The sequence below is a fragment of the Tardiphaga sp. 709 genome, from assembly GCF_032401055.1.
GTDB lineage: Bacteria > Pseudomonadota > Alphaproteobacteria > Rhizobiales > Xanthobacteraceae > Tardiphaga.
This window is the reverse complement of sequence record NZ_CP135529.1, coordinates 6111144-6221742: the sequence shown is the minus strand read 5'-3', so window position 1 is coordinate 6221742 and position 110599 is coordinate 6111144. Positions and strand designations below refer to the sequence as shown.

110 protein-coding genes, 3 tRNA genes and 3 pseudogenes are annotated in these 110599 nt (G+C 62.2%); 44 read left to right on the top strand and 72 right to left on the bottom strand.

Going from position 1 to position 110599, the window contains the following annotated elements; all coding sequences use genetic code 11:
* The first annotated feature begins 422 nt into the window (after positions 1 to 422).
* Positions 423 to 716: a hypothetical protein gene (locus RSO67_RS29770; RefSeq protein WP_315841795.1), complete on the top strand. Its 294-nt coding sequence runs from the start codon at positions 423 to 425 to the stop codon at positions 714 to 716.
* On the top strand, positions 716 to 907 hold the full coding sequence (locus RSO67_RS29765; protein ID WP_315841794.1) for a hypothetical protein: 192 nt from the start codon (positions 716 to 718) through the stop codon (positions 905 to 907). The genes RSO67_RS29770 and RSO67_RS29765 overlap by 1 nt, the downstream gene beginning before the upstream one ends.
* A gap of 12 nt (positions 908 to 919) precedes the next feature.
* Here the strand turns inward: RSO67_RS29765 and RSO67_RS29760 are convergent, their stop codons facing one another.
* Positions 920 to 1192, bottom strand: a complete 273-nt coding sequence (locus RSO67_RS29760) for a septal ring lytic transglycosylase RlpA family protein (RefSeq protein WP_315841793.1) — start codon at positions 1190 to 1192, stop codon at positions 920 to 922.
* A 430-nt stretch (positions 1193 to 1622) separates the two neighbouring features.
* Between RSO67_RS29760 and RSO67_RS29755 the strand changes: the two genes are divergently transcribed.
* Together RSO67_RS29755 and RSO67_RS29750 are read left to right on the top strand one after the other, a co-directional pair.
* The gene (locus RSO67_RS29755; protein WP_315841792.1) at positions 1623 to 1787 is read left to right on the top strand and encodes a hypothetical protein; all 165 of its coding nucleotides are present in this window, start codon (positions 1623 to 1625) and stop codon (positions 1785 to 1787) included.
* A 279-nt stretch (positions 1788 to 2066) separates the two neighbouring features.
* Positions 2067 to 2615 carry a hypothetical protein gene (locus RSO67_RS29750; protein WP_315841791.1) on the top strand — a complete coding sequence of 183 codons (549 nt, stop codon included), beginning with the start codon at positions 2067 to 2069 and terminating at the stop codon, positions 2613 to 2615.
* Positions 2616 to 2668: 53 nt separating this feature from the next.
* Here the strand turns inward: RSO67_RS29750 and RSO67_RS29745 are convergent, their stop codons facing one another.
* From RSO67_RS29745 to RSO67_RS29735, 3 genes are all read right to left on the bottom strand, one after another.
* Complete coding sequence (locus tag RSO67_RS29745) at positions 2669 to 2818, bottom strand: hypothetical protein (RefSeq protein WP_315841790.1); 150 nt, start codon at positions 2816 to 2818, stop codon at positions 2669 to 2671.
* 50 nt (positions 2819 to 2868) lie between these two features.
* Entirely contained in the window at positions 2869 to 3138 is a 270-nt protein-coding gene (locus RSO67_RS29740; protein WP_315841789.1) for a hypothetical protein, read from the bottom strand.
* 76 nt (positions 3139 to 3214) lie between these two features.
* Positions 3215 to 3910, bottom strand: a complete 696-nt coding sequence (locus RSO67_RS29735) for a metallophosphoesterase (protein WP_315841788.1) — start codon at positions 3908 to 3910, stop codon at positions 3215 to 3217.
* Positions 3911 to 4290: 380 nt separating this feature from the next.
* Here RSO67_RS29735 and RSO67_RS29730 point away from each other — a divergent pair, with 380 nt between their 5' ends.
* The 3 genes from RSO67_RS29730 (at position 4291) to RSO67_RS29720 (ending at position 6716) form a co-directional block, all read left to right on the top strand.
* The gene (locus RSO67_RS29730; RefSeq protein WP_315841787.1) at positions 4291 to 4713 is read left to right on the top strand and encodes a GFA family protein; all 423 of its coding nucleotides are present in this window, start codon (positions 4291 to 4293) and stop codon (positions 4711 to 4713) included.
* Between the two features lie 19 nt (positions 4714 to 4732).
* Complete coding sequence (locus tag RSO67_RS29725) at positions 4733 to 5257, top strand: DUF3455 domain-containing protein (protein ID WP_315841786.1); 525 nt, start codon at positions 4733 to 4735, stop codon at positions 5255 to 5257.
* Between the two features lie 268 nt (positions 5258 to 5525).
* Positions 5526 to 6716 (top strand): helix-turn-helix transcriptional regulator, encoded by a 1191-nt coding sequence (locus tag RSO67_RS29720; protein WP_315841785.1) that lies wholly within the window; start codon positions 5526 to 5528, stop codon positions 6714 to 6716.
* Between the two features lie 149 nt (positions 6717 to 6865).
* On the opposite strand, the gene RSO67_RS29715 is transcribed toward RSO67_RS29720, so the two are convergent.
* Positions 6866 to 9559, bottom strand: coding sequence for an autotransporter outer membrane beta-barrel domain-containing protein (locus RSO67_RS29715; RefSeq protein WP_315841784.1), 2694 nt, complete (start codon positions 9557 to 9559; stop codon positions 6866 to 6868).
* Positions 9560 to 9945: 386 nt separating this feature from the next.
* Here RSO67_RS29715 and RSO67_RS29710 point away from each other — a divergent pair, with 386 nt between their 5' ends.
* Positions 9946 to 10086, top strand: a complete 141-nt coding sequence (locus tag RSO67_RS29710) for a hypothetical protein (protein ID WP_315841783.1) — start codon at positions 9946 to 9948, stop codon at positions 10084 to 10086.
* Between the two features lie 205 nt (positions 10087 to 10291).
* Here RSO67_RS29710 and RSO67_RS29705 read toward each other — a convergent pair whose 3' ends face one another.
* Entirely contained in the window at positions 10292 to 11215 is a 924-nt protein-coding gene (locus RSO67_RS29705; RefSeq protein ID WP_315841782.1) for a LysR substrate-binding domain-containing protein, read from the bottom strand.
* A gap of 158 nt (positions 11216 to 11373) precedes the next feature.
* Here RSO67_RS29705 and RSO67_RS29700 point away from each other — a divergent pair, with 158 nt between their 5' ends.
* The 3 genes from RSO67_RS29700 (at position 11374) to RSO67_RS29690 (ending at position 14039) form a co-directional block, all read left to right on the top strand.
* Positions 11374 to 12612 (top strand): MFS transporter, encoded by a 1239-nt coding sequence (locus RSO67_RS29700; RefSeq protein ID WP_315841781.1) that lies wholly within the window; start codon positions 11374 to 11376, stop codon positions 12610 to 12612.
* Positions 12613 to 12646: 34 nt separating this feature from the next.
* Positions 12647 to 13408 (top strand): SDR family oxidoreductase, encoded by a 762-nt coding sequence (locus RSO67_RS29695; protein WP_315841780.1) that lies wholly within the window; start codon positions 12647 to 12649, stop codon positions 13406 to 13408.
* Positions 13409 to 13730: 322 nt separating this feature from the next.
* Positions 13731 to 14039, top strand: a complete 309-nt coding sequence (locus tag RSO67_RS29690; RefSeq protein WP_315841779.1) for a hypothetical protein — start codon at positions 13731 to 13733, stop codon at positions 14037 to 14039.
* A gap of 69 nt (positions 14040 to 14108) precedes the next feature.
* Here the strand turns inward: RSO67_RS29690 and RSO67_RS29685 are convergent, their stop codons facing one another.
* The 6 genes from RSO67_RS29685 to RSO67_RS29660 all read right to left on the bottom strand — a co-directional run bounded on the left by RSO67_RS29685 (position 14109) and on the right by RSO67_RS29660 (position 18224).
* Positions 14109 to 14318 (bottom strand): hypothetical protein, encoded by a 210-nt coding sequence (locus RSO67_RS29685; protein ID WP_315841778.1) that lies wholly within the window; start codon positions 14316 to 14318, stop codon positions 14109 to 14111.
* Between the two features lie 159 nt (positions 14319 to 14477).
* Entirely contained in the window at positions 14478 to 14828 is a 351-nt protein-coding gene (locus tag RSO67_RS29680) for a hypothetical protein (RefSeq protein ID WP_315841777.1), read from the bottom strand.
* Between the two features lie 54 nt (positions 14829 to 14882).
* Positions 14883 to 15644, bottom strand: coding sequence for a S1 family peptidase (locus RSO67_RS29675; protein WP_315841776.1), 762 nt, complete (start codon positions 15642 to 15644; stop codon positions 14883 to 14885).
* Between the two features lie 43 nt (positions 15645 to 15687).
* A complete protein-coding gene (locus RSO67_RS29670) occupies positions 15688 to 16068 on the bottom strand; it encodes a hypothetical protein (RefSeq protein WP_315841775.1) in 381 nt (126 codons plus the stop codon).
* 46 nt (positions 16069 to 16114) lie between these two features.
* Complete coding sequence (locus RSO67_RS29665) at positions 16115 to 17605, bottom strand: recombinase family protein (protein ID WP_315841774.1); 1491 nt, start codon at positions 17603 to 17605, stop codon at positions 16115 to 16117.
* Between the two features lie 319 nt (positions 17606 to 17924).
* Positions 17925 to 18224: a hypothetical protein gene (locus RSO67_RS29660; protein WP_315841773.1), complete on the bottom strand. Its 300-nt coding sequence runs from the start codon at positions 18222 to 18224 to the stop codon at positions 17925 to 17927.
* Between the two features lie 128 nt (positions 18225 to 18352).
* Here RSO67_RS29660 and RSO67_RS29655 point away from each other — a divergent pair, with 128 nt between their 5' ends.
* Positions 18353 to 18595, top strand: coding sequence for a transcriptional regulator (locus RSO67_RS29655; protein WP_315841772.1), 243 nt, complete (start codon positions 18353 to 18355; stop codon positions 18593 to 18595).
* A 93-nt stretch (positions 18596 to 18688) separates the two neighbouring features.
* Here the strand turns inward: RSO67_RS29655 and RSO67_RS29650 are convergent.
* The 7 genes from RSO67_RS29650 to RSO67_RS29620 form a co-directional block, all read right to left on the bottom strand.
* Positions 18689 to 18766 (bottom strand) — tRNA-Pro (locus RSO67_RS29650).
* A gap of 80 nt (positions 18767 to 18846) precedes the next feature.
* Positions 18847 to 19659 carry a MerR family transcriptional regulator gene (locus RSO67_RS29645; RefSeq protein WP_315841771.1) on the bottom strand — a complete coding sequence of 271 codons (813 nt, stop codon included), beginning with the start codon at positions 19657 to 19659 and terminating at the stop codon, positions 18847 to 18849.
* 32 nt (positions 19660 to 19691) lie between these two features.
* Positions 19692 to 20027: an integration host factor subunit alpha gene (locus tag RSO67_RS29640; protein ID WP_120290178.1), complete on the bottom strand. Its 336-nt coding sequence runs from the start codon at positions 20025 to 20027 to the stop codon at positions 19692 to 19694.
* A 145-nt stretch (positions 20028 to 20172) separates the two neighbouring features.
* Positions 20173 to 21150 (bottom strand): beta-ketoacyl-ACP synthase III, encoded by a 978-nt coding sequence (locus tag RSO67_RS29635; protein ID WP_068730934.1) that lies wholly within the window; start codon positions 21148 to 21150, stop codon positions 20173 to 20175.
* Entirely contained in the window at positions 21147 to 22208 is a 1062-nt protein-coding gene (gene plsX, locus RSO67_RS29630) for a phosphate acyltransferase PlsX (protein WP_315841769.1), read from the bottom strand. The genes RSO67_RS29635 and plsX overlap by 4 nt, the downstream gene beginning before the upstream one ends.
* A 202-nt stretch (positions 22209 to 22410) precedes the next feature.
* Positions 22411 to 23001 carry a DUF177 domain-containing protein gene (locus tag RSO67_RS29625; RefSeq protein ID WP_315841768.1) on the bottom strand — a complete coding sequence of 197 codons (591 nt, stop codon included), beginning with the start codon at positions 22999 to 23001 and terminating at the stop codon, positions 22411 to 22413.
* The gene (locus RSO67_RS29620; protein ID WP_315841767.1) at positions 22998 to 23540 is read right to left on the bottom strand and encodes a ubiquinol-cytochrome C chaperone family protein; all 543 of its coding nucleotides are present in this window, start codon (positions 23538 to 23540) and stop codon (positions 22998 to 23000) included. The genes RSO67_RS29625 and RSO67_RS29620 overlap by 4 nt, the downstream gene beginning before the upstream one ends.
* 140 nt (positions 23541 to 23680) lie before the next feature.
* On the opposite strand from RSO67_RS29620, the gene RSO67_RS29615 reads away from it, so the two are divergent.
* A complete protein-coding gene (locus RSO67_RS29615; protein WP_374725644.1) occupies positions 23681 to 24151 on the top strand; it encodes an outer membrane protein assembly factor BamE in 471 nt (156 codons plus the stop codon).
* A 157-nt stretch (positions 24152 to 24308) separates the two neighbouring features.
* The gene (locus tag RSO67_RS29610; protein ID WP_315841766.1) at positions 24309 to 25313 is read left to right on the top strand and encodes a tripartite tricarboxylate transporter substrate binding protein; all 1005 of its coding nucleotides are present in this window, start codon (positions 24309 to 24311) and stop codon (positions 25311 to 25313) included.
* 74 nt (positions 25314 to 25387) lie between these two features.
* Here the strand turns inward: RSO67_RS29610 and RSO67_RS29605 are convergent, their stop codons facing one another.
* The 4 genes from RSO67_RS29605 to RSO67_RS29590 all read right to left on the bottom strand — a co-directional run bounded on the left by RSO67_RS29605 (position 25388) and on the right by RSO67_RS29590 (position 28711).
* A complete protein-coding gene (locus tag RSO67_RS29605; protein WP_089264607.1) occupies positions 25388 to 25630 on the bottom strand; it encodes a DUF2171 domain-containing protein in 243 nt (80 codons plus the stop codon).
* Between the two features lie 82 nt (positions 25631 to 25712).
* A complete protein-coding gene (locus tag RSO67_RS29600; RefSeq protein WP_165826963.1) occupies positions 25713 to 25868 on the bottom strand; it encodes a hypothetical protein in 156 nt (51 codons plus the stop codon).
* A gap of 88 nt (positions 25869 to 25956) precedes the next feature.
* Positions 25957 to 26787 (bottom strand): arylamine N-acetyltransferase, encoded by an 831-nt coding sequence (locus tag RSO67_RS29595; protein WP_315841765.1) that lies wholly within the window; start codon positions 26785 to 26787, stop codon positions 25957 to 25959.
* 1123 nt (positions 26788 to 27910) lie between these two features.
* Positions 27911 to 28711: a hypothetical protein gene (locus RSO67_RS29590; protein ID WP_315841764.1), complete on the bottom strand. Its 801-nt coding sequence runs from the start codon at positions 28709 to 28711 to the stop codon at positions 27911 to 27913.
* 158 nt (positions 28712 to 28869) lie between these two features.
* On the opposite strand from RSO67_RS29590, the gene RSO67_RS29585 reads away from it, so the two are divergent.
* The 3 genes from RSO67_RS29585 (at position 28870) to RSO67_RS29575 (ending at position 32315) form a co-directional block, all read left to right on the top strand.
* On the top strand, positions 28870 to 29352 hold the full coding sequence (locus RSO67_RS29585) for a YaiI/YqxD family protein (protein WP_315841763.1): 483 nt from the start codon (positions 28870 to 28872) through the stop codon (positions 29350 to 29352).
* Between the two features lie 9 nt (positions 29353 to 29361).
* Positions 29362 to 31173, top strand: a complete 1812-nt coding sequence (locus RSO67_RS29580; protein ID WP_315841762.1) for an ABC-F family ATP-binding cassette domain-containing protein — start codon at positions 29362 to 29364, stop codon at positions 31171 to 31173.
* A gap of 62 nt (positions 31174 to 31235) precedes the next feature.
* Positions 31236 to 32315, top strand: coding sequence for a D-TA family PLP-dependent enzyme (locus RSO67_RS29575; protein WP_315841761.1), 1080 nt, complete (start codon positions 31236 to 31238; stop codon positions 32313 to 32315).
* On the opposite strand, the gene RSO67_RS29570 is transcribed toward RSO67_RS29575, so the two are convergent.
* The 9 genes from RSO67_RS29570 to RSO67_RS29530 form a co-directional block, all read right to left on the bottom strand.
* Positions 32312 to 33487, bottom strand: coding sequence for a TIGR03862 family flavoprotein (locus RSO67_RS29570; RefSeq protein ID WP_315844392.1), 1176 nt, complete (start codon positions 33485 to 33487; stop codon positions 32312 to 32314). The genes RSO67_RS29575 and RSO67_RS29570 overlap by 4 nt on opposite strands.
* Before the next feature lie 84 nt (positions 33488 to 33571).
* Positions 33572 to 34489: an SDR family NAD(P)-dependent oxidoreductase gene (locus tag RSO67_RS29565; protein ID WP_315841760.1), complete on the bottom strand. Its 918-nt coding sequence runs from the start codon at positions 34487 to 34489 to the stop codon at positions 33572 to 33574.
* Positions 34490 to 34501: 12 nt separating this feature from the next.
* Complete coding sequence (locus RSO67_RS29560) at positions 34502 to 34963, bottom strand: MaoC family dehydratase (RefSeq protein ID WP_315841759.1); 462 nt, start codon at positions 34961 to 34963, stop codon at positions 34502 to 34504.
* A 105-nt stretch (positions 34964 to 35068) separates the two neighbouring features.
* The gene (locus RSO67_RS29555) at positions 35069 to 36811 is read right to left on the bottom strand and encodes an AMP-binding protein (protein ID WP_315841758.1); all 1743 of its coding nucleotides are present in this window, start codon (positions 36809 to 36811) and stop codon (positions 35069 to 35071) included.
* Between the two features lie 13 nt (positions 36812 to 36824).
* Entirely contained in the window at positions 36825 to 37712 is an 888-nt protein-coding gene (mmsB, locus tag RSO67_RS29550; RefSeq protein WP_315841757.1) for a 3-hydroxyisobutyrate dehydrogenase, read from the bottom strand.
* 82 nt (positions 37713 to 37794) lie between these two features.
* A complete protein-coding gene (locus RSO67_RS29545) occupies positions 37795 to 38865 on the bottom strand; it encodes an enoyl-CoA hydratase/isomerase family protein (protein ID WP_315841756.1) in 1071 nt (356 codons plus the stop codon).
* On the bottom strand, positions 38862 to 40007 hold the full coding sequence (locus RSO67_RS29540; RefSeq protein WP_315841755.1) for an isobutyryl-CoA dehydrogenase: 1146 nt from the start codon (positions 40005 to 40007) through the stop codon (positions 38862 to 38864). The genes RSO67_RS29545 and RSO67_RS29540 overlap by 4 nt, the downstream gene beginning before the upstream one ends.
* A gap of 88 nt (positions 40008 to 40095) precedes the next feature.
* Positions 40096 to 41592 (bottom strand): CoA-acylating methylmalonate-semialdehyde dehydrogenase, encoded by a 1497-nt coding sequence (locus tag RSO67_RS29535; RefSeq protein ID WP_315841754.1) that lies wholly within the window; start codon positions 41590 to 41592, stop codon positions 40096 to 40098.
* A gap of 162 nt (positions 41593 to 41754) precedes the next feature.
* Entirely contained in the window at positions 41755 to 42435 is a 681-nt protein-coding gene (locus RSO67_RS29530) for a TetR/AcrR family transcriptional regulator (RefSeq protein ID WP_315841753.1), read from the bottom strand.
* A 175-nt stretch (positions 42436 to 42610) separates the two neighbouring features.
* On the opposite strand from RSO67_RS29530, the gene RSO67_RS29525 reads away from it, so the two are divergent.
* From RSO67_RS29525 to fabF, 4 genes are all read left to right on the top strand, one after another.
* Positions 42611 to 43381 (top strand): enoyl-CoA hydratase, encoded by a 771-nt coding sequence (locus tag RSO67_RS29525; RefSeq protein ID WP_089267272.1) that lies wholly within the window; start codon positions 42611 to 42613, stop codon positions 43379 to 43381.
* A gap of 109 nt (positions 43382 to 43490) precedes the next feature.
* On the top strand, positions 43491 to 44687 hold the full coding sequence (locus tag RSO67_RS29520) for an acetyl-CoA C-acyltransferase (RefSeq protein WP_315841752.1): 1197 nt from the start codon (positions 43491 to 43493) through the stop codon (positions 44685 to 44687).
* A gap of 74 nt (positions 44688 to 44761) precedes the next feature.
* Complete coding sequence (locus RSO67_RS29515; protein WP_315841751.1) at positions 44762 to 46045, top strand: MFS transporter; 1284 nt, start codon at positions 44762 to 44764, stop codon at positions 46043 to 46045.
* 51 nt (positions 46046 to 46096) lie between these two features.
* Positions 46097 to 47359, top strand: a complete 1263-nt coding sequence (fabF, locus tag RSO67_RS29510) for a beta-ketoacyl-ACP synthase II (RefSeq protein ID WP_315841750.1) — start codon at positions 46097 to 46099, stop codon at positions 47357 to 47359.
* A gap of 8 nt (positions 47360 to 47367) precedes the next feature.
* Here fabF and RSO67_RS29505 read toward each other — a convergent pair whose 3' ends face one another.
* Positions 47368 to 48924: an acyl-CoA carboxylase subunit beta gene (locus RSO67_RS29505; RefSeq protein WP_315841749.1), complete on the bottom strand. Its 1557-nt coding sequence runs from the start codon at positions 48922 to 48924 to the stop codon at positions 47368 to 47370.
* Entirely contained in the window at positions 48854 to 49822 is a 969-nt protein-coding gene (locus RSO67_RS29500; protein ID WP_315841748.1) for an IclR family transcriptional regulator, read from the bottom strand. Before RSO67_RS29500 ends, RSO67_RS29505 begins: the two co-directional genes overlap by 71 nt.
* A gap of 238 nt (positions 49823 to 50060) precedes the next feature.
* Between RSO67_RS29500 and RSO67_RS29495 the strand changes: the two genes are divergently transcribed.
* The 3 genes from RSO67_RS29495 (at position 50061) to RSO67_RS29485 (ending at position 53837) form a co-directional block, all read left to right on the top strand.
* Positions 50061 to 50282 (top strand): acetyl-CoA carboxylase biotin carboxyl carrier protein subunit, encoded by a 222-nt coding sequence (locus RSO67_RS29495; protein WP_315841747.1) that lies wholly within the window; start codon positions 50061 to 50063, stop codon positions 50280 to 50282.
* Positions 50283 to 50435: 153 nt separating this feature from the next.
* Complete coding sequence (locus RSO67_RS29490; RefSeq protein WP_315841746.1) at positions 50436 to 51587, top strand: TAXI family TRAP transporter solute-binding subunit; 1152 nt, start codon at positions 50436 to 50438, stop codon at positions 51585 to 51587.
* A gap of 45 nt (positions 51588 to 51632) precedes the next feature.
* Complete coding sequence (locus tag RSO67_RS29485) at positions 51633 to 53837, top strand: TRAP transporter permease (RefSeq protein WP_315841745.1); 2205 nt, start codon at positions 51633 to 51635, stop codon at positions 53835 to 53837.
* A gap of 35 nt (positions 53838 to 53872) precedes the next feature.
* Here the strand turns inward: RSO67_RS29485 and RSO67_RS29480 are convergent, their stop codons facing one another.
* Together RSO67_RS29480 and ilvA are read right to left on the bottom strand one after the other, a co-directional pair.
* Entirely contained in the window at positions 53873 to 54325 is a 453-nt protein-coding gene (locus RSO67_RS29480; RefSeq protein ID WP_089267265.1) for a hypothetical protein, read from the bottom strand.
* Positions 54326 to 54482: 157 nt separating this feature from the next.
* Positions 54483 to 56000: a threonine ammonia-lyase, biosynthetic gene (gene ilvA, locus RSO67_RS29475; RefSeq protein ID WP_068730692.1), complete on the bottom strand. Its 1518-nt coding sequence runs from the start codon at positions 55998 to 56000 to the stop codon at positions 54483 to 54485.
* Between the two features lie 228 nt (positions 56001 to 56228).
* Between ilvA and RSO67_RS29470 the strand changes: the two genes are divergently transcribed.
* The gene (locus RSO67_RS29470) at positions 56229 to 57302 is read left to right on the top strand and encodes an acyltransferase (RefSeq protein ID WP_315841743.1); all 1074 of its coding nucleotides are present in this window, start codon (positions 56229 to 56231) and stop codon (positions 57300 to 57302) included.
* Here the strand turns inward: RSO67_RS29470 and RSO67_RS29465 are convergent.
* Complete coding sequence (locus tag RSO67_RS29465) at positions 57299 to 58729, bottom strand: O-antigen ligase family protein (protein ID WP_315841742.1); 1431 nt, start codon at positions 58727 to 58729, stop codon at positions 57299 to 57301. The genes RSO67_RS29470 and RSO67_RS29465 overlap by 4 nt on opposite strands.
* A 103-nt stretch (positions 58730 to 58832) precedes the next feature.
* Between RSO67_RS29465 and RSO67_RS29460 the strand changes: the two genes are divergently transcribed.
* A tRNA-Arg gene (locus tag RSO67_RS29460) sits at positions 58833 to 58909 on the top strand.
* A 46-nt stretch (positions 58910 to 58955) separates the two neighbouring features.
* On the opposite strand, the gene RSO67_RS29455 is transcribed toward RSO67_RS29460, so the two are convergent.
* A complete protein-coding gene (locus RSO67_RS29455; protein WP_315841741.1) occupies positions 58956 to 59639 on the bottom strand; it encodes a hypothetical protein in 684 nt (227 codons plus the stop codon).
* Between the two features lie 515 nt (positions 59640 to 60154).
* Between RSO67_RS29455 and RSO67_RS29450 the strand changes: the two genes are divergently transcribed.
* From RSO67_RS29450 to RSO67_RS29440, 3 genes are all read left to right on the top strand, one after another.
* Positions 60155 to 60466 (top strand): pilus assembly protein PilZ, encoded by a 312-nt coding sequence (locus RSO67_RS29450; RefSeq protein ID WP_089267262.1) that lies wholly within the window; start codon positions 60155 to 60157, stop codon positions 60464 to 60466.
* 203 nt (positions 60467 to 60669) lie between these two features.
* Entirely contained in the window at positions 60670 to 60840 is a 171-nt protein-coding gene (locus RSO67_RS29445) for a hypothetical protein (protein ID WP_410001792.1), read from the top strand.
* A gap of 104 nt (positions 60841 to 60944) precedes the next feature.
* Positions 60945 to 61223, top strand: a complete 279-nt coding sequence (locus RSO67_RS29440; protein WP_315841740.1) for a hypothetical protein — start codon at positions 60945 to 60947, stop codon at positions 61221 to 61223.
* Here RSO67_RS29440 and RSO67_RS29435 read toward each other — a convergent pair.
* Positions 61192 to 61431 (bottom strand): hypothetical protein, encoded by a 240-nt coding sequence (locus RSO67_RS29435; protein WP_093758827.1) that lies wholly within the window; start codon positions 61429 to 61431, stop codon positions 61192 to 61194. The two genes, RSO67_RS29440 and RSO67_RS29435, sit on opposite strands and share 32 nt — an antisense overlap.
* A 496-nt stretch (positions 61432 to 61927) precedes the next feature.
* Here RSO67_RS29435 and RSO67_RS29430 point away from each other — a divergent pair, with 496 nt between their 5' ends.
* A complete protein-coding gene (locus RSO67_RS29430) occupies positions 61928 to 63127 on the top strand; it encodes an MFS transporter (RefSeq protein WP_315841739.1) in 1200 nt (399 codons plus the stop codon).
* Between the two features lie 4 nt (positions 63128 to 63131).
* Here the strand turns inward: RSO67_RS29430 and RSO67_RS29425 are convergent, their stop codons facing one another.
* Positions 63132 to 63584 (bottom strand): hypothetical protein, encoded by a 453-nt coding sequence (locus RSO67_RS29425; RefSeq protein WP_315841738.1) that lies wholly within the window; start codon positions 63582 to 63584, stop codon positions 63132 to 63134.
* Positions 63585 to 63984: 400 nt separating this feature from the next.
* Here RSO67_RS29425 and RSO67_RS29420 point away from each other — a divergent pair, with 400 nt between their 5' ends.
* Complete coding sequence (locus RSO67_RS29420) at positions 63985 to 64344, top strand: GrlR family regulatory protein (RefSeq protein ID WP_089267259.1); 360 nt, start codon at positions 63985 to 63987, stop codon at positions 64342 to 64344.
* A 9-nt stretch (positions 64345 to 64353) separates the two neighbouring features.
* Here RSO67_RS29420 and RSO67_RS29415 read toward each other — a convergent pair whose 3' ends face one another.
* Both RSO67_RS29415 and RSO67_RS29410 read right to left on the bottom strand, forming a co-directional pair.
* Positions 64354 to 67035: a PAS domain S-box protein gene (locus tag RSO67_RS29415; protein ID WP_315841737.1), complete on the bottom strand. Its 2682-nt coding sequence runs from the start codon at positions 67033 to 67035 to the stop codon at positions 64354 to 64356.
* Between the two features lie 102 nt (positions 67036 to 67137).
* Positions 67138 to 69198, bottom strand: a complete 2061-nt coding sequence (locus tag RSO67_RS29410; protein ID WP_410001791.1) for a PQQ-dependent dehydrogenase, methanol/ethanol family — start codon at positions 69196 to 69198, stop codon at positions 67138 to 67140.
* 363 nt (positions 69199 to 69561) lie between these two features.
* Here RSO67_RS29410 and RSO67_RS29405 point away from each other — a divergent pair, with 363 nt between their 5' ends.
* Positions 69562 to 71130 carry a long-chain-fatty-acid--CoA ligase gene (locus RSO67_RS29405; RefSeq protein WP_315841736.1) on the top strand — a complete coding sequence of 523 codons (1569 nt, stop codon included), beginning with the start codon at positions 69562 to 69564 and terminating at the stop codon, positions 71128 to 71130.
* A 9-nt stretch (positions 71131 to 71139) separates the two neighbouring features.
* Here the strand turns inward: RSO67_RS29405 and RSO67_RS29400 are convergent, their stop codons facing one another.
* The 9 genes and pseudogenes from RSO67_RS29400 to RSO67_RS29360 all read right to left on the bottom strand — a co-directional run bounded on the left by RSO67_RS29400 (position 71140) and on the right by RSO67_RS29360 (position 80034).
* Positions 71140 to 71940, bottom strand: a complete 801-nt coding sequence (locus tag RSO67_RS29400) for an NUDIX hydrolase (protein ID WP_315841735.1) — start codon at positions 71938 to 71940, stop codon at positions 71140 to 71142.
* Between the two features lie 161 nt (positions 71941 to 72101).
* Positions 72102 to 73058, bottom strand: a complete 957-nt coding sequence (locus RSO67_RS29395; protein ID WP_315844390.1) for a dihydrodipicolinate synthase family protein — start codon at positions 73056 to 73058, stop codon at positions 72102 to 72104.
* A 79-nt stretch (positions 73059 to 73137) separates the two neighbouring features.
* Positions 73138 to 74016 carry an SDR family oxidoreductase gene (locus RSO67_RS29390; RefSeq protein WP_315841734.1) on the bottom strand — a complete coding sequence of 293 codons (879 nt, stop codon included), beginning with the start codon at positions 74014 to 74016 and terminating at the stop codon, positions 73138 to 73140.
* A 143-nt stretch (positions 74017 to 74159) separates the two neighbouring features.
* Entirely contained in the window at positions 74160 to 75020 is an 861-nt protein-coding gene (locus RSO67_RS29385; RefSeq protein WP_315841733.1) for a MaoC family dehydratase, read from the bottom strand.
* Positions 75021 to 75186: 166 nt separating this feature from the next.
* The gene (locus RSO67_RS29380) at positions 75187 to 75576 is read right to left on the bottom strand and encodes a Zn-ribbon domain-containing OB-fold protein (RefSeq protein WP_089267252.1); all 390 of its coding nucleotides are present in this window, start codon (positions 75574 to 75576) and stop codon (positions 75187 to 75189) included.
* Positions 75576 to 76724, bottom strand: coding sequence for a thiolase domain-containing protein (locus RSO67_RS29375; protein ID WP_068730675.1), 1149 nt, complete (start codon positions 76722 to 76724; stop codon positions 75576 to 75578). Before RSO67_RS29375 ends, RSO67_RS29380 begins: the two co-directional genes overlap by 1 nt.
* A gap of 1050 nt (positions 76725 to 77774) precedes the next feature.
* Positions 77775 to 78213, bottom strand: a pseudogene (locus tag RSO67_RS29370) (DUF1489 family protein).
* Between the two features lie 50 nt (positions 78214 to 78263).
* A complete protein-coding gene (locus RSO67_RS29365; RefSeq protein ID WP_315841732.1) occupies positions 78264 to 79217 on the bottom strand; it encodes a hypothetical protein in 954 nt (317 codons plus the stop codon).
* Between the two features lie 160 nt (positions 79218 to 79377).
* The gene (locus tag RSO67_RS29360) at positions 79378 to 80034 is read right to left on the bottom strand and encodes a glutathione S-transferase family protein (RefSeq protein WP_315841731.1); all 657 of its coding nucleotides are present in this window, start codon (positions 80032 to 80034) and stop codon (positions 79378 to 79380) included.
* 128 nt (positions 80035 to 80162) lie between these two features.
* Between RSO67_RS29360 and RSO67_RS29355 the strand changes: the two genes are divergently transcribed.
* The gene (locus RSO67_RS29355) at positions 80163 to 80879 is read left to right on the top strand and encodes a DUF599 domain-containing protein (RefSeq protein ID WP_081421764.1); all 717 of its coding nucleotides are present in this window, start codon (positions 80163 to 80165) and stop codon (positions 80877 to 80879) included.
* Here the strand turns inward: RSO67_RS29355 and RSO67_RS29350 are convergent.
* Positions 80854 to 81789, bottom strand: a complete 936-nt coding sequence (locus tag RSO67_RS29350; RefSeq protein ID WP_315841730.1) for a hypothetical protein — start codon at positions 81787 to 81789, stop codon at positions 80854 to 80856. The two genes, RSO67_RS29355 and RSO67_RS29350, sit on opposite strands and share 26 nt — an antisense overlap.
* Positions 81790 to 81905: 116 nt before the next feature.
* Here RSO67_RS29350 and RSO67_RS29345 point away from each other — a divergent pair, with 116 nt between their 5' ends.
* A complete protein-coding gene (locus RSO67_RS29345; RefSeq protein WP_315841729.1) occupies positions 81906 to 82217 on the top strand; it encodes a DUF3253 domain-containing protein in 312 nt (103 codons plus the stop codon).
* A gap of 4 nt (positions 82218 to 82221) precedes the next feature.
* On the opposite strand, the gene RSO67_RS29340 is transcribed toward RSO67_RS29345, so the two are convergent.
* The 3 genes and pseudogenes from RSO67_RS29340 to RSO67_RS29330 form a co-directional block, all read right to left on the bottom strand.
* Positions 82222 to 83025, bottom strand: coding sequence for a YdcF family protein (locus tag RSO67_RS29340; RefSeq protein ID WP_315841728.1), 804 nt, complete (start codon positions 83023 to 83025; stop codon positions 82222 to 82224).
* 86 nt (positions 83026 to 83111) lie between these two features.
* Positions 83112 to 83929, bottom strand: a pseudogene (locus tag RSO67_RS29335) (aldo/keto reductase).
* Between the two features lie 96 nt (positions 83930 to 84025).
* Positions 84026 to 84346 (bottom strand): helix-turn-helix domain-containing protein, encoded by a 321-nt coding sequence (locus RSO67_RS29330; RefSeq protein WP_315841727.1) that lies wholly within the window; start codon positions 84344 to 84346, stop codon positions 84026 to 84028.
* Between the two features lie 51 nt (positions 84347 to 84397).
* On the opposite strand from RSO67_RS29330, the gene RSO67_RS29325 reads away from it, so the two are divergent.
* Positions 84398 to 84574 (top strand): hypothetical protein, encoded by a 177-nt coding sequence (locus RSO67_RS29325; protein ID WP_315841726.1) that lies wholly within the window; start codon positions 84398 to 84400, stop codon positions 84572 to 84574.
* A 74-nt stretch (positions 84575 to 84648) separates the two neighbouring features.
* Here the strand turns inward: RSO67_RS29325 and RSO67_RS29320 are convergent, their stop codons facing one another.
* Both RSO67_RS29320 and mgtE read right to left on the bottom strand, forming a co-directional pair.
* Positions 84649 to 85113 (bottom strand): cytochrome c, encoded by a 465-nt coding sequence (locus RSO67_RS29320; protein ID WP_315841725.1) that lies wholly within the window; start codon positions 85111 to 85113, stop codon positions 84649 to 84651.
* A gap of 15 nt (positions 85114 to 85128) precedes the next feature.
* Positions 85129 to 86559, bottom strand: a complete 1431-nt coding sequence (gene mgtE, locus RSO67_RS29315) for a magnesium transporter (protein WP_315841724.1) — start codon at positions 86557 to 86559, stop codon at positions 85129 to 85131.
* A gap of 136 nt (positions 86560 to 86695) precedes the next feature.
* On the opposite strand from mgtE, the gene RSO67_RS29310 reads away from it, so the two are divergent.
* Complete coding sequence (locus tag RSO67_RS29310) at positions 86696 to 87508, top strand: polysaccharide deacetylase family protein (protein ID WP_315841723.1); 813 nt, start codon at positions 86696 to 86698, stop codon at positions 87506 to 87508.
* Positions 87509 to 87625: 117 nt separating this feature from the next.
* Entirely contained in the window at positions 87626 to 88915 is a 1290-nt protein-coding gene (locus RSO67_RS29305) for a polysaccharide deacetylase family protein (RefSeq protein WP_315841722.1), read from the top strand.
* 11 nt (positions 88916 to 88926) lie between these two features.
* On the opposite strand, the gene RSO67_RS29300 is transcribed toward RSO67_RS29305, so the two are convergent.
* Positions 88927 to 89298: a hypothetical protein gene (locus RSO67_RS29300; protein ID WP_092151266.1), complete on the bottom strand. Its 372-nt coding sequence runs from the start codon at positions 89296 to 89298 to the stop codon at positions 88927 to 88929.
* Between the two features lie 379 nt (positions 89299 to 89677).
* On the opposite strand from RSO67_RS29300, the gene RSO67_RS29295 reads away from it, so the two are divergent.
* A complete protein-coding gene (locus tag RSO67_RS29295; protein WP_315841721.1) occupies positions 89678 to 90868 on the top strand; it encodes an MFS transporter in 1191 nt (396 codons plus the stop codon).
* Positions 90869 to 90944: 76 nt separating this feature from the next.
* Here the strand turns inward: RSO67_RS29295 and RSO67_RS29290 are convergent.
* Together RSO67_RS29290 and RSO67_RS29285 are read right to left on the bottom strand one after the other, a co-directional pair.
* Positions 90945 to 91029: transfer RNA gene (locus tag RSO67_RS29290), tRNA-Leu, on the bottom strand.
* A gap of 101 nt (positions 91030 to 91130) precedes the next feature.
* Positions 91131 to 91373, bottom strand: a complete 243-nt coding sequence (locus tag RSO67_RS29285) for a FliM/FliN family flagellar motor switch protein (RefSeq protein WP_068730739.1) — start codon at positions 91371 to 91373, stop codon at positions 91131 to 91133.
* 81 nt (positions 91374 to 91454) lie between these two features.
* Here RSO67_RS29285 and lipB point away from each other — a divergent pair, with 81 nt between their 5' ends.
* Entirely contained in the window at positions 91455 to 92183 is a 729-nt protein-coding gene (gene lipB / locus RSO67_RS29280) for a lipoyl(octanoyl) transferase LipB (protein ID WP_315841720.1), read from the top strand.
* 15 nt (positions 92184 to 92198) lie between these two features.
* On the opposite strand, the gene RSO67_RS29275 is transcribed toward lipB, so the two are convergent.
* The 3 genes and pseudogenes from RSO67_RS29275 to RSO67_RS29265 form a co-directional block, all read right to left on the bottom strand.
* On the bottom strand, positions 92199 to 92498 hold the full coding sequence (locus tag RSO67_RS29275; protein WP_315841719.1) for an acylphosphatase: 300 nt from the start codon (positions 92496 to 92498) through the stop codon (positions 92199 to 92201).
* Entirely contained in the window at positions 92499 to 93305 is an 807-nt protein-coding gene (locus RSO67_RS29270; RefSeq protein ID WP_315841718.1) for an isocitrate lyase/PEP mutase family protein, read from the bottom strand.
* Positions 93306 to 93361: 56 nt separating this feature from the next.
* Positions 93362 to 95378, bottom strand: a pseudogene (locus RSO67_RS29265) (acetyl-CoA carboxylase biotin carboxylase subunit).
* Between the two features lie 156 nt (positions 95379 to 95534).
* On the opposite strand from RSO67_RS29265, the gene RSO67_RS29260 reads away from it, so the two are divergent.
* Complete coding sequence (locus tag RSO67_RS29260) at positions 95535 to 97364, top strand: alkaline phosphatase family protein (RefSeq protein WP_315841717.1); 1830 nt, start codon at positions 95535 to 95537, stop codon at positions 97362 to 97364.
* 70 nt (positions 97365 to 97434) lie between these two features.
* On the opposite strand, the gene RSO67_RS29255 is transcribed toward RSO67_RS29260, so the two are convergent.
* Both RSO67_RS29255 and RSO67_RS29250 read right to left on the bottom strand, forming a co-directional pair.
* A complete protein-coding gene (locus RSO67_RS29255; RefSeq protein WP_315841716.1) occupies positions 97435 to 98001 on the bottom strand; it encodes a hypothetical protein in 567 nt (188 codons plus the stop codon).
* Positions 98002 to 98101: 100 nt separating this feature from the next.
* Positions 98102 to 98317 carry a hypothetical protein gene (locus RSO67_RS29250; RefSeq protein ID WP_315841715.1) on the bottom strand — a complete coding sequence of 72 codons (216 nt, stop codon included), beginning with the start codon at positions 98315 to 98317 and terminating at the stop codon, positions 98102 to 98104.
* A gap of 67 nt (positions 98318 to 98384) precedes the next feature.
* Here RSO67_RS29250 and RSO67_RS29245 point away from each other — a divergent pair, with 67 nt between their 5' ends.
* From RSO67_RS29245 to RSO67_RS29235, 3 genes are all read left to right on the top strand, one after another.
* Positions 98385 to 99044 carry a peroxiredoxin gene (locus RSO67_RS29245; protein WP_089267220.1) on the top strand — a complete coding sequence of 220 codons (660 nt, stop codon included), beginning with the start codon at positions 98385 to 98387 and terminating at the stop codon, positions 99042 to 99044.
* A 341-nt stretch (positions 99045 to 99385) separates the two neighbouring features.
* The gene (locus tag RSO67_RS29240) at positions 99386 to 100882 is read left to right on the top strand and encodes a deoxyribodipyrimidine photo-lyase (protein WP_315841714.1); all 1497 of its coding nucleotides are present in this window, start codon (positions 99386 to 99388) and stop codon (positions 100880 to 100882) included.
* A gap of 74 nt (positions 100883 to 100956) precedes the next feature.
* Positions 100957 to 101319, top strand: coding sequence for a hypothetical protein (locus tag RSO67_RS29235; protein WP_315841713.1), 363 nt, complete (start codon positions 100957 to 100959; stop codon positions 101317 to 101319).
* A gap of 82 nt (positions 101320 to 101401) precedes the next feature.
* On the opposite strand, the gene RSO67_RS29230 is transcribed toward RSO67_RS29235, so the two are convergent.
* Complete coding sequence (locus RSO67_RS29230) at positions 101402 to 102289, bottom strand: DMT family transporter (protein ID WP_315841712.1); 888 nt, start codon at positions 102287 to 102289, stop codon at positions 101402 to 101404.
* Between the two features lie 101 nt (positions 102290 to 102390).
* Between RSO67_RS29230 and RSO67_RS29225 the strand changes: the two genes are divergently transcribed.
* The gene (locus RSO67_RS29225; RefSeq protein ID WP_315841711.1) at positions 102391 to 103518 is read left to right on the top strand and encodes an S-(hydroxymethyl)glutathione dehydrogenase/class III alcohol dehydrogenase; all 1128 of its coding nucleotides are present in this window, start codon (positions 102391 to 102393) and stop codon (positions 103516 to 103518) included.
* A gap of 52 nt (positions 103519 to 103570) precedes the next feature.
* Here the strand turns inward: RSO67_RS29225 and RSO67_RS29220 are convergent, their stop codons facing one another.
* The 6 genes from RSO67_RS29220 to RSO67_RS29195 form a co-directional block, all read right to left on the bottom strand.
* Positions 103571 to 103981 (bottom strand): Zn-ribbon domain-containing OB-fold protein, encoded by a 411-nt coding sequence (locus RSO67_RS29220; RefSeq protein ID WP_315841710.1) that lies wholly within the window; start codon positions 103979 to 103981, stop codon positions 103571 to 103573.
* Positions 103978 to 105114, bottom strand: a complete 1137-nt coding sequence (locus RSO67_RS29215; RefSeq protein WP_315841709.1) for a thiolase family protein — start codon at positions 105112 to 105114, stop codon at positions 103978 to 103980. The genes RSO67_RS29220 and RSO67_RS29215 overlap by 4 nt, the downstream gene beginning before the upstream one ends.
* A gap of 166 nt (positions 105115 to 105280) precedes the next feature.
* On the bottom strand, positions 105281 to 106447 hold the full coding sequence (locus RSO67_RS29210; protein WP_120291106.1) for an acyl-CoA dehydrogenase family protein: 1167 nt from the start codon (positions 106445 to 106447) through the stop codon (positions 105281 to 105283).
* Between the two features lie 3 nt (positions 106448 to 106450).
* A complete protein-coding gene (locus RSO67_RS29205; RefSeq protein WP_315841708.1) occupies positions 106451 to 107638 on the bottom strand; it encodes a CoA transferase in 1188 nt (395 codons plus the stop codon).
* Between the two features lie 180 nt (positions 107639 to 107818).
* Positions 107819 to 109372 (bottom strand): class I adenylate-forming enzyme family protein, encoded by a 1554-nt coding sequence (locus RSO67_RS29200; protein ID WP_315841707.1) that lies wholly within the window; start codon positions 109370 to 109372, stop codon positions 107819 to 107821.
* Positions 109373 to 109387: 15 nt separating this feature from the next.
* Positions 109388 to 110557: an acetyl-CoA acetyltransferase gene (locus RSO67_RS29195; protein WP_315841706.1), complete on the bottom strand. Its 1170-nt coding sequence runs from the start codon at positions 110555 to 110557 to the stop codon at positions 109388 to 109390.
* Positions 110558 to 110599 lie beyond the last annotated feature (42 nt).

The following is a 110599-nucleotide window of genomic DNA, read 5'->3' as shown; positions in this document are numbered from 1 at the left end:
ATTCCTACGAGTGCCCAAAATGCAGCTTCATCCACGCCGCTATTGAGCCAGATCCAGTCATCAAGGCCGAGGGCTGGTTGAAGGGCGAGCTGCGGCCGCCGGAGAGATAGCCGTGGTAAGGCGCCTCCTCGCGAAACCATGGGACACGGAAGACATCGCCAAGCTGAAAGAGCTCGTCGACAGCGGAGCATCTGCTCTACGTGCCGCGGCAGCGCTCGGCCGGCCCCTTACATCAGTGAAAAGGAAGGCGAATGATCTGGGTATTTCGCTGCCAAGCGTCCGCAAGGTAAGGGCGGACCTGCGAGCCAAGGGCGCTATCGAGGACCTTCGACATCGTAGGCTGCGGGAGACGCCGAGGCGCTTGACCGGAACTAATCCGTTACAGGACGTTTAAATCCGCCGTCCAGTTGCGGAGTTGCGTTGTGTCCTGGTCTGCCCGTTTCCCCGAGCCCATCGCCTTGCCCGCTGGCGGAAAGCTGACCACCCTTGAGGATGCCGGCGCTTACATCACCCGATTGCCAAAAGAGAAGCAGGCCACAAAGGAGTGGCAGAACGCCACGCATGTCCTGATCCAGGCCGCGGATCACGGCGGGCCGATCGAGTTCGCGCGGCTCGGTATGATGCAGGCACTGTGGCCCAAAGGGACGCCGGTCTATCACTCAGTCGACAAGGATCCGAAGTGGCGCAACCGCCCCAAGCTTGTGAGGGATCGGTGATGCGCGACATCGACATCATCAACAAGGCCGTGGAAGACGCTCAGTCTGTGCTGCGCGACTTTATCCGGCCTGGACCGCGCGACCCGCAGGACACTCTTGTGAGCATGCTCGAGATATTGGACCATCGAGATGTCGTCGCAGCGCAGGAGCGACTGCGCAAGGGCTACGGGCACCTTCGCCTTGTGAAATAAAAAAGGTCGCCCCTATCGAAGGACGACCTTAAAGAGAGCAACTACTGCTCGTGACAGATCGATGCAGCGCCCCTTGATAAACGGCCCGCGATCCGTGATCCGAACCTTCACCGATCGGCCGCTGCTCTTGTTCGTCACCGTGACATGGCTGCCGAAGCGCCTGGTGCGGTGCGCGGCCGTCAGGGCGTAGGTATTGAACCGTTCACCTGAAGCCGTCCTGCGGCCGTGGTAGCCAGCCCCGACGCCATACTGGCTGGCGATGCAGGTCGGTGGCGTGCTGCCCACATCAGGGTGAATCGCGAAACCACAATCGCAGTAGTGCTGAGAATAACAGTAGGATTAGACCCGCGCTCACTACTCTTCGTCTTTCGTCTACCGCCGCGATGGCCCGCAATACAATCCATGATCCCATGAGCCAACCAAACGCTTCGCGGACGCCTCGCGCTCTATCTAAAACTTTCGCCACTGCTGGTTCATCCCTGTCCACCATCGCCTCCCACGTTGTAGGAACATAGTCAGAACGAACTGTGTTCAAATTATGGGCATATCATCCTATTTGTTGATCCCAGCAGCTCAGTTGCGCCTGCACGTTGGCTAGCACCGCGGGGGCCGCCAATCTGGTGGCGAGCCACGTCGAATTTGATCTGAAACAGTGAACCCGCGGGCCGGGTGGGGTGTTATCGCCCGGTACGATGACAGGCACGGAGCTGAAGCGATGCAACACGCTCAACCACCGATTACGAAATACGAACAGTTCCTGGAGCAGGCGCAGGAACAGATGCTCGCCTTCGAGCGGCGAGAGAGAGAATTCCGCAAGCGGGAGCGTGAGGAGCGCGCGGCGCAGTTGCACCTGCCGATCTCGCGCGACGAGCTACACTGAGTCGCGGCGCCGTCCAAACTGTGGAGGTGTGAGCAGGTGAACTGTCGGTGGTCGGCAACATTAAGTCGCGCTCGGCTTGATCCAGCAGGCGCGGCGCTTCTTGTTTCACGGCGCTCACTCGAACGTCGTTCAACAGAGTAATAGAGTTTTCACACACACTTTCGCGGCTCTGGCCCCCTATTCCGTGCAGACTCGCGGCTGCGCATGCCTATCGAACCTTTGAGGCGCCGTCGCAGACCAAGGAGAAACGCCGTCCCGCCCCTTTGCCGAGCGCCCACCATGCCTGCGACCCCGCCGCTGCGCCTGCCTTACTTCCGCATGCTGGCTGTGGCCGCGCTGATCGCCGGCCTCGGCGCGACGCAGGTTACGGCCGCTACGCCGACACCGCTCGACCCGACAGGCGACTATGACATCTGCATCGGCGACACCGACGACCGCGCCATTGCCGCCTGCACCCGCGCCATCGCGCGCGATTACTTTCGCGGCGCCGAACTGGCCATGTTGTATGTCAGCCGATCGGTCGGCTATCTGCTGGCGGGCGACGCGGATGCTGCCATTGCCGATGCCGATGTCGCGCTCCAGCACGATCCCGGGGAGGCCGTCGCATTCTGGAGCCGCGGCAGCGCCTGGCAGAACAAGAATGAGCCTGCGCGCGCCATTACCGATTTCAGCGAAGCCCTTCGCCTCGATCCCGAGGATGCGTCGTCGCTGATCCAGCGCGGCATTGCCCGGGAAGCGATCGGCGACACCGCCGGCTGCGCCCGCGACATTGCCGAAGCCACCCGCATCGATCCGGTGCTGACGGCACGCAAATATGTCAGGAAGTGACGGCGCTCATGCACTCCGGCGGGGCGCCCTGCGGCGCCGCGCATCGATATCTGTCAGCGATCGCGGTGGACGTCCCAGTAATTGGTCACGCCTTCTTCGTGGTTCCTGCCGCTGGGCGGCGCGCGCGGCGTGTGCAGGAAGGCGCGATACAGAAACGCCAGGATCGCGACGATCAACAATAGCGGCAAGATCCAGTCCGGCATCGGTGAATCTCCTCAGTCTGTCGTGGCGCCGAGCATCACCGGTGTCACGCTCATGGCAATCGCTCGGTCGGCATCGCCGCCGCGCGACGCAGGCGCCAGGCGCGGCAGAGCAACAAAGCGGCAAATGCGATGACCATCGTGGCCAGCAGGCCCAACGCCAGGACGCGGTCGGCGCCGGACGACGACAGTCCCACGACGAGCGCACCGATCACAAGACAGACCAGTCCGACGGCTTCTCCGACGAGTGGCCATTTCGCGGTCGTCCAACCGGAGACGAGTTCGACAGCGATATCGATGACGAGCTCGATGATAGACGACATAACAGGAGGACCGGTTCGGTTGCGTTGCCAGTTAGGCGTCGTAGCGCGGTCTTTGGTTCAAGAGGTCGTATCCGCCTCAGGGCGTCGCGGTCCGGTCCGGCGGCGGCGCGGTGATCTCGATCAGCTCCACCGGCCCGCCCGGCAGCGCGTCATCGAACACGCCGATCACCAGCCGACCGGTTTTCCAGGCATAGGTGTCGAGATTGCTGCGGCCCTGTTTCAGCAATGGGCCATCGGCATGGCGGTCATGGCCATGCACCACATGGCGGGCCCCCTCGCCTGCGTCATGGCCGGACGCGTCATCATCCGCATAGCGCTTGGTCATCAGCAATACGGGGTCCTGCTGCACCAGCGGCAGCGCGGGATCGACGCCGGCATGGACATAAATGCGATGCGCATCCATGTGCCACAGCGGCCGGCCATCGAGCCAGTCGATGTCATGCACCGGCACATCGGCGATGTCGCCGCCATAGGAGGCGAGCGCGGTATCGCCGCCTTTCGTCATCCAGTTCGCGATCGCTACATCGCCGCGCAGCGCGGCGACCATCAGCGCATCGTGATTGCCCTTGAGCATCGCCAGCCGCAGGCCAGGTGCCACTCCTGCCCGCAGCCGCGCAATGACACGGCGGGAGTCCGGGCCCTTGTCGACATAGTCGCCGAGCACGATCAGCGTGGCGTTTTCACCACCCCGATGCGTCTCGATCTCAGCCAGCGCGCGATCAAGCAGATCGCGCCGGCCGTGCAGATCGGGGATGACGTAGGTTCGGGACATCGCGATCATCCGTCAGCGATCAAATGTTTCCTCGGGCGAGCGGTGAGCGCGGCGGGTCATTATGCCGAATTTATTGCGGCAAGGCCACATCGCGCAACTGTTCCCCTCGCAACATATGAGCCCTGTCGCGCATCAGTCTCCTGGGACGTGTAATGACGGCGTTTTGATCTCCGCGACACGATCACGCCGTGAACTCCATGACGTCAGCGACTGCGCGACCGGCTATACTGCGGTCTGGTACGCATGTTGCATCGACACATCTTGTGATGCTGCCTCATCCGATCGCATGACGCTCCGGCTTGCGCGTCCCTGCTAGCAGCATGCCCGGCGCGCCCGCTTCGCGGCGAGGAACGATGCGCAAGCAAGAGGAAACGAGAGCAATGACACATGTTGGAAAGTGCTTCTGCGGCGCAGTCGAGCTGGAAGTAGATGGTGCCCCGGAAGCGATGGGCTATTGCCACTGCAGTTCATGCCGTTCGTGGTCCGGCGGGCCGGTCAATGCCTTCAGCCTGTGGAAGCCGAGTGCCGTGCGGATCACTGCGGGCGCCGAACATATTGCGAGCTTCCAGAAGACGCCGCTCAGCCAGCGCCAGTATTGCAGCAAATGCGGCGGGCACCTGCTGACCAATCATCCGACGTTCGGCCTGGTCGATGTCTTTGCGGCGACCATCCCGACACTTCGTTTCGAACCCGGTGTCCACGTCAATTATGCCGAGACCGTAATGCCGATGAAGGACGGCCTGCCGAAGTTGAAGGACTTTCCGGCGGAGCTCGGCGGCTCCGGCGAGGCCGTCGCTGAATAGACATCACGCGCGAGGTCCCATGAACGATCATATGAATTGCAAAGTGAAGTGCAGACGGTTCGGGGCGGCGCTCATCGCCGCCCTCGCCGCGTTGACGCATCCGGTCGCGGCTCAAGTGCCGTCCGAGATTGCCGAGCCGGATGCCACCATCGTCGCGATCTATCACGCGGAGGGCGCCCAGGTGTACGAGTGCATGGCCGCCTCCGACGGCAAGCTCTCCTGGACCTTCCGCGAGCCGATCGCCACGCTGCTGTCCAATGGACTGACCGTCGGCCGCCACTATGCGGGCCCGCATTGGGAACTCACCGATGGCAGCACGCTGGGCGGCAAAGCGGTTGGCCGCGCACCAGGTAAAACCGCGAGCGACATTCCGTGGCTCAAATTGACGGTGACTGACCGGCATGGCGACGGCAAGCTCGCAATAGTCGACGTGATACAGCGCATCAACACCAAAGGCGGCGTTGCCGCCGGCCCCTGCGACGATGCCGGCCAGTTTCTCAGCGTGCCCTATTCGGCAGACTACGCATTCCTGCACAAGGATTGATAGTTCCGCATCAGCTGAATTTGGTTCAAATGACGGCGCCGCAAGCGCCGTCATTTTGCTATCAAGGACCGATCGGCGCACGTCCCCGATTTTCGATTTATTCCGCGCATCATCCGGAAAATATTTCGCACGCTGAAACACAGCTTCTGCGCGTTCAGCAACGACATCGCCGCCGGAACCACGTAGCTTTCCAATCACGCATCGTCGGTGTGCCGGCATAGGCACGCATGCAAAGGTGCTGGCTCACCCTCCCGAGAGATAGCTGCAAATGACGTCAGTGACTCCGCTCTGGCCGGTGGCCGCCCGGCTCGCATCGCCTGATCTCGCAGAAGGCGCAGAACAGCTCAGCGACCTGATCGGCTGCATCTACGACACCGTCCTCGACTCGCCGTCCTGGACGAATGCGATCGAGCGCGCGATGCAATTCGTCGGCGGCGTCGGCGCCAGCCTCTACACCAAGAACGCCGCCATGCCGTCGGGGCATATTCTCCACGTGGTCGGCATTTCCGCGGACTATCAAAGCTCCTATTTCGACAAATATGTTGCGCTCGATCCCACCACGACCGTGCAGTTCTTCGCGGAGATCGATGAGCCGATTGGTATCGAGGACATCCTGCCTTACGCGGAGTTCAGGGAAACCCGCTTCTACAAGGAATGGGTGCAACCGCAGGGACTGGCGGATTGCATCAATTCGGTGCTCGACAAGTCCATCACCAATGTTGCCATGTTCGGCGTGTTCCGGCATGAGCGTGACGGCGTCGCGGATGAGCGCGCGCGTCACCGTATGCGACTGATCGCGCCGCATATCCGCCGCGCCGTGATGATCGGACGGATGTTCGATCTGAAAGCCGCCGAGGCCGCGACGCTGGCGGATACGCTCGACGGGATGAGCGTCGGCCTGTTCCTCGTCGATTCCGCCGCGCGCATCGTTCATGCCAACTTTGCCGGCCATGCCATGCTCGATACAGCGGACGTCCTGCGCGCCTCCTCCGGCCGCCTCAGTGCTCGCGACAGCCAGGCCGATCGCACCCTGCGGGACGCCCTCGCCGTCGCCGGCGAAGGCGACAGCGCGCTCGGTACCCGCGGCATCGCCATGCCGCTCGTCGGCAGCACTGGCGAACGATACGTCGCCCATCTCCTGCCGCTGACATCGGGCGCACGGCGACAGGCCGGACTGGTCTATTCGGCCACGGCGGCTTTGTTCGTGCGCAAGGCGGATATCGACGCCACTTCGCCGCCCGAACTCATCGGCAAAACATTCCAGCTCACACCGTCAGAGCTTCGTGTCCTGCTGGCGATCGTCCAGGTCGGCGGCGTGCCGGAGGTCGCTGCAGCGCTCGGCGTCGCCGAAACGACGATCAAGACGCATCTCAGCCGCCTGTTCTACAAAACCGGAACCCGGCGGCAGGCGGATCTGGTCAAGCTGTTCGCCGGCTATGCGACGCGCGTGATCGGATGAGCGCCAGATCATTTGCCGCGAGTACGCCGTATCGGGTCGCGATACGCCGATAGCGCAAAACGGCGTAAGGCCTTGCCTGAAGGGCTGGCGACGTTGCGGCGCAGAACAAACACAAGATCCTGACTGAGTTGCGCGACCAGCGCGTTCGCTCACCAGACGATGCGGAAGCCGCCAGTGCCCTTGTAGCTGTGGTTCGCCGCCGCGTCCTCAAGGCTCGCGCTATAGGAGACCTCACCGAACACTGCGTAGCGGCCGTTGGCCCAGCTATAGGTGCCGCCGCCGCCGACGCTGCCCCACAGCCGATCTTGCGCGCTGGCGAAGCCGGTGCCGGCGACATCGACACGGGTGCCGTCGAGGAACTCGTAGCGCAGGTTGCCGATACCATAGATATCCGAGCGCACGATGCCCGCGCCGTCGTTCCAGGTCTTCTGGTGGTTGAGCGCAAGTCCGGCGCGGCCGAGCAAGCTGTCGCCGTCGCGCAGCGACACGGGTGCGCCGAAACGATCGGTGAAGCGATCGAACTCGGCCTTCGAATAGGATAGCTGCGCCTGCGGCGTCAGCGACCAACCGTTGCCGACAAAGAACCGCTTGCCGGCTTCAGCGCTGAAGGCATAGCCCACCCCTTCGTTGCCGTGGGTCATGCTGCCGGCCAGCACCGAGGACAGATCGCTGCGATAGAACATCGATTGCGCCTGGCCGTCGACATAGAAGCCGTTGTCGCCGAACCATGTCAGCGTGCCGCCGACGCCCGCTCCTTCGACGCGAATCCGGCCGTTGCCGAAGACCGATGCGATATTGGCGGTTGTCAGGCCATATTGCCCGGTGAGACCGACGATCAGCCTTCCGCGCTCGTTCTCCATCAGGAGACCGTCGAGGCCCGCCTGCACTTTCAACTGGTCGGCTTTGTAGGTGGAGCCTGTCGTGGTGGAGGGCTGCAAATCGGATTGGCCGCCTTCGATGCGGCCCCAGAATGCCGTGGGCGTCGGCGACGGCTCACCTGCCGCCGGTGCGACTCCGGCGCGCGCCATGGCATCGCTGCCGCCCCAATAGCGATTGCCAACGCGCTGCTGCATGGTCGGCAGTTCGTTCATGCCGAGCAGCACCTGCGCATAATTCTCGTACAGCGGGACGCCCGGCTGATAAAGCGGCATAGCCGACATCGGCGGCGGAGGATTGATCAGGCTGGAGCGCAGATACCAGTCGCCATCGGTTGGCGTGCTGATGCCGTTCTTCTGCAGCGTATAGGCATAGGCGCCGCCGACCACCGCCTGCTGGCCCTGAATGACGTAATCGCCGAGCAGCGAGAACGCGCCGTTCGACGCGCCGCCGACATCGATGATCTTGATGCCTTCGACGGTTTGCGCGCCGGTGCCGCCGAGATTGATCACCCGCACATTGGTGCTGCCTGCGGTGTTGCCCGTGACGACAAGCCGATCGGTCGGCGAGGCGTCGCCGCCAAGCACGGATTCGATCTGCAGCGTTCCGCCGTTGCCGGTGTAGTTGCCGGCGACGGTGAGCGTTCCGATGGAATTGCCGGGCGCGACGATGCCTGCGTTCGATGTGTCGCAGACCGTGCCGGTGCCTTGCAGCGTGCCGCCGGCCAGCACGTTCATGGCGCCGCACACGCTGCCATTGACGCTGAGCGTGCCGCCGCTCACCGTGGTGCCACCGGTGTAGGTGTTCACGCCTGAAAGGGTCTGCATGCCGCCGCTGATCGTCAGCCCGCCGGTGCCGGAGATCACGCCGGCGAATACATCGTTCTTCGCATCGGTGATCGTCAGATTCTTTGCGCCCAGCGCGACGGCGCCGCTGCCGGCGAGGCTCTGAATGCTCGTGCTCGTCGCAGTAATACCCGAGACATTGAAGGTTGCATCTACGACTACCCGGCTCGATGCGCTAATCGAGCCAGTACTGGCAAGCGCAAGAGTGCCGGCCTGGATCACCGTCGGCCCCGTATAATCGCTGGATACCCGGAGATTTAATGTGCCGGCGCCGATCTTGGTCAATCCGCCGACACCGGAAAACCCGGAGCCCGCGCCCACAGTGAAAGCCTGGGTGTCAACGGTCAGGCCGCCCGCGGCAATATTGAGGTTGCCTGGCGAAAATCCGCTGATGAAGAAGTTGTTGTTTATCCTGGCTCGCAGAATGGCATTATCGAAATTGACCTGGCCGGTTCCAACAGCGACGCGCGCGAGGTTATTAGTCTCGAGCCTGCTGCCTCCATTGATGTTGAGCGTGCCTGTGCCGCCGGCGAAGGTCCCCAAAGAGACCCCTGATTGGGCCACTACTGCAGCGCCGTTCTGAATGTTAAGGGTACCATTGCCACTGGCGCCGACGTTGATCTGGCTGCCGGATGTAATCCACTGCGATCCGGCTCCCGTGACCGTCACGGTGCCGTTGCTTCCGCCCGCGACTCCAATCACAAGGCTAGCGCCGCTGCTCGTCAGCGTGCTGCCGTTCTGAATGGTGAGGCTGCCGGTTGAACCAGTGTTCACGCCGACGGAGATGTTTCCGGTCGTTCCGGCCGCGGGACCAGTGACACCGAGCACAGTCCGGTTTGGCGACGTCGTGTCGATAGTGACACTGCCGGCGATCGGGACCACACCACCCGACCAATTGGTCCCGGCTGTCCAGTCGCTGCTACTCGTTCCGGTCCAACTCTGGGCGGCGGCCGAACCGGCGGACAGGGCCATCAGCACCATCGCCGACGCACTTGCCAAGAGCGAGCGAAGCAATCGCGTTCCGTGGCTGTCGGGCGCGGATCGCCGGGTGCGATCCGGACTCTCGTGGCGCATGTCATCCGGCTGTGGTCCGATCGTCGCAAATCCGATGCATTCGCGCATGCGCTATTCCACTTCGATCGAATCCACACCGTTCGACGATGCGGATGTTTGTTGTCCTGCAAGTCCGCGATGGACATTTGCGAAGCTAGATGAGCCGCAACAATCGGACAATAATCGAAGCGTGTTCACGCTGAACAAACCCGCGGCCTGTGCCGTTTGCGCAACGAAAGACGCTTAATAAAGCCTTTCGAGATCGGATGCGGTTGGCACATCGCAAGCTCAATCTATCAGCGCGTGCGCTGGTTCGATGTCTCTCGTGTTGGAACGCGGCCACACACGCAACAGACGAATGTGAAGTCGCATCAGCCGTTCGTAGGACGCTTGATATCACTGCTCCGTCGATGATGAGCCACGACAAGCGCGTCTCTCATCCGGATGGACCACCGATGGCATTACTCGAACGTCTGCTCTACGCCGCCGCGATCGCGTGCTTCGTGATCGTTCACTACGTCGCCCTGCAACGAATCGATGCCGCCGCATCACATGCGACCCACACGCCATCCGTCACCCTGCAGGGGACGGATTGATCGTGCTCATCCCTACCCGTCCCTGGCGTCGGATAGCTCATGACGAAGTCGTTGCCGGGAATATCAGGGAAGCCGCGGAAATTATCGACATTGCCGATACACCAAGAAGCTGTTCGGCGCCGGAGAGCGACCGACGAGTGCCCTGATCGGCGTCGCCGCTCGCGCCTTGCCCCAGCGGTTCATGGAAGCGACGGTGTTATCGACGCTAGCTCCGGACGAGATCGCGGCCTTGTTGCTCGAGCCAGTCGCAGAACACGGCGATATGTGGATCGGTCCGTCGCGCTTCCGGCAGATAGGCGAAGTAGCTTCGCGCCGAAAGACTGATGTCCGGAAACGGCGTCATCAATCGCCCGGCCGCGAGATCATCGGCGACCAATGCGGTCGGACCCATCGCCACGCCGAGTCCGTCGATCGCTGCCTGTATGGTCAGATAGAAATGATCGAAGGTCAGGGATGCCTCTGGGCGAAGGGCGGGCTCTCCGGCCTCAGCCAGCCAGTCGCGCCATAGCCGCGCCATCGAGGAGACGTGAAGCAGCGTGTGGCGCGACAGATCGCGGATATCGGTTAGCGGCGCCCGATCCAGGATGGTCGGACTGCACACTGGCAGCCGCCGCTCCCCGAACAGGAAACGCGAGGTGTATCCGGGAAAAGTGTCCGGGCCACCTCTGATCACGACATCGAACGGCTCTGCCAGGGCGTCGATCGTCTCGTTCGACGTGCTCAAACGTACCTCGATGTCGGGATGCTCCGCACGAAAAGCGCCCATCCGTCGCAACAGCCATCGCAGACTGAAAGTTGCGAGCGCGTTCACATGCAGCACGATGGATGGCGCGTCATGCCGTCTGGTTCGATGCTGCTGCACGGCAGCCGAAATACTATCGAGCGCCGGTCCGAATTCGGTGAGCAGCGCTGCGCCGGCAGGCGTCAGCACGACCCGTCGGACCGAACGCCGAAACAGCGCCGGAGCACCCAGCCAGTCTTCCAATAGCCGGATCTGCTGACTGACGGCGCCGTGGGTCACGCTGAGCTCAACGGCCGCCTCCTTCAGACTGCCGAGGCGGGCGGCGGCTTCGAAGGCGCGAACCGCATTCAGCGGCGGCAGACTGCGGCGCGGGACAAAGGTGGACATACTTGAGAATTTCTAACCCATGACCTGAGTATTACTGATTTGTGACAGCCCGAAGTCTAGTTCAGAGTGACTTTAGCATCGCTTTGCGCGCCAGACATCAGCTCTAGCGCATCAATCTTCAGATTTTCTGCGACTGTAGCGCGTGCGCCGGAAGACCCATGACCCACAATGAGACCACGGCATCCACCACTACGGCTCCTGCGAACCGGACACGCGCCGCGCGAACGCTTGCGCTGACCGGGCTCAACCACGCTTTGCACGACGGCTTCACGGACGCGATCTATGTATTGCTGCCCATCTGGCAGACCGAATTCGCGCTGAGCTATAGCGTCCTTGCGATCTTTCGCGGTCTTTATTCCGGCACCATGGCATGTCTGCAGATTCCGGCGGGGCATCTGGCGGAGCGGATCGATGCCAAACTCATTCTCTGCTGCGGCACGGCGCTGTCGGCGTTGGGCTACGCTCTCGCGGGCATCTCCGGCGGCATCGTCGGACTGAGCTTTGCGCTCGCATTGGCAGGCGCAGGCTCGAGCACCCAACACCCTCTGGCGTCCGCCGCCGTTTCACGGGCTTATGGGCGCGCTGCGCGCAGGCCGCTCGGCATCTACAATTTTACAGGCGATCTCGGCAAGGCGGCCATCCCGGCGCTGATGTCTCTGCTGCTTGTCACCATCGCCTGGCGCCATGCCGTATTTGCGCTCGCTGCCGCCGGCATCGTCGTGTCTGTCGCCATGGCGGTGTGGATGCCGGCCGTGGGCATGGGGCAAGCAGCAGATGCGAAGGAACGATCCAGCAAGACCGGTCGAGGTCGCGGCGGATTCTATTGGCTCCTGGCGATCGGAATGCTCGATAGCGCCGTCAGAATGGGCTTCCTCACCTTTCTGCCATTTCTCCTGATTGAAAAAGGAGCCTCGCTTCCCACCAGCGGTTTCGCTCTGGCACTTCTCTTCATCGGCGGAGCCGCCGGCAAGTTCGCTTGCGGCTGGCTTGGCGACAGGATCGGCACCCGGCGCACCGTTCTCTTCACCGAAGCTGCCACTGCGCTTCTGATCCTCAGCGTTTTGGTGCTGCCACTGATCCCGGTTATCGTCGTTCTGCCGGCGCTGGGGGTGATGCTCAACGGCACGTCATCGGTGCTGTATGGAACGGTTCCCGAACTGACCCCGCCCCATCGCACCGCGCGTGCCTTCGCCCTGTTTTATACCGGCACCATCGGCGCGGGCGCCGGTGCCCCGGTTCTCTATGGCTTTCTGGGCGACGCGTTCGGACCCGCAATGGCAACGGCCGCGACCGCAATGACGGCGCTGGCGATCTGCCCGTTCATGATCCCACTCTCAAAGCATCTGAGCGATGACGTCGAAATCGGTCTGGCATCGCACTCATCCGGACAGCCCTAGATCATTATTTCACCAACACATGAAGGTTCGTTAGATGGATACAGTCTCGCAGACGCCGCTCATTCTGATAACGGGTGGAAGTCGGGGCGTAGGCGCCGCGACTGCGCGGCTTGCTGCCACGCAAGGTTACGATGTGGCGATCAGCTTCGTCTCCAACGAAACTGCCGCCCTTGCGGTGGCGGCTGATGTCGAAGCTGCAGGGCGCCGGGCTTTACCGGTCCGCGCAGATAGCGCGGATCCAGAGCAGGTCGCTCAATTATTCGCCGCGATCGACCGCGCGTTCGGCCGGATCGACGTGCTGGTGAACAACGCCGCGATGCTTGCGCGGCAGTCCCGGCTGGAGGATCTCGGATTCGAGCGGATGCAGCGCATCTTCGCGGTCAACGCGATCGGTCCTATCCTTTGCGCACAGCAAGCCGCGAAGCGGATGTCGTATCGCCACAACGGGCGCGGCGGTTCCGTGATCAACATCTCGTCGGCTTCGGCCCGACTCGGCAGCCCCGGCGAATATGTCGACTACGCTGCGTCGAAGGGCGCCGTCGAAACATTCACGACCGGCTTCGCCAAGGAAGTCGCGCGGGATGGGATACGCGTCAACTGCATTCGCCCGGGGCACATCTACACTGACATGCATGCCAGCGGCGGAGAGCCGGGACGAGTGGATCGTGTCAAGGACTCGATCCCCATGGGCAGAGGCGGTCAGCCTGAAGAGGTTGCGCGGGCGATCCTGTGGCTGGCAAGCGCCGAGGCGTCCTTCGTCACCGGCACGTTCCTCGATGTCACTGGCGGCAAGTGAGTAACAATGTACGGCGCCAGGCCCTGCCCGAAACGCCCTCCTGATCGAAACCGAAACTTTCTCCAGAATAATTGCGGGCGACATTCGCGGTGAGCTCGCGCATATCGGCCACTCGCTGACCCACTTATCCTCCACCCGTCCCCGGCATCGGATAGCTCATGACGAATTCTTCCCGGGAATCTGCGAGAAGCCGCGACGCGACCCACACGCTATCGCTCACCCCGCGGGGACCGATTGATCATCTGCGTTTGCAGCAACAGCTATGGAACCAATCTCCCGCTGCCGTCGTTACCTCCATTCACACAAGCTTGGGAGAACGACAATGAGACTGACCGAACGCGTCGCGTGTGCGGCGGTGATTGCCGCGCTGGGATCTTTTGCGGGATCGGCGGCCCAAGCTGATCAGACCTTCACAGGGATCGTCACCATCCTCGATCGCACCACCAGCGAAGTGGTGATCAAGCAGGCGCCGGCTGGCGAGACCGTCGGGGCGAATACGCCGGGCGCGGTGGAGAAATTCAGGCTGCGCACGGTTCCGGAATCGCTGCATGCCGGCGAGCGCGTCACGGTGACCTATACCGAGAGCAACGGCGTCAAGACGATCAGTAATGTGACCGAGAAGAAGGATTGAGTGGAGCTGGCGCATGCCTCGACGGGTGTGCGCCAGCAGCCTGCAAAGGCGCCACCATGCGAAAGCACCTCAATCCTTCAGCACGAATTTCTTGCGGAGTTCCGTCGCCACTTCGTCGGCGAGCTGCTGTGCATAGGTAGCGTGTTTGGGCGCAGTGATCACCATCGGCCGCCAGCCGAGCAGCGCATCCCTGCGCACTGACACATAGACGCCGCCGACAACGAGGCGCTGGGCGATCATTTCCTCAAGTTCGGCTTCGGTCTTTTCTTCTTTTCCCATAACCGGCTTCCCGTGATGCTCTGAAGCACCTCTCTAGCTAGGGAGGCGTTTCGGAAATGCAGTTCACAAGAATGAGAGACGCCAATATCACGATGTCGCAGGCAACACTGTCGCAGTCCGAGACGTCCGCGGCCGGCGCGTGCCTGTTCCGCGCTGCGCTCAGCAATAGCCGTAGTAGCCGCAGCCATAGGGCGCGCGGCTAAAGATCGTCTCGATCCGGCTGCCATAATAGTTGTGGTAATAATAGGACGCCGGCTTGCCGTAATAGCCATGCACGATCGAGGGGATATACACCTCCGGCGCATACTGCACGATTGGCTCTTCCATTGGGCGCTCGTCCTTGACCACGACGGTACGGCGGCTCTTCACCACCGGCTCGTCGAACAAGCGGCCGATGCGACCTTGGCCGGCCATGTCAGCCGCCTGCGCGCCCGTTATCAGGACAGTAGTCGAAACGACAAGAATGAGCAGGCGCAGCATGTCGGAGACTCCCATGATCTCGCGGATCATAGCGGAGAACCTTTCACGGAACTTAACGACGGCTGCCTTGCGCGGCGCTGGCGATCAGAGCGGCGTGCCCCAGGCGCGTGCCGTCTGCAGGATCCAGTCGCGATACAGCGTCAGCGGCGTCACGCCGGTAAGGCCGCCGCAGCCGGCGACATTCTTCGCACCGGTGGACCACGACACCACGCCGATCACCACGATGCGGCCACCTTGCTGCTGCAGCACGGGCCCGCCGCTGTCACCGGTGCAGGCGCCGAGGCCGTCGCGTGTGTTGTCGGTGGCGGGGTCGACCAGGCGGATCTGCAATTTTCCGGGATGGCTGGTGGAGGTGAGCTGTGCCGCGCGCACGGTGCCGCCGCTTTTGCCGTCGCCGCGCGCGGCGACGCCGATACCGGCCACAAGATAATTCTGCCCAGCGGCGAAGGGCTCTGTGGGTACGCCGAGCGGCAGCGTGGTTTTGCTGGGCAGCGGCTCGGCAAGCTGCAGGAGCGCCAGATCGGCGCTAGCGCGATGCGCCTTGATGCCTTCCGCATTGAACCCAGGATGATCGGCGACGCGCTTCACCGCCAGCAGTTGCGGCTGTCGCTGGGAGTCATAGAGCACGATCTTGTAACTGGCGCCGGGCGTCACGCAATGCGCCGCCGACAGCACCAAGGTCGGCGCGATCAGCGCGCCGGAACAGAAATTTCCGCGCGAGCCGACGATTGTGATCACCGCGCGGCCGATCTCGTCATCGCGCACGGGTGCGCCGCCGACCAGGCAATGTGCGACAGAAGAGCCGAAGATCGAAAGAGCAAATGAAATCAGAATTGCAGGACGCATCCGCGATGTAGAAACCCGACCGCCCGTGCTGTCAAGAAACCTGTCATTTAAAGAAACTCGTGCTGAGGGACGTTCGCCGCTCATCCAGGAAGGGCCCGTTCATTACAAGCGCAATGAACGTGTCCTTGAATTCGTCGACGAAACCCGGCCATTTCTCTTGAAGATATTCGAGCACTTCCTGGTTCGACAACATCGGAAAGATGAATTTCCAAGCGATTACAAAGTCGAGCACCGACCCAGCATGACTCAAATCAACCTCTGCCTGTCTTTCAACATCCGCACGAAGCACGAGGCGTCGGGGTGCCCATTCGACGCCATGCGATGACGCCAACTCTATAAATCCTTCATGCGAGAGAATTTGTGCCACTTTTGCGAGAGTCTGCGACAAACGAACGCGCCTCGCTTTGGCCTCTTCGTCGGCCAACCTCGCCTTTACCGCTCTGTGAGCACAAGCACGATCCCTTGCGATTTCACGCGTGCGAGGCATTGCCGAGACCCATTCGTTCTCTCGTGCAAAGTTCAAGAAGTGGATCCAGCGTCGCTGAACGAAACGTATCCATCCGCTGCAGCCGCTTCTTCGAGATCGTCAGCCACGACGCATTTGTCATGAATAGAAGCGGAATGAATAGATAATCCTCAACGATGGCGGATAGATCATCGTGTACCCTCGCGGCTACGAGAATGTCTGGCTTCGCCCACCCTGGCCGCTTGACCTGCCATTGATTTTTCCCGCATCCGGGCGACGCACACCCCGCAACAACGGCCACCACCAGTTCCTCATTTATGAGCATTTGAGAGCTGCCCGAATGCCAGTATACTTTGCAGCCGGCGGCTTTCAGTTTCGCCGATATCTGGCTCATAATAACAATGCGAGCTTGAGAACTACGGCCGCGGCGAAATGGCGGCGCATAGCCAATCAATTGATATGCAGCAGCGAGACCGCCGAAGTGCTCTTTGAAAGTGTTGACACTAGGCGTCGCCGGTAAGGAATCGATCAGAGCTGCGCTAATCCGCCCTCGGCTGCACCAAATGGCAGTCAGCGTATCAAGCAACTCGCTGTCGCGGTACGCACGCGCATTGTCGACGAGTTGCTCTTGCGCTTGGCGAAACCGTTCCTTTGATACAATGCCTCGGAATGCTTCAACCTTTTCGACCCATACGGATCTGTGATTCTTCCTGCTCGGCGCACCCAATTTCCGGGACGTCTTGTTGAACTGCGCACTTCCAATGTATTTTTCGTTGGACAGTATTTCTCGTACAGAGACGTCATTCCACGGACGGTTGGCAACGTTTGCGATCCCGTCCTCGTTCAGATGTCTCGCGATGCGGCTGAGCGAAAATTTCTTGTCTATGAAGAGCGAATAGATTCGGTCGATGACCTCGACCTCTTCTGTAGGCCCCGCGACCAAGATCGTCTGGTCCGTCGAGAGTCTTTTTCTTTGTCCAAGCTTCAGCACCGTCCTCCGGCCCGAGCCCTCTTCAATGAGACATCTTCGTAGGCCGTAGCCTGGGGTGGAGCCGCGATGAAAGCCATTTCTCACAGCCTTAGCCTGCCCCGCAAAGACTTTTGCAGATAGCTCTCGGCTGTATTCGCCGGCCATCGCTCGCTTCAGATTCTTCAGAATTGAAGTTGTTATGCTCCCATCATTCGTGAATTGTTCGGCGCAGTATTCGATGGCGACACCGTTAGAGCGACATATAAACTCGTAGTAGGCACTCTCGTCCGTATCTTGGAAGCGCCCCCACCGACTTACGTCGTAGATCAATATGGTTCGGAAATCGGCCGTGCCAGATCTTACATCTGCGATGAGGTTCTGCAGCGCTGAACGTCCATCGATAGTCAGTCCGCTTCGACCTGCATCCTCGTAGCTACGGACAATCGCCAATCCTCTCCGCGCCGCGTAGAGGGCAATAGCTTCTGCTTGTATTGCAATAGAGTGACGCTGCATGTCGGTTGACATGCGAACGTACTGGGCAGCTCTGTTCTCGGCCAGGTACATCCCAGTAGTGGACGTGGAAAGCTCTGAAAGAATGACCCCGCGGTTTCGTACAATTCAGCACCAATAATCCGAAAGTCATTTTCAACAAGTAATCGGCGGCGCGGCACTGCGGAAACTGCGACCGCGACCTTTTCAGAAAATAGAAATTTAGTCGGAGCGCCCTGCGACGTCTCGACGCCCCGAGCGCGGCCCCCGCCCAGGGTGGGGTCGGTGTCCAATGTCGATGGGGAGCCGCGGTGGTCGAAAGCTTGTCGCCCTCGGCCACCGCAGCCGCGTCGCCCTAACCGGCCTTGCGAACCAAGTGTGCGATGCCCGCCGAAATGTTATGCGCCAACATCTTCATCATCTCTGGATCAACTTCGTCGCCGTCGAGCGCACTGTCCAAGCGGGACTTGAGCAGATCGAAAAGCGCCTGCACTCCTGCTGCAGTCGTCGCCGGAGCAATCTCGAGCGCAGCGATTGCCGACTCGTAGGCTGCGTCGTCTTCGCCGGCTAGCTGCACGCGGCGCAAAGCTGCGACGGCAATATCCTGATCGTTTGAGGTGCGAGCGTTCTGAGTGATACCGTTCTGCCTAGCCATCGGGAGAGGTCCTTCTCTTTGAGGGTTAGAGCTGGGTCGAAGTTCGCGCTTCGACTCGGCTCGCGTCGCTATTGACACCTAGAGTATTAGATTGTAATACTTGAGGTGTCAATTGGAGATTTGAGAATATGATGCTCACTAGCGAAATGATCCGAGCGGCGCGTGCCCTGCTCCGATGGGAGCAAACGGATCTTGCTGAGGCAGCAGATCTTTCGCTCCCAACGATCAAGCGCCTTGAGAAGGAAAGTGGACCGATTCCGGGTACGCGCGCCACCGCCGCCGCACTCGAAGCAGCGTTCTCGAAAGCTCGAATTGAGTTTTCCTACGATCGCGGAGAAGGTGTCACGAGGCTAAAAGCGCCCGCGAAATAAGCCCCGTGCTTCCCCGGTGCTTCCCTGAAGGGGGTTTCCAGTTTATCGACCTCATAGAGATCGGATAAAAGCTAATGAAATCAGTAATTTATATGGTCGGAGCGAGAGGATTCGAACCTCCGACCCCTAGTCTCCCAGACTAGTGCGCTAACCGGGCTGCGCTACGCTCCGATGGGGCATCGTGTAGCTTCGATCCGTCCGAGGCGCAAGAAGGCTGAGCGGATTGAAACGGATTGGTTGTGGGGCGGCAGCTAGCCGTCCTTCATCGCCGTATCGAGCGCCCGGCGCGCCGCCAGCAACTCCTCGAGCACGGCTTCGAGCCGTTCGCGCTCCAGCCGGCGCTGCGGGTTCGGCCTTGGGCTCGGGACCGCAGCAGGTCTTGCGCTCTGCGTCGGAGCCGACATTGCCGGTTCGGGCCGTGCCGCAACAGGATTTGCCAATACGGGGTTTGCCCGCGACGGCGGCCGCGGCAGCTGTGGCTCCACGCGTGGCGACGCCGACGTCATCGGGGGGGCGCGGCGGGCGGCGACGGGAGCAGCAGCTTCCTCCTCGTCTTCTTCCTCCTCAGCCTCTTCGTCCTCACCCTCGTCGCCGCCGTCCTCGTCGCCCTCTTCTTCCTCGTCCTCGGCGCCTTCGGCGTCAGCTTCCTCTTCGGCTTCTTCCTCGATCTCCTCGTCGCGTTCTACTTCGTCCTCGGCCTCTTCTTCCTCATGATCCTCTTCGATCACGGGACGCTTTGCCTGGACGCGCGGCGCGATGGCGGCAGACGTCGGCGCGAAGCTCGGCGCAGCGTGGCCGTCGACCAGCCCCTGCACCGACTTGATACCGTTCTCTTTCAGGATTCGTTGCACGCCGCGGATGGTATAGCCTTCGCCGTAGAGCAACCGGCGGATGCCGCGCAGCAGATCGACATCGTCCGGGCGATAATATCGCCGACCGCCGGATCGCTTCATCGGTTTGATTTGAGTGAACCGCGTTTCCCAGAACCGCAGAACATGCTGCGGTATATCGAGATCGTCAGCGACCTCGCTTATGGTTCGAAACGCATCCGGCGCTTTGTCCAAGTGCAGGATCCCTGTGGTTCGCCCTGTGGTTTCTACTCGTCGTGATCTTTACCGTTGCCAACTGCGGTACTGTCGCCATTGATCCGCTGTTTCAGGATCGCCGACGGCTTGAATACCATCACCCGCCGCGGCGAGATCGGTACTTCTGTGCCCGTCTTCGGATTGCGGCCGATGCGCTCGCCTTTTTTGCGCACCATGAAGGAGCCGAACGACGACAGCTTCACTGTCTCGCCCTTCTCCAGACAATCCGTAATTTCTTTCAAAACCAGTTCAACAAACGCGGACGACTCAGTGCGCGAGAGACCTACCTTTTGGTAGACCGCTTCGCACAGATCAACGCGTGTGACTGTTTTTCCCGTGCCCGTCATCGCCTGCCCCAACTACTCTCGGCGAACCAAATTCGCGTCAGAAATTAGGAGGTTAACGCGCTCCGGTCAACAGTCACCATCGATGCAAAGGCATGGAAAATCATGACAATTTGAGATGTTGTCGATCTGCATCATCACCGGCGCATCACCAGCGAATGAGTGCAGACCCCCAGGTGAAGCCGCCGCCCATGGCTTCGAGCAGGACGAGGTCGCCCTTCTTGATACGGCCGTCATTGACCGCCACCGACAATGCGAGCGGAATCGAGGCCGCCGACGTGTTGCCGTGAAGATCCACCGTCAGCACCACCTTTTGCGGTGCAATATGCAGTTTATGCGCCGACGCATCGATAATGCGCTTGTTGGCCTGGTGCGGCACGAACCAGTCGATGGTTTCGGCGCTGGCGCCGGTGGCCTTAAAGGCATCGACGATCACGTCGGTGATCATGCCCACCGCATGTTTGAAGACCTCGCGGCCTTCCATGCGCAGGTAACCCACCGTCTGCGTCGAGGACGGGCCGCCATCGACGAACAGCTTTTCCTTGTGCCGCCCGTCCGAGCGCAGATGCGTGGTCAGCACGCCGCGATCGCTGGCTTCGCCGGGCTGGGTCTGTGCTTCCAGCACCACCGCACCGGCGCCGTCACCGAACAGCACGCAGGTTCCGCGATCGGTCCAGTCGAGAATCCGCGAGAAAGTCTCCGCGCCGATCACCAGCGCACGCTTGCCGGCGCCGGTGCGCAGCAGACTGTCGGCGGTGGTCAGCCCAAAGATGAAGCCGGAACACACCGCCTGTAGGTCGAATGCCGCGCCATGCGTGATGCCGAGCGCGTTCTGCACCGCAACGGCGGTCGCCGGGAACGTGTTGTCCGGGGTCGAGGTCGCCAGCACGATCAGGTCGATGGACTGCGCATCGACGCCGGCATTGGCCAGCGCCGCCTGCGCGGCCTTGATCGCCAGATGCGAGGTGAACTCGCCGTCGGCAGCGATATGGCGCTGCTTGATACCGGTGCGCTGGACGATCCACTCGTCCGATGTGTCAACCTTGGATGCCAGTTCGGCATTGGTCAGGATCCGCTCCGGCAGGTAAGAGCCGCAGCCGAGCACGACCGAACGTATCGCAGTCACGAGACAGCCTCCTGCGCAGCCGGGCTCGCAGGGAGCGCTTGGCCGTCGCGGTTGAGCATTTGATTGATCTTGGTGAGAAGGTCGTAGCGGACCATGTCGTAACCGACATCCACCGCATAGGCGAAACCGTCGGCATTGGTACCACCGTGGCTCTTCACCACGATGCCGCGCAGGCCGAGAAACACCGCGCCATTGGACTTGTTCGGATCGACCTTGTCGCGCACCGCCTTGAAGGCATTCTTGGCGAACAGGTAGCCGATGCGCGAGCGCCAGGTGCGGGCCATGGCATTGCGCAGGTATTCGGCGAACTGGCGCGCGGTGCCCTCAGCCGCCTTGAGCGCGATATTGCCGCTGAAACCTTCGGTGACGATCACGTCGGCATCGCCGCGGCCGATGCCGTCGCCCTCCACGAACCCGACGAATTCGAGCTGCGGCAGATTGGCGGTGCGCAGCAGTTCGGCGGCATCGCGGATTTCGTCGCCGCCCTTAATTTCCTCGACGCCGATATTGAGCAGGCCGACCGTCGGCCGCGCCAGATCGAACAGCGCGCTGGCCATGGCGCTGCCCATGACGGCGAGAGTCTTCAGATGGTTGGCGTCGCCGCCGATGGTGGCGCCGAGATCGAGCACGACGGAATCGCCGCGCGTGGTCGGCCAGATCGCGGCGAGGCCCGGACGTTCGATACCGTCGAGCATGCGCAAGCAAAAGCGCGCCATCGCCATCAGCGCGCCGGTATTGCCGGCGGAGATCGCGACATCGGCGTCGCCCTTCTTTACCGCCTCGATCGCCAGCCACATCGACGAGACCTTGCGGCCACGGCGCAGCGCCTGGCTCGGCTTGTCATGCATGCTGACGGCAACGTCGGTATGGATCACCTTCGATACGGCCTTCAGTGCCGGATGATTGGCGAGTTCTTTCTCGATCAGCGCGCTGTCACCGAACAGCAGGAACTCACTGTCGGGATGCCGGGTCAACGAAATCGCGGCGCCGGGAATGACCACCGATGCGCCGATGTCGCCACCCATGGCGTCTAGCGCGATGCGAACCTTTTTCGGCATGGACGTTCCGGAAACCTGTCTCTTGCGGCCTGTGACGCTCGTGGCCGCGGACGAAGTCTGCCGCATTTGGCGGCAGACGGCGAAGTTATGGCATTAACCCGATTTCGGCCGGGGACAATAGCGTTTCCGTGACCCGATACAACATCTTGACCGGGCGCTTTTGTCCCGTCAGCCGCACCGGGCGTGGAATCGGACCCCGGTCTCAGCCCTTCCCGGGCTTTTTGGATTGGGGCGTCTCAGAGGCGGTTTTCAGCGCTTTCAGGGCCGCAAACGGATGCTCTTCCGGGTCCGGAACCTCCACCAGCGGCTCGAATACGGCATCTGGCTTACGGGGATACGGGTCCAGCCCCAGAAACAGCGCGTCGGTCGCCAGTTTGCCGAGGTCGATCAAACCGTTTTCGATCGGCTCCGGCGGATCCGGGGTCTCCTCGTCGCTCTCCACGTCCTCGTCCACCGATTCGGCGAGTTCGCGAATCTGCGATGGCGGCGCGAAAATCACGTCGATCTCTTCCTCGAAATCGGCAGCCAGCGGGTCCAGCGTCACCACGCAGGTCTGCTCGACCTTGCCCCAGATGCGACCGGTGACATGCACCGTACCGCCCTTGACGGGGTTCAGCAGGAGTTCGCCTTTCACGGCGCCCACGCTGACGAGGCCACCGAGTTCGGCGATCCGCTTGCGCTCCTCGGGCGTGGCCTCGATGTCGCGCGCCAGCCCCGTTTCCGGGATCTGGATCACGGCGATGGGCACGCTCCAGGGCGGCGTGAGATCCACGGTGCGGTCGGGTTTGTTCATGTCGTTACCAAGGTCTCCGCAGGCGACGGGAAATGCCACGCGCCTGATGTCAGTGTCGTTGCATCCAGCGTGCCCAGACGGGCATTCGCCGCTTCGACATAAACAGCGAGACGCCGGGCGTTCTCGATGTCCATGCCACTATAGATATTCTTCGACAGCGCCGCCGCCAGAGGCTCCCTGCCCGCGCCAAGCGCTGCGTCATAGGCGCCTGTCCGGCCGTAAAACGCATCGCCGAATTCCCGCATTTTCTTCGGCACCTTCATATCGCTGGTGCCGAGTTCGCGCAGGTTATCGTCCATATCGCTGCAGAACCTGTCGAAAAGTCCCTGCGACAACTCATCCTTCGGGTTCAGCCGGCGCAGCACCAGCCACAGGTGCAGCAGCAACATATCGAAACGCCCGTTTACCGTATCCGGTGCTCCCAAGTCCCGATAAAACAAGGGTTCTCGCGCCTGCGCCACGATCATGCCATAGATGGCTTCAATGGTGCCGCGCAACGGCGCCGGGGGCTTTCTGAAGTGACTGAACGGCCAGACCATCTTGGGTTCCTCAGGCGGGCCCCTCGGGCACGCGCATGTTGCATTCAGAGGTTCTGCCCGGTACGTCAACGCCTTCCGGGATGCAAGTCTTTCGGAAGCAAGGCCTTCCCGAGAATCAAGAGGATGGGACCCCCTCCGCTATGACAATTTCGACCTCCATCAGCGCGAAGGCGCGGCTGACACGTGGCTGGCGCGGCATGCGCGCCGCACTCGCGGTCGCGGCCCTGTGCGTTACGCTGGGCGCCTGTGCCGAGCAATTCCAGAAGGGCTACATCCTGCCCCCCGGCGCGCTGGAGCAGATCCCGATCGGCGCCAGCCAGGATCAGGTCCTGATCGTGATGGGCACGCCATCCACTGTCGCCACGCTATCAGGCGAAGTGTTCTATTACATCTCGCAGCGCGCCGAACGCGCCGTCGCGTTCATGCCGCAGAAGGTCACCGACCAGCGCGTCATCGCGATCTATTTCGACAAGAACCGCAAGGTGATCCGGCTCGCCAATTACGGCCTGCAGGACGGCAAGATCTTCGACTTCATCAGCCGCACCACGCCGACCTCCGGTCAGGAAATGAGCTACCTCACGCCGCTGTTCAAGCTGATCAGTTTCCGCTAGGCGGAACTATCAAATCGCTGAATTGCAAGAGCCCCGCAGCACACGCTGCGGGGCTTTTCTTTACGCTGTGGCCAACGTCGGCTTGCCCGCCACCATCTGCCTCATTACGATTTCAGCAAGATCAAAAACCAAAACGACACCATCGAGGGAAGAAGCTATGACCAATCTGGTTACCCGTCGCCGGGTACTCACCGGCGCCGCCGCGATCACCAGCGCCGCGATCCTGCCGCGCGCGAGTCTCGGCGCCGGCGAATGGAAGCCCACTGAAACCGTCCGCGTCATCGTGCCCGCCGCAGCCGGCGGCTCCACCGACGTGATGGGCCGTATGCTCGCTGCGCATCTGCAGCCGGCCTGGGGCCAGTCCGTGGTGGTGGAAAACCGCTCGGGCGGCGGCGGCACCATCGGCACCGCCGAAGTCGCGCGCCTCAAGGGCGATGGCCACACCATCCTGGTCGGCAATCCCGGCCCCAACGCCATCGCCTACAGCATCTTCAAGAACCTGACCTACAAGAGCGATCAGTTGCAGGCGGTCAGCAACATGATCAAGATTCCGAACATCGTCTGCGCGCATCCGAGCGTGCCGATCAAGACGATCCCGGAGCTGATCGCCTATATCAAGGCCAATCCGGACAAGCTGAACTATGGCTCGTCGGGCGTCGGCCAGAGCCCGCATCTCACCGGCGCATGGTGGCTGCAGCTCACCGGATTGAAGATGCAGCACGTGCCGTTCCGCGGCGCGGGTCCTGCGCTGCAGGCGGCCCTCGCTGGCGACATCCAGATCCTGTTCGACAATCTCTATCCGTCGCTGCCGCAGGTGCTCGACGGCAAGCTCACCGGCCTTGCCGTCACCACGCAGCAGCGCAATGCCCAGTGCCCGAACGTTCCGGCGATGCGCGAGACCGCGCCCGAGCTGGAGAAGTTCGACGTCGCGTCATGGTTTGGCGTATTCTATCCGAAGAGCACACCGACCGAAGCCGTGACCTCGCTCAATGAGCAGATCAAGGTTCTGCTCGGCACGGATGCGACCAAGAAGACCATCGCGGCCATGGGCGCCGTGTCGGACTACGGCACGCCCCAACAATTCCAGACCTTCGTCGAGGCTGAGACGGCCAAGTTCAAGACCATCATCGACAAGGAAGGCCTGCAGATGGAGGTGAAGTGAGGCGCGTCTCACCTCGCTCCATCTGAGTGATCCGAACGAAAGCCCCGCGGTTCGCACCGCGGGGCTTTTTCGTTCTACTTCTCTTCTTCCATCGCAAAGGCGACGTCGCCATTGGCCGAGAGCCGCACCTTGTCGCCCTCAACCTCGGCGACCAGACCGCCATCGATGAAGTGATGGTGACCCTTGTGGCTGCCCTCGCCGCTGTCCTTCTTGGTCAGCTTGATGCGGTTGCCCTCGACCTTGTCGACCGTGCCGACGTGCACGCCGTCCGCGCCGATGACTTCCATATGTTCTTTGATCTTGCTGAGCGCACTCATGTCGTATCCTCTGATGTGGGGAACACTGAACGTGCGGCTGCGCAATAGGTTCAATCGCGATCCGGTGAGATCGGCGTCCCGATTATGCGCCCTTGTTCATCTTCTTGATCTTGGCGTCCTGCGCCTCGATCGCCAGCGTCAATTCCATGATCGCCTTGGACAAAAGCTCGGTGGCTTCCTTCTGGTCCTGCGACTTGGCGGCGCGCAGCGCGTAATTCTTGGCGGATGACAGCGACATTTGACGTTCCTCGTGATGATCCCGGGGGCGAATTAGCCGAAGGCGTCATTCGCCGCAATCGGGTCGGAATGGTGGGATTACGCAGCGGTCAACGGCGCTCCGCGTTTGCGTTGATGACCGCGAATATCTCGTCGGCGGATGCCGGCGGCGTGACGCCGAAGGTCTCGTCAAGAACCTGCTGCAACTCCGCAGCGCTGCCGAGCACGCGTTCAGACATCGGTTCGCCGTCAGGTCCCTCCGTGATCAGGTGGCGATTGACCAGTTTATAACGCCGGCCGCTGCTGACGCGCTCCATCACCAGCGTCGAGGTGAAGGGCACGAAGGGACTGGTCGATGTGTACCAGTTGCCGAGCTCGTAATCCGACGGCAGTTGCGGCGTGCGGTCAAACACGTACATCGTCCGCCAGCCGTCCGCCCGCTTCACACTCAGCGACAACAGGCCATCAGCTTCGATCAGCCGATAGGTCCCCATCGCCGTTTGCTGCTCGGTCCCCGTGAGGAGCCGTAGAGGTGCATCGAGCATGCAGGCGCCAAAGCCGGTATCGGCGAGATAAGGTCCGTCCGGAAGATCGACTTTCAAGAGCATGTGCGTCCTGGGGCCAAGCGGACTGTCCGGCGGCGCATTCCAGCGCACCCGGGCGCCGAGTCCCGTGACCTTGAAGCCGATCGCGACGAGTGCAGCCCTCAGCACCGCATTCAGCTCATAGCAATAACCACCACGTCGGCCATCGATGAGTTTCTGTTGCAGCGACGCCATGTCCAGTTTGACCGGCAGACGGAGAAAAGGATTGAGACCCTCGAAAGGCAGCGCATTGATGTGAGCGACATGAATGGCCGTCAGTGTCGCCAGATCCGGCGCAACCGATCCGTCAAAGCCGATGCGCGCGAGATAGCGATCCAGCCGAAAAACATCCGTCATCATTTGCCCCTTGATCATCACGCTCTGACATAGCCCATCCGACAGCAGCGGGCGACAAAGCATCACCACTTTGTCATTCCGGGGCGTGCGTCTGGGCTCGTCATTCCGGGCCGGACTGAGCTCGGAATCTTGATCCAAGCTCGTCATTCCGGGGCGCACGAAGCGGCGCAGCCGCGTAGTGCGAACCCGGAATCTCGAAGTGTTTGGCGCTGACCAGAGACTCCCATGCTGAGATTCCGGGTTCGCGTGCGCGAAGGCGCGCCCGCGCCCCGGAATGACGAGTTCTTGGCCGGGACCACGCCTAAACATTTTTTCCTATATCTCGTTGACAATATCCCTGTATGGACTATATTCCCCTCCGTCCTGCCCCACCGAGAGGGGCGATCGCGATCGTCACGTTCGCGGGGTGGGATGCGGTGGACGCCGGAGATGCGGCGTTACGCGGTTCATGGGTGACGTCTGTCTTCGGGCAGGACGGATCTGCGCCAGCACTGCCACTGGCAAGGAGACGGCCGACCTTCGGATGGAAAGAATCCTGGACAGTGTGACGGACGACCAAATCGAAACGCGTTCGGCTTACTCGCTTGAGGCTCCCTTCCCATCGCCTTGGGACTTTAATTCGGTGATCGGATCGTTCGCTGAGGCAAAGTGCAAGCAACCGAAAAAACACCGCATGCGGAACGTCGGGCACTCGCTCGGCGCCTCCGAAAGTCCTGATGCACTCACTTGCGGAAGACCGCATTCGCATCAGGCCCAAGGGTGCAACGGGCACCCGGCGTTCCGCACGCCCTCTCACAAGGGGGCGGGAATGCAAGAGACGACGGCGCCCCCGCGCCGCAAACAATGGGGGTGATGACGCATGTCTGAAGAGCAGTGGCTGTTTGACATTCACATCTACGATGGCGCGCAGGCGCCAGAAATATCCCTCCCCCAAGCGAAGCGCAGTGGGGAGGGTCGGCCGAGCGAGGCGATGCGAAGCATCGACGAAGTGGAGGCCGGGGTGGGGTATCTCCGCGAGCTTGACGTGTGTGGCACCACCCCCACCCGACCGGCCTAACGGCCGGCCACCCTCCCCACGCAAGCGCGGAGGAGGGAAAAGGAAGAGCGCCGCTGCTCTACAACATCACGCCGCCACGACCTCGCGCGGCTGAGTGATCGCGATATGCTGGCAGTGCGCTATGGGCGTCGTGCCATTGGCCACGATGAGCGCATCGAGCTCGACAAAGCGATGCCCTTTCTTCTCGTAATTGGCGGTCACCTTCGCCCGCGCGATCAACTCGTCATCGGTATTCGCGGTCGCGAGCAACTGCATCCTGCTGCCGACGTGAATCCACGGCCCGAGCAGCGCATTGTCCACCAGCACCTTGTTCATGATCCGCTGCAGCACGCCGGGATGCACGATGCCCTCGCGCAGATACCGATCGTCGGCCTCGCGAACCTCACCCAGATATTCGGCAAGTCCATCCTCCGGCCAGACCCGCGGCGCGGTCCCGAGCCACTTGTCCAGCGCGTAGGAATTGGCATCCACCGGCAGCCGCTTCGACACAGCCGCCGTGTCCGGGAAATCGTCCAGCGCCGGCACCATCGGCCGCTGAGTCAGCGATGCGGTCCCGGCCGCACGAATCTCGCCGCCGCCCTCAACGCTCAGCGCGAGCCCCTCGCCGGCTTCCTCGGCGACCACCTCGACTGTCTCGCCGTCATAGACCGGCTTGGTGAAACGGGCCTCGATCAGACCACGCTCCAGAAAGTCCCGTCCCCAGTGCTGCACCGGCGGATGGATCATATAGGCCAGCACGTCGACGCCAGGCACCAATCCGCCGCTGAAACCGAATTTCCGGGCGACAGAATCGTCATGCATCTTGTTTTCGGACTGTTTGGCCGTGTTAAAGGCCTCAACACGGTACGGTTCGAGCCGTTTGGTCATGATTCCTCCCGAAAACTGCGCGAAATTGAGTGTTCGCCTTGGCAGGAGATGATACCCGTCACCATGTTCGAGGCAAGGCGACGGGCGGGGAACTGTCCCGCGTCAGCGCCACATCGCCCACCCGCAAATGACTGCCTTTTCGTGGAACTTGTGCTCCCTTGACCACACGCATCTATATCGACGCCGACGCCTGCCCGGTCAAAGACGAGATTTACCGCGTCGCCGCCCGCTTCAGCCTGCCCGTCAGCGTGGTCGCCGGAAACTTCATCCGGGTGCCTGACGATCCCCTGATCGAGCGGATTGCCGCAGGTTCGGGCATGGATGCGGCCGATGACTGGATTGCGGAACGCGCCCGGAAGGGCGATATCGTGATTACGGCGGACATTCCGCTGGCCAGCCGCTGCGTCAAGGCGGGCGCCGCGGTAATTGCCCCTAACGGCAAGCCGTTCACAGAACAATCCATCGGGATGACGCTCGCGGTACGCAACCTGATGACCGATTTGCGGTCTTCGGGCGAAATCACCGGTGGTCCCAAATCATTCGCGCCGCGCGATCGCTCGGCGTTCCTGTCGGCCTTGGATCAAACCATCCGCCGCATCCAGCGCGACCCGGCCTTTGCGCCCGCGCCGAAACAAAGTTGAACTGACCTTATGGCTCCTCCGCTTATCCAGCTGAAAGACATCTTCCTGACCTTCGGCGGCACGCCGCTGCTCAACGGCGTCGAACTCTCGGTGTCGCAGGGCGAGCGCGTCTGTCTGATCGGCCGCAACGGCTCCGGCAAGTCGACGCTCCTCAAAATCGTGGCGGGGATCGTCGAAAACGACAAAGGCAGCCGCTTCGTGCAGCCCGGCGCCACCGTGCAGTATCTGCCGCAGGAGCCGGACTTCTCCGGCTATGCGACGACGCTCGCTTATGTCGAAGCCGGCATGGGCGACGGCCACAACATCTATCAGGCGCAATATCTGCTCGAACAGCTCGGCCTCACCGGCCACGAGGATCCGAACAATCTCTCCGGCGGTGAAGCGCGCCGCACGGCGCTGGCCCGCGTGCTGGCGCCCGAGCCGGATATCCTGCTGCTCGACGAGCCGACCAACCATCTCGATCTGACGACGATCGAATGGCTCGAAGGCGAACTCGCCAGCCGCCGCTGCGCGCTGGTGTTGATCAGCCATGACCGCCGCTTTCTCAGCAACCTCTCACGTGCCACCGCCTGGCTCGATCGCGGCCAGATCCGCCAGATTGATCGCGGCTTCTCGGCCTTCGAACAGTGGCGCGACGACGTGCTGGCGGAAGAAGAGCGCGACCAGCACAAGCTCGACCGCAAGATCGTCAATGAAGAACATTGGCTGCGCCACGGCGTCTCCGGCCGCCGCAAGCGCAACGTCAAGCGCCTCGCCGGCCTGCATGAACTGCGCGCACAGCGCCAGGACTATCGCGGCGCCGCGGGCAACGCGACGCTCGCTGCGGCCGAAGCCGAGAAGTCCGGCAAGCTGATCTTCGAAGCGAAGAACATCTGCCGCACTTACGGTGACCGCAAGATCGTCGACGACTTCTCGATCCGTGTGCAGCGTGGCGATCGCATTGGTGTGGTCGGTCCGAACGGTGCGGGCAAGACCACGATGATCAACATGCTGACCGGCACCGAGCCGCCGGATTCCGGCACCATCCGGTTCGGCGCCAATATCGAAATGGCGACGCTGGACCAGCATCGCGAAAGCCTCAACCCGAAGACCACGCTGGCGGAGGCCCTCACCGGCGGCCGCGGCGACCATGTGATGGTCAACGGCCAGCCCAAGCATGTGGTCAGCTACATGAAGGACTTCCTGTTCTCGCAGGAGCAGATGCGCACGCCGCTCGAAGTGTTGTCCGGCGGTGAGCGCGGCCGATTGATGCTGGCGCGGGCGCTGGCGAAACCATCCAATGTGCTGGTGCTGGACGAACCGACCAACGACCTCGATCTCGAAACCCTCGACGTGCTCGAGGAAATGCTCGGCGACTACGAGGGCACCGTGATCCTGATCAGCCATGACCGTGACTTTCTCGATCGCGTCGTGACGTCAGTGATCGTGCCGGAAGGCAACGGCAAGTGGATGGAATATGCCGGCGGCTATACCGACATGCTGGCGCAGCGCGGCGCCGACCTGAAGCGCGAGGCGAAGACCGAAGCCGTGGCTGCCAAAAGCAACGGCAGCAAGTCGGACTCGTCCAAGCCCGCCGGCAAGCGCAAGCTGAACTTCAAGGACAAGCACGCGCTGGACACCCTGCCGAAGACGATGGACAACCTGCGCTCCGAAATCGCCAAGCAGCAGCGCCATCTCGACGATCCCAATCTCTACAAGAAGGATCGCAAGAAGTTCGATACGGCCACCGCTGCGCTGTCAAAGGCACAGAAGGAATTGCAGGATTCGGAAGAGCAATGGCTGGAGCTGGAAATGCTCCGCGAAGAGATCGAGAACGCGTAGCGCGTGTTCCGTAAAAGTGGGTACCGGTTTTGCGATCAGAACACGCGCAGGAGACTAACGACATGACCACATCGCTTGCAACCAAGATCGCCAACGAATACGGCACGCCTGCCCTCGTCATCGACATGGACCGCGTCGAGCGCAACATCGCGCGTATCCAGAAGGTCTGCGATGATGCCGGCATCGCCAACCGGCCGCATATCAAGACGCATAAGAGCCCGGTGATCGCGAAGATGCAGATCGAGGCCGGCGCCAAAGGCATCACCTGCCAGAAGCTCGGCGAGGCCGAGATCATGGCCGATGCAGGGATCGACGACATCCTGATCAGCTACAACCTGCTCGGCGACGAGAAGATGGCGCGGCTCGGCGCCCTGCAGGCGAAGGCAAACGTCACCGTGGCCGCCGACAATTCCGTCGTCATCGGAGATCTGCCGAAAGCCGCCGCGATTTCGGGTCGCAACCTCAACGTCGTTGTCGAATGCGACACCGGCCGCAAGCGCGCCGGCGTCGAGACGCCGGCGGAGGCGATTGCACTGGCCAAGGAGATCGCCGCCTCGAAGGGCCTGACCTTCGCGGGCTTTATGCTATATCCGACCGAAACCGGCTGGCCCGACGCACAGAAATTCTATGACGAAGCACTGGCCGGCGTCCGCGCACTCGGCCTCGAGCCGAGCATCGTCTCCACCGGCGGCACGCCGAACCTGAAGAATGTCGGCTCGCTCAAGGGCGCCACCGAACATCGCTTCGGCACTTACATCTACAACGACCGCATGCAGGTGGCCGCCGGCTCCGCGACCTGGGACGATTGCGCGCTCAACGTCTATTCGACCGTGGTCAGCCGCGCCGGCCCGGAACGCGGCATTCTCGATGCCGGCTCCAAGACGCTGACGCCCGACACCGGCGGCCTCGATGGCTACGGCCTGATCCTCGAACATCCCGAAGCCAAGATCGCGCGCTTCGCCGAGGAGCATGGCTTCCTCGATCTCGGCCGCAGCAACACCCGCCCCAACGTCGGCGACGTCGTCCGCATCGTGCCGAACCATGTCTGCGTGGTCGTCAACATGTTCGATGAAGTGGTGATGGTGCGCGGTGACGAGATTATCGGCACGCTCCCGGTGGCCGCGCGTGGTCGGTTGCGCTAGCGCGCGAGAAAACGCAGCGCGCCCTCACCGGCCGCAGCGCCTGTTGCAAACGAGGCTTGCAGCAGATAGCCGCCGGTCGGCGCTTCCCAGTCGAGCATTTCGCCGGCGACGAAAGTGCCCGGCATGCGCTTCAGCATGAAGGCGTCGTCGATCTCATCGAACGAGACGCCACCCGCCGTCGAAATCGCGCGTCCGATCGGCGCGACGCCGCTGAGCGTGACCGGCACGGCATTGATCAAGGAGGCCAGCTTCTCCGGCGACAACGACGCCAGTTGAAGCCCCTCGGCGACAGTGACTTCCTGCAGCAGCCCAATCGCCACCGGCGACAGATGGATCGCCTTGCGCAGGAAATTGGAGAACGACTGCTTGCCGCGCGAAGCGGCCAGCTTCGTCGTCAGTTCACCCGCGTCGAGATCAGGTCGCAGAGCAACGCGCAGCGTAGCCTTGCCGTCCGCGATGACAGCCTCACGCAACAGAGACGACAGCGCATAGATGCCGCCACCTTCAATGCCAGTGCGCGTCACCATTGCCTCGCCGCGCACCGTGTGCACGCCGAACGACAGCGCGGCGCCCTTCAGCGGCTGACCTTCGAAACGGTCCTTGAAGATCTCCGACCACGCAACCGTAAAGCCGGAATTCGCCGGACGCAGCGGCGCGATACTCACGCCCTTCGCCGCGAGCACATCGACCCACGCACCGTCCGAGCCAAGCCGCGGCCAGCTTGCACCGCCCAGCGCAAGAATCGCGCTCTTGCAGGCGACCGTCTGCGAGCCGTCCGGCGTTTGGAATATCAAACGTCCCTCGCCGTCCCATCCGGTCCACCGATGCCGAAACGCGAATTGAACGCCACTCTCGTCCAGTCGCCGCAGCCACGCGCGCAGCAATGGCGATGCCTTGAAGGCCTGCGGAAACACCCGGCCGCTGGAGCCGACGAATGTCGGCTGCCCGAGCGCCTCGCTCCAGCCCCGTAAAGCGGTCGGCGTGAAAGCCGAGATCGATGGCGCGAGCCGCGCTTCCGCGGCACCATAGCGCTTGAGAAATTGAGGCAGCGGCTCACTATGAGTGAGATTGAGCCCGCCGCGTCCGGCCATCAGGAACTTGCGGCCTGCCGACGGCATCGCGTCATAGACCGTAACGGCAGCGCCGCCACGGCTCAGGACGTCGGCCGCCATCAGCCCAGCAGGACCTGCGCCGATGACCGCAACTTGGTTCTTCACAGGCTTAGTCACGGTCACACGATCTGGCGAAGCCGCCGGTCAGGCCTTCACGCCCAAGCGAGTGGCGGCCTGCTCGACATACTTCTGGGTCTGATGGAAAGCGCCTTCCAGCGCCCTAGCCTTCGACATATCACTAATGTCCGCGAAATGCGCGGCAATCGTGTCCGGGCTCCAGTCAGCTTCGGCGAAATTGACACCTTCGCTTTCCAGAATCTTGATGACCGCAAAGGAGCCTGCGCCGGCGCCCATGATGGTCTTCGTCGGCGCATTCTCGCTCAGGAGATATTCGACCGCCGGCGTGATCGCTTCCGGCTTCATCAGTTGCAGCGCCTGCGCCGGCAACAGTTCCTCGGTCATCCGCGTGGCGGCGGTCGGCGATACGATGTTGACGCGGATGTCGGTCTTCCGACCTTCCTCGGCGAGCACATTCATCAGTCCGACCATGCCTGTTTTGGCCGCGCCGTAATTGGCTTGACCGAAATTGCCATAGAGGCCGGACGACGAGGTGGTGAGCACGATGCGCCCATAGTTGCGCGCGCGCATACCTTCCCACACGGCCTTGCAGCAATAGAACGTGCCGGTGAGATGCACGTCGAGCACCTTGGCGAAATCGGCAAGCTCCATTTTGGCGAACGACTTGTCGCGGAGGATACCGGCATTGGCGCACATCAGGTCGACACTGCCCCACTCCTTGGTGGCCTTGTCGACCATCGCACTGACCTGCTCGAAGTTGGAGACATCAGCGCCATCGGGCATCGCCGTGCCGCCGGCCGCGCGGATTTCCTCGACGACGGACTCCGCCGCCGTCAGCGAACCGCCGGTGCCATCGCGCGCGCCGCCGAAATCATTGACGACGACCTTGGCGCCGAGCTTCGCAAGGCCCAGCGCATGGGCGCGGCCCAATCCATTGCCGGCGCCGGTGACGATGGCGACGCGGCCGTCAAATCGAATGGTCATTTGGAACTCTCCTCAATTGAAATAGACAAGGCCGAGCCAGTCGGCGACCAGCGCCGGCTTGTCCTCGCCTTCGATCTCGACACTCACGCTGGTGCGCGTGAACAATTCCTTGGGCTTGCGCAACGTCGCTTCGGTCAGCGTGAAGCGGCCGCGAATGCGCGTACCGGCTTTAACCGGCGACACGAAACGCACTTTGTCGGTGCCGTAGTTCACACCCATGGCGACGTCGGCGAGTTGCGGCAGAGCCTCATAGGAGAACACCGAGAGCATCGACATGGTCAGAAAGCCATGTGCAATGGTCGAGCCGAACGGCGTTTCGCGGGCACGCGCGGAATCGACATGGATAAACTGAAAATCCTCCGTCGCCGCGGCGAACGCATCGATGCGCTTCTGGTCCATGACATGCCAGGGCGACACGCCGACTTCCTTGCCCACCATGGCGATATAGGCATCACGTTCAATCATCGCGCTCATTCAGTCTCAGTCCTCAAATCCAGTTGCGTTGCGGGCGCAGATTCCACAGCGCACACCCTGACGCCAAGCGAAATTGTGCGCTGCAGCCATGCAAAGCGCGACAAATTACCGCTCGCCCTCTTGCGATCCCGCCGCGCGGAGTGCCTGCAATTCGGGGAAGTCCTCTTCACGAAACTCGACGCCGCGAAGAGGATCGCTGCGATCGTCGGCGTGTTCGAGCCGACGCAGATGGACCCTGCGAATCTTGCCCGAAATCGTCTTCGGCAGCTCGGTCACGAACTCGATCCGACGTATACGTTTGAACGGCGCCAGACGCACATGCAGATGCTGATAGATCGACAACGCCGTCGCCTTTGACGGCGCGGTATCGCCGATCAGCAACACATAGGCCTTGGGGATGGCGAGCCGGATCGGATCGGGACTCGGCACGATGGCGGCCTCAGCCACGGCATCGTGTTCGAGCAGAATGCTCTCCAGTTCGAACGGGCTGATGCGATAGTCCGACGATTTGAACACATCGTCGGAGCGACCGACGAAAGTCAGATAGCCGTCGTCATCGACGAACACGACATCACCACTGCGATAGACGTCGCCGCTTGCACCGCTGACGCTACCGTCTTCGGCCTGATACCCCTGCATCAGTCCTGCCGGGCGATCGATGCCAAGCACGAGACTGACCTCGCCCTCCTTCGCCGGATTGCCATCGGCATCGACAACGCGGACCTTGTAGCCCGGCAGCGGACGGCCCATGGAGCCGACCTTGACGATCTGGCCTGGCGAATTGCCGGCCAGCGCCGTTGTCTCGGTCTGGCCATAGCCGTCGCGAATGGTGAGACCCCAGGCCGCCTTGACCTGATCGATCACTTCCGGATTGAGCGGCTCGCCGGCGCCGCAGACCTCGCGCAGCGCGACCTTGAACGTCGCGAGCTTCTCCTGAATGAACAGCCGCCACACCGTCGGCGGCGCACACAGCGTCGTCACACCGCAGCGTCCGATGGTGGCGAGCAGGCCCTTGGCGTCGAAGCGCGGCTGATTGACCACGAACACCGTTGCGCCGGCATTCCAGGGCGCGAAGAAGCAACTCCAGGCATGCTTGGCCCAGCCCGGCGAGGAGATGTTGAGATGCACGTCGCCCGGCTGCAGCCCGATCCAGAACATCGTCGAAAGTCCGCCGACGGGATAGCTGCGCTGACTGTGCCGCACGAGCTTCGGCTTCGCGGTCGTGCCCGAGGTGAAATAGAGCAACATCGGATCGTCGGCTTTGGTCGGACCATCCGGTGTGAATGTATCGGGGAAATCCGCGGAGCTTTCGAAGGCGAGCCAGCCGTCATGTGGCGACGTGGCGTTGACGACGATCTGGCCGATGCCGTCAGTCTTCAGGCTGCCGAACTTGGCGACCTGATCCTCTGCCGCCACCACGAGCCTGGCGCGGCCGCGATCGAGCCGGTCCTGCAATTCATCCGGCGTCAGCAGCGTGGTGGCGGGAATGATGACGACGCCGAGCTTGATCGCCGCCAGCATGGTCTCCCACAGCGGCACCACATTGCCGAGCAGCAACAACAGATGATCGCCGCGCTTCAGCCCCTGCGCGCGCAGGAAATTGGCAACCTGATTGGAGCGCCGTGACAGCACCTCGAACGACAACTTCGTCTCGCGGCTGGCGGCCGCATCGACGATCCAGAGCGCGGTCCGGTGCTTGCCGACGGGATCATGGGCGAGTTCGGCGTCGAACCAGTCGAGCGCCCAGTTGAAGTCGACCGGATCGGGCCAGCGAAAGCCGGCAACGGCTGTGTCGTAGTCGGTGCGGTGTTCGAGAAGGAAGGCGCGGGCCTGCTTGAACGTGGTCATGCCGACGTTCTCGCTATTTCGGCATCAAATGCCTGAGGTGATGAATGATCCCCGAGAAGTCATCACCGCCGTGACCTTCCTTCTCGTAGGTCTCGTAGATGCTCTCGGCATGGGCGCCGAGCGGCGTCCGGGCGCCGGCCGCTTTCGCGGCCTCCTGCGACAGCCTGAGATCCTTGAGCATCAGCGCCGCGGCGAAGCCGGGCTTATATTCGTTATTGGCTGGTGATGTCGGCACCGGTCCCGGCACCGGGCAATAGGTCGTCAGCGACCAGCACTGGCCCGACGAGGTCGACGCCACATCGAACAGCGCCTGATGCGACAGACCCAGCTTCTCGGCGAGCACGAAGGCTTCACTGACGCCGATCATGGAAATGCCAAGGATCATGTTGTTGCAGATCTTGGCCGCCTGCCCCGCGCCGGCATCGCCGCAATGGACGATCTTCTTGCCCATGGCTTCCAGGATCGGCTTGGCCGACGCGAACGCCGTGGCATCGCCGCCGGCCATGAAGGTCAGTGTCGCGCCCTTGGCGCCGCCGGTGCCACCCGAGACCGGCGCATCGACCGATGGTAGCTTCTGCGCAGCCGCCAGTTCATGCGCCTTGCGTGCGCTTTCCACATCGATGGTCGAGCAATCGATCATCAGCGCGCCTTTGGCGGCTGCGGGAATGACCTCGCTCCAGACCGACACCACATGTTTGCCGGCGGGCAACATGGTAATGATGACCTCGGCTCCCTTCACGGCATCAACCGCCTTGTCGGCGATGGTCACGCCATCGGCCTTGGCTTGCGCGCGGGACGCCTCAACGAGGTCGAAACCGGTGACCTTGTGGCCTGCCTTGACCAGATTGGCGGCCATCGGGCCACCCATATTGCCGAGACCGATGAATGCAATGCTGGTCATGTCCTGCCCTCGTGATCGTTTGTTTGTTTTTAAAGCCTGATGAAAACGACGAAATCCAACTTTCGTTCAGAACGCTCGACCTTCAGAAGGTCAGCTCAACATCCCGTTTGGCCAGATAGCGCGCCACGATCTCCGGCGTCACGCTCCTGAGATCCGGCGGCTGCCATGTTGGATTACGATCCTTGTCGATGATGGCAGCGCGCACGCCCTCGACGAAGTCGGCGCTATCGAACACCTCGAGCGCCGCGAGATATTCGCGCGACAGACATTCCTCGAGTGACTTCGATGCACGCGCGAGCCGCAGCAGCTTCAGGGTAACCTTGAGCCCCCGCGGTGACTTGTCGGACATGGCCTTGAGTGTCGCCAGCGCGAAATCTGAACCGTCCTGCTCAAGCGCAGCCACGATCTCCTCGACGCTGTCATGGGCGAAAGCGCGATCGATCAGCGCACGCTGCGCCGTAACTGGACCGGTTTGTTCCGGAGCTGCAAACTTCTTGAGTGCCGTCATCACCGACGCTGCATCGGCCCCCGCCGACAGCTTTGTCAGCGCCTCGCGCAATGCCGGCCAATTGACGGTGTCGATCAGGACGTCCGCCATATGTGCAGCAAGCGCATCGGCACCATTTGCTGTCAGTCCGGTCAGACCGAAATACGTCCCGAGTTCGCCCGGCGCGCGCGACAACAGCCATGTACCGCCGACGTCCGGGAAGAAGCCGAGGCCCACTTCCGGCATCGCCATCCTGGTCTTCTCGGTAACGATGCGGTGGCTGGCATGGCCGGCCAGACCGACGCCGCCGCCCATCACGAAACCATCCATGTAGGCGACATAAGGCTTCGGGTACTTCGAAATCCTCGCGTTGACGATATATTCCTCGCGCCAGAAGATCTTGCCGAGATCGCCTTTGACCTTGGCGCTCTCATAGAGACCGCGGATATCACCCCCGGCACACAATCCCCGTTCGCCCGCACCTTCCAGAATGATCAGCGCAACCTTCGGATCGGCCTCAAACATATCGAGCGCCGTCGCGATCTCACGCGTCATCTCCAGCGTCAGTGCATTCAGCGCCTTCGGCCGGTTCAGGCGGATCACACCGGCCGCGCCTGCGCGCTCGACGATGAGGTCGCCGGCTTCGGTCACAACGTCGGAGTTCATCGCGCGCCCTCGATCAACTTGCGCGACACGATCAGCCGCATGATTTCATTGGTGCCTTCGAGGATCTGGTGCACCCGCAAATCGCGCACGATCTTCTCGATGCCGTATTCGGCGAGATAACCATAGCCGCCATGCAGCTGCAGCGCGTCGTTGGCGACCTCGAAACCGATATCGGTGCCGAAGCGCTTGGCCATAGCACAGAGCATGCCGGCATCGGCATCCTTGCGGTCCAGCGCCGCCGCCGCTCGCCACAGGAAGGTGCGTGCGGCTTCCAGCTCGGTCGCCATGTCGGCGATACGAAACTGCAGCGCCTGGAATTCGTCGAGTCGCTTGCCGAACGCCTTCCGCTCCTTCATGTAGCTCAGCGACTTGTCGAGCGCAGACTGCGCGCCACCAAGCGAGCACGCAGCGATGTTGAGACGACCACCGTCGAGGCCGGCCATGGCGATCTTGAAGCCGATGCCCTCGTCACCCAGCCGGTTGGCAATCGGCACGCGGCAATTTTCGAAGATCACCGCGCGTGTGGACTGCGCGTTCCAGCCCATCTTGCGTTCGTTGTTGCCGAACGACAGACCGGGCGTGCCGGCTTCTACCACGATGGTCGAGACGCCGCCCGCTCCCTCGCCGCCGGTGCGCACCATCACGACATAGACGTCGGTGTCGCCAGCGCCGGAAATGAATTGCTTCTGCCCGTTAAGAACATAGTGATCGCCGTCCACGACAGCGCGGGTGCGCAGCGCCGCCGCATCCGATCCCGAGCCTGGCTCAGTCAGGCAGTAGCTCGCCAGTAGCTCCATGGTGCAGAGACGCGGCAGCCACTTCTGGCGCTGCGCTTCGCTGCCATATGAATCGATCATCCACGACGCCATGTTGTGGATCGAAATGAAGGCCGAGGTGGTCGGACAGCCGGTCGCCAGCGCTTCAAAGATCAGCGCGGCGTCGAAACGCGTCAGTGCGGAGCCGCCGACATCGTCACGGATGTAGATGCCGCCCATGCCGAGCAGCGCGGCTTCGCGCATCACCTCTTTCGGGAAATGCTTGTCTTCATCCCATTTGAGCGCAAAGGGAGCGATCTTTTCCGCAGCAAATTCGCGCGCCATGTCGCGAACGGCGGTCTGTTCCTCATCGAGAGCGAATTGCATCACGCCCTTCTTGTTGATTGTTGATCAGCCGGGAAAATGAAACGGCCCGGTGCACCACCTTTGGGAGCGCCGGGCCGCTTGCGTGTTCTTACTTCATCAACGGGATCGAGAACTCGGCGCCTTCCTTGACACCCGATGGCCAGCGCGCGGTGACCGTCTTGGTCTTGGTGTAGAAGCGGATCGAATCCGGACCATGCTGGTTGAGATCGCCGAAGCCGGACTTCTTCCAGCCACCGAAGGTGTAATAGGCAATCGGCACCGGGATCGGCACGTTGATGCCGACCATGCCGACATTGACCTTGGCCGCGAAGTCGCGCGCAGCGTCACCGTCACGGGTGAAGATCGCAACGCCGTTGCCGTAGTCATGATCCGACGGCAGCGCGAGAGCTTCTTCGTAATCGTGGGCACGCACCACCGACAGCACGGGCCCGAAGATCTCTTCCTTGTAGATACGCATGTCCTTGGTGACGTTGTCGAACAGACAGCCACCCATATAGAAGCCGTTCTCGTAGCCCTGCATCTTGAAGCCACGGCCATCGACGGCGAGCGTGGCGCCTTCCTTGATGCCGATATCGACATAGTTCTTGACGCGGTCGACGGCTTCCCTGGTCACCAGCGGACCGAAATCGGCCGACGGATCCACGGAGGTGCCGATCTTCAGGCTCTCGACGCGCGGGATGAGTTTTTCCATCAGGCGGTCGGCCGTGGTCTTGCCAACAGGTACCGCCACCGAGATCGCCATGCAGCGCTCACCGGCGGAGCCGTAGCCGGCGCCGATCAGCGCATCGACGGTCTGGTCCATATCCGCATCGGGCATGATGATGGCGTGGTTCTTGGCGCCGCCGAAGCATTGAGCGCGCTTGCCGGTCGCCGCAGCGCGCTCATAGATATACTGGGCAATCGGCGACGAGCCGACGAAGCCGACAGCCTTGATGTCTTCGTCGTCGAGGATTGCGTCGACGGCTTCCTTGTCGCCGTTGACGACATTGAGGATGCCCGGCGGCAGACCGGCTTCGATCATCAGTGCGGCGAGCATCATCGGCACGCCGGGATCGCGCTCCGAGGGCTTCAGGATGAAGGCGTTGCCGCAGGCGATTGCCGGGCCGAATTTCCACATGGGGATCATCGCCGGGAAGTTGAACGGCGTGATGCCCGCGACGACGCCGAGCGCCTGCCGCATCGAATAAATGTCAATGCCCGGACCGGCGCCTTCGGTGTATTCGCCCTTCATCAGATGCGGAATGCCGCAGGCGAATTCGATCACTTCGAGGCCGCGCTGAATGTCGCCCTTGGCGTCCGGCACGGTTTTGCCATGCTCACGCGCCAGGCAATCGGCCAGCTTGTCGTAGTCGCGATTGGCGAGTTCGAGGAACTTCATCAGCACGCGGGCGCGGCGCTGTGGATTGGTGTTGCCCCAGGCGACCTGCGCCTCGGCGGCATTGAGCACCGCGGCGCGCATCTCAGCGTTGCTGGCCAGCGCAACCTTGGCCTGAACTTCGCCGGTCATCGGCTCGAAAACGTCGGCGAAACGCCCCGACTTGCCCTCGACCTCACGGCCGCCGATGAAATGTCCGATCGTGCGCATGCGTTCCTCCTGGGAGCCAAATTTGGCCCGATGTTGATCAGGCTTTATGGCGTTTGGAAAGGCCCTGCACGCGCGGCGGATTTGCGAAATTGCAGGCTCGCTGCAGTTTCGCCCTGTCAGAATGTCACCGCCGCGACAATGTCGCAGGCAGTGCGCCGATTATCAGTTCTTGGCGGGAGACATAGCCTTGGTCGCCGCCTTTTTCGCAGTCGGCTTTCTAGCCGCGCTCTTGGGAGCCTCAGCCTTGGACGCTGCAGGCTTGGGCGCTGCAGCACGCCCCCGCACGGCCTCGCGACCAGCGCTCAAAAGCTCTTCGGACAACTCGCCATTGCCGGCGGCGCGGGCGAGCACGATGGTGCCCATCATGGTGGCAAGCGCCGCCATCGCCTGTTTGCGCGCCGATTTGCTCGGTCCGCCATGAAACTGCTCGGACATCATCTCGATCATCTGATCGAGTTTGGCGGCAAACACCTTGCGTGTCTTGGGGCTCTCGCGCGCGATCTCCGCGCCCAAGGCGGGAACGGCGCAGCCGTGGCCGGGATTGTCGCGGTGCTGCGACGACAGGTAGAAGTCCACGAACGTGGCCAGACGCTGGTCCGGTGGTGCCTGCCCGGCCAGCTGACGCCAGCGGTCGGTCGAGCGGTCCATCGCATAGGCAAAAGCTTCGATCACCAGCGCCTCGCGCGAATCGAAATGCGCGTAGAAGCCGCCATGGGTAAGACCCGCGTCCTTCATGAGGTCAGCTACGCCGATGCCATGCGCGCCCTTTTCGCGCAAACGCACCGAAGCCTTCTTCACGATCCGCGCATGCGTCTCGAGCTTGTGTTCCTTGGAATAGCGCATCAGCGGTCCATTCAAGACAAATAGATGATGTCGATCATATTACCCGCACCGCCTCGCGCGCGCAACGCGCGCTTGGCCGCAGGCCTTGACAACACCGCGGTTTGACGGGGAATTGATAGGACAAGACCGGCGATCCGCGCCGGCCCAAAGGAAATGCAAGGGACGAGACGACTTCATGCATATGCTTAATCCCCACTGCGGTGTCGAACGTGACCCGCGAGGTATAGTTCGGCTGACGATCTGCAACGCCGGCTCACTCAATATTCTCAATTCAGCCGCAATCAAGGGCGTTCGCGAAGGCATCGAGGTATTGGCCACGGAACGCGCCATTCGCGCGCTTGTCATCGCCGGCCAGAGCGAAAAGAGCATGATTGGCGGCGCCGACATCAAGGAGATGGCGACGCTGGATCAGGCCTCCGCCGAGAAGTTCATTTCCGGCCTGCGCGATCTCTGCGAGGCTGCGCGCGCATTTCCCGCGCCCGTGATTGCCCGTATCCCTGGCTGGTGCCTTGGCGGCGGCCTCGAATTCGCTGCCGCCTGCGATTTCCGTATTGCTTCGCACGATTCCAAATACGCCATGCCCGAGGTCAGGGTCGGTATTCCCTCAGTGATTCACGCTGCCCTCTTGCCGCGCTTGATCGGTTGGGGCCGTGCGCGCTGGCTGATCATGACCGCCGCCACCATCGATGCACCGACCGCGCTCAATTGGGGTCTGGTCGATGTGGTTGCGGCCGAAGGCGCACTCGATGCCGAGGTTGAAAAGACGATCGAGGCCATACTCGAGTGTGGCCCCGAAGCCATGCGGTCGCAAAAAGCCCTGCTGAAACAGTGGGAAGAGCTGCCGCTGAAGGAATCCGTCAATCTCAGCGTCGGCGTGTTCGGCGAGGCCTATCTGACCGGCGAGCCCCAGCGACTGATGCAGGGTTTCATCAACCGCAAGCGCTAGCAGCTCGACCTCACGAGAATTTTGCACAGGCCGGCATTGCGTATCTTGCAGCGCATCATATGATGAGTGTCATCCAAATGATGCGCGCTTGCGCGAAGGAGCCTCCATCATGTCCGCAGCTTCAGATCCGGTCGTCATCGTCTCGGCCACCCGCACCCCGCTCGGCCGCTTCCAGGGCGAACTGTCGCCCTTCTCCGGCCACAAGCTCGGCAGCCACGTCATCGGCGCTGCCGTGGCACGCGCGAAACTGACACCCGAGCGCATCGACGAAGTCCTCATGGGCTGCGTGCTTCCCGCAGGCCAGGGTCAGGCGCCCGCCCGCCAGGCCGCCCGAGGTGCCAAGCTGCCGGATGCCACAGGGGCCACGACGATCAACAAGGTCTGTGGCTCCGGCATGAAGGCGACCATGCTTGCCCACGACATCATCCATGCCGGCTCGGCGGAGATCGTCGTCTCCGGCGGCATGGAGAGCATGACCAATGCGCCCTATTTGCTACAGAAGGCGCGCGGCGGTTACCGCGTCGGCCATGATCGCATCATCGATCACATGCTGATGGATGGGCTTGAAGATGCCTATGAGGTCGGTCGCTCGATGGGTGACTTTGGCGAAGCCACCGCTGAGGCCTATCAGTTCACGCGTGGAGATCAGGACGCCTATGCGATCGAGACGCTGACCCGCGCGCGAAAGGCCGTGGAGAGCGGCGCCTTCAAGGCCGAGATCACGCCACTGACCGTCGTCGAGAAGTCCGGACCGCGCGAGATCGCCAATGACGAACATCCGCTGAAGGTCGATCCCGCCAAGATCCCGAACCTCAAACCAGCCTTCCGCAGCAACGGCACCATCACGCCCGCTGCTTCGTCCGCTAACGCCGATGGCGCTGCTGCCCTGGTGCTGGCCAAGCGTTCCCTCGTGGATCGTGAGGGCCTGCCCGCGCTGGCCGTGATCCATGGCCACGCCACGCACAGCCAGGAACCACAATGGTTCACGACTGCGCCCATTCCGGCAATCCGCAAATTGCTCGACAAGGTCGGCTGGAGCGTCGGCGATGTCGATCTGTTCGAGATCAACGAGGCCTTCGCCGTAGTGCCGATGGCCGCGCAACGCGACCTTGGCATCCCTCGCGAGAAGCTCAACGTCAATGGCGGCGCCTGCGCGCTGGGCCACCCCATCGGTGCAACCGGCGCGCGGCTCATTGTGACGCTGCTGCACGCGCTGGAAGCCAGAGGCCTGAAACGCGGCGTCGCGGCACTGTGCATCGGCGGCGGCGAAGCGACGGCCATTGCCATCGAACGCATCATTCACTGAGACGCCCTTCCCAGATATGATCGTCGCGGCGATGGTCGTCGCGACGCCTATTCTCGTTGATTGCAGGATTACCGATGATTTCCGGATGGCTCTCGACTGCCCTCGCCCGCCGCAACATTCACTATGGATGGGCGATGATCGCCGTGACCTTCGTGACGGCGCTGGTCAGCGCTGCGGCGGTTGGCGCACCCGGCGTGTTCATCGTGCCGCTGCAGAAGGAGTTCGGCTGGAGCACCGCGGAGATATCCTCGGCCATGTCGATCCGCTTCGTGCTGTTCGGCCTGATGGCGCCGTTCGCCGCGGCGCTGATGAACCGTTATGGGTTGCGCAACGTCACGCTGATTGCGCTGCTCGTCGTTGCTGCAAGCCTCATCTTGTCGCTCGGGATGACGCAGGTCTGGCAGCTCATGGCGCTCTGGGGCGTCGCCGTTGGTATTGGCACCGGCATGACGGCGCTGGTGCTCGGCGCCACCGTCGCAGCGCGCTGGTTCAGCGCACGCCGTGGTCTCGTCGTGGGCATCCTCACGGCAAGCGCCGCGACAGGTCAGTTGATCTTCCTGCCGATCCTGGCCAGCATCACCGAGCACAGTAACTGGCGCTGGGCACTGGCGCTGATGTGCGTGATGCTGGCCATAGCCGCACTCGGCGTGCTGCTGGTGATGCGGGACCGCCCCAGCGATATCGGCATTCGCCCCTACGGCGACACCAGCACCGAACCGCTGGCCGTTCCACCACCGAACACCTCACCGATCATGGCGGCAGCGCTCGGCGCCTTGCGCGATGCTGCCCAGACCAAAGTGTTCTGGATCCTGTTCGCGACCTTCTTCATCTGCGGCGCCAGCACCAACGGGCTGGTCCAGGTTCACCTGATCCCGATGTGCCTCGACTTCGGCATCCCGCAGATTCAGGCGGCCGGCCTGCTTGCGGCCATGGGCGTGTTCGATTTCGTCGGCACCATCGCGTCGGGCTGGCTGTCTGACCGGTATGACAATCGTTACCTGCTGTTCTGGTATTATGGCCTGCGTGGCCTCTCGCTGCTGGTGTTGCCGTTCACCGACTTCTCGTTCTATGGTCTCTCACTCTTCGCGCTGTTCTATGGCCTGGACTGGATTGCCACCGTGCCGCCGACCGTGCGCCTCACCGCATCCAAATTCGGTCCTGAACGCGCGGGTCTGGTGTTCGGCTGGATCTTCGCCGGCCATCAACTAGGCGCAGCAACGGCGGCATTCGGCGCTGGCCTGTCGCGCACGGTCCTGCTCAGCTATCTGCCTGCCTTTTTCGCGGCAGGTGCGCTATGTATTATTGCAGCGCTGATCGTGCTGGCGATTTCAAGGGACAAGAACGTCGCGATCGCCTGATCCCCGCGGGATTCAGGCCGCTCGCCACTCATATCAGAACGGGAATACATCATGCGCCGCGTTGTAATTACGGGGATGGGAGCGGTGTCGCCGCTCGGTTGCGGCGTCGAGATCAACTGGTCCCGGCTGCTCGCCGGGCAATCCGGTATCCGCCTGTTGCCGGAGGCCATGACGGCTGATCTCACCGCCAAGGTCGGCGGCCAGGTGCCTGACATCACCAATGATCCGGAAGGCGGTTTCGATCCCGACAAGGCGGCGGCGCGCAAAGATCAGAAGAAGATGGATCGCTTCATCCTGTTTGCGCTGATGGCCGCCGATGAGGCCATCGCGCAGGCAGGCTGGCAGCCGAAGACCGCGCAAGAGCGCCAGCGCACCGCCACGATCATCGCATCCGGCATCGGTGGCTTTCCGGCGATTGCCGACGCCGTCCGCACGACAGATACCAAGGGCATCCGCCGGCTGTCGCCGTTCACCGTGCCCTCATTCCTGGTCAATCTCGCGGCCGGTCATATCTCGATCCGCTACGGCTTCGAGGGCGCGCTCGGCGCACCCGTGACAGCCTGCGCCGCCGGCGTGCAGGCGATCGGTGACGCTGCACGTCTCATTCGCGCCGGCGAAGCGGACGTCGCCATCGCCGGGGGAGCCGAGGCCTGCATCGACCGCGTCAGCCTCGGCGGCTTCGCCGCCGCTCGCGCGCTCTCCACCGACTTCGTTGCCAATCCGGAGCGCGCCTCGCGTCCGTTCGATCGCGACCGCGACGGCTTTGTGATGGGCGAAGGCGCCGGGGTCGTGGTGCTTGAGGAACTGGATCATGCCCTGGCACGCGGCGCCAAGCCGATCGCTGAACTGATCGGTTACGGCACGACGTCCGATGCGTTCCACATGACGGCCGGTCGCGAGGACGGCGATGGCGCCAGGCGCGCGATGGATATCGCTCTGGCACAGGCCAACATCACGCCTGCCGATGTCCAGCATCTCAACGCCCATGCGACATCGACGCCGGTCGGCGATCATGGCGAACTCGAAGCCATCAAGACCATCTTCGGCACGACTGGCGGGGTCGCTGTCAGTTCGACCAAATCCGCCACGGGTCACCTGCTCGGTGCAGCCGGAGGGCTTGAGGCGGTCTACGCGATCCTTGCGCTGCGCGACCAGATCGCACCGGCCACGCTCAACCTCGAAAACCCCGACCCCACTGCCGAAGGCATCGATCTGATCCGCGGCAAGGCACGGCCGATAGCCATCGACCATGTGATGTCGAACGGCTTCGGCTTTGGCGGCGTGAACGCCACGATCGTGCTGCGGCGGATGTAGGCCGCAGCTTACGGCCGCATCGCCAGCCGTGACGGGCCTGCATTGCGGAGCGGTTCGGCAAGACGCGCAAACTCACACAATAGCGAGCGCGTCTTCGTCGGGTTGATGACTTCCTCGACCCAGAATTTCTCGGCCGAGCGAAATGGCGAACGCAGCTTGTTGAGGCGGTCCTCGATTTCCTGCTGCTTGGCCTTGGGATCCTCCGCCGCATCGATCTCAGCGCGATAGGCAGCCTCGATGCCACCTTCCAGCGGGAGCGAGCCCCAATAGGCCGAAGGCCATGCGTAACGCATCGAGAACCGGTTGGCCGGCTGATGCACCACGCCAGCGACGCCGAAGGCATTACGAATGATGATCGTGCACCACGGCACCGTGGTCTGATTGACTGCTGTCATGGCGCGAACACCGTGCCGGATGGTCGCCGCCTTCTCCGCATCGAGCCCGATCATGAAGCCCGGGCAATCCATGAGATAGACGACCGGGAGATGGAACGTTTCGGCAAGGTCGACGAAACGCACGACCTTCTGGCAGGCTTCCGCCGTCCACGAACCGCCATAATGAAACGGATCGCTGGCGAGCAGCAGCACCGCACGGCCTTCGAGACGCGCAAAACCGGTGATGATCGGCCGGCCGAAATTCGCGGCCATCTCGAAGAACGAGCCCTTGTCGACCACCGCATCGATGATCGGGCGCATCTTGTAGACCTGCCGGCGATTGCGCGGCACGGCGTTCAGCAGAGATTCTTCCGCACGTTCGGGATCGTCATTGCAGGCGATCGTGGGCGGCAGGTCATAGACGGACGATGGCAGATAGGACAGGAAGCGCCGCGCGCAGGCGAAGGCCTCCTCTTCTGTCTCCACGGCATGATCGACGCCGCCAGCGCGCGTCTGGATATCGGCGCCGCCGAGCTCCTTCTTCTCAAGCGACTGGCCGAGGCGCGCGACAACGGGAGGCCCGGCGACGAACATCGCGGAATTCTTGGTCATGACCGAGTAGTGGCTGGCTGCAAGCCGCGCGGCACCGAGGCCGGCGACTGAACCAAGGCCGAGGCCAATGACTGGCACCTGCGCCAGATTGGACGTCGTGTACCAGTACCAGCGCGTGCCGCCGACACCGCCCGGCAGATTGGCTGCGCCCCTGGTCTCGATGGTCTTGACCGAGCCGCCGCCGCCGGAGCCTTCGATCACGCGAATGATCGGCAACCGGAAGTCATGCGCCATTTCCTCGGCCATCAGCGGCTTAGCCGAGATCGAGGCGTCTGCCGAACCGCCGCGCACGGTGAAGTCATCGCCAACAACGACGACGGGACGACCGTCGATCTTGCCACGACCGAATACACAATTCGCCGGCGTGAGGTGCTTCAACTCGCCGGATGCATCATATTCACCGATGCCGGAGACGGCCCCGACTTCGTGAAAGCTTTTTGCATCTATCAGTCTGTCGATACGCTCACGAACCGTGAGCCGGCCCTGGTCATGCTGTCGCTTGACCTTGTCAGCGCCCCCCATCTCCCGCGCGAAGGCTTCGCGCCGGGCGAGGTCGTCGAGTTCCGGCTTCCAGTTCATTCAATCCCTCCGGGAGCATTTTTTTCTGAGCTGTTGGCGCGGGAGGCGCATCTGGAACGGGCGCACTGGTCAGGCCGCTATCTGCATTCTGAACCATCATGCTGATCCTGCTGCTGAGCTGACGCAGGATCGGAGCGATCTCGTCCTGCAGGCGCTGCTCGTCATACATGGCGGCAAGCAGACCGATAGTGACGACCACATAGGTCTGATACTGCGGCGACCAGATCGGCGTCGCAATTCCGGTGATATGCGGCGACCAAAGGCCACCTGCGAGAACGTAGCCATTGTCACGCAGACATTCGCGATTGCTCGCGATTTTGCCGCGCAGGATCTTGGCGTCCTCGGGCATTTCGCGCGCGATATCGTTGATCAGGGCATTGCCGACGTCTTCATCGAGCGCTGCGGTGTAGGCGTGACCGGCTGCAGTCCGGCCCATGGCAATGCGGCTGCCGGTGGTCGAATGCAATCCGAGCGCGTGATCGGCGCGGGCATATTCGAGATAGACCATGTGGAAACGATCAGGAATCGTGAAGCCAATCGTGCCAGGTACCTGCTCCGCCACTTCCTGCAAACGCAGGCGGATCAGGTTGCGCACCTGAAGTCCCCGCATCATCGACGCGCTCATCGCGACCGCACTCGATCCGATGCGGTACTTCTGATCTGCAGGCAAATAGGCGAGCTGGCCCATGCGCGTCAGCGTATGTGTCAGGCGCGATACGGTGGAGCGCGGCAGGCCGCAGCGATTGGAAATTTCGAGATTACCCAGTCGGGCATCATGGCCCTCGAAGCAGCGAAGAATATCAAAGGCGCGCGAAACCACCTGGATCACATCGCCGTCGCCTGCCAGATCGCTGGCGAGCATGCCTTGTTTGCTGAGCCGTTCCGAACGTCGTCCCATGATGCGTTTCCCTTAAAACGACGCATCTCGCGGGGAGCCAATCCGTTGGATTGCCCCGATGTGCGCCGCCATCCCGTTCCACTCTGCGGAATTATATTCCACTTGCGGGCTACGCTACCTCAGGCAATCTGCGGCGACAACACCAAGCTGCTCGTTTCTTCTCATTCTTAGGGATTGTCCGGTCGCGTCGGCGCTACACCTATAGCGAGCAGCCGCCCGCGTGATCGCGGAGAACACCATGCCAGAGATCAAGATCCTCAGTGAAGTCGCCGGCCGCATCTGCTCACTACCGCTCGCAACCGGCGCTTCCGTGAATGAAGGAGACGAAGTGGCTTTTGTCGAAGCCATGAAGATGGAAATTCCGGTCGCCTCCCCTGCCGCAGGTAAAATCAAATCGATGATCGTCGCGGTCGACGACGTGGTCGCGGAAGGACAGTTGCTCGGCACAGTCGAGACGTGAGCAGTACCGATGTGCCGCGGCATTCTGTCTGAGATAGTGATCGTTCCTATCATCCAGCGAACTGCCTCAGGACATTGCCAGCGCCGGACGGCGATGACATGATCGCCGAACAATAAAAAGCAATTCGCAAAGCGAATGCATCTGGAGGGGAAAATGCTTCACCGGCTCATCACGCTGGCGTCCGTTGCCGTGTTCAGTTCGACCGGCGCTGTATGCGCACAGGATATCAAGCTTCCACCAACCATGGCGGTCACCGCCTATGACACCGGCACTGCCGGCTTCAACATCGCCGTCGCCGTCGGCAAGATGATGAAGGACAAATATTCCACCGACGTGCGTGTGCTGCCCGCCGGCAATGATGTCGCGCGGCTGGCGCCATTGCGCGCCGGTCGCGCCACAATTGCCTGGATGGGCTCGGGCATCTACTTCGCGCAGGAAGGCGTGTTCGAATTCGGCGTCAAGGAATGGGGTCCACAGCCAGCACAGGTCACGCTGTCGACCATCGACTGTAATGGCGCCTCGCTCGGCGTCGCCCGCGATATCGGCGTGAAGGAGATCAAGGATCTACGCGGCAAACGCGTCGGCTTCGTCGTCGGCTCACCTGCCCTGAACCAGAACTCGCTTGCGATCATGGCATTCGGCGGTCTCACAAAGGCAGACATCAAGCCGATCGAGTTCGCAAGCTACGGCGCAATGTGGAAAGGCATGGTGAACAACGACGTCGATGCCGCCTTTGCTACCACCATCACCGGCCCGGCCAAGGAAGTCGAGACATCGCCGCGCGGCATCATCTGGCCGCCCCTCCCCGCTGAAGACAAGGCCGGTTGGGAGCGCGTCAAGCGGGTGGCACCGTTCTTCAATCCGCATGTCGCGACCTGCGGCGCGGGCATCACGGCATCAGCGCCCGTCAACATGAGCACCTACCCCTACCCCGTCGCGACCGTCTACGGCTCGCAGGCGGAAGATCAGATCTACGCGATCACCAAGGCAATGATCGTCAACTTCGACGCCTACAAAGACAACGCACCAGGCGCTTTGGGCCTCGCCGTAAAAGCGCAGTCCATGAAATGGGTCGTTCCGTTTCATCCCGGTGCCGTGAAAGCCCTCAAGGAAGCCGGCAACTGGACGCCGGAAGACCAGACACACAATGACGGACTGCTGAAGCGGCAGGACGTCTTGAAGGCGGCATGGAGCGAATACGCCAAGGCCAGTGCATCAGCCGGCGAAAAGGAGTTTCTCGACGGCTGGATGAACGCCCGCGCGGCTGCGCTCAAGAAGGCCGGCATGCCGAACGGCTTCGAATAGCGTCGTCATTTCCAGCTTTACCCGCGAACACTGATCGGGGCCATCATGTCAGTTTCATCACCCGATCATGCGCGGCCCGCATCCGACATTCGCGTAAAAATGGAGCTCGACGATCCCCATGGGGTCGCCGACCTCCAGGAATCCGAGGTCTCGCGCGTCCGCGCCTTGCACGGCGTGTGGCGCTGGGCGCTCATACTGGCCACCCTTGCGACCATCCTGCTCTGCATCAACCAGCAATTTTCGCTGCGCTTCTTCGTCGATGTCACGCAACTCAACACCGAATATTTCTATCTGCTGATCGCACTGATGCTGCCGTTCACGTTCCTGATCTTTCCGGGAACGTCAAAGGCCGATCTCGACCGTGTGCCGTGGTACGACGTCGTATTATTCGTCGCCACTTTCGCAGCGGCGATCTTCCTGATGATGAACATCCGCAAGGCCGCCCAATTCGGCTGGGAATTCGACGGCGCACCTAAGCCGGTGATCGCCGCAGGCCTCGTGATGTGGTTTGTGCTGATGGAGGCGCTGCGCCGTACCGGCGGCTGGAGCCTGTTGCTCAGCGTCTTCCCCTTCACACTGTATCCGCTGTTTGCCGACGCAAAATGGCTCGGACCATTTCGCGGCACCCAGTCGACGCTGGAGCAAACCACGGCCTATCACGTGCTGTCTGGCGAGAGCCTGCTCGGCATTCCGATCCAGGCCTTCGCCGATACCGTAATCGGCTTCCTGGTGTTTGGCACTGCGCTGATGATGACCGGCGCCGGCAAGTTCTTCATCAACATTGCCTTCGCGATGTGCGGTACCTTCCGTGGTGGCGCGGCAAAGGTGTGCATCTTTGCATCCGGCCTGCTTGGCACCGTCGGCGGAAGCATCGTCTCCAACGTGCTGACCGCCGGAACAATGACGATCCCTGCAATGAAGAAAACCGGCTTCACGCCGTCCTATTCCGGAGCGATCGAAGCCTGCGCGTCCACCGGCGCCGTGCTGGCGCCGCCGGTGCTGGGCGCGACAGCCTTCGTCATGGCGCAGTTCATGAACACGAGCTATGCCGACGTCGCACTCGCCGCCACGATTCCGTCGATCCTGTATTACTTCGGTCTGTTCGCGCAGGTCGACAGCTACGCCGCGCGCCACAAGCTCGAAGGAATCCCGCGCGAGGAACTGCCCCGCTTCATGGATGCGCTCAAGGAGGGCTGGTACTATCTCTTTGTCATCGCGATCCTTGTCGTGATGCTGCTGTACTTCAAACGTGAGAGCCACGCGCCGTTCTATGCCACCGCTTTGCTGGTCATCCTGCATCAATGGTCAGGCCCCGCACAGTGGAAGAAGGGCAACACCGCCGTCCTGGCGCTCTCGATTGCGCTGACCGGGCTGATGGTCTGGCTCGATCTGCAGAACGCCTATCTATGGGGAATGTGCATCCTCGCTGCGCTCAATGAATTCTTCCCTGGCAAAAATTGGGGCGGCGTGCGCTGGATTCACTTCCTCGAACTCAACGGCAAGACCTTCGTCGAATTAATCGCGATCCTCGCCGGCTGCGGGTTGCTGATCGGCGCCTTTTCGCTCACCGGCGTAATCTCAAGCCTGGCCAACGACCTTCTGGCGATCGCCGGCGGCAACGTCTTCCTGCTGCTGATTATGTGCGCCTTCACCAGCCTGATCCTCGGCCTCGGCCTGACAACGACGTCCTGCTACATCTTCCTCGCCATTCTCGTCGCGCCGGCGCTGGAGAAGCTCGGCCTCAACAAGATGGCCGTACACATGTTCATCTTCTATTGGGGCATGCTGTCGTCGATCACGCCACCGGTCGCCATCGCGTCCTTTGCGGCCGCCGGTATTGCCGGCGCGCCGGCGATGAAGACTGGCTGGGAGTCGATGTGGGTCGGCAGCATCATCTATTTCATCCCGTTCTTCTTCGTGCTGAATCCGGCGCTGCTATTGCAGGGCGACAGCCCTTATCTCGAAGCCTTCGGCCTGACCGGCCTTGCCTGTCTCGGCATCATCTTCATCTGCGGCGGCATCCAGGGCTATCAGGCCTATGTCGGCGATCTCCGACGGGCGGGCGCGATGGAATGGCCGCTGCGCGTCCTGCTGGTGATCGGCGGCTTCGTGCTGGCGACACCAGGCGGCGGCATCAATCCGCTGTCGCAGTGGCAGATCATTGCCCTCGCCGCCTGCATTCTCGCGCCGACGGTGCTGGTCGCGCTGGCGCTGATCAGGCGCGGCGACGCGCGGCTCGCGGTGTCATGACCGCGAAGGCATTCAGGTCGATTGAAGATTGAGAGCTAGAAAAACTCTTCCGGGCATGGATCGACGATCTTCCAGAGATCCATGCCGTTCTTGATCTTCTTCATTTCCGGCGTGAGACCGCCGTTACGCGCAAGCCAGTCTTTCACCGGCGGCGGATAATAGGCCATCAGGTCCGAGGTGCCTTCGTAGCTGATCACCTTCATGCCGAAGGTGAAAGCCTTGTCGTAATAGGCCTGATGGAAGCCGAGACTGGCCCGCGGAGTCACGCAGACCTTGTTCATCGGCACGATGCCGAACACCAGCGTGCAGGCCGAATTGCAGATGCCGTCGATAATCACCCGCTCCTTGCGGTCGCGGATGCGCTCATACTTGGCCTTGTATTCCTCGACATAGCCGCCATGGTCGCGGGTGATGCGCAAATCGGCCTTGGCCGGAGCCACGGATAGCACCAACAACGACATCAGCACAGGCAGCAGCGAAAGGCGCATCACGCGATGAAACCGGTAAGGGGACCCAAGCCAACGCCCATTCCGGCATCAGCACACCGCCCGACTCTCGCCGGACAGTGCTAGTATTCCGTTAAGCATCGGCTTTGAGCGAAAAAAGGCAGAAATCGGCCCTGCCTCACTGTCTGCCCTACCCGGCCTAGCCGTTCAGGAACATCCGGTAGACCGGATTTTGCGTTTCGTCCTCATAGGGATAGCCGAGCGACGTCAGCCGCTGCGTCAGGGTCGGCCGGTCGGCCTGCGGAACTTCAATGCCAACCAGCACCCGGCCATAATCCGCACCGTGATTGCGGTAATGGAACAGCGTGATGTTCCAGTCCGCGCCCATCTGGTCGAGAAATTTCAGCAAGGCGCCCGGACGCTCCGGAAACTCGAAGCGCAGGATAACCTCGTCCCGCAAAGCCGGCGGTGCTCGCCCGCCAACCATATAGCGGATGTGCAACTTGGCGGTTTCGTCCGCGCTGATGTCCAGCACCTTGTAACCGAGCGCCTGCAACTGCCCGATCAGCTCGCCCTTGTCGTTCTTGGCGCCACTCAGCTTCAGGCCGACAAAGACATTGGCTTCCTTGGCGTCGGCATAGCGATAGTTGAACTCGGTGATGTTGTGATTGCCGATGGTCTGAATAAAGCGGCGATAGCTGCCGGGCTGCTCCGGAATGGTCACGCCCAGCAGGATCTCACGCGCTTCACCGACCTCGGCACGCTCTGCGACGTGCCGCAGGCGATCGAAATTCATGTTGGCGCCGCTGTTGATGGCGACCAGCGCCCCCGTGCGCGTGGGATTGTTCGCGGCATAGCTCTTCAGTCCTGCCAGCGCCAAGGCGCCGGCCGGCTCCGCGATCACGCGCATATCCTCGAAAATATCCTTGATGGCGGCGCACATCTCGTCGGTGTCGGCCGTGATCACATCATCAAGCAATTCACGGCAGAGACGGAATGTTTCGACCCCAGCCTGGCGCACGGCCACACCGTCAGCGAACAAACCGACGCGATTGAGAACGACGCGCTCGCCAGCATCTATCGCGGCTTTCATCGATGCGGCATCGACGGGCTCGACACCGATGACCTTGGTCTCCGGGCGCAGAAATTTGATGAAGGAGGCAACGCCGGCCGCAAGCCCGCCGCCGCCGATCGGCACGAACACCGCCTCGATGGGATCGGGATGCTGCTGCAGGATTTCCATGCCGATGGTGCCCTGCCCCGCGATCACGTCGGGATCGTCATAGGGATGCACGAAGGTCAGCTTCTGCTCGGCCTCGAGCTTGCGCGCATGCGCCGCTGCTTCGTCAAACGTGTCGCCGAACAGCACGGCATTGCCGCCCCAATATCTGACAGCATCGATCTTGATTGGCGGCGTGGTCACTGGCATCACGATGGTTGCCTTGATCCCGAGCCGCTGCGCCGACAGCGCCACGCCCTGCGCATGATTGCCAGCCGACGCGCAAATCACGCCGGCCGCGCGCTGCTCCGCAGACAGCCCCGCAATGCGGTTGTACGCGCCACGAATCTTAAACGAGAACACCGGCTGCAAATCCTCGCGCTTGAGCAGCACGGGGCTTCCCATGCGCGCGGTCAGCCGAACCATCGGGTCCAGCGGCGTCTGGATCGCGACGTCGTAGACGCGGCTGTCCAGGATTTTGCGAACGTAGTCAGTCACAGGTAGTCCTCGAACATGTGGCAGAGACCGAACTGGCCACAGAACGGCTTGCCGACAGCTTGTCGGCGCAGATGGGCACCGAAATGGCCGATAAATCAAGCCTGTTTTCCAGAAAAGCACCTATGAACGCCCGACCGCCATTTCATGGATCGGCGTTAACGATGGTGTACGGCTCTCGGCGTATGTTGTCTTGCTGATCCAGATATTCAGAACCAGCGATGTCCTACGATGCAACTATCGCCAGCCGAAGATGCAGAAGCACCAAGATCGCAGACCGATCGCACGCGTCAGGTCTGGATTGATTTTGCTCGCGGTATAGGCGTCATTCTCGTGGTCTATGGCCACGTACTCGGCGGCCTGATACCGCCACATCTGTTTCCTGACGGGCCGCTCGCGCAGTGGATGAGCTATACGCTCTACACGTTCCACATGCCGCTGTTCTTCTTTCTCGCGGGCCTGAACGTACAGCATAGCCTTACACGCGGCACTCGAGCATTCCTCAGCAGTAAGGCGTGGACGATCGCCTATCCCTATGTGCTTTGGTCGCTGATCCAGGGCGGCGTGATCATGCTGATATCGCGCAATGCCAATATTCCGATCACCACCAGCGACCTCGTGGCGATCTGGTATCGGCCGATGGCGCAATTCTGGTTTCTATATGCCCTGATGATCTGCCACATATTGGCGGTACTCATTCCCAATCGCACCATCATGATTGTCGTCGCGCTCGCTGGCCTGATCATATTCATGCTGTTGCCGATCCGGCCCGATCTTGCGCTCACGATGCATCACCTGCCGTTTTATGTCGCAGGTCTCTATGCAACCCGCATTGTGATGGCGTGGCAGCCTCGTGGGAGAACGGGCTGGACCATGTTGACCGTGATCGCCGCCGCTTTCACTGCTGGGGTTGCCGCTGGAGGACATCTCTCCGGCTTCGACGCAAATGGCATAGCATCGCTTCCGGCATGTATCCTCGGCATCACCGGCGTGGTGCTGCTTTGCAAGTTGCTCAACGAAACCCGGCATCGCTGGCTTGCACTCGTCGGCGTGATGTCCATGACGATCTATGTCCTGCACATCATGGCGGGATCCGGAACACGGATCATCATGCAGATGCTGCACGTGCCGCCAATGCCGTGGATCTATCTCCTCGCAGGCACCGCGGCCGGCGTGATCTTGCCCATGGTAGCCCATGTCGTGTTGCAGCGGCTGAACCTGCTCGCACCACTCGGGCTTGCGCCACTGCCGAAGCGCAAACCTGCACCCGCTCCGCTTGTCAGCCAGGCGGCCCGATCGGACTAAACTCTGCCGGTCCGCGCCTGCTCCAGGGGCATCGCGGCATCCTCGGCAGGTCTGGCAGTTTGGTCGTGCGGACAGGCCATCGCGAAGATCATCCAGAACAGGGCCGATATCTCACCTGACGAGATACTGGTCAGGGGCAAGTGAATCAGGATACCGCCGAGCGAGAGAGCACCGAGCACCACGCCTTCTTTGGTCGGCATCCGCCATGCCGCAGACGTGCTCCAGACCCCGACCCAAATATAGGCTGCCAAACAAAGTAGTCCGATGGGAATGCCGAGCGTGAGCCAGCTCGCAATGATCTGGCCATCGACCGGCATAGTGCCCGCGACACCGATATCGGTGAAGCTGAAGCCAGACCCCACCACCATGCTGTCAGGTGTATTCCACAGCGTCACGAATTCTTCGAGACGCTCGTTGCCGCTGCCATCCTCGGAACCGCTGCCGAGCGACTGCAGCCGCTCGGTGATCACATCGCCGAAGGGCGTGAACAGGACCGCGGCCATGGCTGCACCGACGATGCCAAGTCCGGTCGCAAGCGCCCGCCGCCGCGTGGATTGAAACACCATGCAGAACACCACGGCCAGCGCGAGCGCGATCCAGCCGGTCCGATACAGCGACAGCAACAGGCCCAGTGCCGCGGGCGCCAGGGCAATCAGCGACTGCCATCCCGGTCTCAGGAAGCCCAGCAACAGCAGTCCCGTTGCGGTGAAGGTCGCGTAAGTGGCGGGCCCGTTCATCGTGCTGAAGACGCGCACCATATAGGGCAACGGATACCCTGCCGACAGGATCGAGGCGTAGTTCATCCAGAACCGATCCCAACTCGGCGGATCGACATATTGCCAGATGCCGTAGAGACCCGTCAGCGGCAGCACGACCAGAAAGATACGCGCCATGGCATTGACGAGTTCGCCGTCGGACCTTGCGCGCTGCTGCAAAGCGATGCCGTAAAGCACAGGTGCCGCCCACTTCAACGCACCTGTCGCCGCGCTCATCCAGTCATTCTGAAAAACCGACAGCATGGCACCGTAAGCGATGCAGGCCAGCACGATAGCCGGCGCGATCAGCCAGGGATCGCGCAACTGCTCGCGGGACGACAGCAACGTCCACAGGCTCGGTAACGGCGTCAGGATAAATAGCAGCGGTCCGATCAGCATGATGCTGGCGGCGTCGTAGCCCACCGACACATCGACCACACGCCGCACGAATGGTGCGAAGGCAAACAGAAGGATGGCCGACTGGATATGGGCCGCGGTGCTGCGTTGCCAGGCCAGCCAGCCAGCAGCCGCGCAGCCGACCACGAAGAGCGGACGCGACAGGCCGCCCAGCGCGGGACCGACCACCAGGGTCACGATCAGAAGCAGCGCAGTCGGTAGCCACCCGGACAGGACGAAATCCGCCGGACCGGATTTGAGTCGGCCTTGATTCATAAAGGCAGACTATCGCGAGCAGCCCCCTGACGTTAGGCAAAACCGCTGCGCTCCTCATCGCGGGGCTAGCTTTTGCGACTTTCGCCGCTATGGTGCCGCCGTCGCACTCGTAGCTCAGCTGGATAGAGCATCGGATTTCGATTCCGAGGGTCGGGCGTTCGAATCGCTCCGAGTGCACCATGACAGGTGCCCTTAAACGCCTGTGTCCATTCGGCTTTTCCAGAGACTAAGCGCTCGCTTCGCGCTCGATCATCCGCAACCGGATGAATGCCGCCCAAGCGCGGGGAAACTCGGCACTCTTGGCATCGATGGCGATCAGAGCCCGAAGGGCCTCTCGAAGTTCGTCCAGCGAAGGCCGCTGAGATGAGGTTCCCGCTTTGGACTTTACCCAGAGATCTTCGACCGATTTTGCCAGCGCCAACGCCTCGGCATTCGTTCGTTTCTGGGCAGGCTTCGCCAATACGTGGTCCGGCGGAAAGACTGGCCAGGCGGTCGGCGGCTTGTCGGCACGCCAGTCGGCTTCGGGGCCGGGCGTGCGATTGAATGTCTGGGTTTCCGATTGTTGCCCACCCGAGCCGGGTTGGCCTGCCAGACGGCCGAGTTGCTGCTCGGTCGTCCCGGCCGGTCCACTGCCCGCTGGCGATAGTTGCGACGCCATGTTCGTGAGCACTGACGGATCGGCTGTCGGCAGTGTCTTTTGAACCAGCTTGATCGCCTGGAGCGCACTGGGTGATATGCCGATCTTCTGTTGAGCCAGCTTCTCTTCTTCTTCAGAGACCGGACAAGCCTTGTACGCATCGTGCCGTTGCGCAATCTCTCCATCGTCGTCGATACGCGCAAAGTCGATGGCGACCGTGTAAACGAAAGCTCGATGCCCGCTGTAAGCTCCCGATTTGTCCTTGGCGTTCACGCTGCCGCAAACATATTTCCTGGTATCGACCTGGACCGACCGCAAGCCATCGAATTGCGCAGATGACGGGTTGAGCAAGAGTCGCGTGACTGCAGCACGCGCCTTCGAGTGATTGGTTGTCAGGATGGCATCCAGCGCATAGTCGGGCCGAATGAAGGACGGCTGATAATAAAACACGGATGCGGCCGCAAAAAACGCTGCACCCACGCCGGCAGATATCAGGGCAGCTGGCGTGTTCATGCAGTAACGTGCTCCGCCGAGGCCCTTCAACAAGCCATGGATTCCACTTTACATTGCACCAGCTTGTAACCATTCCGTTAACGCGCACCTTCACAACCGCCGCGTCTGAAACCCGTCGTTGCGGTTGCACCATTCAACCGAATAAGGCTGTGCGCCGCGGCGCTCTTTGAAAACAACATCTTGATGGCGTGCTGAACCGCAAAGTCTGCCGTCAGCGGCATTTACCAGCCGTTACCACCATCCAATTTAAAATCCCCGGCGCCAAGGAAGCGTCGATGACCCCTGAAAAACCAAATGCTGGCCGCGTCGCGTTCGAGCGCGGTTTCCCTGTCTGGCTCATGGCCATTGATGGCACATGGCGCCGCAGCTGCCGCATCATGGACGTGTCCGAGACGGGCGCACGCCTTATCGTCGAGAGTTCGATCGAGGGTATCAATCTCAAGGAATTCTTCCTGCTGCTGTCGTCCACAGGACTGGCGTTCCGTCGCTGCGAGCTGGCCTGGGTCAATGGCGAGGAGATCGGCGCGACATTTCTGCGACAGGGCGCCAAGAAGAAAGCCGCCCGGCCGGCTGACACCGAATCCTGACATCCCTGCGACCATTTCTGGAACCTGGCGCCGACACGCGGCAGCCGACGCCGCTGCACGGATCTGCCCAACTTTGCGGCAGGAACGTTCGCGCACGCCAACTCTTGTCCCATTGACAGTTGGGTGCGTTTATCCGTTTGAACCCCGGAGCCGCCGTGAAAAACTTTTCCCATGCCGCGTTTCCGCCAGACACGATCTCAGTGATGAAACAGGCGCTGGACGGAGCTGTTTCAACGCTGCCGCATCCCGTCAACTCCGCTCACGTGCAATCCATCGCCGAAAGCATCCTGCGCACCACAAGCGAGGGCGAACGCGATCCCACGATGCTCCAGACCATGGCGCTGCTGGAATTGCAGATTACCCAGCGGGACTGACAGCCGACCGATCATCACGACCTCGTGGGTAACGAAAGTCGGGCTTGCTGCAGTGCAACCAGATGCCATATTCCGCGTTATCGCCTCATCACGGAGGTTGCCGCATGCCCTACGCGCTGTTTTCAAATTCGGTCAAAGTCAGTAAGGCCTTCCCCAACAAATCCGATGTCTGGCGGCATGCCGTCGAGAGTGGCTTGGTGACGGAGGTCGGCCTGGGCGAGGAAGATCCGCCGCGTCGTCTTCTCGATATCGGCTATGCGATCCATGCATGTGCCTCCGATGCAGTCGAAAAATCGGACGCTACAGGCATGAGCGAGCACGACATCAGCCAGATGATCGCAGCGTGTCAGCTCAATCAGCGGTCCGCAGCCGCCGCATCGTAAATTCAATGTCGCCGTCCGGCAGCTCGCGCCAGCGCTCGACTTCGCTCATGTAGGCTTGCTTCGGGAACCGATCCAGAAACGCCCGCGCCGTCTTGCGGGCATTTTCGCGTGGCTGTGTGAAGCTCTCGCGCACATAGCCGTCATCAATGGCACGCCGCTGCTGGCGCGCGGCCATTCTCTCCGCCAGATCGCGCGGTGTTCCCGGCATTGCTGCTACTCCGGACACAAGCAACGTCTGATAGATTGTCACGGATGACCGGCAGATCAAGCGTCATGTTTCACGGCGCGACAGGTTTGCGCTCAGAAGAAAGGGCGCACCGATCACTCGGCGCGCCCCTTCCCTGTTCTCGCTGAACCAGGCGCCGAGACGCCCTTCCGAAGCTCAAAGAGTGAGCCTAGCGGGCGGCCTCAGCGAGGTGACAGCGCTTGGAATTAGACACTGGACCACCTCCTTTCATTGTTCGTGACACCCTGAGTATAGGAAAGATTCGCGCGGTGTTAAGGGGCGCGATCCAGACGAGCCATGCAATCTCGCACAGGGCGCGCGAGCCAGCCGCCGTTGTGAAGGCCCGGCCGTACATGCATCATCTTCGTCCGCTGTTGCTCCGCGCATCACCTGAGCGAGCATTGGACAGCGGTAAATCAATCAAGGACGGAAGCGACCATTGGGCTTGCCCCACCTTGCCCATTAGGTCCCTTCCCCGATGTCCAGCAATCTCGACGCCCGGCCGAAAGGCGTGATGACGCGTCGCGCTGCCATTATTTTTCAGATCGCAACGCTCGGCACTGTCGCCATGTTCGCCAGCGCGCCGACACCGCTCTACCGGATCTATCAGGACCACTGGCATCTCTCGCCGGTTATGGTCACGACGGTGTTCTCCGCCTATGCGCTCAGTCTGCTGGTGGCGCTGCTGACGGTCGGTGGATTGTCGGATTACATCGGCCGTCGCCCCGTAATGTTCTCCGCGCTAATCCTGAATGTTGTGGCACTGCTGGTTTTCATCACTGCGGATTCCGTCGTTGCACTGATCACTGCCCGTACCATTCAGGGATTTGCGACCGGCATTGCCTTCGGCACCATCGGTGCAGCCATGCTCGACCTGAACCGCGTGCATGGATCGCTGATGAACAGCCTGACGCCCGTCACGGGCACAGGGATCGGCGCGTTGCTATCCGGTGTGCTCGTCAGCTACGCGCCAATGCCGACGCAGCTGGTCTATCTGCTGCTCCTCGCAGCAACGCTCATACAAGCCATTCTGCTGTGGTGGATGCCGGAAACGGTCGCCCGTCGATCCGGCGCATGGGCATCGCTCCGACCGATCGTGACCGTACCGCCTTACGTGCGACAACCCTTGACCCTGGTCTCGCCGGGCAACATTGCCGTCTGGGCGTTGGGCGGGTTCTATCTGTCGCTAATGCCCTCGCTGCTCCGGCTCATCACCGGATCGAATTCGCCTCTCCTTGGCGGACTCGCCGTGACAGCGCTGACCTTGAGCGGTGCCGCCTCGATGCTGGTGGCGCGCAAATGGCCTGGCACCATCATTCTGATCCGCAGCATGGCGTGTCTTATTCTCGGCGTGCTGATCACGCTGGGTGGGGTCTATACACAAAGCATCCCGCAACTATTGGTTGGCACCGTCATTGCCGGCTTTGGCTTCGGCGCCGGCTTCTTCGGCAGCATCCGGACCGTTGTGCCACTTGTCCCCGCGCATGAACGCGCTGGATTGCTCTCCGTGATCTTCATCATCTGCTATCTTGCCTTCAGCCTGCCGACTATCGTCGCAGGCTTGGCAATCCCGACGCTCGGCCTGCCGCTCACGCTCGATATCTATGGCGCAGTGGTCATTGTCCTCGCGACGATCTCGCTGATCGCCGCGCTCGCATCGGTCCGCCGGGCGTCGTGACCAGCTACGTCATGCTACCTGGCATGAAGCAACGGATCACTGTGCCGGACGAGCCCTGTATCGGCCACACCATAGTGCGACCGACGCGGTTCGGCACCGTGATGACAGCTTCGTCAGGTACATCGAGCCACGTCCCGTCGATCCGCACCTTGTAGTGCCCGCTATTGGATTCCCAATCCACATCGCTGACCGCACTGCCATCGGCATCGGAACAACACGGCCCCTTGCCGCTGCGCAGACTATCGAACCAGGCTTTCAGATCGGGGCTGGTGTTGGCGAATTGTCCGCGATCGCGCGCAGCGACCGATTGCATCAGCGGCACTGATAACAGAGCCGCAACACACAAGGTCGGCGCTCCCAGCTTCAGCCAGCCTGCACGACGCCGGACGCGTCGATCGTGAGAGATAGTAGTTAGCGAACACGGCGCGTCGGCGCCGGAAGTCATCCAGTCGCTCATTTGCTTGCTCCAGCCCCCGGCCGGCACAATGATGTTCAGGTTTGTCGCGGGCGAGACCCGCCTCTTCTGTAGTCACTCACGCAAAGCGCATCATACGACTATCGAAGAACGGCTGCGCTTCAACTTCGCGACAGACGCCCAATCAAACGATAGGCGATTCTCCGTTAGCACCCGCAGGCTCTCTTCGCACTGCAGCGAATTTGTGGTGATAACTTCAATGGCAGAGGTATTTAAGAACGCCCTCGTCGCGAAGTGCCAAGGCGGCAAGCGAGCGCGCCTGCGTCACTCGGTCTTTCGCTCGTGCACCAACAGCGCCCGCGAATGCGTTGACGTTGGTATATGGTCTTTGCAATACTTCTGATTGCGCAACCAAGGGACGGGTTCGCGCCATCGGGCTATTATGAAGAATGGACTCTACTCGATCCATGTCGAGCTTCTCGACGGGCGTTCAGGCAAGGGCAGCGGTGTTGTAACCTTTCGCGAAGGCGAACTGCTCGGCGGCGACGCGTACCTGTTCTATGTCGGTACCTATGTGCTCAACAAGGAAGCCGGCACCTTCAAGGGCGAGGTTTCTGTCATGCAGCATACGCCCAGTCCTGACATGAGCCCACTCTTCGGCGGCCAGAGCCAACCGGTCGGCATCGGTCTGTCGGGTACTTTCACGGATACGTCGGCGACGATGAACGGCACAGCGCTCGTCGGCAAGCACAGCCAGATATTTCGGGCAACACTACGCAAGCTTGCAGAATTTCAGCAGTAGCAGCGTCTACTATTCCGCAGCCATCTCCAGCGGCGCGACGCGCGGCAGGATGATCTGAATGCGCGTTCCCTGCCCCGGATCGGACTGCAGGTGCAGACGACCACCGAGGCGGCTGGTGACGATGCTGTAGACGATGTGCAGACCCAGGCCCGTGCCACCCTGATCCCGGCGCGTCGTGAAGAACGGGTCGAAAGCGCGCCGCCGGACCTCCGGGCTCATGCCGACGCCGTTATCCGCAAAAAGAATTTCCACATGATCGTTGCCGGCTTCCTGCACCTTGATCTCGACCGAGCCACCATTGCCATCGGGGAAAGCATGAGCGACGGAATTGAGGAATAGATTGGTTAGCACCTGACCATACGGACCCGGATAGCTGTTCATCGTCAGTCCCGGCTTGCAGTCGACCGAAAGCGCCAGCTTCTGTTTTCGTAATCCCGGCTTCAAACTCATCACCACCTGTTCTGTGAGATCGGCGAGATCAAAGACGCGCTGGTCGGAATAATTACGGTCGGCGGAAACCTGCTTGAACGACTGGATCAACTCAGCCGCGCGATTGAGATTGGCGACCAATTGTGCCGCCGCATCGCGGTTGGACTCGATGAATTCGGTCAGGGTCGAGCGGCGCAGCTCGCCGCGCGCAACCTCCTCGCCGAACAGCGCGATCTTGCGTTCCAGCGATGATGCCACGGTCAGGCTGATGCCCACGGGATTATTGACCTCATGAGCCACGCCGGCAACCAGCCGCCCAAGCGCCGCAAGCTTCTCCGCCTCAATCAAGGAATTCTGCGTCTCACGCAGATTGCGTAGCGCCGTCTCAGCGGCATCCTTGGCCTTGAGCATCTCCTGCTCGCTGCGCTTGCGCTGGCCGATATCGAGCGCCACGGTCACGATGTTCTGGATATCACCATCGGCCGTCAGCAAAGGCAGCTTGTTGACCAGCCACTGCCGCATCACGCCGGCAGCATCCTTGTATTCCTCTTCGTAGAAACCGAGCCCCTTTCTGGTCGCCAGCACCATCTTGTCAGGCGAGTCGGTCTTTGACGCACCAAAGCGCATCATCAACTCGCCAGTGGTTTTCCCGATCGCCTCACCGGGGTCTATGCCGAAAATTCCCGCCATATAGCGGTTCATCAGGACATATCGCAGATCGGTGTCTTTTACGTTGATGACGGCAGGAACGGTATCGATGACCTGCTGCAGCAACCTGCGGCCTTCCCTGATCGCGGCTTCGGCATGTTTCTGGTTGGTGATGTCACGGACTGTTCCCTCATAGCGCACAACCTCGCCATTCTCGTCGCGCACCGCCGTGGCGCTGTCGGACAGCCAGAGGACCGTGTCGTGCCGTTGACGGACCTGATACTCGAATTCGCGCACCATGCCGTCGCTTTCCATGCGCTGTTGATACTCGGCGCGTGCCGCGGGATCGACATAGATGTTGCGCGAGATATCGAGCGTGGCGCGGATCAGATCTTCCGGTGAATCATACCCCATCATCCGCGCCAGTGCCGGATTGGCATTGAGTAGCGCGCCTGCCGGCGTCGTCACATAGATGCCGTCGACGGATCCTTCAAACAGCTTGCGATAACTTTCTTCCGCCAGCCTCTGCTCGGCCAGCGCATGCAAGGCCGCCTCGCGCGCGGCATCGGCATCGACCAGCGTCTTGCGGAACACCTCCGCGGCGCGCGCGATGTCACCGATTTCATTCTCCAGATCCATGGCCGGGATCGGCGTGTGCTTGGCGCCGCCGGCCAGCGCACGGATCGACTTGGCAATCGCCTTCAGCGGCTTCACGATCCGCCGCACCACGAAAAGTGCCGCCAGCAGCCCGACCAGAACGCCCGCCGTGCCAAGAATGATACTTTGCCATCTCGCCTCGGTCAGCGTGCGCGCGAATTCACGCGACAGGACGCGGCCACGACGGGCGCTAAGCTCACGCAATAGTTCAGTCACCCGACCGATCAATCGGCCTTCGGCGCCAAGCACATCCCTGTCGAGATCGGCGATCTCGCTCTCGGTTTCCGAGATCGAAATGATTGCATCGGTGTAGGCATCGGCCGCCACACGAAGTGCGGGCGTGCTGATCGGCAGCGCACGCATGCGCTGTGCGGCCTGCTCGGCTCCGATCGGATCGCGTGCCAGCAAAGCCGCCGCGATCTCGTTCTGCGCACGGAACATGGCCTTGGCGGCATTTGAATTCGTCACATCCGGAACGGCGTTCTCGAATTGCTCGCGGAGCGGCGGGAGCGTCGCCAGCATAGCGGAGCGGCGTGCAATCAGCGATGAGACGCGCTCAATCCCTTCGCGGTACTTGGTCAACCGCGCGTCGACACCGTCGATCATGTCGCGCTGCTCGGGCGCAAGCTCGATCCGGGTCTTCTTGAGGAGATCACCGAGCGCCGTGGCAGCCTGCGAGACCTTTTCCGGCTGTGCGTCGGGATCGGTGACGAAATCGCGTGCAGCCAGCCGCAGGCTGATGAGGCGACGGTCGATATTTTCGGCCAGATCGCCGACGCTCTGCAGCCGCTCAAGCTCGGCGAAGGTATTGTCAATATGACGGATCGCAACCACGCTGGCGATGCTGGTGATGAGGATCACCGTCAACACCAGCAGGAACCCGCTGAAGGTCAGCTGGCCGATCGAGAGCGAGGACGATCGGACCCGCTGAAAGAATGCCGTAATGGCAGAGGACATGGTTGTGGGACCGGACTTCAGAGCGTCCCAATATATCCCGACTTCAGCCGCGGGGGGAACATGCTGGACGGCCCGATCGGGCCGAACCGTCCAGCATGGTGTTTATTTCGGCCTAATCGCGTCGGCCGTGCCCTGGATGAAGGCCTGGATCTTGACCACATCCGCTTCCGTGAGCTTGCCGGTAAAATCAGGCATGCCCTTGTCCTTGAACGGCCCGTTGAACACGATGTCCTTCAGGTTGGTGATGGTCTCGGTGGAGACATAGCCCAGGTTGGGCACATTGCCGCCCTTGTCCACGCCCGGCACACCGTGGCAGGTCGCGCAGGCGTTGACATAGATCGAGGTGCCCTCCGAGACGTGAGTGGGATCGTACTTCACGCCAGTCAGCAGATTGCCGATCTGGTACTTGGTGAAGGCCGGCAACGGCGCCTTGCCACCAATGGCAAAGGTGTAGACCGTGCCGGGCGCCTCACGATCCGTCGCGCGCTGAGTGATGCCGAACACGCCGCCCCACCCGACCGCCACCGAGACGTATTGTACGCCATCGACCATATAGGTCGCAGGTGCAGCCACCACGCCGGTGCCAACCGGCGTTTCCCAGAGCTTCTCGCCTGTCCTGGCGTTATAGGCGATGAAGCGGCCGTCCGCGGTCCCTTGGAACACGAGATTGCCGGCCGTCGTGAGCGTACCGCCATTCCAGGGCGCGATGTATTCGGCGCGCCATGCTTCTTTCTGCTTCACCGGATCCCACGCGATCAGGCGACCGAATGGCGGGTTCTTCGGCGGCTCGGCGTTGAGCGAGAAGCCGACATTCCAGCCGGTGGTGCCGCCGAACTTGTTCGAGCCCGGCGCATTCTGCACCAGCGTCTTCTCGCCCGTGAGATTCAAAGGCACACCCTGCGCCGGCAGATAGACCAGCCCGGTTTGCGGATTGAACGACATCGGATGCCAGTTATGAGCACCGAACGGTCCGGGAATGCTGTCGAAGGACTTGTCCGCCGAGCGCGCCTCCGGCACCTCGATCGGTCTTCCGCTGGCGTCGTAGCCGGTGGCCCAATTTACATCGACAAAGTTCTTGGCAGAGATGAACTTGCCGTTGGTGCGGTCGATGACGAAGAAGAAGCCGTTCTTCGGCGCATGCAGCACCACCTTGCGCGGCGCGCCGTCGATGGTGAGATCGGCGAGAATCATCGGCTGTGTCGAGGTGTAGTCCCAGTTGTCGCCGGGCGTTTCCTGATAGTGCCAGAGATATTTCCCGGTATCGGCATTCAGCGCGACAATTGAGCCGAGATAGAGATTATCGCCGCCTCCCGGACTGCGCAGATTGCGATTCCAGGGCGAGCCGTTGCCGGTGCCGATATAGACCATGTTCAGGTCGGGATCGAAGGTGATCGTATCCCAGGCCGAGCCACCCCCGCCATTGACCCAGTATTTGCCCGCCGGATCCCAGGTTTTCGCCGCGGCGGCCATCGAGTCGTCCTCGAACGGCTTTGCGGGATCGCCGGGCACCGTGAACCAGCGCCATGCCTGATTGCCAGTCTCGGCGTCATAGGCCGTCACGTAACCGCGCACGCCATATTCGGCGCCACCATTGCCGATCACCACCTTGCCGTTGAAGACACGCGGCGCGCCGGTGATCGTATAGGACATGTTGCGGTCGATGACCGTGTCCTTCTCCCAGACTTTCGTGCCCGTCGCCGCATCCAGCGCGACCAACCGGCCGTCATAGGCACCGACGAACACCTTGCCCTTGTAGAGCGCAACACCGCGGTTCACGACGTCGCAGCAGCCGCGATAGCCCTTCTCACGATCGACGTGTGGGTCAAATGTCCATAGCCGCTTGCCGGTGCGGGTATCGACCGCATGCACGACACTCCAAGGCGCAGATACATACATGATGCCGTCGACGACCAGCGGCGTCGCCTCAACGCCGCGGATGGATTCCAGATTATAGGTCCACATCAGGCCGATATCTTTGACGTTTTCGGCGGTGATCTGATTAAGCTTGCTGAAGCGTGTCTCGGCGTAATCGAGGCCGTAAGTCGGCCAGTCCTTGGACGTCGCCGTATTGGCCGTAATCGCGGCACTATCGATTACCGATGTAACCGCCTTGATATGATCTGGTGTGCCCTTGGTCTGTGCGTTGGCGGCACCGCCCAACAACGTTGCACCAAATGCGACTGCGATGGATGTTCGGAGCCAACGGTGCAGTATTATATGTGAGTTGAGTGTCCCGTTGAAAAATGGACGCGAAGACGCGCCCCGACGAGCAAGCTGTCTCATGCATTTCACTCCCAATGGCCTCTGGCGGGCCTGTCGCGATGTTACGCGCAGGAGTTGAATCGTCAACAGATGAGAACAGTTCCAGATTTTTCTCTGACGCGTTTTGCATCGCAAAGCTCGCGCAACTCCTTTGAACCATCTGGTGAGATATAAGCGATCGGCTACGCTTGCCCGCCCCTCACCTATGGTTATGATCGCGCGACAGAGATGCGCACAGCATCCGCAGTATCGAGGGGAAACGCCATGAACATCACGCAAGGCCTGCGCCGTGCGCTGCAAACCAGCCCGCAGACAATAGCCACCATCGACGGCGATCGCCGCCGGACATGGCGCGAGGTTGGAGACCGCGTCGCGCGTCTTGCAGGTGCGCTGCAAAAGCTTGGCGTCAAGCACGGCGACCGCGTGGCGGTGCTGATGCTGAACTCCGACCGCTATCTCGAACTCTATCTGGGCATCGCCTGGGCCGGCGCCGTAATCGTGCCGACCAATGTGCGCTGGAGCCAGGCCGAAATTCTCGAATCCCTGCTCGACTGCCGCGCCAGCGCGTTGGTCGTCGACAGTGTCTTCGCCGCCATGGGCGTCGAACTCGCCAAGGCCATGCCGCTCACGCTGGTCTATGCGGACGACGAAAAAGGTCCCGCGGAAGCGCACAACTACGATGAGCTGGTCCAATCGACGGAGCCCGTGCTGGATGCGATGCGGACACGCGAGGATCTCGCAGGTATCTTTTACACTGGCGGCACCACAGGCCGCTCCAAAGGCGTAATGCTGAGCCACGGCAATATCATGAGCAATTCGCTGCATATGATGAGCGAAGGGCTGCTGCCCCATGGTTCGATCTATCTCAACGCAGCGCCGATGTTTCATGTCGCCAATGGCGGGGTGATGTTCACCTCGCTGGCATCTGGCGGCACTAATGTCATCGTCCGGATGTTCAATCCGGAATTGGTGATGCAGACCATCGCCCGCGAGAAAGTGTCAGTCACATTGATCGTCCCGACCATGATCCAGATGCTGGTCGATCACTCCGCTTTCGCGACCGCCGATCTGTCATCATTGAAAATCATGATGTATGGCGCCTCGCCGATCAACGATGCACTACTGAAACGCGCGATGGCCGGCATGCCCGGCACCGAATTCCATCAGCTCTATGGCATGACCGAACTGTCGCCGCTGGCGACGCATCTGCCGTGGGATCAGCATATTGGCGAGCAAGCTGCGGCGAAGAACCGTCAACGCGCTTGCGGCCGTGCGGCAATCGGCTGCGAGGCCCGCATCGTCGACGCCAATCGCAAGCCCGTGCCGAATGGTGAAGTCGGCGAAGTCGCCGTGCGCGGCCAGAACGTGATGATGGGCTATTGGGAACGACCGGAAGAAACAGCCAGGGCCGTCATCGACGGCTGGATGCACACAGGCGACGGCGGCTACATGGACGACGAAGGCTATATCTATCTCGTCGATCGGATGAAGGACATGATCATCTCCGGCGGCGAGAACGTCTACTCCACCGAAGTCGAGAATGTCGTCGCACAACATCCGGCCGTGGCGCAATGCGCCGTGATCGGCATTCCCGATTCGCAATGGGGCGAGACCGTGCACGCATTTGTCATTCCGAAACCCGGTGCGAGCGTCAACGCCGCCGAGATCATCGCCTTCTGCAAGGAGAAGATCGCCGGCTACAAGTGCCCACGCAGCGTGGACGTGCGCAGCGAGCCCTTCCCGCTGTCGGGTGCCGGCAAGGTGCTGAAGCGCGAGTTGCGGCGGCCATTCTGGGAGAATGCCGCAGCGGCGCCGCAAGCCAAGGCGGGATAGACCAGCGCGCTATGGCGCGCCGGTGAGTTCGAACACCTCGCCGTCATAGCCGGCCTCCATCGGAATCCGCAACTGGCGCTTGTCGCCATCGCGCGTGACGATGGGCGTCACGCTGACGATCGTGCTGCGGTTGGCGTCGTCGATTGCGCCTGCGACGCTGGGCTGCTTGCCGAGTTTGATGAGATTGCGCGTGGTCGGGAACGGCAGCGTGAAACGGCCCGATGCGCCGCCGTCCAACGCTTCGCGCGGCGACAGCCAGATCGAATCCGTGGATTCCTTGCCGTCATGCATGCCGACCTGTTCGGGCGGCGCTTCGGCGAGGAAGAACCAGGTGTCGAAGCGCTTCTTCATGCCTTCCGGCGTAATCCAGTGTGCGTAGGGCACCAGCAGATCGAGCGCGAGCTCCAGATCGTTCTCGGCGATGATATCGGCGAATTTGACCTTGCCCTCGTTCAGCGCATCGCGATACTGATCGGCGATAGCGCTCGCCTTCGTCGCGGCGATCAGGTCTTTCGATCCGCGCGGCCGTGCCAGCAGGATGCGGCTTTCCTCGAAGGTCTCGCGGATCGCGGCGATCTTGAAAGCCAGCGCATCGGGATCGAGGCCCCGGCCGCCGCTATAGAGTTCGGGCCGTGTGCCGATCTCGCGATCGCCGGCATCGACGCTGCCGCCTGGAAACACCAGCGCACCGGATGCGAATTCGATCTGATAGTGCCGCACCATCATGAAGACGTCGATGGCGTCGGTTGCACCCTTGCGCAGCAGGAGGATGGTGGAAGCAGGTCGCACAACGCCGGGCTCGCTTGGCATTCAGTTTCTCCCTGATCGGCATTCTTTGATGCCTGTTGTGCCGGCGATTGCCGACCTCTCGTTTGTCATGCCCGGACTTGATCCGGGCATCCATCTTTTACTTGGCAACCCTGAAGATGGATGGCCGGGTCAAGCCCGGCCATGACACTTCTGGGGAGTTATTAACCCGCAGCACTCGACTGCGGTGCGATGTTCGCGCGCTTGTCGTAGCGCGCGACGCGCGAGAGGAGATAATCGACCTCCGCCTTCGCCTGCGCCGTGATCGCCACACCCGGCTTGCGCTGCGCGCTTGATGCAATAACGCCGCGCTTCTGCAGCACATATTTGCGGACCGCGAGACCGATGCCGAGCTGCTGCTCGTAGCGGATCAGCGGCAGATGAGCATCGAACAGATCGTGCGCCTTGTCGCGCTCGCCCTTCTTCGAGAGATTGACGACGTCGATCAGCAGCTCAGGGAAGGCATAACCCGTCATCGCGCCATCAGCGCCGCGTTCCATTTCGAACTCCAGGAACACACCGCCATTGCCGGTGAGGATCGAGGTCTCGCGCAAGCTGCCGTCCTTCTGGAAGTTACGCAGCGCGGTGATCTTCTCCAGGCCCGGCCAGTCCTCGTGCTTCAGCATCACGCAGGACTTGGAGTCCATGATGATCTTGCGGATCACCGCAGGTGTCATCACCACGGTGAGGGTCAGCGGATAGTCCTGCAGTACCCACGGGACGTCGTCGCCGATAGCGTCCACCGCCTGCTTGAAATAGTTGGTGATCTGGTCATCGGTGCGCAGATGCGGCGGCGGGGCGATCATGACGCCGGCAGCGCCGGCATCCATCGACTTCAGCGCCAGCGAACGCATGGCGGCAAAACCGGGGGCGGAAACGCCGACGATGATCTGCATCTTGTCGCTGGCGCGCTTGATGAAGCGGGTGGCCACGGCCTCGGACTCAGCCCCCTCCAGCTTCGGCGCCTCGCCCATGATGCCAAGCACGGTCACACCGTTGCAGCCGACCTGGGCGTAGAAATCCGTCAGGCCGTCGATCGATTTGTCGTCGATGCGGCCGTCGTCGAGGAACGGGGTCGGTGCGATGGCGAAGGTGCCGGCGGCTTTGGCGGTCAGTTTCATCATGGGCCTCTGTGAATGGATGCCGGCATTGTACCGGGAAATATCCGGTCTGTCCGCCCGAACCGGGCCTAGATGCCCCTCAAAAACGCCGTGCCCCGTGCTGGCTTGCCTCGTCCGAGAAGAAGATCTCGCCAGCATGGGTCACCACGTCCTGCGCGCTCCAGCCGTCATGGGGCGGCTTCCAGCCTTCTTTTTCCATCATCTTCATCTCGCGGACGCCGCGCGGGCCGGACACGCCGAGTACCTTCCCCGTTTGGTTGCCGGATAGATCGCTGACCATGTAGAGCACCGCCGGCGCGATACCGTCCGGGCCGAGCGCCGCACCGGGATTTTCGATGTAGCGCGGCAGGTCCGCCGTCATACGGGTCAGCGCGCCCGGCGCCAGCGTCCACACGCGGATATTGTATTTGCGCCCCTCGATGGCCAGTACGTTGGACAGGCCCCAGATGCCACCCTTGGCCGCGCCGTAATTGCTCTGGCCGAAATTGCCGATCAGGCCGGAGGTCGAGGACGTGTTGACGATGACGCCGCCGCCGTTTTCCTTCATCCACTTGAAGGCCGGCTGGGTGACGCAGAACGTGCCTTTGAGATGCACCTGCATCACCTTGTCCCACGCCGCCTCGGACGCCTTGGCGAAGGTCTGGTCGAGCAGGATGCCGGCATTGTTGACGAGGATATCGACCTTGCCGAAGGCCTTGATGGCATCGTCGAACACCGATTGGCCGCCTGATATGGTCGAGATGTCGGCGCCGTTGGCGGCGGCCTTGCCGCCCTCTTTCTTGATGGCGTCGACGACCTGCTGCGCCATGGAGAGATCGGAACCGGAGCCATCGCGTGGGCCGCCGAGATCGTTGACCACGACGGATGCACCCTCGCGTGCGAACAGTTTGGCGTAGGCTTCACCGAGGCCGCCACCGGCGCCTGTGATGATGGCAACCTTACCGTCGAGAAGACCCATGGCACGCTCCCTGCATTTTTACGATTTTGGTTTTTTGTTTTGCTCCGTCATGGCCGGGCTTGAACCGGCCATCCACGCCTTACGTTTTGACCAAGACGTGGATGCCCGGCACAAGGCCGGGCATGACGTCGAGAGGACTGAGTTTACGCCAGCACCGTCTTGCCGCTCTTGATCACGGTGACGCCGCGTTCCTTCACCTTGGCCTCGAACGACACGACGTTGCCGTCCTTCCACAAATCCATGCTGACAGTCTCGCCCGGAAACACCGGCGACGAGAAGCGCACCGCATGCTGCTTGAAGGCGGATGGATCGTAGTCGGCATAGGTCTGCAGCACGCCGCGGCAGGTGATGCCGTAGGTGCACATGCCGTGCAGGATCGGACGCGGGAAGCCGGCGCGCTTGGCGAATTCGGGATCGCTATGCAGCGGGTTGCGGTCGCCGCACAGGCGATAGATCAGCGCCTGGTCGGGCCGCGTCGTGATGTCGACGGTCTTGTCCGGCGCGCGCTTCGGCATCGCATGCGGCTCGGGCTGGCCTTCGGACTTGCCGCCGAAGCCGCCATCGCCGCGGGCGAAACGCGACGCCACGAGAGTCGCCAGCGCCTCCCCGGCTTCATCGCGCAGGATGGTCTGATGCAGGATTACGGCGCCCTTGTCGGCGCCCTTGTCGAACACGCCAAGCACGCTTGAGTCCGCGGTGATCTTCGCAGCCACCGGCAGCGGCTTGTGAAAGGTGATGTCGCGCTCGCCATCGACCACCAGCAGCTTGTTGAGACCCATCTCGCCCGGGCCCGAGCCCCATGCGGCAACCGATGCATAGGTCGGCACGACTTTCAGCGGACGCGGCGTATAGGTGCCCTCGTTGACGAAAGCGAGTTCACGCTCGTCCATCGGATCGGCGCCCATGCCGATGCCATAGGCGTAGAGCATCACTTCGCGATCGGTCCAGGCATATTTCTGGCCGATGTTCTTCATCGCCATCAGGGCTTCGTAGTTGATGGGCATTCGGTCGCTCCCGATTTTCTTGTTTGTTGCTGTTTCTCTCTCACTGTCATCGCCCGGCAGCGCGAAGCGAGCTTCGCTAGAGGACCGGGCGATCCAGTACACACAGGCCTTTCGGCGTTTACTGGATCACCCGCTTACGCGGGTGATGACAGCCTGTGTGCGTTGCTTATGCCGGCGTGAAGAACGGCAGCGGCGCGCCGTCGGTGGGCTTCCACACCAGCTTCACCTTCTGGCCGATCTTCAGACTGCCCGGATCGCAGTCGACGATGTTGGTCTGCACCGAGGGGCCTTCCTTCAGCGTCACATAGGCGATCACGTAGGGACCGGTCGCCGATTTGCGCATGTGGCTGTAGGTGTAGATCTCGCCCTCGCCCGAGCTCTGCTCCCATTCGGTCTTGTCGGAGAAACAGAACGGGCAGATCGCGCGCGGGAAGAAGTGCGCTTCGCCGCAGGTGGTGCAGCGCTTGATCATGAACTTGCCGTCCTTGGCCGCATCCCAGAACGGCTGCGATTCAGGATTGCCGGCCGGCGTCGGATACTTCTTGGCTTCAGTCATTACACGCGCTCCAGAATAGCGGTCGATGCGGCGTGACGTACGCCGAGCAGGCCTCCGGTGCCATGGGCGATCGCCAGATCGCAATTCGGCACCTGCACCTTGGGATGGGCTTCGCCGCGCAGCTGGCGCACGGCTTCGAGAATCTTGGTCATGCCGCCGCGATTGACGGGATGATTGCTGCACAGACCACCGCCATCGGTGTTGAACGGCAGCTTGCCGACGCCCGAGATCAGGTTGCCATCGGAGACGAACTTGCCGCCGTCGCCCTTCTTGCAGAAGCCCAAGTCTTCAAGCTGCATCAGCACGGTGATGGTGAAGCTGTCATAGATCGACGCGTATTTCATATCCTGTGGGGTCACGCCTGCTTCCTCAAAGGCGCGCGGACCGGACCACACACCGGCGGAGTAAGTGAGATCGAGATCCTTGCCGCCGCGCGGACCCTTCATGGCTTCGCCGTGGCCGATCAGGCGCACCAGCGGCTTCTTCAGGCTCTTGGCGATCTCGGGCGTGGTGACGATCATCGCGCCACCGCCGTCACTGACGACGCAGCAATCCATGCGGTGCAGCGGATCGGAGATCATCGGCGAGTTCAGCACGTCCTCGACGGTGACGACGTCCTTGAGCATCGCATGCGGGTTGTACTGCGCGTGATGCGAGGCCGCGACCTTGATCCAGGCGAGTTGTTCGCTGGTCGTACCGTAGTCGTGCATGTGACGCATGGCACACATGCCATAGGCATTGTGCGTGGTGGCACCATAAGCAGTCTCGAAATCGGCTTCGGCGCCCTGCAGACGCGGTGGCATTACGCCGGTGCGCGGCTTGCCGGCCAATGTGACGAGTGCGATCGAGCACTTGCCCGCGGCGATCGCCTGCGCGGCATGGCCGAGATGGATGATGTAGGAGCAGCCGCCGGTCTCGGTTGAATCGACGTGACGCGGCTTGAGGCCGAGATAGTCGACCATCGGCCACAGGCCCCCTTGCGCATCGCCTGCGCAGAAATAGCCGTCGACATCCTTATGCGTCAGGCCTGCATCCTCGAGCGCGCCCTTGGCGACCTCGGCATGCAACTGCGCAATGGATTTGTCCGGCGCATGCCGGGTCGGGTGTTCGTAGATGCCGGCGATATATGCCTTGCCCTTGATGCTCAAACGTCTCTCCGATTGGTGTTTCGTCCCAGTTCAGTTTTTTGTGACCTTTCACGGCAGCCTTGGCAAGCGACAACATTTCACGCTGCGGACGTGAATTTCACAGAGCGGAATGGATGGAGCGGGATCGCCGCGGTTTTTGCTGATGCGGTAGCGACTTCGTGGTGACGGCCTGTGAGCCCTCACAAAAGCGGAGGTCAGGATTTCCGGAAGCGGTGGGCTGAGTGGTGCTACAATAACGGCTTGCGCTACGCGCAGGCCGCGACGTCTGACATGAATTCAACTGTCAGGCAGCCACTCCATTTCAGACATGCGTCATCACCCCCATTGTTTGCGGCGCGGGGGCGCCGTCGTCTCTTGCATTCCCTGCCCCCTGTGAGAGGGCGTGCGGAACGCCAGGTGCCCGTTGCACCCTTGGGCCTGATGCGATGCGGTCTTCCGCAAGTGTGAGTGCATCAGGACTTTCGGAGGCGCCGAGCAAGTGCCCGACGTTCCGCATACGGTGTTTTTTTCAGCCTGCTTGCACTTTGCCTTGGCGAACGGTCCGATCACCAAAATGATGGTCCCACGGCGGAGGGACAGGGAGCCTCAAGCGAGTAAGCCGGACGCGTTTTGACTTGGTCGTCCGTCACACTGTCCAGGGGGTCTTTCCATCCCAAGGTCGGCCGTCTCCTTGCCAGTGGCAGTGCTGGCGCAGATCCGTCCTGCCCGACGACAGACGTCACCCCCAAACCGCGTAACGCCGCATCTCCGGCGTCCACCGCATCCCACCCCGCGAACGTGACGATCGCGATCGCCCCTCTCGGTGGGGCAGGACGAGGGGGAATATAATCAAGAAAGGGATATTGTCAACGGGAAATAGGAAAAAATGTTTAGGAACTGTCGTACCGCCCCACACAGTCATTCCGGGGCGGCTGCGCGCCTTCGCGCAGGCGAACCCGGAATCTCGACATGTTCAGCGCAAAACACTCCGGGATTCCGGGTTCGCGCTTCGGCGGCATTGCCGCCTTCGCGCCCCGGAATGACGGGCTGGAGCAATGATGACGCCCTGCCCTACAGCAGTCCCAGTTCCCGCAGCTCGCGCCGCATCGGCTCCGGCATCGCTTCGATACTCGCTGCGGCCTTGCCGAGATCCGGCGGGGCGTCCTTGTCGGTGAGGTAGCGCCAGCCCTGGAACGGGCGCAGCGGGCGCGGCGCGACCGTGACCGGCTTCGGCTGCATCACCAGGCGACAGCGATTGATACCGTCGCTGTCGCGAAACGGTTCGATGGCCAAAATCTTTTCGCGCAGCGCGATCTCGCCCTTGATCACCCAGTAGAGCGAACCGCCGTCGAGCAGTTCGGCATCGCGTTTCGGCACCATGCGGGTGATGTGGATGTGATGCTGAGGTGCGCCGCGCGCTTTTGCTGCGCGCATCCGTTCGGAGAGATAGCTCCTGAAATCCGCGATGGATCTCGCAGCCGACGGCGAGCTTGATGAGATGCAGGGGCATGGGTCAGAAATCGGCAGTGCGACGCGGTTTTACAAGGCGTTATCCACCGCTCAGTTATCGGCCGGCGGAGCCTCCGGTGCAAGCTGCACGGGCGCTACGGCGGCAGGCGCCTGTGGACGAGCGGCGGTCTTCGGCGCGGGCTGCTTCTTCGCGGCCGCAGGTGGCGGCGTTGTCGTGGCGGCGCGCGGCGCAGGCGCCTGCGCATTGGCGGCGGCTGGCGGCTTCACGGGCGTTTCCGTCATGATCGAGATCGGCGGGATCGAGGACGAGGACGGGAAATCGGCCGTGGTCGGCTTGCCGGTCGGAACCGAGGCCGGCAATCCGGCCAGCGCGCCCGTCGCAGCGGCCGCAGCCGCAGGCGGCGCATTCCAGCCGGGCGCATAGCGCGTCACGAGGCCCTCATAGGTCCGCTCTTCCATATTCGCGGCAATCCGCTTGTGATCGGTCAACGCGGCATAGGCAGCGCAGCTCTCCGGCATGCAGCGATCGCGCGATTGCAGCACATAGGCAATCAGGCCGTAGCGATCGCGTTCGATCGCGCGGCGCAGCCCCGCCAGTTCAGGCGTCATGGATTTATTCGCTGCGGCGACATCGCCATACGACGTCAAACGATTGATCTGCGCAGCCGAGGCCGATACGGCAGCCGCCACCGAATCCGCCGAGCCGAACAGCACCTTCTCGCAGCCCGCGAGTACCATATCGCCGGCGAGATCGTCGAGGCAGGACAGCGCCGGCAGCGAGGCAGTCACCTGAGGCGCCGCAACGGCGGCGTGCGAGGCGTCCTGCCCTGCGGTTTCGGATTTGCGCAGCGTCGCCGCGGCAGCTACGCCGATCGCCAGCAGCGTGATCACGGTCAGCGCACCGTTGGCGACAGACTTCTCGGCGCGCAGCAGCGTTGCCAGCACGATCAGGGCGAAGAAGATGGACGCAGCCAGCGCGAGCCACATCGGAAGCGTTGGCGCGCGCCAGATTTGATCGAGCGAATTCGCCCATACCCCGTTCATCGAGTCGTCCCCGCATATGTGGAAGCCATATTTCCGAAGGAAAATGCTTCCAAAGAAAGTCGGGCTGCCATGAACCCGCAATATGCGGTTGTTATGGCACGGCCCCGGTCATGACGAAATCGTGGCGGCGCGACCCGGGACCCGTTCCGACCGAAACGTTTCAGTCATCCTCGAAGCGCGGGATCACGATGGTTTCGGCGAGGCCCTCGTCGCTCCATTGTCGGAACGCCGGCAGCGCCTGCATCGTATCCATATACGCACGGGCTTCCGGCGTGACATCGATGTCGTAGGTCAGGAACCGGTGTACCACCGGCGCATACATGGCATCCGCGCCGCTGAAGGCGCCGAACAGATACGGTCCATACTTGCCATAACGCGCGCGGCAATCGGCCCAGATCTGCTGGATGCGCCGGATATTAGCCTTGGCATCGTCGGACAGCGCCTTCGCCCGGACCGGCCGGTGCAGGTTCATACCGCATTCGTTGCGCAGCGGCATGAAGCCGGAATGCATCTCGGCAGACACCGAACGCGCATGGGCGCGCGCGGCCCGGTCTTCCGGCCAGAGCTTTGCATCCGGAAAACGCTCGGCGGCATATTCGATGATCGCCAGCGAATCCCACACCGTGATCTCGCCATCGACGAGCGCCGGCACCTTGCCGGACGGGGTCACATCGAGAATGCGCTGCTTGTCGGCGGCATCCGTGTACAGCGGCACAAACACCTCCGCGAAGGGGATGCCGGCAGCCTTGAGCGCAACCCATGGCCGCATCGACCACGACGAATAATTCTTATTACCGATCACCAGCGACAGCGACATCAACCACTCCTTGCGAGACCGGTAAATTGCCACGCATGCGCCTCTGCAAGCAAGCCGCGTGCACAGGCTTGTTGCTGCATCACGGCATGCGTGGCAGAAGTGCCAACTGATACGATGGGTGCTTCATGATCAACTATTCCTGGGTCGACGTCTTCGCGCTGGGCTTCTTCATCCTGGAGTGGACGACCTATGCGATCACGCTGGAGCACACCAAATACGGCCGCGACAGCCTATCGGCACGCATGCACGCCTATCGTGAGGTCTGGATGCGCCGTCTGCTGGAGCGCGAGGCGCGTATCGTCGATACCCATATCATGACGTCGCTGCAGAACGGTACCGCGTGGTTTGCCTCGACCACGCTGATCGCCATCGGCGGCTCGCTGGCGCTGCTGCGCGCCACCAACGAAGTGATGCCGATGATGCAGAACCTGCCGCTCGGCTTCAACACGACGCCGGGCATGTGGGAGATCAAATGCTTCGGGCTGATTCTGATTTTCGTCTATGCGTTCTTCAAATTCGCCTGGTCATACCGGCTGTTCAACTACGTCGCGATCCTGATCGGTGCGATGCCGCTGGCCTCGAAGCGCGACACGCCGGAGGCCGAAGCGCATGTGGTGCGCACCACGCGGATGTTCGGCGCAGCGGCCCGGCACTTCAACCGCGGGCAGCGCGCCTTCTTCTTCGCGCTCGGCTATCTCGGCTGGTTCGTCAGCCCCTGGGTGTTCCTGGTCTCGACGGCAGCCGTGGTGATCGTGACCTGGCGCCGGCAGTTCGCCTCCAATGCCTGGCAGGCCATGGCGCCCGACGCCGAAATCAGGGTTACCCCGCGAAATCCTGCGGCGTAAAATCGAGATCGAGCACTTTCCACTCGTCGTATTTGTCGGCCGGCAGCATCGCATAGGGCTGGCAGGCTTCCAGCGCCTGCTTGGCTGCCTGCATCAAGAGCGCGGCCTTGGCCGGCCGCCGGACCTCGATCACCGTGGGCTCGGCAACTAGCCGGCCATCCGGCGAAAACACCGCGCGCAGCTTGACCTTGGCGTCATCGCCCCGCGCGACGGTGGTGGGCAATTTCGAACAGGTTTTGAGATGCCGCCGGAAAGCGGCGATATCCAGCTTCGACAGGTCCGCCTGCTCCGACGCGGCGCCGCCGCCGAAGCCTTCAGGCAGCCCCAGCATGACGCCGTATTTCACGGTGATATCGGCCTCGGGCTGTGGCGGCGCCTGCTGCGGGCCGGGCTGCGGCGCCGGCGGCTGAGCCTGCAAGGCAGCCTGCTGCTGCAGCGATGGCTGCGCGGCCGGTGGCGGTGACGGAGGCGGCGTTGCGGGAGTGGCCTGCGGCTGCTGGGCCTGTTGCTGCTGAGGCGGCGGCGGTTGCTGGGCGGCCTGTTGCTGCGGTGACGGCGCGGGTTGCTGCGGCGACGTCTTTTGCGGCTGCGGCGGGGTGTTATGCGTCGACGACTGCGGTTTGGCGGCGACGGCCTGCGTCTTCTGCTCTTCCAGGGTCGGCTTGTTGGTCAAATCGGGCAGCCGAAATTCCGGCTTTTCCGGTTCGGGCTTTTTCTCTGGCTCCGGCGGCGTCTCCTCGGCCTTCTTCTCCGCCTCTGCGAGCTGCTGCGGCGTTACCAGATCGACGGCAACGCTCTCCTCATGCTGCTCCATCGGACGCGCATCGGCGAAATAGACCCCAGCCGCCAAAGCGAGATGGCCGACCACCGAGACGGCAATCGCTGCGCGGATGAGGTGCCTTGGTTCCATGGGGCTAATGAGACTTCTGTACGCCGACTGGCCCGATCATAGCGTCGTGCCCTTCCCCGCGCCATGTCCGCCAAGCCACAGCTTGCGTCGCGCGGTGCGATCGGTCATGGCAGTGCATGGCCAAATCCCCTCCAAAGACCCCAAAGCCGTCAGCCGCCAAGCTGGCCCCGAAACCGAAGCCCTTGCCGCTCGACGAGGCGATCCTCGACGCGCTCACCCGCAACGGCACGGGCACGCTGAGCCCGCCTGAGATCGCGCATGTGATCGAGCCCGAGGGCGACTGGCACGCGCTGCTGATGCCGATCCGCCGCGCCGCCGTGGCGCTCGCGCTGGATGGCAAGCTGGTGATCTATCGCAAGGGCAAGCCGGTCGAGGATCCCAACGACTTCCGCGGCGTCTATCGGCTGGGGCTGCCGAAGGCGGAGTGACCTGTCACCGCGTCTTCGGCCCCGGCAGCAACTCGTTGCTGCGGCCCGCGAGCCAATAGGTGATCAGCCCCACCCATTCGTGAACCGCGATGTCGCTCCGGCCAAGGCCGGCGCTGGCGGAATCGAAGGTCTCGGTGGCGTCGATCCAGCCGCGCGTGCGCCAGTCCACCGGATAGGCGTCGACATCGAATCCGACCCTGCGGAACGCGCCGATCGCGCGCGGCATATGCCAGGCGGACGTCACCAGCAGCCAGCGCTCGCCAGGCTTCGGCGACACCAGGCCTGCGGTGAAGGCGGCATTTTCGTCCGTGGTGCGGGAGGCGGTTTCAAGCGTGACGCGTTCGGGGGCCACGCCGAAACGCTGCAGCAGCTCGCCGGCCACCGGCGCTTCGGACAGCGACTTTTCAATCAGGCTGCCGGCGCCGCCGGTGAAGACGATGCGCGCCTGCGGATAGCGGCGCGCCAGCTCCAGCATCGCCGTTATCCGCTCGCCGGCCGAATTGATCTCCAGCGAGCCGCGTGCCGCGGACGAATCCGAATCGATCGCGCCGCCGAGCACGATGATGCCGTCGGGTGCGCGGCCATCGTCCTGCCATTTCGGAAAACGCTCGGTCAGCGACAGCATCAGCACATTGCCAACAGGCGAATAGCCGAACAGCAGCAGCAACAGGATGCCAAAGGTGACCAGCAATGTTCCGACACGCTGGCGTTGCAGCAGCACCAGCACAATGCCGATCACGCAGATGATGGCGATCGCATTGGACGGCTCCGTGAAGAAGCCGAGCATCTTGGAGAACGTGAAAAACATGAGGCCCTTGGCTTGCCGGACGGTGTCACTGCATGAGCCATCCCGTCCACAAGATCAATGCGGCAAATGCCGGTTGGCCTGATGGATCAATCCCATTTCGGCGCGAAGCCGTAGTCGGTCAGCCGCCCCTTCGGGTGCGCCAGATGCGAAATCCGCGTCATCTCGTTTTCGGACAGCATGAAATCGAACACGTCGATATTTTCCGACAGACGCTCGACCTTGGAGGTGCGCGGGATCGCCGCCGCGCCCTGCTGGACCAGCCAGCGCAGGCACACCTGTGCCGCGCTCTTGCCATGTGCCTTGCCGATGTCGGAAAGCGTTTCGTCGCCGCGGACATTGCCCGGGCGATGGGGCTGTAGGCGACCATGGCCAGACCATTCTGCCGGCAGGCGCCCTGCACCTTCGCCTGATCGAGATAGGGATGGTACTCGACCTGATCGCAGACCAGCGGCGCGGGACATGCGGCGACAGCCTGTTCGATCAGCGCCACGGTGAAATTCGACAGGCCGATATGCCGGGTCAGGCCCATCTGCCTGGCATGCGCCAGTGCGCCAAGGGTTTCCTCCAGCGGCACCTGCGGATTGGGCCAGTGCAGCAACAGCAGATCGACCTCGGTCATCCGCAGCCTGGTCAGGCTCTCCTTCACGGAGCGTTCGAGATTGTGAGGCGCGAAATGCGTGGTCCAGACCTTGGTCGTCACGAACATCTCGTCACGGCGAATGTGCGACGCGTGGATGCCCTCGCCGACATCGCGCTCGTTTTCATAGACCTGTGCGGTGTCGATGTGGCGATAGCCGAGCCGGATCGCCTGTTCGACGACGCGTGCACAAGCGCGGCCACGCAGTTCCCATGTCCCGAGGCCAATGGCCGGGATGCGGGCGCCGTTTGCTTCCACGAACTGCATCATCTTCTCCTCTGACAGAGGAACGATACGAACGCCGACAAGCTTGTCCCGGACATGACCGGCGCGTCAGCGCAGGCGATAATCCACAACGATCGTTCAGGCGTCCGCAGCAACCGGTGCAAGCGCCGCGAACACCGTCTCCGGCGCGTGTGCGATCACCGCCAGCAAGGCCCGGGCCGGACCGCGCGGCATGCGCTTGCCCTGCTCCCAATTACGGATCGTCTCGACGGGAACGCCAAGACGCGCGGCAAATTCCATCTGGGTCAGCTGCGCACGGCGGCGCAGATTGCGAACTTCCGCTTCGCCGGGTCGCACCGCGACCGGCTCCGGCACAACAGGCATATCGGGCACCAGCGGCACTTCGTGCCCGTCCCGCAATTCGACGATCCGTCCGTCAGCCTTCAACCGCAAGCGCATGTTCGACCTCATTGCGCGCGATGGTCGACTATTACCGTTAAGGAGCGGTGAATGTTCCGTACCGGCATGGCGAGAAGGTGCGAAGGAGACTCCGTGATGGAAAACGACGTATTGGCGCTGCCGACTGAAGCACCGATGGATTCGGTCAACTTATCGTTCTTCGTTCAGGGTCAACCGATCCCATCGGGGACGATGAATTCGTTGCGCTATCGAAACAGCCCCTCATGAATCCGGCAACAGCGTTCCCATCTTGGGTTCAGTCCCATCAGCCACGAGTCATCAGGAATTGCGCGACACCTTGATCATTTGGTCTTAGCGATCTTGTCAGTCAGATACTCATTCAGATCGCGAAAGTCCTTAACCGTCCATGCGAACGGAGGCAATTTGACGCCGTTTTCGCGCAAGGTCCTTGGAATGAGATCGCCGTTGGGACGGAGTATCACGGACGATACAATGACACCGGGATAATCGAGCAGACGCTTCTTGAACTCGGGTGTCGTGAGATTGGGTGCAGGCGGACTGCTTTTATCAGCCAAAGGCCCTGTGCCCTTAACGTTGTTTCCGTGGCACATGGCGCAGCGGTTCAAGAAAATCCGCTCCCCATTCCTGCTGTCTGCAAAGGACATCGACGGCATACAAAGGGCTATCGCTATTGCAGCAGCAGCGAACCCCTTCGTAGCCATAATAACGCTCTGTCTCCGATACTGCCGAGCCAAATCCATCATCAGGTGCATTGAAAGCGATGGGTTTCGCTGCGCTTTATCCATTATACGGACTGCGAACTACTTCAGCCCGAACCACAGCGTCGCGATGCCGAGGAAGGCGAAGAAGCCGACCACATCGGTCACCGTGGTCACGAATGTCCCGGAGGCCACGGCCGGATCGGCCTTGACGCGTTCGAGCACCATCGGAATCAGGATGCCGCCGAGCGCGCCGGCGATCAGATTGCAGATCATTGCAAGGCCGATGACGATGCCGAGACCGGGCGTCCTGAACCAGGCATAGGCTGCGACGCCGGTGATCACCGCAAAGGCCAGTCCGTTGATCAGGCCGACAAGGCCTTCGCGGATCACGATGCGCATCGCGTTATTGGGGTTGAGCTGCCGCGTCGCCAATGCGCGCACCGCGACCGTCATGGTCTGGGTTGCGGCATTGCCGCCCTGGCTGGCGACAATGGGCGCCAGCACCGCCAGCGCTACCATCTGTTGCAACTGGTCCTCGAACAGACCCAGCACCGACGACGCGATGAAGGCCGTGGCGAGATTGATCAGCAGCCACGTAAAGCGGCCCTTGGCGATGGTCCAGAAATTGTCCGACAGTTCTTCGTCTGACGTGACGCCGCCGAGCGCCTTGAGGTCCTCGTCGGCCTCCTCCTCGATGACGTCGACGACGTCGTCGATGGTGATGACGCCGACCAGCCGGTCATCGGTATCGACCACGGGCGCGGCGACAAGATTGTACTTGCCGAACATCCGCGCCACTTCCTCCTGATCGTCCAATACCGAGACGCGGCGGCGGTCCTCGTCGATCAGATCGGCCAGCAGCACCGGACGGCGCGCGCGCAGCAGCGAATCCAGCGACACTGCGCCCTGCCAGCGCTGATCGGCGCCGACGGAATAGATCTCGTAGAACCGATCCGGCAGGTCCGGCGTTTCGCGCATATAGTCGATGACCTGACCGACATTCCAGTCCGGCGGAACTGCAATGAACTCGGTCTGCATCCGCCGGCCGGCGGAGTTTTCGGGGTAAGTGAAGCTGTGCTCGAGCGCCACGCGCTCGGACAGCGGCAGCTTCTCGAGAATCTCGTCCTGGACCTCCTCGTCGACGCCTTCCAGCAGCTCGACGGCATCGTCGGAATCGAGTTCGCGAACGCCCTCGGCCACGGTCTCCGGCTCAAGTTCCTCAAGCAGTTCCTCGCGAACGGCGTCGTCAACCTCGTTCAGCGCCGAGAAGTCGAAATCCGTGCCGGTCAGCTCGATCAGCGGTACGCGCTCGTCGGCATCGAGGGCTTCGATCAGGTCGCCGAGATCGGCTTCATGCAGCTCGCCGACGATCTCCTTGAGAAATGCGGTATCGGCCACCTGAACCGCGTGCGAGATCGCCTCGACAAATTCGGGGCGAATGTCGCCTTCGGCATCGCGCATAGGCATCTTGTCGAGCGCCGACAATTCCTCGGGAGCGACCGATTGGGCGAGATCGACGTCATCGGCCATGCCGCACCTCGCCTGCTTGTTTGGGGGGTGACGGAGCTAGCGCTATCCTGTCGGAAATGCGCTAATCCATCTGTGAACGGAAGCTCGCATCAGGCATTACCCAATGCGCAATGCCTGATGCAATCGGAAAAACGCGGTGCGCGAAATCAGCGGCCGGGAAAGTGTCGTGATCGTGTTGAAGGCCGCCATCTTTGCCTTGATTGCATCGACCGTTGTCGCACATGCCGAAGACTGCCCGCGCAAGGATACGCTCGGTACCGCGCGCATTCTCACCGTGGATCCGAAGACCTATCCACGCGTCGGCACCCAGAGCTTTCCGGATACGCTGCCGCTGGAAGACCGCGAGGTTGTGCTGACCTTCGACGATGGCCCGAACGCGCCGACCACGACGAAAATTCTCACGGCGCTGTCGCGCGAATGTGTTCGCGCGACCTTCTTCCTGATCGGCAACAGCGCGACGGCCAATGCGTCGCTGGTGAAGCGCATGGCTGCCGAGGGCCACACCGTCGGCCATCACACCCTCGCCCATGCCGACCTCAAGAAGATCAGCAATGCGGCTGCCGTCGAGCAGATCGACCGCGGCATCAGCGCCGACGAAATGGCACTGAATGGCAAGGCCACGACCGTGCCGACCACGCCGTTCTTCCGGTTTCCCTATTTCGAGTCGACGCCGGCCCTGTTGGACATGCTGCAGTCCCGCCGGATCGCGGTGTTCGGCGCGGATTTCTGGGCCAGCGACTGGAATCCCATGACCCCGCAGCAGCAACTGGAGCTGATTACCGGCCGGCTCAAGGCTGCCGGGCGGGGAATCATCCTGTTTCACGACACCAAGGCGCAGACTGCCGCGATGCTGCCCGATTTCCTGCGCTATCTCCGGGAGAACCGCTACCGCGTCGTGCATATCGTGCCGCCGGCCGCAGGGTCCTCTGCCCGCTCCAGTTCCCAATAGAACGCGCGATCATCAGGATGCGGAAAATACCGTCGGCGGCCGGACATGATTAACATTGCGTTCACAGCCGCCCCGGTAACTTCACGGCCGACATCAAAGCGAGTGACGGATCGACCAATGAACAAGGCGACGACTGACCGGGCACGACGCCTTCTGTGCCTGAGCCTGCTCACCGGCCTGACCCTGTTCACCGCCGCCGCAGCCTGCACCACCAGCGCTCTGTCGGCCGAGGCGTGCCCGGGCAATCCCGGCGCGCTCGGCACCTCGCGCACCATCGTGGTCGATCCCCGCGAACACCCCAAGATCGGCACCATGCAATATGCCGAGACGCTGCCGCTGCAGGACAAGGAGGTCGTGCTGACCTTCGACGACGGCCCGATCCCGAAACACTCGAATGCGATCCTCGATATCCTGGCCTCCGAATGCGTGAAGGCGACCTTCTTCATCATCGGCCGGATGGCGAAGGAGCATCCCGAAGGCGTGCGCAAGCTGATCACGCTCGGCCACACCGTCGGCACCCACAGCCAGAACCATCCGCTCAGCATGAACCGCATGCCGATCGAGAAGGCGCAGCAGGAAATCGACGAAGGCATCGCCAACACGACCGCCGCGCTGGGCGATCCCGCGCTGCTGTCGCCGTTCTTCCGCATTCCCGGCCTGCTGCGCGCCAGTGTGGTCGAGGACTACCTGGCCTCGCGCGGGATCCAGACCTGGAGCGCCGATTTCCCGGCCGACGACTGGCGCCATGTGTCGTCGCAGAAGGTCCATGACCTCGCGATCTCGCGCATCGCCGCCAAGGGCAAGGGCATCCTCTTGCTGCACGATATCCAGCCGCGCACCGTCGCCGCCCTGCCCGGCATCCTGCGCGACCTCAAGGCCGGCGGCTATCGCATCGTCCATGTCGAGGCAGCCACGCCCGACAAGCCGAAGACGCCCACGGAGCCGCAGCAGTGGCAGTTGCATCCGGTGTCGGAGACCGTGGCCGTCACGCGCTGGCACAAGGTGCCGACATTCGCCTTCGCCCATGACGACATGCTGCCCGCGCCGGCGATCTCGGCCTCCGACCAGATGCTGTCGCTGAGCAGGAATTTCGATCGGCGGCGGGGCGCCGTGCCATTGCCTGAACAGGCGCCGTGGCCGCGCGCCGCGACGCTGCATGCGATGACGAACACTGCGTCGTTGCCGGTACCGGCACAGGACCTGTTCGAGATCACCGAGCGCCACAGCAAGCCCGTCAATGCGCTGGTCCGGCTGCCGCATCACGCGCAGCAGACGGTGCCCGTCCGCGGCTCAGCTTCAGATGCGATCGGGCAATTGATCTCGCTCGATGCCAGTGCTGCCAAACGCACCATCCCCGGCGCCATTCCGCCGGGCCTGCATCCGACGGCAGTTGCCGTCCCGCGCTGAGCGCCCCGGGATCAGCTGACAATCTTGGCGATACACAGCACCACGATGATGCCAAGGAACAGCAGGTCGATATAGGACTTCATCTCGCCGGCCTGGCGCTGCTCAACCACGTCCTTCACAACCATCTTCCGTGTTGCCACGGCCGCCGGGCCTTCACCGGACAGGCCGCCGAGCCGGCGTGCTTCGAGTTCGAGCTTCTCGATCGCCTTGAAGAAGATGAAGGTGCGCAGCGCCGAGATCGCCCGCATCCCCGCATAGGCCAGCACCAGGGCCGCCACGATGGCGCGCTGCTGATAGGTGCCGACAAAATTCAGGCTGAAATAGACCAGCGCCAGGAAGGCAAAGTTGGAGATGAAACGATAGGCATAGCTCAGATATTTCATGTCCGCTCCGGAAGATCGACGCTACCGGCCATGTCTAGCTGCCGGACGGCGGCGTTGCTACTGGCAAGTCGTTACCCGAGCGCTAAAGGAAGATGACAACTACAATGCATCTGGAGATTTACCCGCAACGCGCAACGGACTTTTGTCAAACGACGGCGCGTGGCACCGACCGGCCGAACGAAGAGCGACATGTTCGGGCGCCGTGCCTAAGCGCGATCGTGCGGCAGCGCTTCCCGCACTATACAACCTTGACAGAGGAACCTGCTTCGCCGTAACCAGCCGCTTGCAGGGTGTCTCCCCGCCGTAAGCGTTAACGTCACTCAACGTGCTCAGCTCCGGACAGCCCCAATGTGGCTGGCCGCCTCGAAAGCACGTCGACATGAACCAGAACGCTCCCCCCAAAGCTGCGTCCAAGCTTGCACCGCTCAGCCGCGACGACCGCAAGAGCCTGATCAAGCAGGTGCTGATCGTCTTTTTCGGCTTCCTCTCGGTCGGTTTGCCGCTGCCGCCGATCTCGCTCTACATCCATGACCAGCTCGGTTTCTCGGCCGGCGTGATCGGCTTCGCCATCGGCATCCAGTCGGTGGTGACCGTGCTCACCCGCCACCGCGCCGGCACCATGAGCGACCATCACGGCGCGCGCTACGTGATCCGGCTTGGCCTGCCGCTGTCAGCGCTGGCCGGCCTGTTCTATCTGCTGGCTGCCACCCTGCCGCTACCGGCCGAAGGCAAGCTCACGCTGCTGCTGATCGGCCGCGTCGCGCTCGGCTTCGGCGAAAGCCTGTTCATCACCGGCGCCATGAGCTGGTGCATCGGACGGCTCGGCCCGCATCGCACCGGTCTCGTGATGTCGTGGCAAGGCATCGCCATGTATTCTGCGATTGGGTTGGGCGCACCGATCGGCCTCGCGGTCTATGCCTCCATCGGCTTTGCCGGCGTCGGCGTGCTGGCGGCGATCTCGCCACTGATCGCACTGGGGATCGCCTACGCCATCCCCGACGTGCCTGTGTCGGGCAGCACCGAACGCACGCCGTTCTACAAGGTGATCGGTCTGATCTGGCGTTCCGGCACGGTGCTGTTTCTCGCCACCATTCCCTTCGCGGGGATTACCGGGTTTCTGGCACTGACCTTTGTGGAGCGCGGCTGGTCCGGCGCAGGCATCGCGCTAGCCGCCTTCTCAGCCGGATTTATCTTCGTGCGCCTGGTCGGCAGCCACCTTCCCGACCAGTTCGGCGGCGCGCGCGTGGCGATGGTGTCACTGGCGATCGAAGCACTCGGTCAGGCGCTGATCTGGCTGTCTACGAGCCCGATGCTGGCACTGCTCGGCGCACTCGTCACCGGCATCGGCTTCTCGCTGATCTTCCCGTCGATGGGCGTCGAGGCCACGCGCCGCGTGCCCATCGAACAACGCGGCCGCGCGGTGGCGAATTTCATCGCCTTCTTCGATCTGGCGATAGGCCTGACGGCTCCCGCGGTCGGCTATGCGGCTGGGTTGTTCGGCTATGGCACGACGTTTGTGATTGGGGTTGCAGCGGCACTCTGCGCGCTGGTGCTGGCAGCGAGCGGGTGAGCCCGCATAGCCGCGCCCCGGAGATCACCCCGTTTCGCAACTTCTTCCGCCAAATCATTGGATTTATTGAGGTCTGTGGTGCGCTCGGAGGGACTCGAACCCCCACCCTGTTACGGACTGCCACCTCAAGGCAGCGCGTCTACCAATTCCGCCACGAGCGCTAAAGAAATCCGGCGAGGGCAAATCGCCCGGCCGGATCAACCGGCGCCGATGTAACAAACCAATGATGGGGAGACAAGGCCTCTTGGCCTCTCCCGGCCACCTATCTGTGGTCAGGCGACCGCGGCAGCATCTGCTTGACCTCGACCGCAATCCGGTTGCGATCGACCATCACCACGCCACTGGCGACAGGCAGGTTATTGGCGAGGATTTTGACCTCGTCCTGCTCTGTGGCATCCAGTTCGATGATGGCGCCGCGGCTCAGCCGCATCACCTGATGGACAGGCATGGACGTGGTGCCGAGAACCACCATGATATCGACGGTAATTTTATCGAGGGTTGGCACGTCGGCCTCAAATTCCCAGATGCAGGATCGCACAGACGCAAGATTGCGGTGCCTGCGAGATCAACATGTTATGGTTAGCCAATGGTTAATGACCGCCAAACCCTCGATTTGACACCATTTTCTCGAGGCCTCGCCGGCCGGCCGGTGGAATGGCGGGTGTCCGATGCCCCGATTCCCTATCCGGACGCCGTGGCCGAGATGGAAGCCCGGGCCGCCGCCATTGCCGAGGGCACGGCGCCGGAACTGGTCTGGCTGCTGGAACACCCCCCGCTCTACACGTCCGGCACCTCAGGCAAGTCGGACGACCTGCTGGATGCCCGATATCCGGTGTTCGAGACCGGCCGCGGCGGCCAGGTGACCTATCACGGCCCCGGCCAGCGGGTGGCCTATGTGATGCTCGACCTGAAGGCGCGCCGGCCGGACGTGCGGGCCTATGTGGCGGCGCTGGAAGACCTGATCATCCGGACGCTGGCCGCCTTCAACGTGAAGGGCGAGCGGCGCGAGGACCGCGTTGGCGTCTGGGTCGCCCGGCCCGACAAGGGCGCAGGATATGAGGACAAGATCGCCGCCATCGGTGTGCGGTTGCGGCGCTGGGTCTCCTTCCACGGCATCGCCATCAATGTGGAACCGGATCTGGCGCATTTCGATGCCATCGTGCCCTGCGGCGTGGTCGATCCGCGCTATGGCGTCACCAGCCTGGTCGATCTCGGCCTGCCCGTCAGCATGACCGACGTAGACGTGGCGCTGCGGCAGGCGTTCGGAGAGGTGTTCGGCGAGGCCGAGCAGTTCGCAGCGGAAACAACGGTCTGAGCGACGCGATCGAAATTACAGCGTCGGCAATTGCGAAAAAACCTCGCCGTTGACGCGCAGGGCAAGCATGTCTGGCGTGGCATCGCTCGTCACGACGCTATCGACACGCGCGGCCGTCGGACCACGACGACACGCCTCGATCATGTCAGTGACAATGTCGGCCGGCCCCGCAAACACAGCCTCGACGCTGCCATCGCGGCGGTTGCGCACCCAGCCTTCGAGGCCGAGCAACGAGGCTTGTTGGCCGGTCCAGTAGCGATAGCCAACGCCCTGCACGCGGCCGAGGATCATCACGTGACGGATCACGTCGCTCATCTATTTCTTGAGTCCCAGGAAATCGATGCCGCGCTGTTTCACGACGGCACCGCGGGTGACGCTTTCCATCAACTCGCTTGAGGCAAGATTCTTCAGCTCCTTCGGCCCCGCACCTTCGCGTACCGCCTTAAGAGTCGCATGAACGGCGGCGGTCGCCGCGGAGATCGGCGCATGGCCCTGAATGGCGATGCGCACGCGCTGGGCGCTGAGGAAATCCCAATCCATGTCATCGGTGGGGTTGCCGAGCACGATCGGCAGCGTCGTCGCAGCAGCTGCCGCCTGCAGCTCGGCGCGGCTCTTGAGGCCGGTGAACATCAGCGCGTCGACGCCGGCGGCTTCATAGGATTTGGCACGCGCAATCGCGTCATCCACGGAGGTGATCGATGCAGCACCAGTACGCCCCACAATTACGAGCGCCGGATCCTGTCGCGCATTCAGTGCAGCCTTGACCTTGCCGAGCCCCTCTTCCGGAGAGATCAGCTGCGCCTTGGCTTCGCCAAAGGCGGCGGGCAGCAGCGTGTCCTCGATGGTCAGGCCGGCGGCGCCGGCGGCTTCCAGCTCCTCCACCGTGCGGCGGACATTGAGCGCATTGCCATAGCCGTGATCGGCATCGACCAGCACCGGCAGCGATCCGGCGCGTGACATGCGCCGCATCTGCTCGGTGAGTTCGGAGAGCGTGATTAGCGCGATGTCGGGATCGCCGAGAATGGCAAGCGACGCCGCGGAGCCGCCGAACATGCCGACCTCGAAGCCGAGGTCTTCCGCAATGCGCACCGAGATCGCGTCATAGACCGATCCCGGACGCATGCAACGATCGCCGGACAGGATTGCCCGGAGGCCGTAACGGCGTTGCCGGAACGTGGTCACGCGAATTCAAGAATGAGTGCATCCACCGCCAGCGTTGCGCCGGCAGCGGCATGGATTTTCTTGACGGTGCCGTCACGTTCGGCGCGCAGCACGTTCTGCATCTTCATCGCCTCCACCACCGCGAGGGTTTCGCCGGCTTTGATGTCCTGACCTTCGGTCACAGCAATCGACACAACCAAACCCGGCATCGGGCACAGCAGCTTCTTGCCGGTATCGGCCTTGACGCCAACCGGCATCAGGCGCGCAGCAGCCGCCTCGGCCTCGGTGAAGACATTGACCGCGACCTCGTAGCCCTGATGCGCGATGCGGATACCGGACGCCATCGGGCGCACCTGCATGGCCACGTTGTGTCCGTCAATGGTGCCTTCCCAGACCGGCACACCGGGCTTCCAGGGCGACGACAGCTTGTGCGGCGTACCGGTCTTGCCGTCGGCGCCGACGAAGGCCACGGTGACGACATCGCCGTCGCGCGCAACATCGAGCGCGATCTCCTCACGCTCCAGCCACACGGCGCGGCGGCCGGCGCGCAGCACCGGACGGCCGATCATCTGGCCGGAAATCTGCCGCTTGCGCTCGCCGTAGATGGAGTCGACGGCAGCGGCCACCGCAGCGATACGGCGGGCGACTTCACCCTCCGGCGCCCTGGCGGCGAAGCCCTTCGGGAATTCCTCGGCGATGAAGCCGGTGGAGAGATTGCCCTCGCGCCAGCGCGGATGGCTCATCAGCGCCGACAGGAACGGAATGTTGTGTCTGATACCGTCGATATAGAAGGCGTCGAGCGCATGAGACTGCGCCTCGATGGCGGCGGCGCGCGACGGGGCGTGGGTGACAAGCTTGGCGATCATCGGATCGTAATAGATCGAGATCTCGCCGCCCTCCTGCACGCCGGTGTCGTTGCGCACGGTGATGTTGTCGGACTTGCTCTCGGCCGGCGGACGATACTTTACGAGGCGGCCGATCGACGGCAGGAAGTTGCGAAACGGATCCTCCGCATAGACGCGGGATTCCACAGCCCAGCCGGTCAGCGTGACGTCCTTCTGCGCAAGCTGCAACTTCTCGCCAGCGGCGACGCGGATCATCTGCTCGACGAGGTCGACGCCGGTGACCAGTTCGGTGACCGGATGTTCGACCTGCAGACGGGTGTTCATTTCGAGGAAGTAGAAGCTCTTGTCCTGGCCGGCGACGAATTCGACGGTGCCGGCGGAGTCGTAGTTCACAGCCTTGGCCAGCGCCACGGCCTGCTCGCCCATCTTGCGGCGGGTGGTCTCGTCGAGCAGCGGCGACGGCGCCTCCTCGATGACCTTCTGGTTGCGGCGCTGAATCGAGCATTCGCGCTCGCCGAGATAGATCACGTTGCCGTGCTTGTCGCCGAGCACCTGGATTTCGATGTGGCGGGGATCGACGATGAACTTCTCGATGAAGACACGGTCGTCGCCGAACGACGACTTCGCCTCGGCCTTCGCGAGGTTGAAACCCTCGACCACTTCCGAAGTCGAATGCGCGATGCGCATGCCCTTGCCGCCGCCGCCGGCGGACGCCTTGATCATCACGGGATAGCCGATCTCGTCGGCGATCTTCACGGCGTGTTTGTCGTCCGTGATGACACCGAGGAAACCCGGCACCGTGGAGACATTGGCCTTCGCGGCGGCCTTCTTGGATCTCGATCTTGTCGCCCATGGCGGCGATGGCGCCGGGATTGGGGCCGATGAAGACGATGCCGGCGGCCTCCAGCGCGCGCGGGAAGGCCTCGCGCTCGGACAGGAAGCCATAGCCGGGATGCACCGCCTCAGCGCCGGTCTTCTTGCAGGCCTCGACGATTTTCTCGATCAGGAGATAGCTCTCGGCCGCGGCCGGAGGTCCGATGAACACGGCCTCGTCGGCCATCTCGACATGCAGCGCATCGCGATCGGCTTCGGAATAGACGGCGACGGTCTTGATACCCATCTTGCGGGCGGACTTGATGACCCGGCAGGCGATCTCGCCGCGATTGGCGATCAGAATTTTTTTGAACATGAGCTGTCTTACTTGCAACCTTGAGGCGGGATCGGAAAGATGGGGTCGACGGTACAATGTGGCATGGCGCCGCAGTCGTAACAATTCTGTCGCGGACAAAAACTAGAGAAGACGTCTGGACCGGATCGGCCGAGTTCTTTCGAAGCGAGGTTTCTCATGCGCTGCGCCACCATCCTCTCCCTCAGTCTTACCCTTATATCCGCAACAACGGCTTTCGCCCAAAACAGCCCTCCCCGCAACCTCATTTTGTTCGTACCTGATGGGCTTCGGGCGCTGAAAGTGACGCCGGAAACGGCACCTGCGATGTCCGCAGTGCGGGATAAAGGCGTCAATTTCCAGAACTCGCATTCGCTGTTTCCGACCTTCACCATGGCCAACGCGTCGGGCATGGCCTCGGGCCATTACCTCGGCGATACCGGCGTGTTCTCGAACTCGATCTATACCGGCCACCCCACCCCGGTGCAGAACAACAGCCCGATCCCTTTCATCGAACACGACCAGGTGCTGGGCGATCTCGACGAGCAGTTCAATGGCGACTACCTCAATGAGGAAACGCTGCTGAAGGCCGCGCGCAAGGCCGGCTATTCCACCGCCGCGATCGGCAAGGTCGGCCCGACCCTGATGTTCGATCACACCGAACGCACCGGCAAGGAGACGATCACCATCGACGACCAGACCGGCGGCGTCGACAAAGCGGGCAAGCTGCTCGGCATTCCCCTATCTGACGAGATGAAGGACGCCCTGGCGAAGGCTGGCCTCGCGGTGGAAACACCTGGACGCGGCGACAATGGCAAGGCTGGCGATGCCAAGACGCCGGGCACGGTCGAGGCGAATATCAAGCAGCAGGCCTACATGGCCGATGTCGCGAGCAAAGTCGTGCTGCCGATGTTCAAGGCACGCAACAAGCCGTTCGTTCTCATCTTCTGGTCGCGCGATCCCGATGGCACCCAGCACAATCAGGGCGACAGCCTCAACAAGGTGGTGCCCGGTATCAATGGCCCCTCGTCGCTGGCCTCGATCAAGAACGCCGACAACAATCTCGCGCAACTCCGCAAGACGCTGGACGATCTCGGCCTCGCCGCCAATACCAACATCATGATCTCGGCGGATCACGGCTTCTCGACGATCTCCAAGGAGAGCAAGACCTCGGCGACCATCAAGGGCACCTATGCGGATACGCCGGAAGGCTTCCTGCCGCTGGGCTTCCTGGCCATCGATCTCGCCAAGTCGCTCGACCTGCCGCTGTTCGATCCCAACGACGGGTTCAAAACCGTCGCCGACAATGCGTATCCGAAGGCCGGCAATGCCTATATCGGCAAGGACAAAGACAAGCCCGAGCTGATCATCGCCACCAATGGCGGCTCCGACCTGATCTATCTGCCGACCGAGGACAAGGACCTCGCCGGCCGCACGGTGAAGGCACTGCTGAAGCAGGATTACATCAGCGGCATCTTCGTCGACGATACGCTCGGCTCCTTCCCGGGCGCGCTGCCGCTGTCGTCGATCAACCTGTCGGGCAAGGCGGTCACGCCGCATCCCGCGATCGTCGTCTCATTCCGCTCCTATTCGGAGGGCTGCGAAGAACCGGCGGCATGCCAGGTCGAGGTCGCCGACACTGTGCTGCGTCAGGGCCAGGGCATGCATGGCTCGTTCGGGCGCGGCGATACCCACAACTTCATGGCGGCGATCGGACCGGACTTCAAAGCCGGCTTCGTCGATCCCCTGCCGGTCAGCAATGCCGATACCGGCATGACCGCCGCGCACCTGCTCGGCCTGAAACGCGACGCCAAAGGCAGCCTGATCGGCCGCGTGATGAGTGAAGCGACGGTGACGGGCGAGACGCCGACGGCAACGACCGACGTGATGCGTTCAACGCCCGACGATCAGGGTCTGATCACGGTGCTGCAACTGCAGAAGGTCGGCGAGCACAAATATTTCGATGTCGCCGGTTTCCCGGGCCGGACTGTCGGACTCGACGCGAAGTAAGTGACAGCCCAAACAAAAAACGGCGGAGCCATGCTCCGCCGTTTTCCAATTCTGAAGATCTGCGACCGGCTTACATGCCGATGTCGAACACGTTCGGCAGTTGCAGCGTCGCGGCGCCGACCACGGTCGTGACCAGCGTCATGACGGCAGCATTGCTGACGCGCTTGGCGCGCATCTGCGACGCGATCCATTCGAGCACTTCGATATTCACACCGACGGCCTTGGTCGGCGCCCAGGTCTCGATGGCCACATCGGGCGACAGTGCAATGGTACGCGATGGCACCGGCAGTCCAGACGCGGAGGCGGCGTGATGCACGACAGCCTTGGCGAACAGGTCGTCGAAACGTCCGTCATCGCTGCGCTCGGCTGCAGCTTCGTTGATCGCAAACAGTGCCTCGGCCTCGTCGCGGCTGACCGGCTGGCTGGCCAGCGCCGACGCACCCAGGATGCGCTCACACCAGGCGGCGTCATCGGCATCGAGTGCACGGGAGAAATGGATACGGCCACGGGTGGTCGGGCCTTCGCCGGTGATGACGCCGTCGCGCACGATGGCGAGGGCCTGCGCCGCGGCGCGATGGTTGTCGATGGTGGAGGTTTCGATGGCGCCGAGTACGTCGGCAGCGGCAGCGGATGACATTTCAAGCTCTTCTGTTTGCAGCATATTTCTCAACATAGCCCAGCAATTCCATGGGCGACTTAACGCTCGGTTAAGAGATCGACAGGAGTTCTTCTTATCCCTAACCGTTGCAGTTCAGTCGCGCCGAGACGCTGCTGGGTTCGATCAGATGTGGCGATGCGGTCAGGCGGGATTGCGCCGGACGGGAGGCAACATCACGGCATCCGATAACATCATGTTGCGTGGGTATTTTGCCGCAGCCGCCTTGCGTGAAACTGAATGCCAGTGCGCGCCGAATTTGAAGAAAGTTCTTGTCCTTTTTGCCGGACAGTTCCATTTACCAGCGTGCGCCTTTATAATGGCCCACGAAATTCATCTGTAATCAGAATGACATGAGGTCCATCATGACGCTCCAGATCAACGCCGTCGCCCCCGATTTCGAGGCCGAAACCACGGCTGGCCGCATCAAGTTCCACGACTGGATCGGCGATAGCTGGGCTCTATTGTTCTCGCATCCGAAGGACTTCACCCCGGTCTGCACCACCGAGCTCGGCGCGCTCGCCAAGCTGCAGCCGGAATTCGACAAGCGCGGCGTCAAGCTGATCGGCCTTAGCGTCGACCCCGTGCACAAGCACGCGCTGTGGGTCGACGACATTAACGAAACCCAGGGCGCCCGCCCGACCTTCCCGATGATCGGCGACACCGATCTCAAGGTCTCGAAGCTCTACAACATGCTTCCGGCCGACGTGGCGGGCGATGCCGACAGCCGCACCGCGGCCGACAATGCCACCGTGCGCAACGTCTTCATCATCGGGCCGGACAAGAAGATCAAACTGGTGCTGGTCTATCCGATGACCACCGGCCGCAACTTCCAGGAAATCCTGCGCGTGATCGATTCACTGCAGATGACCGCCAAGCATCGCGTCGCCACCCCCGCCGACTGGAAGCATGGCGAGGACGTCATCATCGCAGGCTCCGTCACCAACGACGAAGCCAAGACGATCTATCCGAATGGCTGGAAAGAACCGAAGCCCTATATCCGCATCGTGCCGCAGCCGAAGTAACGCTGCGACTGATTTGCAAGAACGAGAGAGGCGCCGCGACATCGCGGCGCCTCTTTTCTTTGACTCGTCCAATCGATGCTGCAGGCACTCTCCGTCGTCATGGGGCCGCCTTCTCCACGTCATTGCGAGGAGCTCTCGCGACGAAGCCGAGGAAGAGCAGATCCAGCGGCAGCATGGCGGCGAACGTCGTCGCGTACCGGATCGCGTGTCGCTTCCAACCGCTTCCAGTACCAATTCGGTAATAAATATCCTGATACTAGGCGCCCATGAGCGCAGGGTTGCAAAGCCTCTCGCGGTATTCGCGGCCGGATCAATCACCCGACATCCGCGTTGGATGAGTGATGACCGATCAATCTTCGACCTCAACACCGGCGCAGGCACCTATCGTCGTCTGGTTTCGCGACGACCTCAGGCTATCTGATCACCCTGCCCTTCATGCCGCAGCCAGCCGCAACGTGCCGGTGATCTGTCTCTACATCCTCGATGAACAGAGCAAGGCATTGAAACCACCGCAAGCGCGGCCGATGGGCGGCGCGACGAGGTGGTGGCTGGCGCAGTCGCTGCGCGCACTCAGCGCAAGCCTCGACGCCATCGGCGGCACGCTGGTGCTGCGCAAGGGCGCTGCGGCCGATGTCATCGTCGACGTGGCGCGCGCAGTCGATGCCAGCCACGTCTTCTGGAACGAGATCGCGCAAGCGCCACATCTCGCGGTCGCCAATGGCGTCACCGAAGCGCTCGCCGATCTCGATGTCGGCACGCAGAGCTTTCCGGGTGACCTCCTGGCACATCCTGCGACCATCCGCGCCAAGGAGACCGGCACGAAGGAGAGCCGCGGCCTGCGCGTGTTCACACCGTTCTGGCGGCGCGTTCAGGCGATGGGCGAACCGGCGAAGCCGCTTCCGGCGCCGAAGAAACTCATACCCGCACCGAAAGTGAAGAGCGATAAGCTCGCCGACTGGGCGCTAGAGCCATCGAAGCCCGACTGGGCCGGCGGTCTGCGCGAGATGTGGACGCCAGGCGAAGCCACCGCGCAGAAGCACTTGAAGCGTTTCCTCAAGGAGATCGCGGGCTATAGCAGCGATCGCGATCGGCCCGACCGCGAGATCACATCCCGCCTCTCGCCGCATCTTCGCTTCGGCGAGATCAGTCCGCGTCAGATCTGGACTGCTGCGCATTTCGCAGCTGCAGAAACTCCGAAGCACAGTAGCGACATCGCAAAGTTCATGAGCGAAGTCGGCTGGCGCGAGTTCTGTCGCCATCTGCTGTTCGATGTTCCCGATTTGGCCACGCGCAATCTGCAATCATCCTTCGATGAGTTCCCATGGAAGACCGATCGCAAGGCGCTCCGCGCGTGGCAACGCGGTCTGACCGGCTATCCGATCGTCGATGCGGGCATGCGCGAGCTCTGGCACACCGGTGTGATGCACAATCGCGTACGCATGGTGGTCGCATCCTTCCTCGTCAAACATCTGCTCATCGACTGGCGCGAGGGCGAGAAGTGGTTCTGGGATACGCTTGTCGACGCCGATGCGGGCAGCAATCCCGCCAACTGGCAGTGGGTCGCAGGCTCCGGCGCGGATGCAGCACCCTACTTCCGCGTCTTCAATCCGATCCTGCAGGGTGAGAAGTTCGATCCCGGTGGTGTCTATGTCAGGCGCTGGATACCCGAACTGACAGAACTATCCACAAAACAGATTCATCAGCCTTGGACGGCTTCACCGCTCGAACTCAAAAACGCGGGAATCACTTTAGGCAAAGACTATCCGTCGCCGATCGTCGATCACAAAGTCGGTCGCGAGCGCGCATTAAAGGCGTACACAACGATACGAAATAGTTGACTGTCGATCACACACCCTTCAACACGCGCCCGAATCGGACTAACGTGAAAAAGTCGACAATGTTGGGGGATACTATGAACGACGACACTCCTGTCCTGGAGCAAGTGACGGACGCGCTTAGCAGCGCAGCCGAAGCGACTAAGGAAGTCGCCACCACGGTGGCGAAGAAGGTCAAGAAGGCCGCAAAGAAAGTCGCAAAGAAAGTGACCCCGGCTAAGAAGACGAAGAAGTCCACCAAGAAAACTTCTGCGAAGAAATCTTCAAAGAAGAAAACCCAGAAAGCGAGACCAATGGCTAAGAAAGCAGTGAAGAAGACCGTCAAGAAGGCCGCCAAGAAGACCGTGAAGAAGGCTGCCAAGAAGACCGTGAAGAAGGCCGCCAAGAAGGCCGCTCCGAAGAAGGCCAAGAAGGCCAAGAAGGCTGCCAAGAAGAAGTAAGCTTCTTCGCAGATGTGAAAGCCTCCGGGTCCAAGCCCGGAGGCTTTTTCATGTCCGGGGTCTGGATTGACGCAGGATGGCGTCAGGCCCTGGCGCGGTTGACCAGCAATACCGCAGCGCCGCAGGCAATCATGCCGATGATGGCGACGGCATCGAGCTTTTCGCCGAACAGAACGAACGCCATCAGCGCCGTCACGGCCGGCACCAGATAGAACAGGCTTGCCACCTGGCTCGAGGCCTGGCGGCGCAGCAGCCAGTAGAGCAGCCCGACGGTACCGATCGACAGCACCACCGCGAGCCACACCACCGACAGCACGAACTCCGCCGACCAGTGGATCACATTGGTCTCAAGGGCCCACGCGCCGATACCGAACAACACCAAAGCTGCGAGTTGCTGGATGAAGCTGCCGGTGCGCCAGTCGATGCCGCCGCAATAGCGCTTCTGATAGAGCGTGCCGACGGTGATCGTGATCAGCGAAACGCCGGACGCAAACCATCCCCAGCCCGCCTCGCCCGCCATCGGCCGACCATGCAGGATCAGCAACACGCCGGCGAGGCCGAGCGCCACCCCGCCCCATTGCAGCGGCGTGACGCGCTCGCCGAGAAACCGACTGGCGAGGATCGAGGTGAGGATCGGCTGCAGACCCGGGATCAGTGCCGACAGACCGACCGGGACCTCGTGCGCGACCGCAAACACGGTACCGGCGAGATAAAGCCCCTGCACCAGCAGCCCGGCGACGATGCTGTGGCCGATGCCCGCGCGATCCGGCCACGCCGGTCGCACCCATGCGACGATCACCGCCATGATCGCGATCACCAGCATCATGCGCACGGTCAGATAGGTCAGAGGTTCAGCGCCGTTCAGCACATATTTGGTGCCGATGAAACCGGTGCTCCACAGCAGCACGAAGACGATGGGTGCGGCGCGTCCGATCAGGATTTCAAGATCGCTTTTCTGAACCTGTTTCATGGGCTGCTCACTGCCCCATCATGTGCTAAGCGGCAATGGCTGTTTGCGCGGACCTGCCGCCTGACATCACGACACCGAGACCATTATCGAAGGAATTTGCCATGGACGTTCGCGCCGCCGTTGCCGTCAGTGCCGGCAAGCCGCTGGAGATCACCACCGTTCAGCTCGAAGGCCCACGCGACGGCGAAGTGCTGATCGAGATCAAGGCCACCGGCATCTGCCACACCGACGAGTTCACGCTGTCCGGCGCCGATCCCGAAGGTCTGTTTCCGGCGATCCTCGGCCATGAAGGCGCCGGCGTCGTCGTCGATGTCGGCCGCGGCGTCACCTCCGTGAAGAAGGGTGACCATGTCATCCCGCTCTACACGCCGGAATGCCGCCAGTGCCCGTCATGCCTGTCGCGCAAGACCAATCTCTGCACGTCCATTCGCGCGACGCAGGGACAGGGCTTGATGCCCGACGGCACCTCGCGCTTCTCGCTCGAGGGCAAGCCTGTTCACCACTATATGGGGACCTCGACCTTCGCCAATTACACGGTGCTGCCGGAGATCGCGGTGGCGAAAATCCGCGAGGACGCGCCATTCGACAAGGTCTGCTATATCGGCTGCGGCGTCACCACCGGCATCGGTGCGGTGTTCAACACCGCCAAGGTCGAGCAAGGCGCCAAGGCCATCGTGTTCGGGCTCGGCGGCATCGGCCTCAACGTGCTGCAGGGCCTGCGCCTTGCCGGCGCCGACATGATCATCGGCGTCGACATCAACAATGACCGCAAGGCCTGGGGCGAACGCTTCGGCATGACGCACTTCGTCAATCCGAAGGAGCTCGGCAAGGATCTGGTCCCGCATCTCATCGACATGACCAAACGCGGTGCAGACCAGATCGGCGGCGCCGACTACACCTTCGACTGCACCGGCAACGTCACGGTGATGCGTCAGGCGCTGGAAGCCTGCCACCGTGGCTGGGGCGAATCCATCGTCATCGGCGTGGCGCCTGCCGGCGCGGAGATTTCGACGCGTCCGTTCCAGCTCGTGACCGGCCGCGTCTGGCGCGGCTCGGCATTCGGCGGCGCCCGCGGCCGCACCGATGTGCCGAAGATCGTCGACTGGTACATGCAGGGCAAGATCCAGATCGACCCGATGATCACCCACGTGATGCCGCTGAGCGACATCAACAAGGGGTTTGATCTGATGAAATCAGGGGAGTCGATCCGCGGCGTGGTGACGTTCTAGGCTACAAGCGCCTAGGCCGTAGGATGGGTTTCGCGAAGACGCTCAACCCATCCTACGGCACGGCGTTTTGGGTCACTCCCCCTTGAACACCACGCTCTGTCGAAGTCCTTTCGAAGAACGGTACGAGGCGGCCGGTGAATCGCCGATAGCCGGCTTTTACCTTGTCGCCGATGACGAGATCGTTAGCACCGTGGGCCATCATGCGAAAGCCTTCGGCGGTGTCGATAAGCAAAATATTGTAGGGCACGTGCTCGCGCGCTTCCGGCGTTCCGGCGCGCAGTACGAGCGATGTCGCATAGACGGTGCCCTCGCCGCTCGCTTGCTTGTCGTCCAGATCGGGCGACCCGCAGGCCGCGCAAAAACTGCGACGGAAATACTGGATCGATTTGCAGGCGCGGCAGGACTGATAGCCGATAGCTTCAGTCCCGGTGGTCCAGTCGGCGGCAGGCTTGAGCTCGCTCATGACACGCGCTCCAGGAACATACTGACATGGGACGACAGCACGCCCCCGTCGCCATGCAGCAGCGCGACGGACGCATCCTTGACCTGGCGATTGCCTGCCCGGCCCGTCATCTGCAGATGTGTCTCGACCAGATGCGCCATGGCACCACCGACGCCGCAATGACCGTAGCTGAGAAGACCGCCATGGGTGTTGAGCGGCATCGCGCCATGCTGACTGAAATGACCGGCGCGTACCCGTGCCGCCGCCTCGCCGCGGCCGGCAAGACCGAGGTCTTCCAGCAACATCGCCAGCGTGATGGTGAAGCTGTCATAGACCGCGGCGTAGCGGACGTCGGAGATCTCCATACCCGTCGCCTTCTTCGCACGAGCAACGGCGATCTCGGCGCCGAGTTCGGACAACGCCGGTGCCGCGGTGATGTGCTGATGGGTATGCGCCTGTGCGGCGCCGCGCACGCGGATTTTCGTCGGGCTCGTCGGCTCATAGCTGACGACGAAGGCCGCCCCGCCGTCGGACACCGGGCAGCAGTCGAGCAGCTTCAGCGGTGTCGCGATGGTCTTCGAGGCCATCACGTCAGCGACGGTGATCGGGTCGTGGAATTGGGCACCGGGATGGGTCATCGCGTGCTGGCGCATCAGCACGGCGAACTCGGCGAGGTCTTCCTGCGTCACGCCATATTCATGCATGTAGCGGTTAGCAACGAGACCGTAATAGGCCGGGATCGTCGGGCCAAGCGGCACTTCGTAGATGGGGTGCCCCACCTGTGCGAGCGCCTGGATCGAGGCGTCGCGGCTCTGGCCAGTGAGCCGGTTCTCGCCACCGACGACGAGGACATGTCTGGCGACGCCGCCCTCGACCAGCTGATGCGCCAGCATCGCCATCGCCATGCCGGTGGCGCCGCCAACCTGGATGGCATGGGCGTAAGACGGCGTGATGCCGAAATGCTCGGCGAACACGGTGGCCAGCATGATGTGCGGCATGGTGGTGGAATAGCCGCACAGGAAGCCGTCGATGTCGCCACGCTTGAGGCCGGCATCAGCGAGCGCCAACTCGGCGGCGCGGCTCATCAGGTCGATGGTCGATGAGCCCTCGTGCTTGCCGTAAGGGAGAAGACCGACGCCGGTGATGTAGCTCATGCGTCGCTCCAAACTCGATTGTCGTCCCCGCGGAGGCGGGGACCCATAGCCTCGGGAAGCGAAGTTAGAACGCGGCCGTAACCACAGCGCCTCACTACAAACTCGGAGGTTATGGGTCCCCGCCTTCGCGGGGACGACATGCTGAGTGTGTTGGCGCGATCACGCATCAATACGACTTCGGCAAACCGAGCGCCTTCTCGGCGATGAAGCTTAGGATCAGTTCGCGGCTGATCGGGGCGATGCGCGGGATCAATGACTCCCTGAGGTATCGCTCCACATGATATTCCTTGGCATAGCCAAACCCGCCATGGGTCATCACCGCCTGCTCGCAGGCATGATAGCCGGCTTCGCCTGCGAGATACTTTGCCGAATTCGCCGCAGGACCACAGGGCAGTCCCTGATCATATTGCCAGCCGGCCGACAGCACCATCAGCCAGGCAGCCTCGAGCTCCATCCAGTTCTTCGCCAGGGGATGCTGGATCGCCTGGTTCTGGCCGATCGGACGGTTGAACACGTTGCGCACCTTGGCATAGTCAGCCGCCTTCCTCAGTGCAGCCTTGCCGAGACCGACGGCTTCCGCGGCGATCAGGATGCGCTCGGGGTTCATGCCGTGCAGGATATATTCGAAGCCGTGGCCCTCCTCGCCGATGCGATCCTCCAGCGGAATCTCGAAATCGGCAATGAACAGCTCATTGGAGTCGACGGCCTTGCGGCCGAGCTTCTCGATCTCGTGCACGGCGATCTTGGACCGATCGAGATCCGTGTAGAACAGGCTAAGCCCATGCGTCGGGCTCTTGACGTCTTCCAGCGGCGTGGTGCGCGCCAGCAACAGGATTTTTTCGGCGACCTGCGCGGTGGAGATCCAGACTTTCTGACCATTGACGATGTAGCGATCGCCCTTGCGCACGGCGCGAGTCTTGAGCTGTGTGGTGTTGAGGCCCGTGTTCGGCTCGGTCACCGCGAAGCAGGATTTCTCGGTGCCGTCCACGATCGGCGGCAGCATGCGCGCACACTGTTCGGGCGTGCCGAACACCACGACGGGGTTGAGGCCGAACACATTCATATGCACGGCTGACGCACCCGACATGCCCGCGCCGGATTCGGAAATCGCCCGCATCATGATCGCCGCCTCGGTGATCCCCAAGCCCGAGCCGCCATATTCCTCGGGAATACAGATGCCGAGCCAGCCGGCATCGGCCATCGCCTTGTGGAAGTCGATGGGGAAACCGCCCTCCTTGTCCTTCTTGAGCCAATAGGCATCGTCGAAGCGCGCGCAAATCTTCTCGATAGCGTCGCGGATGGATTCCTGGTTGGCGTCGAGGGCGAAGTCCATGCGTTATAGCTCCGACGTATCCGGGATGGCGGCCTGTTTGAGCACGCCGTCCTTGTGCATTTTCTCGATCTGATCGGGCGTATAGCCAACCTCGGCCAGCACCTCGGCATTCTGCTCGCCGAGATGCGAGGCAAGACGCGACAGATCGACCGGCGTCTTCGACCAGGTGGCGGCGACCTTCATGTTGCGCACCGCGCCTTCGGTCGGATGCTCGACCTGCTGGAAGAAGTCGGTCGCCAGCATATGCGGATCCTGCATCATGCTTTCGAGCGTATGCATTGGCGTCGACGGCACGTCGGCCTCGTCGAGCAGCTTCGCCCACTCCGCCGTCGTCCTAGTCTTGAAGATGCGCGACAGTTCAGCGTTCACCGTGTCGATATGCTGGATGCGCTGCGGGAAGGTCGCAAAGCGCGGATCGTCGAACAGTTCCTCGCGGCCGACATGCCTGAGGAAGCTCTTCCACTGCTTGTCGTTATAAACCATGGCGCAGATATAGCCGTCCGAGGTCTGATACGGCCGCCGGTCCGGCGACAGGTGGCGACCATAGCCGCCTCTGTCGAGCGGCGGATCGAAGGTGAGACCGCCCATGTGGTCGCCCATCATGAAGCCCGCCATGGTCTCGAACATCGGAATATCGACGCGCTGGCCCTCGCCGGTGCGGTCGCGATGCACCACGCTGGCGAGGATGGCGCCGAGCGCATTGAGGCCGACAATACGATCGACCAGCGCATTCGGCACATAGCGCGGCACACCGTCGGGACTGATCCGCGCATTCAGGGCCGCGAGCGCGGTGGCGCCCTGGATCAGGTCGTCATAAGCGGGCTTGGCGGCATAGGGGCCGGCCTGGCTGAAGCCGAACACGCCGGCATAGATCAGGCGCGGATTGATCTTCGACACCGCGTCATAGCCGAGATTGAGCCGCACCATCGCCGCCGGGCGGACATTGTAGACCAGCACATCGGCCGTCGCGACCAGCTTCAGCAGCGCCTCGCGGCCCTCTTCCTTCTTGAGGTCGATGCAGACGCAGCGCTTGTTGCGGTTGGTGTTGAGGAAGATCGGCCCCATGCCGGGATTGCGCATCGGCCCGATTGCGCGGACCACATCGCCATCGGGAGACTCCACCTTGATCACATCGGCGCCGTAGTCACCCAGCGTCTGGGTGCAGTAAGGCCCCATCATCACCGAAGTCATATCGATGATCCTGATCCCGTGAAGTGGTCCCGTCAAAGTCGTTTGCTCCCGAAAAACGTGATCAGGCGCTGATCTGCGCCGCTATTGCCTTCGTCTTAGCGGCAGGCGTTCGGCGGACGCAAGGGCGCCAGACGCGGAGCCGTATGCGTGGGATGCCGGTACGCGTCAAAGTGGTAACGACTAGCCGGCCCCCGCCGACGCCGAAGCGCGCATCATCTCCCGCAGCTCGGTCTTGAGCACCTTGCCGTAATTGTTCTTCGGCAGCGCATCCAGATAGACGTAGCGCTTGGGGCGCTTGAAACGGGCGATATTGGCGAGACAATGCGCGTCGAGCGCAGCATCGTCGGCTGATGCGCCGGGCTCCAGCACCACACAGGCCACTACGATCTCGCCCCAGTCAGGCTCGGGCACGCCGATGGCCGAGACTTCCCGCACGGCGGGATGTGTCAGCAGCGCCTCCTCGACTTCGCGCGGGTAGATATTGGTACCGCCGGAGATGATGACATCCTTGGAACGGTCAGACAGCGTGAGGAAGCCGTCCTCGTCGAGCCGGCCGACATCGCCGGTGCGCAGCCAGCCGTCCTTCAATGTCTCGGCATTGGCCTTATCATTGTTCCAGTAGCCGAGCATCACCGCCGGCCCCTTGGCCTCGACCTCGCCGGTTTCGCCAACTGGCAAAGGCTTGCCATCGGCATCGGTGATCCGCACCGACATCACGCTCTGCGCCGGGCCGACCGAAGCGAGGCGTTCGAGATAACGCGGGTGCTCGGTATCCGCATGGAACGCACGCGGCAGCGAGGTGATCGTCATCGGCGATTCACCCTGGCCGTAAATCTGCACGAAGCGCTGCCCCATGGTGCTGATGGCGTCGCGGATGTCGGCCAGATACATCGGCCCGCCGCCATAGACGATGGTGCGGATGCCCTCGCCGCTCTCGCCGCGCTTCTTCGCCGCATCGACCAGGCGCCGCACCATGGTCGGCGCCGCAAACATCGCGACATCGCCGAGTTGCTTGCCGAGATCGAGCACTTCTTCAGGCTCGAAACCCTGGCTCTCCGGCACGACGTGCCGCGCAGCCATGCGGACATGGATCAAATTATAGAGGCCGGCACCGTGCGAGATCGGCGCGGCGTAGAGGATCGCGTCCGTCTGGTGCACCTGATCGACATCGGCGAGATAGCACATGGACATGGCCACCAGATTGCCATGGCTGAGCATCACGCCCTTCGGCCGCCCCGTGGTGCCGGAGGTGTAGAACAGCCAGGCGAGATTGTTGTCTTCGCGGGACAGCGGCACTATCCCGACCGGCTCGCCATGCTGCAATTCGCGATAGGTCTCGCTGTCGATCGACAGCATCTGCATGCCGGTCGGCAGGTCTTCCTCGACCTGAACAAGCGCAGCACGGCTGTCGTCGTCGACAAAGGCCAGCCTCGCACAGGCATTGTCGCAGATCCATGCGGCCTCGCGGCCATGCAGCTTGGCATTAATGGGGATCACGACGGCGCCGATCCACCACACCGCATACATGCATTCGAGATATTCGGTGCAGTTTGATGCAAACAGTGCGACGCGGTCGCCAGGCTGAATGCCGTAATCACGCACAAGGCCGGCACCGATGGCGGCGGTGCGGCGCGCGAAGGTGGCGTAGTCAGCCTGAACGGTGGTGCCGGTCAGCAGCGCCGGCGCCTGCGGATGCAGACGCGCCGACGATGCCAGCCATTGTGCGACATTCATGACGTCGCCCGCGCGTTACTTCGCCGGCTCGAGGATGGAGACGTAGTTCGCCACTGCGGCGCCGCCCATATTGAAGATGCCGGCGAGTTTTGCATTTTTGATCTGCATGCCCTCGGGCGCCTGCCCCAGCAATTGCATCGCGCTCAGCACATGCATCGACACACCGGTGGCGCCGATCGGATGGCCCTTGGCCTTGAGACCACCGGACGGATTGACCGGCAGCTTGCCATCCTTCTGGGTCCAGCCTTCCTTGATGGCGCGCGCACCCTGCCCGCGCGGCGTCAGGCCCATCGCTTCATATTCGATCAGTTCGGCGACGGTGAAGCAGTCATGGGTTTCGACGAAAGAGAGATCGCCGATCTCGACGCCGGCAGATTTCAACGCCTTCTGCCACGCCACGGTGCAGCCCTCGAATTGAAGGATGTCGCGCTTCGACATCGGCAGGAAATCCTGCGCATGGCCGGTGGCCTTGATGTTGACCGCCTTGCCCATGGTCTTGGCGGTCTCGGAATCCGTCAGCACCAATGCCGCGGCGCCGTCGGACACCAGCGAGCAGTCGGTGCGCTTCAAGGGACCGGCGACGAACGGGTTCTTGTCGCTTTCGGAGCGGCAGAATTCGAAGCCGACATCCTTGCGCATCTGCGCATAGGGATTGTGGACGCCGTTGGCGTGGTTCTTGGCGGCGATCATCGCCAGCGCATCTGACTGGTCGCCATATTTCTGGAAGTATTTTTGTGCGATGCCGCCGAACACGCCGGCGAAGCCCGCAGGCGTCTCGCCGTCTTCCGGCAGATAGGACGCTCGGAGCAGGTTCTTGCCGATCTCGGGACCCGGCGTGCGGGTCATCTGTTCGACACCGACCACGAGGACGATCTTGGCAGCGCCGGCGGCGATCGACTTGATGCCCTGATGCACGGCGGCGGAGCCGGTGGCGCAGGCATTCTCGACGCGCGTGGCGGGCTTGAAGCGCAGCGCCGGATCGGCCTGCAGCACCAATGATGCCGTAAAATCCTGCGGCGAGAAGCCGGCGTTGAAATGGCCGAGCACGATTTCATCGACGTCAGATGCGGAGATGCCGGCATCGGCCATGGCTTCGGTCGCAACGCGGACCACCATGCTCTCGACAGTCTCGGCGTCGAATTTTCCGAACGGCATATGCGCCCAACCAACGATGCTGGCAGTCATGGTCGTCTCCCTGATCGATTTCAAATATTGAGCCCGTTATAG

What these genes read in the sequence shown, in the direction of transcription:
- RSO67_RS29655 (WP_315841772.1), top strand. Translation starts at nt 18,353, where the DNA reads ATGATGCTCACTAGCGAAATGATCCGAGCGGCGCGTGCCCTGCTCCGA.
- mgtE (WP_315841724.1), bottom strand. Translation starts at nt 86,559, where the DNA reads ATGGCCGATGACGTCGATCTCGCCCAATCGGTCGCTCCCGAGGAATTG.
- RSO67_RS29350 (WP_315841730.1), bottom strand. Translation starts at nt 81,789, where the DNA reads ATGGAACCAAGGCACCTCATCCGCGCAGCGATTGCCGTCTCGGTGGTC.
- RSO67_RS29660 (WP_315841773.1), bottom strand. Translation starts at nt 18,224, where the DNA reads ATGGCTAGGCAGAACGGTATCACTCAGAACGCTCGCACCTCAAACGAT.
- RSO67_RS29530 (WP_315841753.1), bottom strand. Translation starts at nt 42,435, where the DNA reads ATGCGCTATTCCAAGGAACACAAGCTCGAGACGCATGCGCGGATCGTG.
- RSO67_RS29725 (WP_315841786.1), top strand. Translation starts at nt 4,733, where the DNA reads ATGAACGATCATATGAATTGCAAAGTGAAGTGCAGACGGTTCGGGGCG.
- RSO67_RS29365 (WP_315841732.1), bottom strand. Translation starts at nt 79,217, where the DNA reads ATGAACGGGGTATGGGCGAATTCGCTCGATCAAATCTGGCGCGCGCCA.
- fabF (WP_315841750.1), top strand. Translation starts at nt 46,097, where the DNA reads ATGCGCCGCGTTGTAATTACGGGGATGGGAGCGGTGTCGCCGCTCGGT.
- RSO67_RS29535 (WP_315841754.1), bottom strand. Translation starts at nt 41,592, where the DNA reads ATGCGCACGATCGGACATTTCATCGGCGGCCGTGAGGTCGAGGGCAAG.
- RSO67_RS29260 (WP_315841717.1), top strand. Translation starts at nt 95,535, where the DNA reads ATGCGCTGCGCCACCATCCTCTCCCTCAGTCTTACCCTTATATCCGCA.
- RSO67_RS29540 (WP_315841755.1), bottom strand. Translation starts at nt 40,007, where the DNA reads ATGCAATTCGCTCTCGATGAGGAACAGACCGCCGTTCGCGACATGGCG.
- RSO67_RS29330 (WP_315841727.1), bottom strand. Translation starts at nt 84,346, where the DNA reads ATGCGCTTGCGGTTGAAGGCTGACGGACGGATCGTCGAATTGCGGGAC.
- mmsB (WP_315841757.1), bottom strand. Translation starts at nt 37,712, where the DNA reads ATGACCAGCATTGCATTCATCGGTCTCGGCAATATGGGTGGCCCGATG.
- RSO67_RS29610 (WP_315841766.1), top strand. Translation starts at nt 24,309, where the DNA reads ATGACCAATCTGGTTACCCGTCGCCGGGTACTCACCGGCGCCGCCGCG.
- RSO67_RS29620 (WP_315841767.1), bottom strand. Translation starts at nt 23,540, where the DNA reads ATGGTCTGGCCGTTCAGTCACTTCAGAAAGCCCCCGGCGCCGTTGCGC.
- RSO67_RS29345 (WP_315841729.1), top strand. Translation starts at nt 81,906, where the DNA reads ATGGCCAAATCCCCTCCAAAGACCCCAAAGCCGTCAGCCGCCAAGCTG.
- RSO67_RS29700 (WP_315841781.1), top strand. Translation starts at nt 11,374, where the DNA reads ATGACCCACAATGAGACCACGGCATCCACCACTACGGCTCCTGCGAAC.
- RSO67_RS29560 (WP_315841759.1), bottom strand. Translation starts at nt 34,963, where the DNA reads ATGAGCGCGATGATTGAACGTGATGCCTATATCGCCATGGTGGGCAAG.
- RSO67_RS29735 (WP_315841788.1), bottom strand. Translation starts at nt 3,910, where the DNA reads ATGTCCCGAACCTACGTCATCCCCGATCTGCACGGCCGGCGCGATCTG.
- RSO67_RS29420 (WP_089267259.1), top strand. Translation starts at nt 63,985, where the DNA reads ATGAAGAATGGACTCTACTCGATCCATGTCGAGCTTCTCGACGGGCGT.
- RSO67_RS29200 (WP_315841707.1), bottom strand. Translation starts at nt 109,372, where the DNA reads ATGAATGTCGCACAATGGCTGGCATCGTCGGCGCGTCTGCATCCGCAG.
- RSO67_RS29405 (WP_315841736.1), top strand. Translation starts at nt 69,562, where the DNA reads ATGAACATCACGCAAGGCCTGCGCCGTGCGCTGCAAACCAGCCCGCAG.
- RSO67_RS29695 (WP_315841780.1), top strand. Translation starts at nt 12,647, where the DNA reads ATGGATACAGTCTCGCAGACGCCGCTCATTCTGATAACGGGTGGAAGT.
- RSO67_RS29745 (WP_315841790.1), bottom strand. Translation starts at nt 2,818, where the DNA reads ATGCCGGACTGGATCTTGCCGCTATTGTTGATCGTCGCGATCCTGGCG.
- RSO67_RS29400 (WP_315841735.1), bottom strand. Translation starts at nt 71,940, where the DNA reads ATGCCAAGCGAGCCCGGCGTTGTGCGACCTGCTTCCACCATCCTCCTG.
- RSO67_RS29305 (WP_315841722.1), top strand. Translation starts at nt 87,626, where the DNA reads ATGAACAAGGCGACGACTGACCGGGCACGACGCCTTCTGTGCCTGAGC.
- RSO67_RS29580 (WP_315841762.1), top strand. Translation starts at nt 29,362, where the DNA reads ATGGCTCCTCCGCTTATCCAGCTGAAAGACATCTTCCTGACCTTCGGC.
- RSO67_RS29740 (WP_315841789.1), bottom strand. Translation starts at nt 3,138, where the DNA reads ATGTCGTCTATCATCGAGCTCGTCATCGATATCGCTGTCGAACTCGTC.
- RSO67_RS29480 (WP_089267265.1), bottom strand. Translation starts at nt 54,325, where the DNA reads ATGCGCCTTTCGCTGCTGCCTGTGCTGATGTCGTTGTTGGTGCTATCC.
- RSO67_RS29765 (WP_315841794.1), top strand. Translation starts at nt 716, where the DNA reads ATGCGCGACATCGACATCATCAACAAGGCCGTGGAAGACGCTCAGTCT.
- RSO67_RS29445 (WP_410001792.1), top strand. Translation starts at nt 60,670, where the DNA reads ATGAAACAGGCGCTGGACGGAGCTGTTTCAACGCTGCCGCATCCCGTC.
- RSO67_RS29705 (WP_315841782.1), bottom strand. Translation starts at nt 11,215, where the DNA reads ATGTCCACCTTTGTCCCGCGCCGCAGTCTGCCGCCGCTGAATGCGGTT.
- RSO67_RS29385 (WP_315841733.1), bottom strand. Translation starts at nt 75,020, where the DNA reads ATGCCCATCAACTACGAAGCCCTGATGGCGATGAAGAACATCGGCCAG.
- RSO67_RS29640 (WP_120290178.1), bottom strand. Translation starts at nt 20,027, where the DNA reads ATGACGGGCACGGGAAAAACAGTCACACGCGTTGATCTGTGCGAAGCG.
- RSO67_RS29250 (WP_315841715.1), bottom strand. Translation starts at nt 98,317, where the DNA reads ATGGAACTGTCCGGCAAAAAGGACAAGAACTTTCTTCAAATTCGGCGC.
- RSO67_RS29380 (WP_089267252.1), bottom strand. Translation starts at nt 75,576, where the DNA reads ATGACTGAAGCCAAGAAGTATCCGACGCCGGCCGGCAATCCTGAATCG.
- RSO67_RS29625 (WP_315841768.1), bottom strand. Translation starts at nt 23,001, where the DNA reads ATGAACAAACCCGACCGCACCGTGGATCTCACGCCGCCCTGGAGCGTG.
- RSO67_RS29505 (WP_315841749.1), bottom strand. Translation starts at nt 48,924, where the DNA reads ATGAACTGGAAGCCGGAACTCGACGACCTCGCCCGGCGCGAAGCCTTC.
- RSO67_RS29225 (WP_315841711.1), top strand. Translation starts at nt 102,391, where the DNA reads ATGGACGTTCGCGCCGCCGTTGCCGTCAGTGCCGGCAAGCCGCTGGAG.
- RSO67_RS29690 (WP_315841779.1), top strand. Translation starts at nt 13,731, where the DNA reads ATGAGACTGACCGAACGCGTCGCGTGTGCGGCGGTGATTGCCGCGCTG.
- RSO67_RS29515 (WP_315841751.1), top strand. Translation starts at nt 44,762, where the DNA reads ATGATTTCCGGATGGCTCTCGACTGCCCTCGCCCGCCGCAACATTCAC.
- RSO67_RS29570 (WP_315844392.1), bottom strand. Translation starts at nt 33,487, where the DNA reads ATGGCGGCCGACGTCCTGAGCCGTGGCGGCGCTGCCGTTACGGTCTAT.
- RSO67_RS29710 (WP_315841783.1), top strand. Translation starts at nt 9,946, where the DNA reads ATGGCATTACTCGAACGTCTGCTCTACGCCGCCGCGATCGCGTGCTTC.
- RSO67_RS29390 (WP_315841734.1), bottom strand. Translation starts at nt 74,016, where the DNA reads ATGGGTCTTCTCGACGGTAAGGTTGCCATCATCACAGGCGCCGGTGGC.
- RSO67_RS29360 (WP_315841731.1), bottom strand. Translation starts at nt 80,034, where the DNA reads ATGTCGCTGTCGCTGGTGATCGGTAATAAGAATTATTCGTCGTGGTCG.
- RSO67_RS29680 (WP_315841777.1), bottom strand. Translation starts at nt 14,828, where the DNA reads ATGATCCGCGAGATCATGGGAGTCTCCGACATGCTGCGCCTGCTCATT.
- RSO67_RS29435 (WP_093758827.1), bottom strand. Translation starts at nt 61,431, where the DNA reads ATGCCGGGAACACCGCGCGATCTGGCGGAGAGAATGGCCGCGCGCCAG.
- RSO67_RS29520 (WP_315841752.1), top strand. Translation starts at nt 43,491, where the DNA reads ATGTCCGCAGCTTCAGATCCGGTCGTCATCGTCTCGGCCACCCGCACC.
- RSO67_RS29320 (WP_315841725.1), bottom strand. Translation starts at nt 85,113, where the DNA reads ATGGATAAAGCGCAGCGAAACCCATCGCTTTCAATGCACCTGATGATG.
- RSO67_RS29220 (WP_315841710.1), bottom strand. Translation starts at nt 103,981, where the DNA reads ATGAGCGAGCTCAAGCCTGCCGCCGACTGGACCACCGGGACTGAAGCT.
- RSO67_RS29730 (WP_315841787.1), top strand. Translation starts at nt 4,291, where the DNA reads ATGACACATGTTGGAAAGTGCTTCTGCGGCGCAGTCGAGCTGGAAGTA.
- RSO67_RS29215 (WP_315841709.1), bottom strand. Translation starts at nt 105,114, where the DNA reads ATGAGCTACATCACCGGCGTCGGTCTTCTCCCTTACGGCAAGCACGAG.
- RSO67_RS29450 (WP_089267262.1), top strand. Translation starts at nt 60,155, where the DNA reads ATGACCCCTGAAAAACCAAATGCTGGCCGCGTCGCGTTCGAGCGCGGT.
- RSO67_RS29275 (WP_315841719.1), bottom strand. Translation starts at nt 92,498, where the DNA reads ATGAGCGACGTGATCCGTCACGTGATGATCCTCGGCCGCGTGCAGGGC.
- lipB (WP_315841720.1), top strand. Translation starts at nt 91,455, where the DNA reads ATGGTTAATGACCGCCAAACCCTCGATTTGACACCATTTTCTCGAGGC.
- RSO67_RS29295 (WP_315841721.1), top strand. Translation starts at nt 89,678, where the DNA reads ATGAACCAGAACGCTCCCCCCAAAGCTGCGTCCAAGCTTGCACCGCTC.
- RSO67_RS29490 (WP_315841746.1), top strand. Translation starts at nt 50,436, where the DNA reads ATGCTTCACCGGCTCATCACGCTGGCGTCCGTTGCCGTGTTCAGTTCG.
- RSO67_RS29715 (WP_315841784.1), bottom strand. Translation starts at nt 9,559, where the DNA reads ATGCGCGAATGCATCGGATTTGCGACGATCGGACCACAGCCGGATGAC.
- RSO67_RS29665 (WP_315841774.1), bottom strand. Translation starts at nt 17,605, where the DNA reads ATGTCAACCGACATGCAGCGTCACTCTATTGCAATACAAGCAGAAGCT.
- RSO67_RS29415 (WP_315841737.1), bottom strand. Translation starts at nt 67,035, where the DNA reads ATGTCCTCTGCCATTACGGCATTCTTTCAGCGGGTCCGATCGTCCTCG.
- RSO67_RS29230 (WP_315841712.1), bottom strand. Translation starts at nt 102,289, where the DNA reads ATGAAACAGGTTCAGAAAAGCGATCTTGAAATCCTGATCGGACGCGCC.
- RSO67_RS29270 (WP_315841718.1), bottom strand. Translation starts at nt 93,305, where the DNA reads ATGCGTCCGGGATCGGTCTATGACGCGATCTCGGTGCGCATTGCGGAA.
- RSO67_RS29595 (WP_315841765.1), bottom strand. Translation starts at nt 26,787, where the DNA reads ATGACGGATGTTTTTCGGCTGGATCGCTATCTCGCGCGCATCGGCTTT.
- RSO67_RS29675 (WP_315841776.1), bottom strand. Translation starts at nt 15,644, where the DNA reads ATGCGTCCTGCAATTCTGATTTCATTTGCTCTTTCGATCTTCGGCTCT.
- RSO67_RS29210 (WP_120291106.1), bottom strand. Translation starts at nt 106,447, where the DNA reads ATGGACTTCGCCCTCGACGCCAACCAGGAATCCATCCGCGACGCTATC.
- RSO67_RS29555 (WP_315841758.1), bottom strand. Translation starts at nt 36,811, where the DNA reads ATGACCACGTTCAAGCAGGCCCGCGCCTTCCTTCTCGAACACCGCACC.
- RSO67_RS29245 (WP_089267220.1), top strand. Translation starts at nt 98,385, where the DNA reads ATGACGCTCCAGATCAACGCCGTCGCCCCCGATTTCGAGGCCGAAACC.
- RSO67_RS29300 (WP_092151266.1), bottom strand. Translation starts at nt 89,298, where the DNA reads ATGAAATATCTGAGCTATGCCTATCGTTTCATCTCCAACTTTGCCTTC.
- RSO67_RS29495 (WP_315841747.1), top strand. Translation starts at nt 50,061, where the DNA reads ATGCCAGAGATCAAGATCCTCAGTGAAGTCGCCGGCCGCATCTGCTCA.
- RSO67_RS29240 (WP_315841714.1), top strand. Translation starts at nt 99,386, where the DNA reads ATGACCGATCAATCTTCGACCTCAACACCGGCGCAGGCACCTATCGTC.
- RSO67_RS29565 (WP_315841760.1), bottom strand. Translation starts at nt 34,489, where the DNA reads ATGACCATTCGATTTGACGGCCGCGTCGCCATCGTCACCGGCGCCGGC.
- RSO67_RS29340 (WP_315841728.1), bottom strand. Translation starts at nt 83,025, where the DNA reads ATGTTTTTCACGTTCTCCAAGATGCTCGGCTTCTTCACGGAGCCGTCC.
- RSO67_RS29255 (WP_315841716.1), bottom strand. Translation starts at nt 98,001, where the DNA reads ATGTCATCCGCTGCCGCTGCCGACGTACTCGGCGCCATCGAAACCTCC.
- RSO67_RS29600 (WP_165826963.1), bottom strand. Translation starts at nt 25,868, where the DNA reads ATGTCGCTGTCATCCGCCAAGAATTACGCGCTGCGCGCCGCCAAGTCG.
- RSO67_RS29605 (WP_089264607.1), bottom strand. Translation starts at nt 25,630, where the DNA reads ATGAGTGCGCTCAGCAAGATCAAAGAACATATGGAAGTCATCGGCGCG.
- RSO67_RS29755 (WP_315841792.1), top strand. Translation starts at nt 1,623, where the DNA reads ATGCAACACGCTCAACCACCGATTACGAAATACGAACAGTTCCTGGAG.
- RSO67_RS29685 (WP_315841778.1), bottom strand. Translation starts at nt 14,318, where the DNA reads ATGGGAAAAGAAGAAAAGACCGAAGCCGAACTTGAGGAAATGATCGCC.
- RSO67_RS29470 (WP_315841743.1), top strand. Translation starts at nt 56,229, where the DNA reads ATGCAACTATCGCCAGCCGAAGATGCAGAAGCACCAAGATCGCAGACC.
- RSO67_RS29720 (WP_315841785.1), top strand. Translation starts at nt 5,526, where the DNA reads ATGACGTCAGTGACTCCGCTCTGGCCGGTGGCCGCCCGGCTCGCATCG.
- RSO67_RS29205 (WP_315841708.1), bottom strand. Translation starts at nt 107,638, where the DNA reads ATGACTTCGGTGATGATGGGGCCTTACTGCACCCAGACGCTGGGTGAC.
- RSO67_RS29395 (WP_315844390.1), bottom strand. Translation starts at nt 73,058, where the DNA reads ATGAAACTGACCGCCAAAGCCGCCGGCACCTTCGCCATCGCACCGACC.
- RSO67_RS29575 (WP_315841761.1), top strand. Translation starts at nt 31,236, where the DNA reads ATGACCACATCGCTTGCAACCAAGATCGCCAACGAATACGGCACGCCT.
- RSO67_RS29195 (WP_315841706.1), bottom strand. Translation starts at nt 110,557, where the DNA reads ATGACTGCCAGCATCGTTGGTTGGGCGCATATGCCGTTCGGAAAATTC.
- RSO67_RS29425 (WP_315841738.1), bottom strand. Translation starts at nt 63,584, where the DNA reads ATGAGCGACTGGATGACTTCCGGCGCCGACGCGCCGTGTTCGCTAACT.
- RSO67_RS29430 (WP_315841739.1), top strand. Translation starts at nt 61,928, where the DNA reads ATGTCCAGCAATCTCGACGCCCGGCCGAAAGGCGTGATGACGCGTCGC.
- RSO67_RS29485 (WP_315841745.1), top strand. Translation starts at nt 51,633, where the DNA reads ATGTCAGTTTCATCACCCGATCATGCGCGGCCCGCATCCGACATTCGC.
- RSO67_RS29590 (WP_315841764.1), bottom strand. Translation starts at nt 28,711, where the DNA reads ATGACCAAACGGCTCGAACCGTACCGTGTTGAGGCCTTTAACACGGCC.
- RSO67_RS29440 (WP_315841740.1), top strand. Translation starts at nt 60,945, where the DNA reads ATGCCCTACGCGCTGTTTTCAAATTCGGTCAAAGTCAGTAAGGCCTTC.
- RSO67_RS29615 (WP_374725644.1), top strand. Translation starts at nt 23,681, where the DNA reads ATGACAATTTCGACCTCCATCAGCGCGAAGGCGCGGCTGACACGTGGC.
- RSO67_RS29545 (WP_315841756.1), bottom strand. Translation starts at nt 38,865, where the DNA reads ATGAACTCCGACGTTGTGACCGAAGCCGGCGACCTCATCGTCGAGCGC.
- RSO67_RS29235 (WP_315841713.1), top strand. Translation starts at nt 100,957, where the DNA reads ATGAACGACGACACTCCTGTCCTGGAGCAAGTGACGGACGCGCTTAGC.
- RSO67_RS29500 (WP_315841748.1), bottom strand. Translation starts at nt 49,822, where the DNA reads ATGGGACGACGTTCGGAACGGCTCAGCAAACAAGGCATGCTCGCCAGC.
- RSO67_RS29525 (WP_089267272.1), top strand. Translation starts at nt 42,611, where the DNA reads ATGCATATGCTTAATCCCCACTGCGGTGTCGAACGTGACCCGCGAGGT.
- RSO67_RS29750 (WP_315841791.1), top strand. Translation starts at nt 2,067, where the DNA reads ATGCCTGCGACCCCGCCGCTGCGCCTGCCTTACTTCCGCATGCTGGCT.
- RSO67_RS29325 (WP_315841726.1), top strand. Translation starts at nt 84,398, where the DNA reads ATGTTCCGTACCGGCATGGCGAGAAGGTGCGAAGGAGACTCCGTGATG.
- plsX (WP_315841769.1), bottom strand. Translation starts at nt 22,208, where the DNA reads ATGCCGAAAAAGGTTCGCATCGCGCTAGACGCCATGGGTGGCGACATC.
- RSO67_RS29465 (WP_315841742.1), bottom strand. Translation starts at nt 58,729, where the DNA reads ATGAATCAAGGCCGACTCAAATCCGGTCCGGCGGATTTCGTCCTGTCC.